This is a genomic window from Methanoculleus formosensis (assembly GCF_025384765.1).
Lineage (GTDB): Archaea > Halobacteriota > Methanomicrobia > Methanomicrobiales > Methanoculleaceae > Methanoculleus > Methanoculleus formosensis.
Window position 1 is genome coordinate 552,982 of sequence record NZ_VHLL01000001.1, and the last position, 113,610, is coordinate 666,591.

A 113,610-nucleotide genomic window follows, 5' to 3' on the forward strand; every position below is an offset into this window, starting at 1 on the left:
CTCGATATCGTCGAGGAGTTGCCTGACTCCTCCCTCGCGTTCGGCGGTTGCGATGATTGCTTCGAGGAGTTCCTCGTAGGCATCGGCCGCGTCGTCGATGACCGACGATGTCCCGAGGATACCGTAACCCCGCTGGTCGAGCGTCTTTCTCACCATCACCGGTTCGAGGTCGGGGAGCCGCACCCCGAAGACGTTCTTGTGTCCGGCTACATAGGACGGACTGGTCTCCACCGAGAGCGCTGCAAGGAGCACTCCCGTCGCCCCTTCCATCATGGCGGCGGTCGCTGCCATCTCCTGTGCCCCGGCGTATCTCTCCTCGAGTGCCTGGCGCTCTTCTGCGGCCTCTTCGGTGAGCCTGACCAGTTCCAGCATCATGCCGTCGAGTTTCATCGATAATAGCCGGTGCACCCGCTCTGCAAGCGCCAGCCGCCGTTTGACGATCAGGAGGCCGGCCCGGGTAGGTTTAATCTCGTCGACCACCATGATCTCTCTCCTACAGGACAATATACTGCCATATCCGCTCGGGTGCGAGATCGAATGCTTTTCCCCGCGCGATCGCCCGCAGGTTCGCGACCTCGTACTTCTTTCGTTCGAGGTAGGCAAGCACCGGCAGAACCGAGAACGGGTGCCGCCGGGAGAGGGCGTCCAGGTGGTGGAGCCTGACCCGGGTGACCGCCATCTCGATCTCGTGAACGGGCCGCCTGCGCCGGTGCCATCGCCGCCAGACCAGTTCTGCAGCGTCGATGCTCGCGAAGCCCGGGTCCTGCCGGTGTTCGCGCACCGCCTGGACGAGAACCGGGACGATATCGGTCTTGAGGAAGATGCTGACGAATTCCTCCTCCGTCTCGATGCCGTAGAGCCTCTGGAAGAGGGCGACGGGGACACGGCCGCCGGGGATCATCGTCCGGTCGATGGTCGTGATATCGCATGCCTCAACTGAGCAGTGGAGCCGGAGGAGGTTTTTCATGTTGGCGATATCGATCTCGAATCGGAGGTAGGCGTTCAGTTCCCGGCACCCGCTGCACCCGGTCGTGGCAAGATTGAGGAGGCTCGCGTAGTATTGCCGGTAAAGTTCGTTCTCGATATGGGCAAAGGCGCCCTTCTCGCCGCAGATCCGGTAGTACTCCGCAAGAACCGGGTAGAGTCGCCACCCCTGGAGCGCCTCGATAGCCTCGCCGCAGTTCGTGAAGGAGAGGAGACGGTCGAGGAGCGCGGCGTCGAGTTCCCCCGCCGGAACGAGGAGATCGCGGATCTGGCGTCGGGAGATATCGTATACCGTGCCCCGCAGGATTGCCATGACGTTAGCGATATCCCACCGGTTGAGGTATTCCCCGGTCAGGGTCCGGAGGTCGCCGGGAGCGATCGCCATGGCGTCCCGGAATGACTGCGCCAGGTTATGGTTCACCGCCTCCTCGATGAGATGGGCACCGGAGAAGTCGTGTGCGAGATCCAGGACATGCTGCCGGTACGTCTCCTGCCGGGTGAGGTGAGCGACGATCTCCGGTATGCTCATTCGCATGATCCGCAGGTAATCGGCACGGGGGAAGAGCGCCGTCCTCTTTACCCGGAACCGGGTGCAGGCGTAGATGTACGAGGGGGAGGTCACGCCCAGCGGGGACATACACCCCCATTACCGTCACCCTGTATAAATGCGCACCCGGGTCGGCCGGGAGGTATCGGCGGCAGCATGGCGTACCCGGGAGGGTTAGCGCACCGGCATGACGATCATCGTCAGCAGTTCGCTCTCTGGACACTCCGGTCCGTTGTAATAGCACTCGTAGACGGTGCCGGTGGGCGTAAGAGCGTTCTTCTCTATCCAGCCCGCCATCTCGCCGTATGTCGAGGCCATGTCCCTGTAGGGGCCGCGGTACATGCAGAAGACGACGTTGCCTTCCCCGATAGCGCCTGACTGGATATCTCCCTTCCCCGGCAATGCTCTCAGTACTGGAAATCCGATCTCGACGTCGAGATCCTGCATGTCCATGTTGTGATACGCCACATAGGGGACGTCTGAGAGCATCTCCCGCAGTTCCTCCAGGTGTTCGGCTATTCTGCAGTATCCCTCACCGATCAGCATGGGCAGATCTTCGACGTTTGCTCTGGTGCGGATGGATAGGGTGGGTTGCTCTCGCTTCCGTAGCATCTCGATCTTTGATACTCTTGGCATCTCGTTCCTCCGGTTTGTTCTCTTCTCCCGATGGCGCGTTCTCTCTACGGGCGCTCAAGGTTTACTCTTCTCATGCGATCATTCCATCCCATCCTTCAAAATACCTTCTGCAGAAGGGTTGCCTCCCGCCGCTCATCGATAAGATTCATATCCCGCGCCGTCAACCCCATCGATCGTCATGCCCTGTTCGGTCGTGACGGGGGACCTCTTTGCCGGCCACGACGCGCCCGGCCACCCCGAGTCGCAGGCACGCCTCGATGCCGCTCTCGCGGGGGTGCCGGTCGGTGTCCGCCGCATCGCCCCGGAACAGGCGACGCCGGACGACCTGGCGCTGGTGCATACCCGGCGGCATATCGAGGAAGTCCGTTCGTTCTGCCGGGAGTGCCTGCCGGGCCGTGCCCGTTACCTTGACCCGGACACCTACGTCACCTCCCGTTCTTTCGACGCGGCTCTCTATGCGGCGGGGGCTGCATGGCAGGCGGTGGAGCGGGCGCTTTCAGGGGAGCACTGCTTCGCTCTCGTCCGCCCGCCGGGGCACCATGCCGGCCCCGATCGGGCGATGGGGTTCTGCCTCTTCAACAACGTCGCCGTCGCGGCGGCACGGGCGCTCCGCGAGGTCGACCGGGTGGCGGTCGTGGACTGGGACCTGCACCACGGTAACGGGACGGAGGCGATCTTTTACGGGAGCGACCGGGTGCTCTTCTGCTCGGTCCACCAGGCGGGGCTCTTCCCCGGCACCGGGTGGCCGGAGGAGCAGGGCGCCGGCCCGGGCGTCGGGTATACCGTCAACGCGCCCCTCGAACCCGGCTCGACCGGCGCCGACTACGCCCTGGTCTTTCGCGAGATCTTCGTTCCGATGCTCCGGCGGTTCGACCCGGACGTCGTCCTGGTCTCGGCAGGCCAGGACGCGCTCGTCGGTGATCCGCTCGGCTCGATGCTCCTTGAGCCGGACGACTTCGGAACCCTGGCGGGGATGCTCGTGGACGCGAGCCCTGCACCTCTCGCACTGGTGCTCGAGGGAGGCTACGGGCGGCTGCATGGAGCAGCCATCGGAGCGATCCTTGCCACCCTCGACGGAGCCCGCTTCAAGCCCGGTGGCGGTGTGGTGAAGGCAGGCACCCGGCGCCTCGTGGAGGCGTATGCCGCCGGCAGGCGTGCCGTCCCCCGGTGAAGGGATCAGGTTCATCGTCTCTCCGGTCGACCTCGGGGAGGTGAATAGAATGCCCGACCGAACTCCGGTTCTCATGGCTCTCCTCCTTGTCGCGCTCGCCTTCATTCCGGCCGTCTCTGCCGTCACGGTCTATCCCGGAAGCGAGGTTCTACTCGCAGGGACGAGCACGGGAAGCGATACCGTCTACCTCTTCGTGACCGGCCCGAACCTCCCGCCCGCCGGCGGGCGACTTGATAATCCGCATACGGCTGTCCGTTCCGGGAACCCGGGGAGTTTCACGAGGGTGCCGGTCGGTGCCGACGACCGCTGGACCTACCGCTGGAGGACGGGTGAGGCCGGGCTTGACCCCGGGACGTACACCGTCTACGCCGTGGACGCGCCCGTAGACCGCCGGAACCTCTCCGGTCACGGATATACGACCCTCCCCATCACCCTCGGTTCGTCGCCGCCGGCCCCGGCAACCGGGACTGTTGTTCTGGCCACCCCGGCACCTGCGGAATCGGAGTCCCCGGAAATGCCGATGGCGACTCCTGAAACTATCCCCACGACGGCGGCGCCAGTTTCCGCCCTTGCAGCGTGCAGCGCGGTGCTTCTGGCGGTGGCGGTTCTCGTTCGGCGGTGATCCGACCCGGGTCGGCGGAACATATATATCCAACAATGCACTATTTTGTACAAAGATGTTTACCGAATCTCGTGGGCCATCCACCCCGTCCGTTGCTTCCGGGAACGCTCCTGGAGGACTTTTCTGGCCTCTCCCTCAGCCACGTTGGCGTCCATACTGATATCTCCCCATACTCAACCCGGATCGCCCGTCGAACCCCATACTTCAAAGACTGATATCATGAAATCAAGAGATATTGCAATCGTTGGCATACTCCTTGCCATAGGGGCCATCATCAGGTACATGTCGCTCCTGATCCCCGGCCCCATCGTATCGAACCTCGTGATCGCCTTCTATAGCCTCGCCATCATCCTCGTCGTGCCCACGTTCCGTGAGGCGCTCGGGATCGGCGTCGTGGCGGGCATCGTCTGTGCGCTCCTCAGCCACTCGATCTTCCCGCCCGCAAACCTCATCAGCGAACCCATCGGCGCGGTCGTCTGCCTCGGGGTCTACCTGGTGCTGAGAGACCGGTTCGCCCTTGCCCCGGCCGTGACGACGCTTCTGGCCACCTTCGCGAGCGGGTTCTCGTTCATCCTCATCGCGCTCCTTGCCGTGGCCCCGACGGTGCTCGGCAGGTTCGGAACCCTCGAGGCGTTCCTCGCGGTCACGGTGCCGATCGTCCTCATCACGGCGGCGGTCAACGCCGTCGTCGCGCAGGCGCTCGAGATACCCGCATCGCGGGCACTGATGCGGGGAGCCCGGCAGACTGTCCCGGGACGGAGTGCGAGGCCGGTCGATGAACCCTGAGACCGATCGCGAGGCCGCCCTCTCCCTTCGGGGGGTCTCCTACACCTACCCGGGGTCGGAGGCGCCGGCCCTGAGCGGGATCGATCTTGAGATCGGGAAGGGCGAGATCGTCTTCGTCACCGGCCCGACCGGGGCGGGCAAGACGACGCTCTGCCTTGCGGCGTCCGGCATCCTTTACCATGAGTACGGCGGCGCGCTTGAGGGTGCGGTCGCCATCCTTGGAAAGGACGTCCGGGACTACCGGGACATGGGCGAGATCGGGAGAGATGTCGGGGTGGTCTTCGACGACGCCGATGCCCAGCTCATCTTCACGACCGTCGAGGAGGAGGTCGCATCCGGGCTCGAGAACCTCGGCCTCTCCCGGGAGGAGATGGAGCAGAGGCTCCGGGAGGTGATGGAGGCGACCGGGATCGCCGACCTCGCGGAGCGTGCCCCGCACACCCTCTCCGGGGGGCAGAAGCAGCGGGTCGCCCTCGCTGCGACCATCGCGCTCGGCACGAAGGTCCTGATCCTCGACGAACCCACCGCCGAACTTGACGCGGAAGCGACCGCGGCGGTATCCACCCTTCTCCGGCGGCTCTCCGGCGAGGGCACCGCCGTGCTCATCGTCGAGCAGAAGATCGGCGACCTTGCCGCCATTGCAGATAGGATGGTCGTCGTCGAAGACGGAGCGATCGCAGAGGTCGGGACTCCCGTGGATATGATGCAGGAGCACCCGACGGTCGGCAGCGTCCGGCTTCCCGCACCGGCGACAACCCCGCGAGGCGGAGCGCCCTCCGTCATATCCGTCCGGGGGCTTGTCCACCACTATGACGGGGTCGAGGCCATCAGGGGCCTCGATATCGAGATCGCTCCCGGAGAGATCGTAGCCGTCGCCGGGGATAACGGGTCCGGGAAGACGACACTCGTCAAACACTTCAACGGGCTGCTCCGTCCGACCGAAGGCAGCGTCACCGTCGACGGGCTCGACGCCGGAAGCGTCCCGATAGCAGAACTCGCGCGTCACGTGGGCCTCGTCTTCCAGAACCCGGACACCATGCTCTTTGCCGAGACCGTGGAGGAGGAGGTGGCGTTTGGTCTACGAAACATCAACCCCGGTGCTTCGGGGGAGCCGATAGACGCGGCCCTCCGCGAGGTGGGCCTTCTCCACCGCAAGACGGCCTACCCGCGCTCGCTCTCGCGGGGCGAACGGCAGCGCCTGGCCATCGCCTGCGTCATCGCCATGAGACCGAAGGTCATCGTGCTCGATGAGCCCACGACCGGGCTTGATGCCCGCGAGTCGGGAAGAATCATGGAGATTCTCGCCCGCCTGCGTCAGGAGGGTCACACGGTCGTCATGGTGACGCACGATATGCATCTCCTGCAGGAGTCTGCGGATCGCGTCGTCAGGATGGAACAGGGAAAAGTCGTCCGCGACAGCGAAACATTTGAGGAGGAACCATGTCCGAGATTATGCAGTATGTCATCCGGGAGAGCGCCTTTCACCGCCTCCACCCGCTCACCAAACTGATCTTCGTGGTCGTCGTCGTCGCCCTCGCGGTGCTGACGAGCGATATCGTCATGCTCGCACTCCTTGCCGGAGCGGTCATGGCGGTGGCGATAGCGAGCGGGCTCGGCCGCGACCTCCTCCGGCAGGTGCCCCTCCTCCTCTCGCTCGCGGTGAGTCTGCTTGCCCTCACCATCCTCACCATCAGGAGCGGGGAGATCGTCGGTTACCTGGTTCCGCAGTCGGTCCCGGTCATAGGCGGGGCGTTTCCCGTCACGGTAGGGGCGATCGACCTTGCGCTCGCGATGTCGCTCCGGTTCGCCGCGATGCTCTTTGCGTTCCAGCTCCTGGTCATATCGACCCAGCCGCGCGACCTCGTCCACCTCATGGACCGTCTCAGGGTGCCGGTCGACTACACCCTCATGCTCCTGATCGCGCTCCGGTTCATCCCGAGCCTGCAGCTCGAGGGGAAGCGGATCCACGAGGCGCAGCTCGCCCGCGCATACAACCCGGGCAGCGGCATATCCGGAAAGGTGCGGGGGCTCTTTCCCATCATCATCCCGCTGGTCTCGAACTCGCTCGGGAAAGCCACCGTCCTCGGGCTGACCATCGATCTCCGCGGATACCGCTCCGGGACGCGGACGCCGATGCGCGACCTTGCTCCCGGCAGGGCCGACGTCGCCGGGGTCTGCTGCATGGGCGTTCTGGTCGCAGGATATTTGGCCGTGCTGCTCGTATGATCGGGTATGCATAGCGGTGCCTCCCCGAAGGCGTTCGAGTTCTACATCGGCGGGAGCGTCGGGCCGTCCCTCTACGTCAGGCTCGTGGACGGCCGACTCCTCTACGAGTGGGCGAGTGGGGGCGGCTACTCCGGCGTGGTGATGGAGGCGTCGCCCACAGAGGAAGAATGGGCGCGGTTCCGGGAGATCGTCGACCGGCTCGGCGTCCGGGAGTGGGAGCAGGAGTACGTCTCCGCCCACTCCTGCTGCGACGTCACCTACTGGCACCTGCGGCTGGAGATGGACCGGGAGAACACCGTCGTCCGGGGAGCAAACGCCTACCCGGGTTCAGACGGCCCGGAGGTCTCGAAGCCGTTTCGCGAGTTCCGCGCGGCGGTGGAGCACCTGATCGGGCGCGCGCCGTGATTGTTCAAGAAATAGGCCTTAGTAAATCCCACCTCTGATCGAACCTCTCCCTGAGTTGTCCATACATGGCTCACGCGAAGCCGCGAAGCCGCGAAGCCGCGAAGGCTGTGTGGGTGTTGACGATCTTCCTTCGCGTCCTTCGCGTGAAGTCACACCACCAGCCTCTATCGGCAACCGGGTATTATCTGGGGGTTGTGTGAAGCATTTCAACAAGGCCGGGAAATGACCCCCCCAAGGTGTTCGAGGCTTCGTTCGTAGTCTTGGAAAGAGTTCGGCTCGACGACCTTCGTGACGCCCGGCGGGAGGGCCGCCATCACGCGGTGAAAATCGATGTTGCCGTCGCCGCAGGCCAGGTGGTCGTCGCGGCTTTTACAGTTGTCGTGCAGGTGAACGTGGATTGCTTCTCCCCATTCAAGGAAGGACGCCAGGTTGCCATTTACGTGGGCATGCCCCACGTCGAGGGCGAAGCCGAGGTTCCGGTCGACAAGGCGGTCGAGGAACTCCGGCGATCTGAAGAAGCAGATCTCCCACGCCCCCATGTTCTCGACGGCGAACCGGACATTCACTTCCTCCTGGACTGCGGCGAGGTCGTCGAGCGAGCGGTCGAGAGCGGTCTGTGCGGGCTGCCGCATCTCTTCTCCCCAGACGTGCCCCGGGTGGACGATCAGCCGTTCAGCGCCGATCCGGTCGCAGACCCCTGCGAGATCCGTAAGAACCCTGACAGCCGCTCTCCGGAGGTGCTCGTTCTCGGATGCGATGTTGATATCGGCGACCGGTGCATGGACGGTGTAGCGGAGATCGAACGAACGGCAGACCTCCTCGAACCGGAAGAGGGAGTGGGGACCGTCGGAGAGGATCTCCGCACGGCCCGTGCGGCCGGAGATGAGACCGAGCGCCTCCTCAAGCGTCCGGTCCATCAGGCAGCAGGTGGAGCAGCCGATAGTATTTTTTGCAGGCATGTGCTCAACTACTGTTTCTGTCTGCGCCACCACGCCAGCGCGGCAACGCATGCACTCACGGTAACCGGCGTTGCCGGGGAGAGTGCCGTACCCCGCTGCGGAGTTGTTTGCTCCTGAGTGGAGGCAGTGGATAGTCGCGGTGGTTCGGCGGTGACAGGGGTGTCCGGCGAGGGGTTGTCGGGCGTGTCGGCAGGGGTGGTTTCTGGTTGCACCCTGAGTGCCGATACGGTCCCGTCTATCGCACCGGCCAGGAGATGCGTGGTATCGGCTGGAGTGGAAACCGATCTAATACGCTCCTCCTCTCCCGGCGTATACACCCCCACGATCTCTCCGGCCCGGTTGAGCATGGAGATACCCCCGTCTGCCAGCACAAGTGTCGATCCGTCTCCAGACATCGATACGCCCGTGATCGCCCCGGCCATCGAAGACTTCCAGAGAAGCCGCCCGTTTCGATTCAGGAGATATACCGCTCGCTGGGATGATGCTGCAGCAATCGTCGAACCATCGTGGGAGATAGCCACCCGAACGCCGTTGCTGCCCGTCTTATAGTTCCAGAGAAGCCGCCCTTCTGTACCGAGGAAGTATATGTTCCCTGAATCGGCACCGGCAACGATGTTGGTTCCGTCTGAATCGATCGATACGCTCCTGATCGGCTCTCCCGCATCAAACGACCCGGAGACGTTGGCGGTCGCCTGTCCGTCATCCAGGGAGAAGACCAAAAGACCGGTATCTGCCCCGGTACAGATCGTACGCCCGTCTGCTGCGATAGCCAGATCCTGTATCCGGGATTCCGGCCTGTACCGCCAGATCACATCGCCTTTCCGGTCGAACAGCAGGAGATGGTCTCCTCCTGCCGCGATGCGTTCTCCATCGGAGGATACAGCCACGCTCCTGCCACCGGATACCGGGTAACTCCAGAGCACTGTGCCGTTCTGGTCATAGAAGTAGATCATCCTTTCTGTGGTGACGGCACCATACAGGCCGTCTGGCGAGAGTGCCACCGCCGCAATCCGATCACCGACTCCTGACCGCCAGATCAGATCGCCGGAGAGCACCTGCCCCGGGGCCGGGCATATAAGGCTGCTGACCGCAATAACTGCGAAGAGCATGGATAAGATGAGGTTTCGCCGCATTCCGCATCAGTCTTTCTTATCTCTTCAGCCGGATCAGGAGGACGGCGAGGAACGCAAATGCAAGCGAAATCACGCCGAAACCTGGTGATTGGGCTACAGGAATCTCTTGTTTGGTCTTCGTATCAAAGAGGTCCGGGTGGATGTCGGCAGCAACCTCTTCGAGGGCGTCGACCAGGCGCGGCCCGCCCCGGTCGATGATATCGGACTCAATGATGTAAACACGGTTATGCTGGATCGCTTTCATGGTTTTGAGACGCGGTTCGTTCATGAAATAGCGGTAGATGAGGTCGACACCCTCGTTGCCCATGCCGGTTCCGGAGTTGACGATGATCACCTCCGGGTTGGTGGTGATGAACCGTTCCAGAGTGACGATCTGCCAGCCCTCCCGATCGGGAAAGGCGTTGGCACCGCCGGCAAGGGTGATCAGTTCGTTCTGGAAGGTGTTGCTCCCGCTGATCCAGATCGGGTCGTACCAGATGACATGGACGACCGTCGGGGGTTCGGCCACATCCTTCGTTTTTTCCTTCACGGTGTCGATCCGTGCCTCCATCGATGCCGCCAGCCGCTCCGCCTCAGTCTCTGTGCCGGTGGCCTTTCCGATGAGCCTGATATCGTGGAGTGTCCCTTCGACCGAGTCCGGGTTCAAGGCGATCACGGTCAGACCGAGTTCTCTGAGACGATTGACGACCTCTTCTGTGTTCCCGAAAGCGGCCACCACCAGATCGGGCTGTGCGGCCACCACGCGCTCGATATTCACGGTGGAATACCCGCCGACCTTCGGTTTTGCCGTTGCCTCCACCGGATGGTTGCAGTAATCGGTCACGCCAACCACCCGGTCTCCGAGACCGAGGGCGAAGAGGATCTCGGTGTTGGCCGGGGCGAGGGAGACGATGCGCACCGGCAGCGTCTCGAGCCTGACCTTCTCGCCGTAGTCATCGGTGATGGTGATGGGCTGCCATTCTACAGGACCAGTTGTGGATACGGCTGTCTGCGGCACCGCCGTCGTCTCAGGGGCTGCTGTCGCAGATCGTTCCGGTGCCGAGATATCGGGTGTCGCCTGCCCGGGCAGGATCGGATAGGGCTTGCCGAGCAGAGCCGGGATCGCCCGCGCTGTCATACCGCAGGGGTTGTCGGCGGTGTACGTCGTCCAGAAAAACGAGCCGTCGGGCTGCTGGAGGTCTGCAAGCGTTGAGACCAGATCGTTGCCGTTCTTCGACCATGTTGCAGGGTCTTCCCCGGCCGCGGTGATCGCCTGGATCGCCCATGCCGCCGAGGCGGCGTTCGAGGATGAGGACCCACCATAGTTGAAACCGCCGTCATCCATCTGGTGCACCCTGAGGTAATCGATCGCCTGTGTGACGGCGGGTGTGTCTGCCGGTTCGCCTGCGGCGACGAGGGCCATCATCGCGGCGGCAGTGTCGTCGGAATCGCTTTCGGCGCCCGGCATCCAGCCGTAGCCGCCGTCTTCATTCTGTTGCTTCTTCAGCCAGGCGACAGGGAGCGAGACGTCTTCACCGGCTGAGGCGAGTCCGAAGATCGCCCAGTAGGTGGTGTAGGTGAAGTCGCCGAACTGGCCGTTGGCTTTCATGCGTGCCTTGAGTTCGGCGATGTAGTCGTGGTTGTTAAAGGCGCGCGGGTTCTCGCCTGCCGCCGTGATGAGGGTGACCATCTTCCCGAGTTCGGCTGTACCTTCGGGGTTTGAGGCGTCCGGGGCTGATCTCCAGTAGTCGATCGCCGATGTGCCGTTCACCCTCCAGTTGTGTGGGTCCTCTCCGGCGGCGACGATCGCCATCACCGCAAACCATGAAGTGCCGGGATTTGTGCTCCTCCCGGCCTCGGCAAACCCACCGTCGTCGTGCTGACAGGACCTGATGTAGTCAAGCCCGCTCTGCACGGCAGGGTCGTCCGTTCCATAGGGGTAGGCCGCCGCCGCGCTACAGGTGGCGATGCTGAGCAGGAGGATGAGCAGGATGCTACCGATCCGCTTCATCGCTCTCTCCTCCACCTGATGATGAGGTATGCTGCTCCGATGAGCAGGGCCGCGCCCACGCCGACGGCGATGAATGGTGATGAGAGTGACGGCGGTGCGCCTGCAAGTGTTCCTGCTGCGGCGGGTGTGCCGGAGACCGGAGTGGTAGCGGTGACCGCCGGGGTCTCCTGCACCTCGGGTGCCGCCCTGACCGCAAGCAGCCCAAAGGTCGAGAGGCCACCGGGCGAGGTCGCCTCAAAGATCAAGTTTCCGTTTGTGTCGGTCCCGGCAAGATGGGTCTCCAGGATCTCGTGTGTGCCGTCCTCTGCAGACCGGACGATCCTGACGGCATCCGCGCCGCCGTGCTCTTCCACCCACTCCGGGCTTACGCTCATTCGGATCACCGCTCCGGCGATATCTTCACCGTTCTCCAGGTTGGTCCGCGTAACGGTCATGGTGTAGGCAAGAGCAGTGATCTCATCGCCGGTCTCTGCCGCGGCAAGGGTGAAAGCGTTTCCTGCTGCTGCGTCCGGGGTGGCGTTGAAGGCGATATCGAGCCTGCCGTCAGCCGCCGGGATACCGGTGAGGTTCAGGTCCAGCGACGCGGCTACGACCCCTACGCCCTCGATCTCACGTGAGATCGGGGTGATCGCTGCGGTGACGCTCTCGATGAGGCCACTCGCCGTGCCATCTTTCTCATCGATGTTCTTTGCGGCGATGGTCAGCACGATGCCGCTCTGGTTGATCGTGAGGGTATTTCCTGATACGGTGACCTCCTCTCCTGCTGAGGCCGGACCGGTGTTGATCGAGAATGTCTGGCCCCACTCCCCGATCTCGATAGTCGCTCCGGCCGGTAGTCCGAAGATGAATGATGCAGAACCATCTTCGCCGCTGTTTGGCTGCTCTCCGGTTGTGGAAGAGGGCACTGAACCGGAACCTCCTCCGCCTGAAGAACCTGAGTCGGAACCGCCGGAAGATGCCGGGATCACAACCTTGATGGAGACGACGTCCGGTGATGTCGCCGGGGTCGAACTCATACTCTCGCTCCAGAAGAAGACGACTTCATCGCCGCTTGTGACCGTATATGCGTTTGCACCGACGGCGGGGCTTCCGCCGTTCACCTGGTACATCCAGCCTCTCATCCCCTCGCTCGCTCTGCCCCGGATGGAGTTGAGGAAGAGCGATCCGTACTCCTGGTAGTAAGAGTCGTCGATGGTATAGGCGATCCCCGTTGCATCGAGGGCCCCCAGTGCGGTCTGCCGGTTGACCGTGTGGGTTTTCCCGCTGTTCTCTGCGGTGATGTTGAACGTACCCGGTTGGAGGGTGACGGTGATCCGGGAGGGCGGTGAATCGCCCCCACCACCCCCTCCTCCCGGCGTCGGGGTGGGTGCCGGTGTTGCGGGGATGGATACTGTGATGTTGACCACCGCTCCGGCGGTATCGGGTGTCGATCCCCACGCCCCGTACCAGTAGGTGACGACGCCCCCATCGGTGAGCTGGTAATCCGCCGCTCCGACGTCGGCGGTGACGCCGTTGACGCTGTAGATCCAGGAGTCCCAGGAGGTCTCGTTGTAGGCGATACCGCCGATGGAGTAGAGGAACGGCCCCCATGTGGTCTCCTGGACGGTGTAATTAAACCCGCCTGCTGTCGCAGCTGCATCGAGTGCACCAAGCGCCGAAGTCCGGTTGAAGGTGTAAGTCTCACTTGCGTTGTTGAACGGCGTGACAGTGAAGGTCTGACCGTCGGTCAGGCTGACCGCCCCCTCCCACGTGAAATCACGGACGTTGACGTCGATGATGACGACATACCCGGCCTGATCGATGAGCGGCGCATACGTGTCCGGATCCGAGGGGCAGTAGTAGAAGGCGAGCCGGTCACCGTCTGCGAGGGTGTTCGCCCCGAGCCCTGCGGGTGCCGCCGCGCCGTTGATGAAGATGCTCCAGAACCGTGCGTTCTCCTGTGTCCAGTCCTCGTTTGCGATGCCGGCGATATCTTCGAGCATGAACGACCCGTAGGATGCGTACCAGGCGTCAGAGGCGTTGAAGGTGAAACCGCCGGCCTGCGCCGCAAGCGTGAGAGCCCCAAGGTCTGTGGTGCGGTTGACCGTGTAGGTGGCGGAGGCGTTGTTTGAGGGGGTGAACGTGAAGGTTTCTTCCGCCAGGATTACGGTCCCGTTCCAGGAGCCGGGTGCCGGTGTTGGCGTTGGAGTTGGCGTGGATGTTGGCGTGGATGTTGGCGTTGGGGTAGGCGATACCGATCCTTCTCCGAAGGCGTAAAAGCGGTTGTTCTCGGCGCCGATGTAGAGTACGCCGTCAGATACTGCAGGCGAGGAGGCAAAGAACGCGGCAAACGTGCCGTCACCCGGGGCTTCGATGGTGTATGACCAGACCTCTTCGCCTGTTCCGGTGTCCACCGCGTACGCGGTGCCGGTCTCTTCGTTGGTCGCGGCGTAGACGAGGTTGCCGGCAACGATCGGGGAGACGTCCACCCGCGCACTCGGGAAATTCCAGAGTGGGGTCCCGGTCCCGGCGTCGTAGGCGTGGAGGCCGTCGGAAGAGCCTGCGATGACGGTTTCACCTGCAACGGCCGGCGTCGAAGATGCCCCACCGAGGCTCGCATTCCAGACCTCAGCGCCCGTGCTCCCATCGAGGGCGTAGAGACGCTCAGCCGTCGTCACATAGACCTTCCCATCGCCGATGGCCGGTGTCGACTTCACGGCGGTCGGGAGGGCGACGCTCCACGTGGCGGTGTGGGTGGTGGTATCGATACAGAAAAGGTCGCTTTCGTTTCCTGCGACGAAAACTTTCCCGTCTGCGGCCGCAGGCGAGGTGAAGTAGCCGACGGCACCGCCGGTGGGAAAAGACCATGACGCGATACCTTCAGGCGTGAAGGCGTGCAGCACGCCGTCCGAAGCTGAGAGGGCGTAGGCTGTTCCTTCGTAAATGAGGGGCGATGACGAGAGCCCAAAATAGCCGGTGGCGTCGATCTGGTCGCTCGCCCAGAACGTCTTCCCTGTCTCTTCATCGATGCAGTAGAGCCGTCCGTCGGTTCCGCCGAGGTAGACCCGACCGTCAGCGACGGCAACGCCCGAGACCGAACCGACAGAGGTGCCGCCGAGTTCGTTCGTCCAGAGCTCTGTCCCGGTGGCGGCATCATAGCAGACAAGCCCCATCGGGTCATTGTCAGTGAAGTCCATATCCGGCCAGGTCGGGACGAAGACCTTTCCGTTATGTACCGCCGGTGATCCGTCGGCATATTCGGCGGTCTCTGCTACCCAGAGGGTGGCGTTTGTCAGCGGCCCGTCCTGCGGGATGTAGCCCATCCGCTGCGTGTCGTAGTGGAACATCGGATAAGACGCACTCACCACGCTAACAAGCATGAGAGAGAGCATGATAACTCCAATAATGAGTGGAAACCACTTTAATTTCATAAGTACAAGTGTGCTTGTTATAATGTAATAAAACTTTACAAAATGGATTTGGAATAATTAAAAATTATTTGTATTCTGGTCGGCCGCTCCTCGGGTGTTTGACACGCCGGTACGCCGCTTCCGGTTGTTCCCGGCCTGATCAGGCGGTTTAATGTCAAAAAAGTGGGGTGTTATCGCCGAACCCATTGGTCTGGTTGGCGGCGCGCGCATTAAGTTTGCCCCGAAGAACGTAACCGGCATACAGAGGCGCTCGCCGCCCCTGTTCTGCAATATGTGCCGTTATTGCGTTATTTCTTTGTTCTAAGCAGGAAGACGATGAACAACGCACCGGTGAGAGTTATCGCGCCGAACCCCGGCGACTGGACCGCCCCGGTTGCCTCCGGGGTAGCCGTCCCGGACGTCTCCGGATGGAGGTAATCTGCCACTTCTTCCAGCGCATCCACGATCCGCGGGCTCCCGCGGCTGACGACATCTGCGTCGATGACGTAGATGCGGTCGTTTTTGACCGCGTCGAGCCTCTGCAGGCGGGGCTCGCTGACGATGTAGTTGTATATGGCGTCATACCCGTCCCGGTCCATGCCGCTGCCCGAACTGACCAGGATGTAGTCGGGGTTCACGGTGATGAACTCCTCGAGGCTGACGATGCTCCAGTCGTCGAACGCGCCGAACGCGTTGGTTCCCCCGGCCAGTGTGATCACCTCGTCCTGGAACGTCCCCTTCCCGCTGACCCAGAGCGGGTCGTGCCAGATGACGTGGGCGACGGACGGACTTCCAGCCTGTCTCCCGTCCACCTTCCCGGCAACGGCCTCGATACGCGCACCCAGTCCCTCGATGAGCGTTGAGGCCTCTTCTTCCTGCCCGGTCGCCCTTCCGGCAAGTTCGATGTCGTGCAGGACACCGTCGATCGTCTGCGTATCGAGGATGACGACGGTCATCCCGAGCGATCGCAGGCGGTCGATGACTTCGTCGGTGTTGGCGGGCGCGGCGAAGACCAGGTCGGGCTCCATAGCGATCACCTTCTCGATATTGACGGTGCTAAACCCGCCCACCTTCGGTTTATCCGCGGTTGCCGGCGGGTAGTCGCAGCGTTCGGTGACGGCAACGATCCGGTCCTCGAGCCCGAGGGCATACAGGATCTCGGTGTTCGACGGCGCGAGCGAGACGATCCTCTGCGGTTCGCCCCGGATGAGAACGGTCTTCCCGGAGTCGTCGGTCACCGTGACAGTCTTCTCGCCGTCCGCCGCCACCGGGGGGACGGTTGTCGCGCCGGCCATCCCGGCGATCAGGAGCAGCACGACGAGCGATGCAGCAGTGAGTATCAGGCGCGTGGGTTGCATTAGTATAGGTACACTTGTGTTGAAGTAATAATTATTTAGCAACCCGGATCGGGGCCATCCCCCGAGAAGCAGGCAAGAAGTTCTTCCGCCCCCTCGATCCGGAGCGCCCCGCGCGCCTCCAGTTCGGTCAGCACCGCTCCGGCCTCACCTCCGGTGTAGTCTTCCATCCGGGCGGTGTGGTCTCGTGCATAGAAGATTACCGGTTTTGCCGGATAGTCGAGCAGCACCCGGAGATTGTCGAGGTTCCCCCTGCCTATCGGCATCGCCGTGACAATGACGGTATCTGCGCTCTCCAGGCATTCCCTGAGACGCGAGAGCGATCCGGTGGTGATGCCGTGAAACGGGGGCTCTGCTATGCACGGGAGCCCGAGGTGCATCGCCGTCCCGTAGTCGGTGTCGAGGATGTTTAAGACGCCGCAGGTGACCGTGAAATCCGCAGCATGGAGGAGGTGGAGGATATCGGAGCCTGTCCCCCCACCGCAGACGACGTGCACCCGCCGGTTCGCCCCCGCGCCCGACCGGTGCATATAGACCGGCAGGACGTAGGGTCTCCCCGTCAGCGGGTGCGGCCTGACGAGCATCTCCATCCCGAAGACCTCGCGGATCTTCTCGCGGGTCAGGACCTCCCCGGGCGTTCCTGCGGCATAGACCTTCCGGTCTTTGAGGAGCAGGAGCCGGTCGCAGTAGTATGCGGCCAGGTTCAGGTCATGAAAGACGCTGACGACCGTGATCTCTCCCGCGAGATCCCTGATGATGTTGAGGATCTCGACCTGGTGGCTGACGTCGAGGTTCGAGGTTGCTTCGTCGAGGAGCAGGATCTTCGGTTCCTGTGCGAGCGCCCGGGCAATGAGGACGCGCTGGCGTTCGCCGCCGCTGATGCCGTGCACCGAGGCCCCGGCAAGGTCGGCGACGTTTGCGAGGTGCATGGCATGGTCGCAGATCTCCACGTCCCGCGCCGTCTCGGAGGCGAACCTTCCGATGTAGGGGTGCCTGCCCATCATGACGACGTCGCGCACCGAATAGTCGAAACCGATCGAGATGTCCTGCGGGACTACCGCGACCCGGCGCGCGAGTTCGCGGTGCCCGAGCGAGTCCAGGTCCCGGTCGTCAAGCCGGATCTCGCCGTTGTCCCGGGCGACGACCCTGCTCATCGCTTTTAAGAGCGTCGTCTTCCCCGACCCGTTCGGCCCGACGATACCGAGGATCTCGCCCGCTTCGGCGTGGAACGTGATCGCTTCGAGGATCTTCTTTGCGCCGTAGGAGACGTCGATATCGATGATCTCAATCGGTTTCATGCTTTCATCCGGCTCCGGAGGAGGTATATGAAGAACGGTGCGCCGAAACAGGCGGTCAGGATGCCGACCGGCATGTCGCTCGTGAAGGTTCGCGTGAGCGCATCCGCCCATACCAGGAGGATGGCGCCTGCAAGCGCGGCCGCGGGGAAGAGGAAACGGTGGTCGGGCCCAACGATCAGCCGCATCACGTGCGGGGTGATCAGGCCGATGAACCCGATTGAGCCGGCCACCGCAACGGCTATCCCCGTCACGAAGGCGCTCAGCGCGAGGAGGATCAGTTTCGTCTTCTCGACGTTCACCCCGAGATGGGTCGCGTCCTCTTCGTTCAGGGCGAGGATGTTGAGGTCGCGTGCGAAGAGGTAGATTCCTGCGGCCCCGATCAGGATGGGGAGGGCGACGGTGACGTCGTTCCACGATATATTCCAGAACCCTCCCATCAGCCAGAACATGATCTGGTGCAGGCTCCGGCCTGCGGTGTACATCAGGAAGGAGAGGAGCGCCGAGAGAAGCGTCGCGAGGGCGACACCGGAGAGGAGGAGCGTCTCGACCGGGATCTTGCCGCCTCTGCGGGCGATGAAGTATACGGCGAACGTGGCGGCCATCGCCCCGGCAAATGCAAGCACGGGGCGTCCCGTGCCGGCAAAGAGGACGATCGCGAGCGTGGCCCCGAGCGCTCCGCCCGAGGACGTGCCGATGATGTAGGGATCGGCCATGGGGTTACGGAAGAGCGCCTGCATGGCCGTGCCCGCAACAGCCAGCCCGCACCCGACCAGCGCCGCGGCGATCACCCTTGGCACCCGGATCTCCCAGAGGATCATCCAGGCGTTCTCCGATGTGAAGAACGACCCAAGAGAGATCCCGCTCGGTCCGAGAGCGACTGCAGCGGCCATGCTGATGAGAAGCGCGCAGATAAGCGTCAGGATGGTGATCGGTGCCGTTCGCCGCATACGTGTGCCAGAAAATTTAGTTTACTTTGTTAAAATCTATTTGGATTATCTGTGCGGGCTCCTGTCTGGAGATGGTGTATGCGCGGGTCTATCTCCCCTGACTGCACGGAGCAAACCTCATTGCCCTGGATGACCAAGAGATCTGGCATATGGGTAACCTGAACCTTGCCGTGCTGGGACCTGCCGGTTACGCAAAAGACCTCGGGAAGAAGGGCACAGAGTCCGATATCACGTTCTATAACCTGAAGAAGGGCGAGGATACCGTCACCATCATCGAGCCTACCCGGTATCCCGAACGGCTGGCCCCGCTCTTCTACGCCGCATCGATGGCGGATGCGGCTCTCGTCGTGGTGGGCGCCATCACCCCGACGCTCGGGGAGTGGGTGCTGATGCTCGATGAAGCGAGGGTGAAGCAGGGCTACATCGTCCTCCAGAACTACCTGACCCCTGGAGACGTCGCGCCGCTCCTCCGGGGGACGGTGCTCGAGCGCTACGAGTTCGTGGAAGAGGACCCGATCACGCTGCGCGATCTCCTGCTTGGCGAGGCGCATGCCCGCTCCTCCGTCCCGCTTGCCGCGGGTGCCGTGGGAGCCATTCCCATCGATCACCACTTCAACGTCCGCGGCATCGGGACGGTCATCCTCGGCGGCGTGGTGCGGGGCGGCATCAGAAAGCACGACGCCCTGAAGGTCTACCCCGGTGAGCGGGCGATCACGGTGCGGTCGATTCAGAAGCACGACGACGACTTCGACTGGGCAGCGGAAGGCGACCGCGTGGGGCTCGCGCTCAAGAACGTCGAGTCCGACGACCTCGACCGGGGCTTTGTCCTCTCAAGCGACCCCGCGCTCCGGACGGGGACGAACCTTGAGGGGCGGGCGACCCTGGTAAAATACTGGCCGGCGCCGCTCACGGCGGGGACGGTGCTCCATATCGGCCACTGGATGCAGTTCATCCCGGCGAGGGTGGAGGCGGTGCGGGACGACGGCGACTGGCGGCACCCGACGCTGACGCTTGCACTCGAAAAAGACCTCGTCTACCTCCCGGGTGACACGGCGGTGCTCCACTACCTCGAGGGCGGGAAACTCCGGATCGCCGGGCATATCGAACTCGCGTAAGCAGCCGGTGCGGGAGGCCCTTCGCCCTGCGGATGGTATACTCTTCTTTTTTGCATTCCAGTCGGATGGAGGTTCCGGGCTGCGGATTGGTACCTGAACCGGCACCATCCCTATCGGGTAGAGAAAGACAGGAACCGGGTTTACACCAGAGCCAAAAGAAGATTAATGGTTCCTGCACCCTATCTACAAGTGAGGAGAACGATGAGCGCTACAGGAGAACAGTATGTCGTCGATGAGCACGGGAACCGGGTCGCGGTTATTCTCCCTCTCCAGGAGTACGAGCAGCTGCAGGAAGATCTCCATGACCTTGCCGTGGTCGCGGAGCGGCGTGAAGAACCGACCGTAGGGTTCAGTGAATTCCGGAAGCGATACGAGCAGTAATGGCGGGGTACGCGATTCGCGTAAAGGCGAGTGTCGAGAGAGATGTCGCAGTATTGCCGCGTGATAGTGTTCTGCGTATCTTTCAGAGCATAGACGCTCTATCTGAAAATCCTCTGCCGCATGGTGTACGTAAGTTAAGCGGAGCAGAACACCTCTACCGAACCCAGGTAGGGGACTACCGGATTATATATGCCGTGCATCATGAGGAGCGGGAGATTATAATCCTCTATATCCGTCACCGCCGTAGCGCATATCGCGGGTTGTGAGGGCACCTGGTTTGTATGTCCGATTCCGCTCGTCATATGGTTCTCCTGAACGTTCTCAAGTAAGGCTTTGTTGAAACCTCTCAGAGGAGTCATCGGTTGCACCCTAAACACGGATTCCAGGGGGACTGCGCACCTGTGGTGCTCGAACGACCGCCGTGCCGCCGGTTGTCTATCGCCATGATTGCCCCGCCCCCAGGAGTGGGGTGCGATGGGTCATGGGGCCGGTGCATGAGCACCGGAAGTGCGACGGACGGAACGTCCGGAGCTTTGAGAAGGCCGAAGGTCTTCGAGCGGGGGCTACGTATCTCTTTACGGGATGGAGACGGGGGAGTTCACCTCGCAAACCCTTTCGTAAATCCTCCTGCAATGTAAACCACCACCGTGGCAGAGTATCTGCCGCGGTCTCAGTACTTCGCTAAAACGGTCGAGGTAATCTTCAAGAGGTCAAACCATCGTCCCTTCGCGTTCTCCCGCGTGCTTCCGCGTGAAGCCATATTGCTATCTTTGCCCATTAACTCGCGCGAAGAGCGCGAAGCCGCGAAGCGCGACTGGCCGGAGGGCAGGAGCATGAGGCACCGCAAGGTGCGAAGTCCGGTGCCCGGGTGCTGCCGATCCCGTTTTAGGTCGCTATGCGAGGCTGCATTGGTCTATTTCAGATGCCGAAATTAGCGAAGTACTGGGTCTGGATGGCGGGTAATAAAAGTGCCGGGGCAGGTGAGGGCGAGGTCTTGCAAAGTGAGTTGCCTGGCATCTACTCTTTTTTTAGGGCTCAGTAGTTTTAGCGAAGTACTGAAAAAAAGCGCCGCAACCGCCTTCAAACCCCCGGGCGGAGATACTCCACCTTCATCCCCGCTCCGAAGATCCTCTGGTTCTCCGCCCCCCTGATGATCCTCTTCGCGAGTGCAGCATCGGTTGCGATAAATCCCGAGAGATCGGAGACGCCGTAGTCGAAGAAGACCGAAGAGAGGGGAGTCCCCGGGCCCACGATCGTCACGCTCTCTGCGTTCTCCGAGAGTTCGAGGAGCCGCGGCATACTTTTGTCGCCGAGAGCGCCACAGGTCAGGAAGACATAATCGGACTCCGGCAGCAGGTACTCGCAGGCAGAGTAAGGGTAATCTCCCTCCTCGGGGTCCCACTCAATGATGCTCAGGTCGGAGACGGGGGCGATCAACTTCTCAAGGAACGGGAAATGACCGACAACACAGACTTTCTTCCCCTTCACAAGATTCTGGGACTTGATGAACGGGTCTTTCAGCCGTTCTTCGACCCGTTTCTTCTCTGCAACCTCGATCCCCGCCCTCCTGGCGGTCTCCGGGTGATTGTACCACGCGTTGATCGCCGCGTTGCCGATCGATGCCTCCCAGAAGTTCCAGGACTTCACACACCCCGCCACCTCTTTCAACGGTTTCCCGATCCTGTTCTCAGTCATCATCGGGGCGCGCTGGATATAATAACGGTATCCGGCGATACCGATGCCGCCGTTTGCCTCGACATACGTCAGTTCCCCGCCCAGGACCATATCTTCAACGACAATGTCGTCGGGGATCCCTTCGATTAACGCATCGTATAATTCCCACATACTATCTCTCCTGAAATTCCGGAATGCTCTCTTCCGTAACGATCTCTCCTCTCCGGAGCTGGTTGCGGATATTGAGGAGGGCAGAATCGATCGCCTCGATCTTATGCAGCGTCTGCTCCTCTTCTGCGGTCGTCTCGATCACTTTTGCCACGCCTCCATTCTTGATGACGATCCTTTTATCGGCACGGAGGGCAAGAAGCGGGTCGTGCGTTGACATGAGGACGATCTTCTCGTTGCCGACGAGGATCTCGATCGCCTCCCGCCGGTCGATTCCTGCATTCTCCAGCTCGTCGATGAGGATGATCGGGGATGAACTCAAGAGAGCGGTGTCGGCGATCATCAGCGACCGCGACTGCCCCCCGGAGAGCTGGGTGACTTTCGTATCGAGCGTGAACTTCTCCCCTGCCAGCGAATTGGCAACCGCAAAACACTTCTCCACAACCGCGGCAGAGTCCGGGATCATCCGGCTTTTCGCATGCATCTCCAGAAATTCCTGCACCGTCAGGTCCATGACGAAGTTCATGTTCTGCGAGAGCTGGGCTACCAGCTTCCCCCCGGTGGAGAACCTCTTATCGAGATCCGGGACTGACCCGTTGATGAGGATCTGTCGTGCAGTCGGGGTGTCGCGCTGGGCAAGACATTCGATATCCTCAAGCAACCTGCTCTTTCCCGAGCCGGTGGGACCGACTATGCTCACGACCTCGCCGGGTGTCACCGTCAGTTCGAGCATCTCGGGCCTCCCCGTCTTGTCCCGTCCGCCGAGGATCGTGATGGAGGAGATCGTCTCGATAGATTCCTCCATTCGGGTGAACGCTTCAAGAAATGCGCTGAAGTGGAATATGACCTCCTCGCGGTCAAGCCCGAACTCCTCAAGCATATCCTCATCGACGTCTTCCAGGATCTCAGGGAGCGTCTTTGTCTCATCAACCCCGACCAGCCGTATGTTGGCGAGGTAATCGACCGCAAGAGGGTAACGGCGAAGGATATCGCCGATAGGCACCGACGAGACCTCTGCAACATAGTCAGGGGCTTTCATCGTCAAACTCCATCCTTTTGACCATCCCCATCTGGTACATCTCTCCGATGAGGGTCTCGCCGGTGCAGTAGGAACAGATGGCGGCAGGCATCGTGAACCTGAGTTTACGGTCGCGAAGTGTCCGGATATCCAGTGTATCCTGCCAGTGGCGGGCAAGCATAAACGCTCCCTGGCCGGTGATCCCGTTCACGAAGAGAACCGTTGCCGATGCATTCACCTCACGGATGTTGAAGGCGAAGACCTCGCGCTCCGCCTGGGAGACCACATCCCCTTTCGTGACAACGACGATATCGGCATACTTCAGCATCGGGCCGATCTTCCGCGGGGTGTTGATGCCGGAGAGGTTGTCGATGACACAGACCGATAAGATGCCGTTCACGTAGGGCGAGCACCGGTTGCAGAGCCCTGCGCTCTCCGTGACGAGAACCGACAACCCCTTCTTCATGCCCCATTCGACCGCCCCTTCGACGTTGCTGACGAAATGGTGGTCCGGACAGATCTTTCCGGCAAAAGCAGTCTGGTTGGGTATCTTCTGTTCATCGTAGCGCTGGTGGTCGAAGGAGGTGAGCGAGTCGAACTTCACGACGCCCACGCTCCCCGGGGGCAGCCCGAGAGCTGCGATGGTTTTGAGGATAACAGAGGTCTTCCCCGAAGATGGGGGGCCTGCAACGGTAATCAGCTTCATAAGCGTCTGGTGATCTGGTATAGGGCTTGCTAATGTATAGTTGTTACTAAAACCATTTTTTTAAGGTAAAATAGTTTACAACCTGTTGCAGCCCCTCCTTTCAGCGGGGTTGAATACCGTCTACTGAGGCAGCAAAAAAAGGGTTTAGATGAGTTTGAAGAACGGGTGGTTCTCGGTCTTGGGCTCGATTCCCAGATCGCGCACCGCTTCCAGCACGACGATATCCACGTAGGCCTGTGCGGTGATCATCGCCTCGACGTTCTCGATCGGGCCGTACATGATCAGGTCGGCGCCGAGCGTGCTTGCAATCATGTTGCAGCCGATATCGGGTGCAGACCAGGCCGCCTGGCGCATACCGTCCGTACCACCGAGGTAGTGGTGGGTGAGCTGCTCGACGAGGGCATCCTTGCCTTCGAGACCGGCCAGCTGCTGCGAGGGAGTCTTCTTCGTTCCCTTCCAGCGCTTGAGCCAGGTCCAGGAGACCGTCATGTTGTGGTACGCGCCGCCGGTGGGGAGACCGTGGATCGCCTTGCAGGCGAGGATCTCACGGTACGAGCCGCCGGAGCCGAGACCGAGCGGGGTTGCCGCGGTGTCAAGGATCGGGCGGGTGATACCACATTTCTCCGCGATCTCGAGCATCCCGAGTTCCTGTCCGGCAACGCCGCCCTCGACCAGGACCTTCTCACGGCCGGCAACCGACGGGTCGCCGGGGTTGAAAGCGAGGACGATGGCTGCGTTCACATCGCTCTTGGCGAGAGCCTCGATGTTCTCGGGCAGGATCGAGCCGTTGATCGAGTTGTAGATCGCGCGGTCCGCGATGCCGGCCTCGGTGACGTATTTGCACGCGTGTGCCAGCGCCGTCGGGACGGATGAGTCCATCAGGAATGCGGTCTTGTCGTCGATGCTGCAGAACCAGTCGATGTAGCTCTCGAAGGCCTCAGGGAACTCCGCGATGATCTGGATGAAGTGCGGAATGCCCGTGATATCCGAGAGTTCCTGGCAGCGGTTCCAGAGCCCTTCTGCTTTTATCTTGTCGATCTTTCCAGTGTGGTCATCCAGAACAACCTCGTGCTTGTTGTAGAAGATGGATGCACCGAGCACGGACGGGTATTCTCCAGGCTGCCCGCCGATCATGGTACCGTTGAAGTCGTGTACCGTCTGCTCTTTTTCGAACTTGAACATATTCGCCAAACCTCCTTTACAGGTACCCAACCAATTTGGGCAGTAATACCAACAACATCATGAATACAATCAAACCTGCGACCAGTCCATACAGGATGCCGATATCGCGCCCGACTTTCCTTCCGACGCGCTGGGCGATCTCTGCATCGACGAACTCGATCCTCTCCTCGATGGCGTTGAGCCGTTCTTCGATCTCAAGGAACTGCGGGTTTGCTCCTGCGACGGCAACTTCCGCCGCACCGTCCCCTTCTTTGACCTCGACGACCATGGGCTCTGCGCCGAACGCACCGGGGTCTTTGGCCTTGAGTTCATCGATCTTGGCCTTGATGGTGCCCATGTCCTCGCTTTCCATGATGTTGACCATCTCGACCTGGTCCTGGAAGCGCTTGATGGCTTCGTCGGAGAGGTTCTCGATGAACGCGATGGCTCCCTGGGCGCCGACGATCTTCCCGCCGGCGACGCCGCCTTCGTGCAGAGCCATGAAGCTCTGTCCGGAGAGGTGGCCCTTGACCTCCGTTCCGCAACAGAGGATGAACCTGATGTTGGGGTTGGAGATGACGTTCGCGATGATCTTCTCAAGGCCGAGGTTCTCGGTCTTACAGGACCCGGCGATTGCCGCTCCGGCATCGCAGATGCCCTGCTCGTCGAGGTGGGATCCCATGGTGACGACAGCGACGCAACTCTGTGCATCTCCCGTGTGGAAGTCGCCCTGAATAATCGGCCATCCGCTGGCCGGTGATTTCTTCTCAGCCATGTTAGATCGCCCCCACCATCAGTGCCGGGACCACGATCAGGAGTAAGACTACAAGGAGTCCGATTGTGAACCCGACGATTCCCTTGCCCATGATACCGGATTCGAGTTTGGTCGTGCGGGCAAGGATCTGTGCCTTGTACCGGATGGAGCTCATCATGCCGTTGATTGCCGTCATCCGGATGGGGCCTGCCTGTGTAACTTCTTCTGCCATTTATCTCACCCCAGCAGGATGAACCCCAGAATCACGAACGAGACGATCAGGCCGATCATGAGGCCCTCAATCTTGCCCGAGTAGACGCCGGCGGCAAACTTGTTACGGTACCCGATGTCGGTGACCATCCGCTCGATGATCTTCATCCGTGCGTGTATCAGTGCCAGTTCACCGGAGAGCGGCTGTACTTCACCAGTCGCTTCCTCTGCGCCGGCACCGTCCTCTTCCTTGACCTCGACGACCATGGGTTCTGCGCCGAACGCACCGGGGTCTTTGGCCTTGAGTTCATCGATCTTGGCCTTGATGGTGCCCATGTCCTCGCTTTCCATGATGTTGACCATCTCGACCTGGTCCTGGAAGCGCTTGATGGCTTCGTCGGAGAGGTTCTCGATGAACGCGATGGCTCCCTGGGCGCCGACGATCTTCCCGCCGGCGACGCCGCCTTCGTGCAGAGCCATGAAGCTCTGTCCGGAGAGGTGGCCCTTGACCTCCGTTCCGCAACAGAGGATGAACCTGATGTTGGGGTTGGAGATGACGTTCGCGATGATCTTCTCAAGGCCGAGGTTCTCGGTCTTACAGGACCCGGCGATTGCCGCTCCGGCATCGCAGATGCCCTGCTCGTCGAGGTGGGATCCCATGGTGACGACAGCGACGCAACTCTGTGCATCTCCCGTGTGGAAGTCGCCCTGAATAATCGGCCATCCGCTGGCCGGTGATTTCTTCTCAACCATGTTCTTCACCTCACAGCAGTCCTAATACGACGACACCGGCAATCAGAAGGCCGACTGCCATGCCATACCAGAATGCGGTCACGCCTCCGGCGGTGTTGAGAACACCCTCCCTGTTCGGGAATGATGCCAGGAAGTTGCCCTCTCCGGAGAGCATACCGACCAGGTCGTCGGTGATCTTCTCGAGTTCCGCTACCTGTTCGAGCACGGGGGTGTAGGAGACACCGGCAGTGGTGACGATTCCGACCATCGGGTCGACAACCAGGCCGTACTCGGGCAGCACCTGAATGTACGCCATTTAGGCACCTCCCTTGGGCTCAAGGATCGGCTGTGCGTCGAGCCATGCGTAGGCGTCACGCTGCGAGAGCTCGATGTACTTCTTGTAGGTGTAGAGCCACCCGACGATCGAGACCACCAGTGAGATGAGAGCGGCATACATGCCGATGAACGCGAACGAGATGATCGCGATGGGGATCATCGAGAGGAACCCGCACTCCGCGGCGAGCATGAGCGTCCTGTCCTGCTGCTCCCCCGGCCCGAGACAGGCGTTGAAGGAGTGCTGGATGGCGATAGCGCCGAGCATGAAGATCACGGCGATGATGCTGCCGCCGATGAGCGAGAACTCGTAGCTCTGCACGATGAATCCGAGGATCGCGATCTCGCCGGTGATCATGCCGAGGAACTCAAACGTTCCGCAGGCCATCGCCGAGAGACCGAGAATGGTCATTGCGCCGACGATCGCGAGTTCGATCAGCGAGACGACCATGACGGGGATGTCCATCCGGACAACGGCGTTCGCCATCAGTCCGGCGACCGCGCCGATGATTGCGGCGATGATGATCGTCACGATGGGTGCGAAGGGGCCGGTCGTGGCTCCGAAGAGCGCAGCAACGACACCGGACCCGAGGGCGATCATACCTGCCGACGGGACACCGGTACCGAGACCGTAGCTGCAGAGGTGCTTGATCGTGTCGGTGCCCCAGAGGAGCGCGACTACGGCGGCAAGCCCACCGAAGAACGAGAAGTACTCGGTGCCGGTGATAGTGTTCAGGTATGTCAGGTAAATCAGGACGAGCGATCCCACGAGGCCGTAGATCAGGATCTGGTTGTGCGGGATGCCGCCTGCTCCGACTTCAACTTTTACTGACATTTAGAATACCCCCACCAGTTGGAGGAGCCCGATCGCGAAGATGCCGGTAACGGCGGATGCCACGGCGGCTGCGATGATCGCTCTCGGGAACCGCTTGAACTTGGGGTCGTGCGGCCCTTCGATCGTACCGGTGATGTTGTATGCCGCAAGCACGGCGTTCACGAGGAACATACCGACCGCGAAGATGCCGGCAAGCGAGACGGCGACGGGCGCGATCTGCTCGACCGTGGCGTTCAGGATCACCGGGAGCTGCGCCTGGTAAACGTCGAGAAGCTGGAGGTAGATGAGCGTTCCCCCAAGACCTCCGAGTGCGCCGCCGATGACGCCGCCGACCCAGGAGATGAACGGGAGGCCGTGCCCCTCGGTACCCTGGCTCTTGAACTCGGGGAAGGTGTCGCCCGTGATGGGGTCTTTATCGACCTTACCGGAGGCTGCCGGGATACCCATGCCGAAGACGTAGATGACGTTGACCATCGTACAGGTGATCGCCATCAGGAGACCGCCGCCGATCGCACCGCCCGCAAGGGCGACGCCGAATCCAAGCGGGGCGGCCCATGCGCCACCGAAGAGACCGGCAAGGCCGGCACCGGCCGCAAGCATCGCAACACCGGTCGCGATACCGGGTGCCTGTCCCATTGCAGCGGGAGCACCGCCGACCGGGACGAAGTGAACGCCGAACGCGATCAGGACGCCGCCGATGATGATGCCGACGAGCGCGATCAGTCCGGCCATCTGTACGAGTAAGTAAGCGAGCGCAAGCGCTGCTACGATAAGAACGATACCGATGACGAGGCCCATTGCCGTCGGGGGTTGGATGCCTCCAGTCTGTTTAGGTCCGCCGAGTGCGCTCATGACGATGCCTCCTCAGTAGCCTCGGGAGCCGTGTAGGGCCCGAAGTTCTTCCTTGCCCAGACCTCGATGTAGCGGTCGATGATGGCAAAGACCAGGATGACGACGACACCGACGACGATCGGTCCCCAGATGTTGAACTCTTCGAAGACCACGGTACGCCAGAGTTCGAAGAAGACGATCAGGCCAAAGCAGATGCCCGAGGCGGGGCCGCCGAGTTTGGCGCTGAAGAAACCGTTGTCGAGCGAGTTCCGCTGGCCGGCCTCGGCGTAGCGGACGATGTTACCGGACGCGGAGATCGGAACGCCTGCTCCGAACTTCTGCTCCTGGTACTGCCGCTCCTTTCCGTAGAACGGGTTACCGGTCGCAGACCCGGCCGCACCGAGCGCGATACCCCAGACGATACCCAGAAGCGGGAGCGGGAAGGGGTGGCCGAGCGCGCTGATCATAAGGTGACACATCGCGACGGTGGCGAAGATTGCTATGAACGCGTGTGCCATGGTCACGGTCGTCATCGACTTCAAGATGTCAATGTAGACCGGCTGTCCGAACTTGGCGAGACTTGCAGTACGGCCGAGGTATGCGGTAGTCGCATAGATGCCCTGCACGAAGACCGCGAGAGCACTCCCGAGCACGATTGCAAGTATCGGGTTTATCTGCATCGCCATGAAAGCCCAGGCAAGGCCTGCGCCCAGAGCAACCCAGAGGCCGTACGCGGGAGGTTCACCAGCAATTGCCTTGTTGAATATGCGGTGAATATATCCCATCTGTGGAGCCAGCTGAACCTGTGAGTTCGGGTCACCCTGTGATCCGATGTCAGATTCAACGTCTTCCGCAGCGCCGGCGACGGTTGCGAGAGCACCTGCCAATGCGGTAATGCCGATGCCAAATACGATCTCTTCCATTCAGCATCCTCCTCCGGTGCTCATGGCACCGGAGTACGGGTTCAAAACCTTTTTGGTTCATTTAACAGTTGTTTATGACTTAATTAAAGGTTTCGAAAAGTTGTGCCGATATCGCAGCGAAACGTAAAATATCGGCTGGAATGTCCTCGTTAGACATTCTAAGTTACGGTAGGGAAAAAAAAATTGATTTGGGTTTACCGCGCCGGAATGATGAGCGAACGCTCGCCGGCGGGCATGAACTCGCGGATGGCACCCTTCGCGAACTCGCGGCGGGGCTCGGCGAAGTCGAACTTCAGCGCGGGGTCGGCGAAGCAGATCTTCACCCGCGGGTCGAAACACCACGCATCGCCGCGGCCGTAGTGGGCGCCGCCGGTGATCGCGGCGTACTCGCCCTGGTGGCCGACGTTCATCGCGTAGTTCGGGTAGTTCGGACCACGGACCTCGCCGATCGCGCCCTCGTCTCCACGGATGGAGAGGGAGTTCGCGGACCCGCACTGGTCCTGGAGGTCGTAGCCGAAGAAGCCGAGACGCGACCATCCGTCCTTGTGCAGGAGCATGCAGAGGTACCAGGCGTTCAGGCCGGCGTTGGAGTTGCCGGTCGCGATGGAGGTGGAGAGACCGCAAGCAGCGGCAAGCACGCCTGCACGCTGGGAACCGCCGAAGTGGTCCTCCATCATGGTCGGGTACTGCTCGTACTGCTCCATGCCGTTGAGGGCGACCTCGGTCGCGATGTCGTTGACGATATCGTAGGTCGGCTTGACCTTGTCGGTCGGGCTCGGGTTCTTCCAGTCGACCTTGTACTTGTCCTTGATGTAGTCCATACCGTAGTAGGTGAACTCATCGAGGATGTTGTCGGTGTAGGCCGCGGTCGCGTACTGCGTGAACCCGACACCGCCGGACATGTAGGAGCCGAGCCAGATCTGGTCGAACAGCATGGTTCCGGCACCGACGACCTCAAGGGAGGCCTTCGCGGGGTCGTGGGGGTACTTCCGGTTCGCCTGAATGATATCGCTGAAGAGACCGAAGCCGATACCACCGGGCTCGTTCGGGCCGCGGGCACGCCGGGCGGGCAGGTGGGACGCCATCTGGATGACGCCTGCGTGCTTTGCAGCGTAGGAGAGGTCGGCGACAGCCGCTTCACCGGCGCACATCCGGTAGGCACCGATGAAGGACATGCCGATCTGCATCGCAGACCACCGGGAGGTCGTTCCACCGTCGCAGGTCCGGGAGACCGTGGTCGGGATGTGGATAGCCTGCCAGAGGGACTTTCCTACAGCTGCGGAGAGCGCTTCGGCCTGCTTTGCCGGGAAGAGTTTCTCGACGTCGAGGACGAACTGGGGCTCGAGGTCGTCGGCGAGTTCCTGGTCGCCGGTGAAGACCTTGACGTAACAGTCGTCGACGAGGCCGGGGTGGGTCTCGACCATGTGCTCCTGGACGACGGCCGCGCCGGGCATCGCGTGGTTCAGCACGTGGAGGTACTCGTTGATCGTCTCGGGGGTGACTTCCTTACCGAGACGCTTCTGCAGCGTCTGGTGAGCGAGGTCCATGTTGACGATGACGGTTCTCCGGATATCGTCCCACATCTGCTGCATCGCAGCGTTGTTGACGAAGTGCAGGTCGTCGCCCTCCACGAAGACGCCGGTGCCGGAGACCTCGTAGGTCATCAGCTGGCGCTGGCCGAGCGGGATACCGCCAAGGTGGCAGCGCACGGGGTCGTACATGGAGATGCCGCGGTCCATCTCGACGGCGCGGCTGGCCTTCACGAACTCCTCCTTGCGGGGGGACTGGTGGTAGCCGTTGAACTTGTAGAACTCGGTCGTCTCGGACTGAACGTCCTGGCCCTGGAACTTCTCCTTGAGGGATTTCAGGAAGAGCTTCTGGGTTCTCTCAATCTTTGCCATCGTAATCAGGCCTCCTTCGGTAGGAACCCGTATTTTGTTCTCAGCGTGTGGATGCGCTGGACGTACTCGATGTACTCCTTGTCATCGCGGTATGCCGTGCCGCCAAGCGAGTGGAAGATCGTCGTGTGGGCCTTGAGCCACTTCTCGTCGAGCGGCTTGCCGATAGCAACCGCGCGGTCGAGAGGCTCGCCGATCTGGTTCTTGACGTAGCGGACGATGCCGTCCTCGCCAAGGACACTCCTCTGGAGCATGTCGAACATCATGCCGTTCTCGGCAAGACGGAGCGAGTGACCGTGCACGGTCGCGCCGCGGATGCCGGTGCGGGCCGGGTCGAGGAGTTCGGTCTCGACGAGTTCCTTCGAGTACTTCTCGAGGTCACGCTCGCGGCACTCGACGATCTGACGGCCGGAGAGCGTACCGGGGTCGATACCGCGGAAGCGGTAGCACTCGGTGTAGGTCCGCTGATAGGGGTGGCAGGGGGCGAAGAACATCGAGTCCGCAAACTGGATGTAGCGAACGCGGTCGCCGGCCTTTGCACCGTCAGTCGGGGTTACAATCTTCCTGATGGGGCAGTCGGGCTCCTGCTGCTCGGCGAGCGGCGGGTGGGCCGTCGGATAGGCGGCTCCCGGCGCCCTGTGGCCGAGGATCAGCACGATATCTTCATCTGTCACATCGCGCATCTTTTCAAGCTTCTGGTTGGGGTTCATCTGCTTGCGCCGGTTCTCGGCGACCTTGGATGTACCCGGTCCGTATTGGGGCTTGTATGCCATGTTTTCTTTCACCTCATTCATGTTGGGCTTTTCAGTGCTTTCATAACGGCACGAACGACCTCTGCCAATTTTTCCCTGCCGGGTGTCTGGCCCCTTGTCACACCACTGACGATATCTATCACCATGCCTTTCGTCTTCGTCCGGTCGGGCGGCGGCATAACCACCGCAGTCCTGATCCCCTCCTTTGCGAGGTCCTCGAAGTCGATCGGGACTTGAGATACGACGATAGCCCTGATGTTTGCGTGCTCAAGGATAAACCGGACCTTCTGCACCACATGGGAACGGACGTTCCCGTGATGCAGGATGGCTACCTTGTGCTGCTCTATCTGGGCGATCTCTTTCTCTGTCAGTCCGAAATAAGCGCCGAGAACATGGCCCGCGACGGGCGAATCTGCCGGAACCCCGCTCCCCGCATTGAGGACGAGCGTGGTCACGGAGAACTCCGCCCCCTCCCTCCGCAGACCGGAGGTGATGTCGCAGACCGGTTTTGTCACGTGTCTGCGGCCGGGGGACATCCCGATCACGATAACATCGGGCGATCTGGTCTCGGAGATGGTGCCCCGCTGGGCGAGACCGCCTCCTTTCCCCATCCCCATGCTCTCGCGGCAATCGACGACCTGAGTCACTCTTCCGATTGGCATCTACTTGTTTCCCTGAATGATAATTGGGCCTTCTTTCTTCCTCGGATCAACGAGCCCGAGAATCTCTTTATCGGCATCAGGTCCGTATTTCGCGTAGTCGGAAATCGTCGGCTGGGTCTTCATGAACCGCCCTCTCTGGACGGTGCAGGAGAAGTCCTTGCTTGCAAAGACTTCTTCGACTGCTTCCTCGACGGCCGGGATATACGACTCGTCCTCGAGTTCCAGGATGACGTTTCCAACCTGTACCTGGAGCTGGACGTCCTGGTCTCCGACACGGATGACCTTGCGGTCCGGGTGGGGGTTGGGTTTCCCCCGCGCCGGGCCGTAGGGTACGGTGGCGGGAAGATTCTGTCCGGTAAGAGACATCCGGAGGATCCCGCCGATCTGAACAAGCCTGTTCAGGAGTTCTTCCACCGTATCGGGTCTGAGGAATCGCGCAGAAACGATTCGAACCTGAGGGTATATGGCTTCGGTCATTGGTATCCTTGTGTTATTTACACACCCTTTGCGATCTGCTGGATCGGCTTGTTGAAGACGTCAACCTTGCCGTAGGTGTCGCCGTAGACCTTGGATGTGCTCTCAGGCGAGAACATCTGGGTTCCGGCATCGAGCGCCGCCGCAGCGACCACGCACGGGATAGCGACGCCTGCGGCGTGCCGGGTCACGACGTGGTTGCCGTTGAAGATACCGGGGCCGCCACCACCGTAGATCGAGTGGCTGAAGAACGAGAACCCGACGGCGGTACCCATGACACGACCGTAGTCGCAGCCGGGGAGGCCGGTCTCGTGTTCGAGCAGGTCGTTGAAGTACAGGAGCGTCGAGGAGACTGCCTGGGCGAACCGTCCGGCACCGCAGTTGACCATGGTGGCTGCCATGGTTCCCGCAGCGGCGTAGGCGTTCCAGAGCATCGGGTCCTTCGTGTCGTAGAACTGGAAGTACCCGCCCTTCTTGCCCGGAGCGATGACCTTGTCCTCGATGGCGCGCTCGACCAGGCTCTGGACGACGGTACCGATGGTTCCGGTCGCACCGTTCTTCTTGACGAGGTCGTAGACCATGTTGTTCGCGTTCAGGCCCTGGTAAGCGTAAGTAAGCAACTGGGCGCGCTCGAACGGTCCGATGGCGTTACCCATCTCAAACATTCCTGCCTGCTCGAAGGTGGACGAGAGTGCGGCGCCCTGCATCGCGTTCTTGCCGGTCATCATCACGGCGTGGTTGACCGGGATGTTACGGAGCGCGTAGCCGAGGCCTTCGTTGTTCTGGGGGATCGACAGGATGGACGTGACGTTGGCACCGGTAAGGTCCATCGTGTGCGGGTAACCGCCCCAGACAGCCGCCTTGACCATCGCTGCGTCGAACGCTCCGATGTCGAACTGCTCGACGAGCGCGTAGGTGGTCGCGGCTGCGACCGCGGTGATCGCGGCGTCGTAGGTGGATGCAGCCTCGAGACGGGCCTTAGGGGCCTCGACGAGGATGAGCTTACCACCGTTGAACTCGCGGATGTTTGTGTCGTCGCCTTCTTCGACCTGGACCATCTCCTTGATCTTGGCGATGACAGCGTCCTTGTTGCCGATGATGTCGAGGTTCATCTCACGCCCGAGGACATATCCCTTGGCTACCTTTCCGGTCTTCAGGCTCTCCTGAATCCCGTTCAGGTTGACTGCAATCGTCCTCTTGGTGAGGTCGATCAGTTTCCTGGTCGCCGGGTTGATCACCGGGCTGATCTTCTCGAGTGGCACACCACTCTTCAACTGCTTGCCTGCATCATCGTACAGGTCAATAGTTTCCTTGTATTTTGCCATAATTTTCCTCCATTACCCTCTTTAAGTGCATACTATCCGGGAATGTGAAGTGAACGCTAAAAGTATCGCTGACTGTGGCTGCTGGTGACTACTGCACGTCCTCTTGGGACAAAAAGATAGTAACCTTCTCTGATGATATAAGCATTGCTATTTATGTCTCTGATCTAATATATATCGCAGGCCCGATATTAAATATCTGGTAGGATATTGTCGATTGCAGAGAATTGTATACATATCGTGCTTCCCCCGCCGTAACATAAAAATAGCTAAATATTGTTATTTCGTGTTACCTTTTTTATCCCGTCCGCGTCCGCTCTCCGACGATCGGTATCGGGAATATGCGGTGTAGAAAAAAGAGGGGGTTCAGGCCTCGATTCGCTGGTAGAGTTTAGCGTAGATCGTCTGACCCTTTCGTTTCCGGTGGCGCTCCCCGAGGTCGCCCTCGTAGAGGGCAAACCGGCCCTTGATGCCGTCCATATCGACGTCGACATCCTCGCGGTATACGAACCCGGGCATCATCACGTCGATGCTGCCGAGGACGTAGATCTCGCCTTCCACCATCTGGCCTCCAACGCGGCTCTTCGCGTTGCCCTTGATGACGATCTTCCCGCCTTCGGCATGGGTGGCGACATGGACATCGGCATCGCCGCCGACGACGATCTCGCCGCCGTTCATGAAGGTGCCGATATCGCTTCCGGCATTGCCGGTGACGACGATCTTGCCGCCCTGCATGCCGCGCCAGTCGCCGCGGTAGGCGGCGCCGAGGTAGTTGCCGGCATTGCCTTTGATGATGAGTTCGCCGTCCTTCATGCCTGTTCCGGCAAAGGCGTCGACGTTCCCGTTCACCGTGAGCTTGCCGCCCTGCATCCATGCCCCGACGTACATATCGGCGTTGCCGTTGACGACGACCTCGCCGCCGGTCATCTTCATGCCGATGTACTTGACCCGGGAGAGGTCGCCGTTGACGACGATCTTCGTCTCCTCAGGCGTTGCCCCGGCCTTGCCGGAGATCTCGAAGAAATCTCCGAGCCGGTGGCGTTCGCGGCCGACGTAGACGGTGAGGTCCGCGATCTCTTCGGTCTTCTTCCCGGCGAACGCATCGGGTGCGATGGTCTCTGCCTCGAGGAAGAGCTCGGGCTGATTCTTAATGGTGAGTGTAACGGTTTCCATTTTCTCTCACCTCACTGTGTGGCATCGACCTCGATGACGTACGGGTTCGGGAGGTAGTGCCCGGTGACCTCGTAGTTGTTCAGGGTGACGGTGTAGTAGCGGAGGAACTTTTCCTTGACATCGCGCATCACCTGCGGGTTCTCGTTGACCTTTGCGTTCACCCAGAGCGTCCTCTTGTTGCCGTTGCTGGCAATCTCATGGTCGCGGACGACCTGGACACCGGTCTTGAAGAGATGCTCCGCGCTCCCGAACGCCGTCTCGATATCGTCGGGCGCGTAGGGCTCGTTCGGGTTGAAGTCGTAGATGGCAACGTCCGCCTCGAGGCCGGGTGCAAGCCCGCCGTACATGTGTGCGAGGCCGAGCGCCTTTGCCGGGCCGGCGCGGGTCATCTGCGCGATCTCGTAGAGATCGAGTTCGCGGTCGATGCCGGCGAGGTTGGTCGCGTCGATGACCTTGTCCTTGTGCTTGAAGGCGTCGAACTGCTGCTCGCGCGCCTCAGTGCTCATGAGCCACTTCATGATCCGCGGGTAGCGGATGAACGGCCCGGCGTTCGGGTGGTCGGTGGTCATGAAGACCCGCATGGGATCGTTCGCGAGCAGAGCGAGTTCAAGACCGATCGCCCACTGGATGGCGCAGACCTTGATGCTCGGGCTGTAGACGTAGGGCACGACACCGGACCCGGTCTCGAGTTCCACGTCGGTGTTCGCCCACTTCAGGTGGTTCAGCTCGGTGAGGTGGTGCTCGAACGGCCCGTCGGCGGTCATCGTCGTGGTCTCGTCGAGCGTCACCTGACCCATGTCGATGGTGATGTTGTCGTGCGAGTTCACGTAGGCCATGATATCCTTGGCCTTCGACTCCACGTTCGCCCAGGAGTCGCCACCGTAGGAGTGGAACTGGACGTGGGTGTGGTGCATCACCTGGTCGCGGCCGAACTTGCTGTTCGGCTTGATACCCTCGGAGAGTTTGAACGAGTCGAGCGTCGTCGTGTAGTTGCCGGGGTTCCCGAGGTTGTTCGCGTGCATGTGCATCGAGTGCGGGAGACCAAGGTACTCGTTCGCCTCGATGAGGCCCTTGATGATCTGGGCCGGGGTGATGTCGAAGTAGGGGACCGGGTCGTGAACGTTGTCACAGTTCAGGCCCCATGCCCAGGCTTCCGTGCCGCCGGGGTTGACGACCTTGACCGCGTATCCCTTCGTGGCGCGAAGCAGCCAGGCGATGTAGGCAGCGGCGTTCTCGATCTCGTGGTTCTTCAGGTACTCGAGGACGAACCAGTTGTTCCCGAAGACCGGGTAGGCGCCCTGGTCGAGGATCGGCGTGTCCCGCATCTCTTCGTGGGTGTGCCGGGCGTAGAGCGGCGGCATGGCCGCTTCCATCACGGTCGTGTAACCCATGCGGGCGTAGTTGTAGCCGGTCCGGATCGTCGTCGGGACGGAAAATCCTCCCTGCATCCGCTCGATACCGGTCTGTGCTTTGTACCCGAAGAGTTTGTCCTCCGGGCGGAAATTCCGGCCGGCATTCACCTTCGGGCCGGCGACGTGGGCGTGGACGTCGACACCGCCGGCCATGACGGTCTTACCGGCGGCATCGATGACTTTCGGGCTGCTGAGAGCCGTCGTCGCGACGATCTTGCCGTCCTTGATGGCGACGTCGGTCTTATCGCCCTTGATCCCCTGGACCGGGTCGAAGACAAACCCGTTCTTGATAAGATATTCTGCCATCGGTTATTCCCCCTTGATCTCCTTGATACGCGCAAGGACGTGTTTCAGGAACTCTTCGTCGGTCATCATACCCTCGGGGGGTTCGACAACCTTCCTGGTCTCAATCGGCACGTTGTCCATCCGGTATGCGCACCCACCCGTCTCGACGCCGACGAAGGCGACCGGGACGTGGACATTGCAGACCTCGGTTGTCGGGGTCTCGTGCGGGTCGATCGCGACTGCTGGGCGGTCGTAGATCTTCTTCACCGAGCTGAACGGGAAGTGCGCGCCGGGGTCGCTGCCGAGGACGAAGACGGCGTCCACCTCGTCCCTGCGGAGCAGGTCGTTCGAGGTCGTCTCGCCGGGGTTGTAGCGGGCGAATCCGCGGGAGAGGTCCACCGCATAGGGGAACCCGTACAGCCAGCCCCAGACCTGGCCGGAGCCGGTGACGTTGTAGTGCCCGCGCATCGGCATGATGGCCGCTTTCGTGTACTCGTTTAAGTCACGGGTGACCGCGATGGCGATGTCGATGTTGTGGTTCTTCCCGAGCGACTGGGTCACACCCATGCCGAAGAAGATGATCACGAACCGACCGCTCTTGAGCGTCTCGGCGGCCTCGTAGATCTGCTCCTTCGGGATGCCGGCGACGACGTCGGGGAGCTGCTCACCCCTGAACGCGATGCGGAATGCGCTGAGGAGTTCGTAGTCGCGCCCCTGCTCGACCTGCAGGTGGACGTCTGCAAGGCTCGCGGTGTCGGTGGGCCGCGGGTCGATGACGATCACCTTCCGGCCGGTATGGCCCTTCCCTGTGAAGAATCCGCGGGGGAAGATCGAGTAGCGGGACATGTGCCGCGGGTGGGCGTGCGCCGGGTTGCATCCCCAGAAGAGGATCCGGTCGGCACGGTTCTTCACCTCGCCAAGCGTGCAGCTCGGGATACCGATGTCCTGGACCGCGATGAGCGACGTGCCGTGGCAGACGGTCGCCGTGTTGTCCATGACCGCTCCGACGGCCTCACCGATCTCAGAGCCCACGGACTGGGCTTCACAGTTCGTGGAACTCCAGCCGTACATCAGGGGCTTCTTTGCATCGGCAAGCATCTTTGCCGTGTAATCGACTGCCTCATCGTAGGAGATCTCCTTCCAGGATCCGTCTTCCTGGCGCATGCGGGGCCGGGTGATACGGTCCTTCGCCTGAGAATGGAGGAACTTCTCGGCACCGATGGCGCACGCGTTGTAGACTTCGAGGAGTTCTTTCCCGTCATCGCTGACGACGACCTCGAGATCGTCGCAGAGCGTGCCGCAGAACGGGCAGATCACGTCAGTAACCGTCTTTGTCATGCTAGTTCACCCCTACATGCCTTACGAACCAGTTCCAGGGAACTGTAGACCGGTTCGTTCTTGGCGACTTCCACCTCAACAGGTGTGCCTTTAAACGTTGGCATGCCGGTCGAGTAGGTGTTCGGATTGACCACCATGTTCGCCCACGGCCCCATCGGTATGTATGCCACACCCGGGTGAGGGCCCTGGGTTGCCTCGACTGCCTTGACGACGACACTGCCGTAACTGCTCGTGACGCGTACGTTTGTGTTGCGGTACGCTCCCAGTTTCTTAAAGTCCGTCGGGTCAAGCTCGATGATCCCGCAGGCGGTGGTGTAGGCGGGTTTTTCCTTCCCCGCCTCCATTGACACCCCCTGCTGGATGGTGCGACCTGTAATCAGGTTGACTCTGATTGCCATTGTTATATATCCCCTGTCCATAATTATTGGATTATTATATTATTACCTGGCAACTTCAGTGAGCGGGCTTGGGCCGAGCTCGTTGATGGTCTTGACGACGTCCGTCATGACCGTCCCCCACTTTGCACCCTCTGATGCAGAGACGAAGGTCATTCTGAGACGCTTGTCGTCGAGACCGATGTTCTTGAGGACACTCTTCAAGAGGAACATCCTCTTGGCTGCCTTGTAGTTGCCCTCAAGGTAGTGGCAGTCGCCGAAGTGACACCCGGAGACAAGTACGCCGTCCGCCCCATCCTGGAATGCCTTCAGGATGAAGAGGGGGTCGACCCGGCCCGTGCACATCACGCGGACTGCACGGATGTCGGGCGGGTACTGAATGCGGGCGCCGCCGGCAAGATCTGCACCGGCGTAGGAACACCAGTTGCAGATGATGGCGATGATCTTAGGTTTCCAGTTCTCGTCTGCCATTTACTGTTCACCTCCGAGGAGGAACGCATCGATCTGCGCAACGATCTGCGGGCTTGCAAAGTGCTGCATCCAGATCGCACCGCCGGGGCAGAACCCGCCACAGGTGCCGCAACCCTTGCACTTGGCCTCGGTGACATGCATGACCGTGCGGCCATCCTTCTCGACGAGCGAGAGGGCGCTGTAGGGGCACTGGTAGACACACATTCCGCATCCGGCGCACTTGTCCTCAAGACAGACAGCGAAGTAGGGCTCGAGTTCCACCTCACCCTTGTGGATCGGGATGGATGCTGCGGATGCCGCACCCTCTGCCTGGGCGACCGTATCAGGAATATCCTTCGGTCCCTGACAGACACCGGCAAGATAGACACCGGCCGTGGTGGTTCCACACGGGTTCAGCTTCGGGTGAGCCTCAAGGAGCCAGCCATCCTGCGAACACGAGACGCCGAAGAGTCTCCGGGTCTTCTCGGTCTCGGCCGAGGGCTGGATCGCGGCCGCGAGCACGACCATGTCGACTTCCATGTCGATCGGCCGGCCGAGGAGCGTGTCCTCCGCGTTGACGTGAAGGTTCTTTGTCACCGGGTCTTCGGTGATGTTTGCCACCCTGCCGCGGATGAACTTCGCACCCTCGTTCTGGATGCGGTAGTAGAACTCCTCGTACATCTTCCCGAAGGACCGGATGTCCATGTAGAAGATGTAGGGCACCGCACCGGGGATCTTCTCGATGATCTGGTGGGCGTGCTTGAGCGAGTACATACAGCAGAACCGCGAGCAGTAGGGCTTGCCGGTATCGGTGTTGTCACGGGAGCCTGCACAGAGGACGAACGCGATCCGCTTCGGGGTCTCGCCGTCGCTCGGGCGGATGAGGTGACCGCCGGTCGGGCCGGACGCACAGATCAGCCGCTCGAACTCGAGCGACGTGATGACGTTGTCGTAGTTCTTGTAGCCCCACTCGAACTTCTTCTCGATGGGGTAGATGTCGTATCCCAGGGCGAGGATGGCGGTGCCGACCTTGACGGTGATGAGCTCATCCTTCGCATCGAGGTCGATTGCCTTCTTGTCGCCGCACGACTCGACACAGAGACCGCACTTGACACAGGAGTCGAAGTCGACGGTGTAGATCAGCGGGGAGACCTGCGGGTGGTAGATGTAGATCGCCTTTCTCGGCGCCATCCCGAGTTCGAAGGGGTTCGGCTTGATGACCGGACAGACCTCGGCACAGTCGCCGCAGCCGGTACAGCCGCCGCCGACGATGCCGCGGGCTTCCGCCTCGGCCGGGGTGAGGACGCCGCGCGCCTTCTTCCGGAGGGTCACGTCGAAGTTGCCGATGTATCCCTCGACCGCCTCGACCTCGGTGTAGGTGAGGAGTTCGATGTTCTTGTTGCGGTAGACATCCACCATCTTCGGGGTCAGGATACACTGCGAGCAGTCCAGCGTCGGGAAGGTCTTGTCGAGCTGGGACATCCTGCCGCCGATCGTCGGGCTCTTCTCGACGAGGTAGGTCTTGATGCCTGCGTCCGCAAGGTCGAGCGCTGCCTGCATGCCGCCGACACCACCGCCGACGACCATCGCGGTCTTCTCGACGGGGACGCTCTTCGGGATGAGGTCTTCGAGCAGGGACGCCTTTGCTACGGCGATCCTGACTGCATCCTTCGCCTTCTCGGTGGCCTCCTCGGGCTGGTGCATGTGCACCCACGAGTTCTGGTCGCGGATGTTCGCCATCTCGAACCGGAAGGGGTTCAGGCCGCCCGCCGCGGTCGCGTTACGGAACGTGGGCTCGTGCAGACGGGGTGTACAGGCCGCGACGACGATTCCGGTCAGGTTCTGCTCCTTGATGGCATCTGCGATCTTGTTCTGCCCGGGGGTCGAGCACATATACGCGTAGTTGTCAACGACGACGACGTTGGGAATCGTTTTGGCGTATTCCCTTACTGCGTCGATATCAATGGTGCCTGCGATATTGGTACCACAGTGGCACAGGAAAACGCCGATCCTTGCCTCTTTATACTTGTCTTCTGCCATGTATTTGCACCTCACAGGATCTTCTTCAGGAACGGCTCAACATCGACGGCATGCAGGTCGAGTGCGAGCTCGTCCGGGCTCATGCCCTGAGCAAGTCCCAGGAGTTCGTTGTAGTGCAGGACCGGGAGGCCCCAGGAGACGCCGAACTTGTCCTGAATCTCGATCTGCCCTCTGTCGTACTGGAGCTGGCAGAACGGACAGACCTCGGTCAGCGCATCAGCGCCCACTTCCTGCAGGTTGATCAGTTTTTCGTTCGTGATGTCGAGCGCGTGCGTGATATCGTATCCACGGACACCGCCGCCGGCACCACAGCACTGCATCTTGTTGCGGTACTGGACTGGCTCGGCGCCGAGAGCAGCGACGAGTTCTTCCATCCACATCGGGTTCTCGGTGTCGCCGAAGTGCCGCTCCTTTCCGGGCTTCATCAGGTGGCACCCGTAGTGGACGGCGACCTTCGAGCCGGTCAGGGGGCGCTTGACGCTGTCTGCGATCTTCTTGACGCCGACGACCTTGGGGTCGTAGTAGAGTTCGGCGAGGTGCCAGACGTCGATGGTCCCCTTGAACTCCATGTCGATCTCTTTGAGCACCTCGTTGACTCCGTCGCGGAGTTCGTCGTTGTGCTTCAACTTGTGGTTGACTTCCCAGATCGACTTGTAGCACCCGTTGCAGACCAGGGCAATGTCCATCTTCATCTGCTCAGCGAGCACGAGGTTTCTCGCCGCCATTGCATACCAGACGTTTAAGTCGATAGACCCGAACGCACCCGGTGCCGGGCAGCAGCTGGCTCCCTTCAGGGGCAGAAGGTCGATGCCGACATTCTTGCTGGTCTGGATGGCCGCAGCCTCGATGCCGGGGTACCGGTTCGGGGCGATGCATCCGAGGAAGAATGCGTACTGGTGATTGTTTCCGCTCATGATATCACGCTCCCTCCGCGAGGATCCTGTCTGCGTTCTCTTTCAGTTTGTAGTGGTCGAGGATCTTCTGGATGCCGGGCAGGTACTCGGGGTACTTGTGCGTCGTCTCAGGTTCCTCATCGAGTCCGAGCTTCTTCCTGGCTGCACGGTTTGCGTCGTTATTCGGGACGCCGTGCCCGCTCTTGTAGATCAGCTGGACGGTCTGGAGGAAGTTGCGCGGAACGATGTCCCGCTTGAACGCCAGGTTCCTCATCGCCATGATCGCGTCGGTCGGCGCGAGGTCGCGGGGGCACCGGTCGGTGCAGCTGTAGCAGGTGGTGCAGAGCCAGAGGTCCGGGTCGGTGAGGGCCTCTTCCTCGAGACCGAGGACGGCTTTGCGCATGAACAGCCGGATACGGTACGAACTCCGGGGTGCCGAGGGGCACGAACCGGTGCAGGTGCCGCACTGGTAGCACATGTGGGCGGGCGTCTGCCCGATCTTCTCAACTTCCTTGAGGAACTCGGGGTTGCTGTCGGGAATGTAGTATTTCCGGTCCCGAAGTTTCTCAGCGAGTTTCTGGTCCTTGTAGTCTTTCTTTACTGCCATTGACTATCCCTCATGCCTTTTCTGCTTCGCGCAGATGCTTGATCTCGACCTCTCCGGGAGTGGTCTCATGTACCTTCGACGTCCTCGTGGTGAGCAGCTTCGCCTTGATCTGCTTGAAGAGGTCGGTATCCTTATCCTGCATCCTGATACCGGTCCGCCGGAGGATGATCGCATCCTCGCTCGGGCAGGCGTTGACGCAGGCGCCGCAGAAGATACAGAAGTCCTTGTTGATGGCGATGTTCGGCTCAATCTGCCCCTTCATCTCCTTTGCCGGGACGGGGGTGGGCAGGTAGAGCGCGTTGCAGGGGCAGACATCGACACAGGTCGAGCAGCCGCCGGGGCACTTCTCGGGGTTGATCTCAATGTCTCCCTCGAAGATCTTCTCGACGGTGATTGCCTCCTCCGGGCAGGACTCGACACACCACGTGCAGGTGCAGCAGTTGTCCTGCTCGATCTCGACCTTGCCGGGCAGTTTGGTGGCGATGATCTCGCGCTCGAGGGTGATTGCATCCTGAGGGCAGGCCTCCACGCAGATCACACAGCCGTCGCAGGTGCTCTCCTCCCACAGGACGTCTCCTTCGACCTTGCCGGTCTCGGGGTTCGCGGGTTTGCGTGCGACGGTGATGCTCGGACAGAGTTCGCCGCAGATGCCGCAGACATCGCACTTCTCGGTGTCGACGGTGAACGTTGTCTTGGTCTGGATTGCGGTCTGGCGCGGTCTGCCGGCCTCGTCGCCGCCCTCGAATGCGGGGACGTCACGGTCGATGGCATCTCTCGGGCAGACTTCTTCACAGATGGTGCACCGGTCGCACTTCTCTTCGTCGATTACGGTGACCATGTCGTAGGTGGGGAACCCCTCCTTCTCAAGGATCGGGAGGCGTTCCTCGCCGTCGACCTTGAGTGTCATCGCGTTGAAGGGGCACATGATGACGCAAACGCCACAGTACGAACACTTCTCGGCGTTGACGTCGACGGGCTCAGCGTAATCGATGGCCCCGCGGCGTGTCGCACCGACAGGTCCGAGCACAATCGCCTCTTCGGGGCAGGCATCGACACAGATGCCGCATCCCGTACAGGTCTCGGCGTTCAGGATCAGGTTGTTGACCGCCTTCAGGAGCCGCTGCTCCATGATGACGTTCTGGCCTTCCCGCGTTTTTGAATACTTTGGAAACAGTGCCATATTTCTGTATCACTCCTAGGCTTCCGCTTTTCGGGCCTTGGCCCGGCTGTCCCACGGTCCTGCAAGCTTAATGACTCCATAGGGGCATGCCTGGACGCATACGCCGCAACCGGCGCAGAGCTCCGAGTTGAAATCAAGGATGACGGCTTTGCCGTCTTTGACCATGTAGATCTTCTCCTTGGTTGCTGGTTCCTCGGTGTGGAGCTCGAGAGCGTCGACCGGACATGCCACCACGCAGTTGTTGCAGCCTGTACATCGTTCCATATTGATGTGCAATGCAAATGCCATGGTATCACGCACCTGATCTGATCGATTAAAAATCGATATAAAAAGAATTGTCAAAGAATATACATAAACTTTCTGAAATCCGGCAGCCTTATATTTCAGAACTATGATTATCCACCAATTTTTATATGTCAAATTGGTTGATACCTCTGCCCGATGCTCGAAATCTCTCTGTTACGCGGGTTTTGGGGCATATGGCCGTATCAGAAGACCTAAATACTCAATCGGGATTTCTGGTGAAAAACGGTGGTCGATCGGGGCTGGTAGCGGTGAGGGTGCGCAGGAGCGCTACCCCGGGAGGCGCGGTCGGCCATCCGTGTGATCGGGAGGCGCCGGTGTAGGTTGCGCGGCTTGAGCGGTGACCGTTTCTATATCCCTCGATTCTTCACTCTTCATGCGGAAACCTTCGATCGTCTCCTGGAGCCGGTTGCGTTTCTGTGCCCGCAGCCCCGTGCCGCATCCGTGATGGGCCTCTCGGCGGGCGGCACGGATCTGCGGCTGCTTGCACACCGTCTCTTCGCGTGACGTCCGGGGGCCGGGCCGTCGCACACGCCCGGGTAAAAAAGAAACCTTATTCTGTCCATATTGTGACACTGTAGCAAACGAGGTGTATTCTATCCATGGAACTGAATGGCGTTACTATAGATGATACCTATGCAGAGGCGTTCCCGACCTGGGTGGCGCGGCCGATCATCACCGCGGTCACCGAGGAGTGGGCGTACAAGGCGGCAGTGGAGGCCGTAGGGTTTGCCACCTCGACCATCGGGTGTCCGGCGGAGGCGGGTATCGACTGCTTCGTCTCCCCCGACGAGACCCCCGACGGCCGTCCCGGCTACGCGATCATGATCTGCGCGAGCAAGAAGAAGCTCAAGGAGCAGGTCGTTGAGCGGCTCGCCGAGTGCGTCCTCACCGCCCCGACGACGGCGGTCTTCGACGGTCTCTCGGACGTCGTCGCCGAGGTCCCCGAGAAGATCCCGGTCAAGCTTCACTTCTTCGGCGACGGCTTCGAGGAGAAGCGCGAGGTCGGCGGCAGGACGGTCTGGGCCATCCCGATCATGGAAGGCGAGTACATCGGCGAGGAGGAGTTCGGCATCGTCAAGGGTGTTGCGGGCGGGAACTTCTTCATTATGGGCGAGAACCAGATGGCTGCTCTTATGGCTGCCCAGGCTGCGGTCGACGCAATCAGCGGCGTCTGCGGCGTCATCACGTCCTTCCCCGGCGGCATCGTCGCGAGCGGCTCGAAGGTCGGGAGCAAGAAGTACAAGTTCATGGGAGCAAGCACGAACGAGGCCTACTGTCCGACCCTCCGGGAGAAGGTCGAGGACAGCAAGGTTCCCGAGGGCGTGAAGGCCATCTACGAGATTGTCATCGACGGTGTCGACGAGGACTCGATCAGGGTCGCGATGGCCGAGGGCATCCGGGCGGCGACGAAGGTGCCGGGCGTGAAGTTCATCAGCGCCGGGAACTTCGGCGGCAGCCTCGGGCCGTTCAAGTTTGACCTGAAGGACGTCCTGGCTGAGTATCTCTAAATCTCTTTTTTTTGTGGCGGTTCTTGAGGGGGCCGTCTGTTTGGTGCTGTTGGCGGGACCGATGGGCCTGGTAGTTGATGGTGTCCCCGTTGTGATGACGAAGCGATACCCTCTTGAAGCGATTCGAAAATTGCATGCTCCCCCTGTCCAATGACACGGCTTCCCACCGGCTATCGCCATGACTGCCCCGCCCCTCGGGGTGAGGAACGACTGGCAGAAGGGCAGGAGTTAAAGCGCCGAAGGTGCGATTGAGGAGGCCGAAGGCCGGGTGGGGTGTGACGGACGGAACGTCTGGAGTTTGAGAAGACCGAAGGTCTTCAAGTGAGGTCACGGATATCCGCGTACAAGATGGAGTAGAGGCAGGGGAGGGGGCACGCCCCCTCCCCGTCAGCCCCACCCCCGGTGGCGATGTCACCACGGTCCACTGTATGGGAGATCCCGAAAAAGAACAGAATCACAACTCACTTCCGGGACACGGCTTTCCATTGGCTATCGCCATGACTGCCCCCGCCCCGAGGGGCGGGGGAGGAGTGCGAAGCGCGGGTGGGGTGGGGGTTACACACGACCTTAAGCGGTGGAGACAGGGGAGGGGGGAGCATCCCCCCTCCCCGCGAGCCGCCTCCCCCTGTGGCGATACCCCCACGGTCCAGTGCACGGGCTTTTCCATCGCCACCCGCTCGTTCCTTTCTTATAAGTGAACAACCCCCGCGTACCTCTCAGCCACCCCTCTCGCCCGGGGTCGCTCACCCGCGTGGAATAACTTCTTTCCCCTCTCGCCACCCCGCCGGAGCCCGTTCTCCGCCGCCCCGCTCCCGCCCGATCGATCTCCTTAAATATCGTTATCAACGACATTCTTGTTAACGATAATTTCGGTGACATCATGATTACGCTCACGCCCGATGAGGTCAGGGCCCGGTTCGGCCCGTTGTTCTCGATGAAGTTCCTTGCCATGGTCGACCAGAACGCCGGTCTTGCGGAGATCCGCGAGCATTGCCGGGCCAGGGGGACGATCGAGTGGGACGCGGCGAACCGGGTGCGGGCAAAGGGTGCCGTCCAGTCCTGCCACGTCGAGGGCACGACGATGACGATGCTCGCCCGCCTGGGCGTATCCCCCGCGAATTTCGGGGCTGCCGGTAAGGAGATCGGGGGCCAGGCCCTCGAGGGAGTCGAGGTCGTCGGAGACGAGGTGGTGACGACCTGGTCGGGGATCGCCGGGGCGGGCGTCGGCGTCGCCGCCTGCCTTCCGCAGGCACCGGGCGTCATTCGCGCCGAGTATCCCACCGAGGACGATCTCAAGATCGGCGGCGCCCGGGTCTGCCGGGTCCGGATCGTATCGCCGCTGTATGAGAAGGTGACGATCGGGATCGACGACACCGACACCCGCGAGGAGGGCGCCACCTGGGTGCTCGCGCTCAAGTGCGCCGAGGCCTGCACGATCCCCGGGGTCGAGTACCTGGACATGCGCCTCGTGCAGCTGAACCCCGCTGTCCCGAAGAAGACCACCAACTGTGTCGGTTCCGCCCTGAACTTCGCCGTCCGCCCCGGGAAGGTGGACGAGCTCCTCGAGTACGTCCGCGACTTCGTCGAGTCGGGAGCGGTCAGCAACGACACCGGCATCGCCGTCTACCGGGGGATCGCGTTCGCGGAGGAGTCCCCTTACCTGAAACGGGTCAAGACCGAACTCCTTACGGTCGACGACGCGGAGGCGGAGGCAGCCCGGATGGGCGTCCGGTTCATCGACTCGACCGGGCGGAAGGGGCGAATCGGGGCGCTGGGCGCCGTTCTCTGGGGGAACAAGGGCGTTGAGGCGGCTGGTCTCTATGGAGAGACTCTCTGATCCGTATACGATACGGTATCCGCAGATCGTGGCGGTGGCCGACAAGAGCGGCGGGCAGGTGGAGCTCGTCGAGTTCTTCGACTGCATCGGCGGCGCGATGTGGGTGAAGCGCCACTACGCACAGAGCCCGCTCGTCCGCTCCGTCCGCACCGTTGGGGCGACCAACCGCTACCTCCTCTCTACCGGGAACGTCGACCTCGCGCTCGCGGGCTCGGTCTTTCCGGCAGGGATCGCCGGCGTCGCGGTCGACGACGACGAGATCGCCGTCACCTACCGGGGGCTCGGCGGCGGGGGCGTGGGCGCATCCATCTGCCGCGCCGGGGCAGCCGGCGTCATACGCTGCGTGAGCGACCCTGCCGGCGGCGGACGGCTCGCGGGCTCGACCGTCTGGCTTCCCCGCCGCGAACGGGCGATCATCGGCATCGACGACACCGACACCCCTGAAGAGGGCGCCACCTGGACGCTCGCGCACAACATCGCACGCGCCGTCGAGGACGACCGGTCGCGCTACCTCTCTCACACCATCGTTCAGCTCTATCCTGTCCCCTACCGGACCAAGAACTGCGTCGCCATCGCCTGCGAGTTCGCCACTTCCGATGCCGAGGAGCTGATCAGGAACTACCGCGATCTCCTCGAAGAGTACACCCTCTCAGTCGAGACCGGGATGGCGGTCTGGCGGGGGTTCGACCCCTCGCCGCTCGAAGAGTTCGGCTGCCGCGTGAAGCGGGGCGAGGTCTCGGTTGACGATCTCAGCGCCCTCGCCGACGATCGCCTCTCTCTCGTCATGGACGGCCGGGGCGTGATCGGGGCGGTGGCGGCGATCCCGTTTTACACGCGGTATGAGGAGGCGCTGGCGCTATGGAATGGAAGCGGCTGAAGGCCAGGGTGCTTGAGGTGGGCTCCGTCCGCCTCGCCGGCGGGCCTGCGGACGAATACGTATCCCGTTCGGCGGCCGGCCCCTCGGCCGGAAGTCCGTCCGGCTCCCTCTTCTTCTCCGTCGGCACCCGGCGTGTCCGGGCCGGCATCGATAAAAGAAGCCCCATCGAGGTCGTCCACCGGGGCGGCGGCGCGGCCGACCTCATCGTCGACGGCGAAACTGTCGTTGGCCGGCTCGAACCCGCCGCCCTCCACTGCCCCCGCCAGGCCTATATCACGGTCAGCGGGACATGCATCTTCCGGTGCCGCTACTGCCCGGTGCCGGACCTCCCCGGACGGCGGAAAGGAGTCGACGAGATCGTCCGGATGGTCGAGAGCGTCGCCGACCGGGTCGACGGCATCTCGATCACGAGCGGCGTCGCCTCCTCTATCGAGGAGGAGGAGGCATACGTCCTCGAGGTCGTCTCGGCGCTCCGCTCGTTCGGTCTTCCCATCGGGGTCTCGATCTACCCCGGGCCCGAAACCCCCGCCCGGCTCCACGCCCTCGGCGTCGCAGAGGTGAAGTTCAACATCGAGGCGGCGACCCCCGAACTCTTCCGCGAGATGTGCCCCGGCCTCTCGTGGGACGGGATATGGGAATCGCTCTCGTCCTCCGTCGCGCTCTTCGGGCGGGGGAGGGTCTACTCGAACGTCATCGTCGGCCTCGGGGAGACCGACGGCGATCTGGAGCGGTTGATGGAAGACCTCGCCGCGCTCGGGGTCATCCCGGTTCTCCGCCCGCTCACCCCGGTGGCGTCTCTTGCCGACCGCCCCCGCCCCGCCGCCGAACGGCTGCTCGCGCTCTTCGAGATTCAGGGGAGGATCCTTCGCCGGGCGGGGCTCGACCCCCGCCGGGCGCTGACGATGTGTGCGGCCTGCACCGGGTGCGATCTTACGCCCGGGAGGGACGCATGAAGGGCACCGAGGCGCTCTCCCGGGCGATCCGGCAGTCGGCCGACCGCTGCTACGCCGTTCCCGGCTACCCGGTATCGGTCCTCGCCGCCTCGGCGGGGGCCTTGAACACCATCAACGAAAAGACGGCGCTCGAGTATGCCCTCGGCGACTCCCTCTCCGGGCGGCGGGCGGCCGTGATCGTCAAGCACGTCGGCCTCAACGCTTGCGCCGACCCGCTCGTTCATGCCACCGCCCAGGGCCTCCGGTCGGGCGTCGTGGTGGTCGTCGGCGACGATCTCCGCGCAGCGGCTTCAGACGTCGTGCAGGACTCCCGCTACTACGGCGAGGTGGCCCGGGTTCCAGTGCTGGAACCGGACGGCGAGACGCTCGCCCCTGCCATTGAGGCGGCGTTCGAGGCCTCGGAGGAGTTCTCGCGCATCGCGATCGTCAGGGTGACGCCCGACCTCCTGGATGCGGATGTGCCGGACGCCCCCGTTGACCGGAGCGACCGGGAGGGATGCCTCGCCGACCCGGATCTCACGATGGCCGGACGGGCGCATGCCGCTGACCTGCGAACCGCCGCGATGTTTGCCTGGTCGCGGTCATCGCCGCTCAACCGGCTCTCCGGGAGAGAGGGCCGCATCGTCACCGTCTACCCGCCCCCGGCCGACCCGGAGATGCTCGCCTCGCTCCATGAGACCGGCCGCCCCTTCCTCCGGGAGCACCGGCTGCTCGCCCCACCCGAACCCGCCGGGGAGCCGGAGCGGTTCTCCACCCGGGGCTATTACCGGACGTTCTGCCGGAACTGCCCGTTCCATCCGGCGCTCGCCCTCCTCCGCGAACGCGGCCTACGGGCGGCCTGCGACGCCGGGTGCGCCATCCTCGCGATGAACCCGCCCTACCGCATCGGCATCGCCACCTACGGCCTCGGCTCCTCGATCGCCGTGGGGGCGACCGGGCCGGGCGTCGCGCTCATCGGCGACTACGCGCTCCTGCATTCGGGCCTGAACGCTCTCATCGACGTCTACGAGCGCAAATTCCCGCTCCTCTGTATCGTCTTTGCGAACAACCGGATGGGGATGACCGGCGGCCACCCCGTCCCCGAGATCCTTCGCTACATCGCCTGGGCGAACCCGGTCGTCTGCGCCGCAGACGACATCGCGGCGCTTCGCCGGGCCCTCGTCCTCCCGGATGAAGGCCCCCGGACGGTGGTGATCGAAGGCATCTGCCCTGAAGGTGAGACCCATGAAACCCTGGCATATCGAGATCTGTGACGTAACGCTGCGAGACGGGGAGCAGACTCCCGGCGTCTCGTTCACCCGTGATGAGAAGATGACGATCGCGCACGCGCTCGACGAGATCGGCGTGGAGGTGATCGAGGCCGGGTTTCCCGTGGTCTCTGCAGCGGAGAAGGAATGTGTAGCGGCCATCGCCGGAAGCGGCCTCTCCGCCCGGGTCTGCTGCCTCGCCCGTGCGCTCAAGCCCGATATCGAGACGGCGCTCGACTGCGACGTGGATATGGTCAGCATATTCTTCGCGACCTCCGACCTCCACATCCGGCACAAATACCATAAACCCCGCGAGGAGGTGCTCGACGGCGCCCTCGATATGGTGGAGTTCGCCGCCGACCATGGCGTCCAGGTGCGGTTCGCCGCCGAGGACGCCTCACGGACGGACCCCGCGTTCCTCATCGAGATGTACAACCGGGGCGTGGAGCACGGCGCGAACTACGTCAGTTTTGCCGATACCGTCGGCTGCCTCACGCCGCTTGAGACCCACGCGGTCGTCTCGGAGATCCTTGAAGGGGCTCCCCACCAGCTCTGCATCCACTGCCACAACGACCTCGGGCTTGCGGCGGCAAACACCGTCACGGCCGCGGCTGCGGGGGCGTTCCAGCTCCACACCACCGTCAACGGCATCGGGGAGCGTGCAGGGAACGCAGCGCTCGAACAGGTGCTCGTCGCCCTGCGGCTGAAGGGCGGGGTCGACCGTTACGACCTCACCCGCCTGCAGGAGATCTCGCGGCTGGTCGCCCGGGCTTCAGGCGTCTTTCCCGAACGCACCCGGCCGATCGTCGGCGAGAACGCCTTCGCCCACGAGAGCGGGATCCATATCGCCGCCATCCTCTGCGACCCCTCGACCTACGAGTATGTCGCGCCGGAGCTGGTGGGCGGCGAGCGGCGTTTCGTCCTCGGGAAGCATACGGGGAGGCGGGCGCTCGAGCACGTCGCAAAGGCTTACGGGTTCGACCTCTCCGACGACGAGGCGCGGTGGGTGCTCGAACAGGTCAAACAGAAGAGCGAAGGGAAGTGCAGCGTCACCCGCGAGGTGCTCTGCGGCCTTCTGCGGGCGGCAAAGGAGGGGATCGTCCAGTGAGCACGCTCTCTGAAGCGATCCTCGGCGCGCCGGCGGGGAGTTACGTCGATCGCGAGGTCGATATCGCCTTCGCCCACGACGGGACCGGCGTCCTCGCCCGGGAGGCGCTCCGGGAGATGGGGGTGGAGCACCTCCCCCACCCTGAGCGCCTGCGCCTGGTCTTCGACCATATCGTCCCGGCGAACACCGGGACGACCGCGACGCTCCAGGCGGAGCTCCGGGAGTACGCCCGGGTATCGGGGATAGAACTCTCGGATGCCGGCGGGGGGATCTGCCACCAGGTGATGAGCGAAGGGGTCGTCCGGCCCGGGATGGTCGTCGTCGGCGCCGACTCCCATACCTGCACTCTCGGTGCTCTCGGCGCGTTCGCCACCGGGGTGGGCGCGACTGATATGGCGGCGGTCTGGGCGTCGGGGTCCACGTGGTTCCGCGTCCCGGAGACGATCGCGGTCAACCTCACGGGACATCTCTCCAGCCCCGCGGAGCCAAAAGACGTCGCCCTCGCCTACGTCGCAGAACTCGGGATGGAAGGGGCGACCTACCGGGCGCTGGAGTTCGTGGGCGACGGGGCGGCGACGATCTCCATGGACGGACGGCTGACCCTCTCGAACATGGCGGTCGAGACGGGAGCGAAGGCGGGAATGTTCTACGCCGATGCGGTCACCGTCCGCCATCTCGCGGAGCACGGGGTTACGGCATCGCCGCAGGCACCGGAGGACTGCTGCTACGAACGGACGGTCGCGATCAACCTCGACGACATCGTGCCGCTCGTCGCGGTCCCGCACCGGGTGGACACTGTCCGGGAGGCGGAGGAGGTCGCGGGGACGCACCTCGACCAGGTCTTCGTCGGGACCTGCACGAACGGCCGCTACGAGGACCTTGCCCGGTTCGCCCGTATCGTCCGGGGGAAGAAGGTGGCCGTCCGCACCCTGGTATTCCCCGCCTCGCGGACGGTGCTCGCCCGGGCGATCGCCACCGGCGTCCTCGCCGATATCGTGGATGCGGGCTGCACGGTCGGGTCGCCGGGCTGCGGGCCGTGCCTCGGAGCGCACATGGGCGTGCTCGGAGAGGGGGAGGTCTGCCTTTCCACCGCCAACCGGAACTTCAAGAACCGGATGGGTGTCGGCGGCGAGGTCTACCTCGCGTCGCCCTCCACCGCCGCAGCGAGCGCCCTTGCGGGGGAGATCACCGTGCCGGAGGTGGCGTGATGCAGGGATCCGGACCGGCGGTCTGTCTCGGGCGCGACATCGATACCGACCTCATCATCGCCGGCCGCTACCTCCGGACGAAAAACCGCTCGGTCTGGGCGGAGCACGTCTTCGAGGACCTCGACCCGGCGCTCGCCGCCCGCATCCGCGGCTCGGTCATCGTCGCCGGGAGGAACATGGGGTGCGGGTCGTCCCGCGAACAGGCGGTCGTCGCCCTCCGCGAGGCCGGTGTCGTCGCGGTCGTCGCGGAGTCGTTCGCCCGGATATTCTTCCGGAACGCCGTCAACGTGGGTCTCCCGGTGATCGAGGCCAGCGTCACCTGCACCGACGGCGCCCGCGTCGCCTTCGACCTCGATGGCGGGTGGATCGAGGTGGACGGGGAGCGGTATCCCGCCCGCCCGCTCTCGGAGAAGATGGTCGCCATCCTCCGGGCGGGAGGGCTGGTTCCCTACTGGAGGTCGTGGCGATGATCTTCCCGCCCCACTGCAAGTTTGTCGGGTCCGCGACCGGCACCCCGTATGGAGACCGGGTCTACTTCCTCTCGCGCTACCTCGTCCGCGAGACCACGAACGGCACCGAGGTGCTCGAGGTGGAGCCCGACCCGAACGGAACCGGCCTGATCCGCGACGTCCTCTCTGTCCGGGTGCTCGCCTCCGGTGACGATGTCTACCGCTACCCGGACCGGGTGAACGTTCAGGACCGGACATTCCTGGTGCAGGAGGCGATGCGGTCCGGGTACCGGTGCACCGTCTTCTGCGGCCACGGCGAGCAGACCACGTTCGTCCTCGACCCGGACCTCTCGGCCTTCCTCCGCATCCACGTCTACGACATCACCCCTCCCCGACCGCACCTCTCGTCCACGCTCGGCGACCTCGAGAGAACCGGGATCTTCGGCGACCTTGAGGTCGTCTTCGAGCACCACGTCCGGGACATCCGCGAGATCAAAGCCGACGTCTATCCCTGCCGGGCGGCCGGGTTCCCCCGCACCGTCGACTCGGACCCGTTCCGGCCCGGCGACCGCGTGGCGGGGTGCCTGACGGCACGGGAACTGCTGCGGGAGTGCTGCGGCGAAGAGGTCGCCGTGGAGAACATCTGCCCGCTCGAGACGGTGGCGGCCGAACCGTTCATCGCGCGGTGCTGCAGGAGCGAGCGGGCGGGGATCGGGCTTCGGAACGGACTCTTCGGCGCGGTGGTCCACTGGGGAGCGTCGTCGTGGGAGATTGCGACGGCGGCGCGAGAGGTCGCAACCGCGTGGAGGAGTGAGCATGGTGAAGGTAGCGGTCGTTGAAGGCGACGGCATCGGCCGCGAGGTCGTCCCGGTCGCCCGCGATATCCTCGCGGCCGTGCGCCCCGATATCGAGTTCTTCGACGTCGAGGTGGGATACGGGCGGTGGGAGCGGACCGGGTGCGCCTGCACCGATGAGACGATCGCCGATCTCGGCTCAGCGGCCGCGATCCTCTTCGGCGCCGTCACGACGCCGCCCGACCCCGGCTACCGGAGCGTTATGCTGCAGATCCGCCACGCTCTCGACCTCTACGCGAACGTCCGCCCGATCCGGGGGGAGGGGGTCGACGTCGTCATCGTGCGGGAGAACACCGAAGGGCTCTACTCCGGCATCGAGTGGACGGAGCCTGACCGTGCCTGCACCGTCCGGGTCGTCTCCCGGCGGGGGAGCGAGCGGATCGCCCGCTACGCCTGCACCCTCGCGAAGTCCCGTCGCCACCTCACCGTGGGGAACAAGGCGAACGTCCTGAAGTCGGACTGCCTCTTCGTCGATATCTGCACCGCGGAGGCCGCCCGGGCGGGGGTTTCCTGCCGGACGAGTTACATCGACGCGCTCTGCCTCGACCTCCTGATGCACCCCGACCGCTATGACGTGATCGTGACGACCAACATCTTCGGCGATATCCTCTCCGACGCCGCCGCCTACCTGGTGGGGGGGCTCGGGATGCTCCCGAGCGCGAACATAGGAGACCGCCACGCCCTCTTTGAGCCGGTGCACGGGAGCGCCCCCGACATCGCCGGAAGGAATGTTGCAAACCCCGTCGCGGCCATCAGGAGTGCTGCGATGCTTCTTACCCACATCGGCGATCCCGCATCCGCGGCGGTCGTCGAGGAGGCCGTCGGGCGGGTGCTTGGCGCGGGCATCCGGACACCCGATCTCGGCGGGGCCGCCGGCACCCGGGAGTTCGGGGCGGCGGTGCTCCGCGAGGTCGGGCGGGGGAAGGCCTAAACCGCTTCCCGTCGAAGGATACGTCATGGTGCTGGTGGGATGCCACGTCTCCATCGCGGGCTCGATCGACCTTGCGGTCGGGCGGGCCTGTGACGCAGGCTGCGACACGTTTCAGATATTTTCCAGGAATCCCCGCGGCTGGAAGGCAAAGGACCTCGACCCCGACGTAGCCGGGGCGTTCAGGGCGGCGGTACGTTCGTCAGGCATCGGCCCGGTCGTCGACCACATGCCCTACCTCCCGAACCCGGCCTCGCCCGATGATGAGATCTACGAGAAATCGGTCGCGGCGCTCGCCGGGGAGTTCCGGCGGTGCGATATGCTCGGAATTCCCTACCTCGTGACCCATCTCGGGCACCACCGCGGCGCCGGGACGGCGGCGGGGCAGGAACGGGTCGTTGCCGCCATCAACCGGGCGTTTGCGGATGCCGGGGACGGCGACGTGATGCTCCTCCTCGAGAACACCGCCGGGGAGAAGAACAGCGTAGGGTCCACCGCCGGCGACATCGCCCTGATCATGGAGGGCATTGATGCAGAAGGGAGGGTCGGGATCTGTTTCGATACCTGCCATGCGTTCGCCGCCGGCCACGATCTCCGGACGGCCGAAGGGGTCGATGCGGTCTTAGGGGAGTTCAACGACCGGATCGGTCTCTCCTATCTCCGGATCATCCATCTCAACGACTGCAAGGGAAACCTCGGGAGCGGGCTTGACCGGCACGAGCACATCGGGCTCGGGACGATCGGTGAGGAGGGGTTCCGGCATATCCTCCACCATCCGGCCATCCGCCGCCTCCCCCTCATCTGCGAGACGCCGGTTGACGGGCAGCGGGGTGATGCGGGGAATATCGCGAAGGTCCGTGAACTTGCGGGGGCCTGAGCGCCTCAGGGCGCTGCTCCGGCGGGATCGCGCTGCCGGTGATCCTGCGCCGGTTCCCGCGGCGAATAATATTTCACATTTTTAATAATAATAAGCCATCCACTCTCCGCTCGCCTCCATTTATGGTAAGATATTTATATTAGTGGTTCTATCCTGCACCGCGCGAACCCTTACCCTGAGGAGTCCTGGCCGATCGCCGAAATTCCGCAGGATATTCGTTTGTGCGCCCGTGAGGGAACCCCGTTTTCCCGGCGTGCGTACAGACTCCATCGTATGGGACGAAGGGGGCGTTCTCATCGCGGTGATAAAGAATGGCTGAATATAATACGCTGATTGTTCTCTGTATCGTCATTGCCGTCGGACTGCTGGCATCGCCTGCCGTGGCCGGGGAGAAGGCCCCGGGGGATTTCGTTTCTGTCTGTATCGCAGGAGGGTCCCAGGAGCACCCCGACATCGACGGAGATCTGATCGTCTGGGAGGACGGCAGGAACGGAGGGTCGATCTACTATTCGAGCGGCCCCGGCAGCGATGGCCGGAGGGTTGCGGGCGGGGGAACGGGGCAGAGGTACCCGTCCGTCTCGGGGGATTACATCGTCTGGGAGGAGAACCTGAACATGGGCCGGGATATCTGCCTCTTTGAGGTCTCGGGCGGAGCGACGAGGGTGCTCACCGACGACCCGGCCGACCAGTGGATGCCCGTCGTTCACGGAGAGCATGTGGTCTGGTACGATGCCCGGGGCGGGAGCACGGATATCTGCCTCTACAACATCGGGACCGGCAGCGAGACCTTCCTCTCCTGCTCGCCGGTGACCGAGTGGAAACCTGCGCTCTCGGAGCGGTACGTCGTCTGGGAGGAGAACTCCGGCGATATCTGGCTGTATGATATCTGGAACGGAGACCGGCGCCGGATCACCACTAACGGTGCGCGACAGACCTACCCATCGATATCGGGGAGCCGGATCGTCTGGGAGGATTACCGGAACAGTGCTCCCGACATCTACCTCTTCGATCTCGACAATCCCGGTGCCGGAGAGCAGAGGATCACCGACGATCCCCAAGAGCAGGTCTCTCCCTCGATCGACGGAGACCTCATCGCCTGGGAGGACAAGCGGGACGGGACCTGGAACGTTTATGTCTGCGACCTCGCCGCAGGGGAGGATAAGCAGATGCAGGTCATTCTGTCCGCGACCGAGCAGCTCTACCCCGCCGTCAGCAACGATCGGGTCGTCTGGCAGGAGGGCCGTGGCGAGGCTTCGGACATCTACGCCTTCGCCTACTTCAGCGGAGGGGGCCCGGTGGCGGCGTTCTCGGCAGACCCGACCGAAGGAGGGGCGGCGCTCAACGTCCGGTTCATCGACCAGTCGGCAGGCGACCCGGAGACCTGGGAATGGGACTTCGGCGACGGGAACACCTCGACTTCGCAGTATCCGTGGCACTTCTACGAGATCCCGGGAGACTACACCGTCTCGCTCACGGTGAGCAACGGGTTCGGGTCCGACACCGTCACGAAGACCGATCTCATTCATGTAAGCCTCCCTGAGCCGCCGGTCATCTCCTTCCGGGGGGAGCCGTTGTCGGGGCCTGCACCCCTCACGGTCTATTTTTACGGTGATTTACCGGATTACGCGACGACCTGGCTCTGGGACTTCGGTGACGGGGATAGTTCGGCACACCGGGATACGCGCCACCGTTACGATCGTCCCGGTGTCTACAACGTCTCCCTGACCTGTGACAACGCGGGAGCCAGCGCGACGCACACGGAGTACGGCTACGTCACCGTCTATTCTCCGACTCCGACGCCGACCCCTACCCCAACTCCGACTCCGACCGCGACGCCGACTCCAACGCCGACTCCAACGCCGACTCCAACCCCAACTCCAACGCCGACCGTCAACGTCACCCCGAGTGTAACTCCGACCGCTAACGCGACCCCGACCGCGACAGTGACCCCGACCCCGACTCAGACAGCGGCGTCGGCGATCGGCGGCGGTGGCGGTGGCGGCGGTGGCGGAGGAGGTGGCGGCGGCTTCGCCCCGTCCGGCTCCGGCTGGAGCACGCAAAAGCCCACCGCCACGCCGACCTCCACCCCAAGCGCCCCCGATCGGGTCGCCAGGGTCAGTTCCGCTGACGGCGCTATGACCCTCATGGCGGTCGATGCCACCGGTAATCCGCTCTCAGGGGTGACCCTCGCGGTGCTCGATCCGGCCGAGATGCCCGCGCTGCCCGGCGGCATATACACGTTTGCCGGGTATGCCTGCATCGCCGGGCCGGAGGATGCCGTCTTCTCTCCGGCGGTGATGCTTGCGTTCAACTTCACAAAAGATCAGTGGGACGATCTCCAGAACGGCAGCGTTGAGGGCGCCCTCGTGGTGCAGCAATACAATCGCTCGATCGGCACCTGGGAAGAGGTTTCCACCACCGTCCTCCCCGAAACCCGGAGTGTCGAGGCCGAGGTCCTGCACCTCAGCGCGTATGCGCTCTTTGCCGCGGCACCCGAAGACGGGGCGGCAGAGGCGGCCGCCACCGATACCGGCCCGGAACCCGCTGCCGGGATCCCGTACGCGCACCTCATCCCGGGTCTGCTTGCCCTCGTCGTCGCGGGGGTGGGTGCGCTCCTCTACTTCCGAAAGGATGAGCCCTGAAAAAAGTGATGGAGGGGGTTACCCTCTCCGCTTCCTTCCCGCGAAGAGGAGGAGGAGCGCCGCCCCGGCAGCCGCCGCACCGAATCCCGGTGCCGCCGTCGGGGCGGGGTTCACCGGCTCCGTGATGCCGGCCAGCCAGGCGGCGCTGGTGTCGGGGGAGAGGAACCGGATGCCCGCAAGGGTGTAGCCGCCGGGAACGCCGGCAGCGCCGTAAACCCCGGTAGCGGTGAAGGCCGTGTTCCACAGGGGCATCCCGTCAGCATCCGTTCCGAGGACGAACCCCTCTCCGCTCCCCACGTTCGTGCCTGCAATCACATACCCGCCGGAGGGTCGCAGGGTGACGGCGTAGCCGGAGAGCCCCTCCATATTCCGGAGCCAGACCTGCTCTCCTTCTGCGTCGACGAGGCCATACCAGTAGTTGCCCGAGTAGACGAACCGCCCGTCATCGGTCTCCTTGACATCATAAACGACCGGGGCCTGGTAATTCTCATGCCAGAGCATGTTGCCGTCGGCATCCAGCCGGATCAGGAACGCGTCACCCATGTCGTTGTTGAATGGCGACGTCGTGCCCCCGATGACATAGCCTCCGTCGGTGATCACGATTCCTGCATTCGCGGAGAGCCCCGGGAACGTTCGGTTCCAGACAGGCGTACCGTTGCCGTCGGTCTTCACGATGGCTGCCGTCGTATCGTTCGCCGACTCGGGTGGATCCCAGAGCCACCCGATGATGGCGTATCCGCCATCGTCGGTCGGGCGGACGGTTGAGATCCTCTCCCCCGGCAGGACCTTCCGCCACTCCTCCTCCCCGGCAGCATTGGTCTTGATCAGAAACGAGGTGCCCTGATAGATGATGGTCTGATCAACTACTGTTCTGGACATGTTGTAGGCACCGACGATGTACCCCCCGTCCCCCGTCTCTTCAACCGAGGCTGGTGCCATGTCGGGTATTCTCACGACCCATTCTTCGTTCCCCTGCCTATCGGTCTTTACGAGCAGCAATTCTTCCCTGCCCCCGACCATCTGTGTGATAGTCGATCCGATGGCGATGAACCCGCCGTCCGCTGTCGGCGCAACGGCGTCGAACTTGTTGTTGCTCTCCGGTGCGAACGTCGCGTTCCAGGCGACCTCCGGTGAGGTCTCGCTCGCAGAGACGATCCCTGCCGGCAGCACCGCCGCGATCAGCAGCGCCGCGAGGATCGTCCCCGACTTCCAGAAGTCTCGGACTTTCTTCGTCATGGAATCGATCACTGGTGCGATGCGGCGCGCAAAAAGGGTAGTGGTTCGTCCCCGGCAATCCTTGCATTAATGAACGTGAACTTCCAATACCTTTAGCACGTGTTGGCAACATTCGACGGAACCTGGGTGCGCCTCGGCGGTGAAGGGCGGACGCTCTACGAGCAGGGCGGCTACGGCAGGGTCGAGGGGACTGGTCTGCGCCTCTCTCCCGAGGAGGCGCTCTACCTCATGGAACGGGGCAAGATCGACGTGAAAGACTTCGGTTTCGATGCCCTGCTCGGCCTCTTCTCCGGCCAGCCGAACTTCATCCGCAGGTATCTCGTCTACCGCGACATCCGCGAACGGGGGTACGTGATCCAGTCCGGCCCGCAGGATTTCCGTGTCTTCCGCCGCGGCCACAAGCCCGGGGTCGGAAAGTCCCGGTACATGATCCGGGTTCTCTCCGAGCGGGACATCGTCAACTTCGACCGGTTGAGCCAGGACGTCCTTGCCGCGGTCAACATGAGGAAACAGTACCTCCTCGCGGTCGTCGACGACGAGGACGAACTGACCTACTACGAGGTGCGGGTGCAGGACCTCCCCGGGATCGGGGAGCCTGCGGGGTGCGCGACGCCGGTGGAGGCCACGCTCTTCGGGACCTACGCGCTCGCCCACCTGCCGCCGGGAACCCCGCTCGAAGAGGACTGGTACGGCAAGCGGCTCGATGCCGAGCGGCTGCTCCTCCGCCCGGTCGAGTCGATCTACCTGATGCGCAGAGGCTGCCTCTCGGTCGCGCGCGACGGCGAACCGATGACCCCCGAGCAGTTCTTCGACGCGGCGGCAGAGAAAGACGCCGAGATCCATGAAAAAGAACGGGTCTTCTCCGACCTCCGGGAGAAGGGCTACATCCCCCGGACGGGCTACAAGTTCGGCCACCACTTCCGCGTCTACTCGGGGAAAATGAGCCATTCCGAGATGCTCGTCCACGCGGTTCCATCCGGGACATCCGCGCCGATGAGCGGTGTCTCCCGCTCCGTCCGGCTTGCTCACAGCGTCAGAAAAAAGATGTTGTTTGCCTGCATATATAACACCGATATCAGGTACGTCGAATTTGCCCGAATAAAACTGTGAGCGTCAGCCCATGCATTCAGAACTGAACCCGTGGTCGAGTAACCAGACCGTCGATGTGGATCGACTCTTTGCCGAGTTCGGCATCGAGCCGATCGGTGAGGCCGCAGAGAGGCTTCCCGAAGTACCGTCGTTTATGCGCAGGGGTATCGTCGTCGGACACCGGGACTACAACCTGGTGGCCGACGCCATCAAAAACCGCACCCCGTTTCACGTGCTGACCGGGTTCATGCCTTCAGGCCTCCCGCACCTCGGGCACCTGATGGTCATGAAAGAGGTCGTCTGGCACGTCCGGCAGGGCGGAAACGGCTACATCGCCATCGCCGACCGGGAAGCGCACGCGGTCCGCGGCATATCGTGGGAGAAGTGCCGCGAGTACGGGAAGGAGTATCTCAAGGCCCTCTATGCGCTCGGGTTCGAGGGCACGGCCTACTACCAGAGCAAGAACGAGCGCTTGAAGGACCTTGCGTTCGAGGCGGCCACGAAGGTGAACTTCTCGGAACTCGCGGCGATATACGGGTTCGGGCCCGATACCTCGCTCTCCCATGCCATGAGCGTCGTCACCCAGGTTGCCGATATCCTCTTCCCGCAGCTCGACGCCGGCCCTGCGCCCACGATCGTCCCGGTCGGCCTCGACCAGGACCCGCATATCCGGCTCACCCGGGACGTGGCCTACAAACTCAGGCTCTTCACGGTCGAGGATCGCGGCGACCATATCAGCGTCCGTTCAAAGAACGCATCTGAAGCGGCTATCGAGGCCGTGCACCGCGCTTTCCCCGGCTCGAAGAAGTATGCGGGCCACGTCGACGTCACCGGCCTTCCGCAGGAGCAGGTCGAGGACGCCGTCAGGAAGATCGAGATCGCTCACGGCGGGTTCGGGTTCTACCTCCCTTCGTCGACCTACCACATCTTCATGCCCGGACTCCAGGGCGGGAAGATGTCGAGCAGCGTGCCCGAGAGTTTGTTCGGGTTCTACGAGCCCGATAAATCGGTCAGGAAGAAGGTGATGGGGGCGATGACCGGCGGGCGGATGACGCTTGAGGAACAACAGCGTCTCGGGGGCGAGCCGGACGCCTGCTCGGTCTATCTCCTGAATCTCTTCCACATGCTCGAGGACGACGTGGAGCTCGCCGACCTCCGCCGCCGGTGCGAGAGCGGCGAACTCACCTGCGGGCAGTGCAAGAAGGAGACGTATGAGCGCGTGCAGGCGTTCCTTGTGGAGTTACGGGATAAGATGGATTCAGTCGAGCATCTTGCAGAGGAGGTGTGATGGTGGAACTGACGCTGAACGAGAAGAGGCTCCTGGTCGCCCTGGAGGCGACCGGGTCGGTCGATGCGGCCGTCCTTGCGGAGAAGATGGATGCCCGCCGGGAAGCGGTGGTGCAGTACGCGAACCTCGCCGGGGAGCGGGGGCTTGTGGACGTGGATAAACACGTCTCCCGGCGGTATGTCCCGACGGAGGAGGGGCGGGCTTACATGGAAAAGGGTCTTCCCGAGCGGCAGGTGCTCGAGAGTTTCGAGGAGACGATCTCGATGCGCGACCTCCAGCGCCATCCGCTCGCAAAGATCGCGATCGGCTGGATGCGCAAGAAAGGCTGGATCGCCATCCGCGACGGGGTCGTGGAGAAGACCGGCACGACCGCCCCGGGACCCGATGAGGCCGCGTTTGCACGGCTCTCCGGGAGCGGCGCGATCGAGGACGGCGTTGGGGTTGGCGATCTCGTGAAGCGCGGGCTCGCCATTGAGGAGGAGACCGTCGCCTACACCGTCTCGATCACACCCCGCGGCCGCGAACTCCTCGAGGCAGGGCTCGACCTCCGCGAAGAGGTCGAGACGCTCACCCGCGAGCAGATCCTCTCCGGCGAGTGGAAGGATCTCCCGCTCCGGCGCTACGACGTCACGAAACTCCCCCGGCGCGCCTACCCGGGCAAGACCCACCCCTACCAGCGCATCATCGACGAGATGCGCCGCACCCTCTTCGACATGGGTTTTGAGGAGATGGCGGGCGGGATCGTGCAGAGTTCGTTCTGGAACTTCGACGCCCTCTTCCAGCCGCAGGATCACCCGGCGCGGGAGATGCAGGACACCTTCTTCCTCGGCGAACGCTGGCCGCTCCCGGCGGGGTACGAGTGCGTCCGGGATATGCACGAGCACGGCGGCGAGACCTCGTCCACCGGCTGGGGAGGCACCTGGAGCGCAGCGAAGGCAGAGCAGTGCGTGCTCCGGACGCACACGACGAGCCTCTCCATTCAGCACCTCGCCGCGAACCCGGAGCCGCCGGTACGGGCGTTCTGCATCGGCCGGGTCTACCGGAGGGAGGCGGTCGACCCCACCCACCTCGCGGAGTTCGAGCAGCTCGAAGGGATCGTGATGGACGAAGGAGTGAACTTCCGCCACCTCCTCGGGTTCTTGAAGGAGTTCTACGCCAAGATGGGCTTTGAGAAGGTCCGGTTCCGGCCGGGCTACTTCCCCTACACCGAACCCTCCGTGGAGCCGGAGGTCTACGTCGACGGGCTTGGCTGGGTGGAACTCGGCGGCGCGGGCATCTTCCGGGAGGAGGTGACCGCGCCCTTCGGGATCGAGCACCAGGTCCTCGCGTGGGGCCTCGGGATCAGCCGGGTGGCGATGCTCCGGCTCGGGCTGCGGGATCTCCGGCAGCTCTACAGGAGCGACGTCGAGTGGGTCCGGGAGACGCCCACCTACGGCGGGAGGCGGTGAGCATGGCGATTATAACGTTACCCTACCGGTACCTGGAACGGCTGGCCGGAACCGACCGGCAGACGATCATCGACCGCGTTCCGATGATCGGGGCCGACATCGAGCGGATCGAGGAAGACCACGTGGACGTCGAGTTCTTCCCGGACCGCCCAGACCTCTACTCTCCCGAGGGCGTCGCCCGGGCGATGCGGGGGTTCCTCGGTATCGAAGAGGGGTTGCCGGCCTACGCCGTCCGCCCTTCCGGGATCACCTTCTCGGTCGACCCGGGGCTTGCCGGTATCCGGCCGTATCTCGGTTCGGCGGTGATAAGGAACGTCAACCTCGACGAGGAGGCGATCGAGAGCCTGATGGCCCTCCAGGAGGCCCTCCACTGGGCGGTCGGGCGCGGCCGGGGCAAGGTGGCGATCGGCGTCCATGATCTGGACGCGATCACGCCGCCGTTCCGCTACATCGCCTCGCCCCGGAGCCGATCGTTCGTCCCGCTGGACTTCGAGCGGGAGATGACGATGGAGGAGATGCTCGCCGACCACCCGAAGGGCCGGGACTACGCCCACCTGGTGGAGAACTTCGATCGTTTCCCGCTGATCGTCGATGCCGACGACCGGGTGCTCTCCTTCCCGCCGATCATCAACGGCGAGCTGACGAGGGTCACGTCGGCGACGAAGAACATCCTGCTCGACTGCACCGGCACCGACAGAAAAGCGGTGATGACGGCGGTCAACATCATCTGCACGGCGCTCGCCGAGGCCGGGGCGACGGTCGAGAGTGTCACCGTCGAAGGAGAGGAGATGCCCACGCTTGCGCCGACGGAGAGGGTCGTCTCGGTCGCGGAATGCTCCTCCCTCCTCGGCCTCCCTCTCACGGGAGAGGAGATCTCGCGACTTCTTTGCCGGATGCGGTTCGGGGCGGAGCCTGACGGCGACTCACGGGTCCGGGTGCTCGTCCCCTGCTACCGCGCCGACATCCTCCATGACTGGGACATCTTTGAGGATGTGGCGATCGCCTACGGTTTCGAGAACTTCGATGCAGTCCTCCCGGCGACATCCACGGTCGCAGAGGAGCACCCGATCCCCGCCATCGCGGGAGCGGTAAGGTCGGTGATGATCGGCCTCGGGTATCTTGAGATGATGCCGTTCACCCTCGCGAGCGAACGGGTGCTGTATGAGAAGATGCAGCGCGAGCCCGCTCCCGGAACCCTCCGTCTGCTCCACCCGATCAGCGAGGAGCAGACGGTGGTCCGGACCGACCTCCTCCCTCTCCTGATGGAGATGCTTCAGGCGAACAAGCACCGCGAACTCCCGCAGCGGCTCTTCACGGTGGGCGATGTGGTCGAGGACTGCGTCACCTCCCAGCGGGCCGCGGCGGTGAGCATCCACCCGGCGGCTGACTTCTCCGAGGCCTATGCGGCGGCGGACGTCCTCTGCCGGGAGCTCTCGCTCTCCTACACGGTCACGGAGTCGGCCGATCCGGCGTTCCTCGACGGCCGCCGTGGCGATATCGTCGTCGACGGGAGAATAGTGGGGGTCTTCGGGGAGATTCACCCGGCCGTTCTCAGGGCGTTCGACCTCGAGCACCCGGTCGCGGCGCTCGCGCTCGACCTTACAGCCGTACCGGGATACCCCGCTCTGCCAGGTACTCCTTGACCTGGCGGACGGTGAACTCGCCGTAGTGGAAGACGCTTGCCGCAAGGCAGGCGTCGGCCTTTCCTTCCGTGAACCCTTCGTAGAAGTGGTCGAGCGTCCCCACGCCGCCGCTCGCGACGACCGGAACCCCGACCGCCTCCGAGACCGCTCTCGTGACCGGGATATCGAACCCCTCCTTCGTCCCGTCGGTCTCCATGCTGGTGAGCAGGATCTCCCCCGCCCCGCGCTCCTCGGCCTCCCTCGCCCAGGCGACGGCGTCAAGCCCCGTCCCCCGGCTTCCGCCGTGGGTGACGACCTCGTACCAGCACTCCCGGCCGTCGGCGAGGGCGATCGGGGTCTTTCCCGGCAGCATCTCGTAGTTTCGCCGGACATCGACGGCGACGACGATGCACTGGGTCCCGAACCGTTCCGCTCCCTCCGAGATCAGGCCCGGGTCGGCGACGGCGCTCGAGTTGATGCTCACCTTGTCCGCACCCGCCCGGAGGATCCGGCTCATCTCACCGATCGTCCGGATACCGCCGCCGACGGTGAGCGGGAGGAAGAGTTCGTCGGCCGCACGCTGCACGACATCGACGATCGTGCTCCGGTCCTCTTGTGTGGCGGCGATGTCGAGGAAGACCACCTCGTCCGCGCCCTGCTCGTTGTAGCGCTGGGCGAGTTCCACGGGATCACCGGCGTCCCGCAGGCCGACGAAGTGCGTACCCTTGACGACCCGCCCGTCCTTGAGGTCCAGGCAGGGGATGATCCGCTTGGTCAAAACCATGCTTAGTGGGTTTGAAGGCGAAGGTGATGAGGGTTTCTCACGTCCCCGATGAAACTCGCCGCACCCCTCACGTTTAAGTAATCATGAACGATACTTTTACAGGCAAACCGGAGGATATCCGGGCGGGATAAGAGGTCTGGTGGTTTTTATGGAGTCTGGGGATCTAAAGATTGCGTGGGCGCGGCAGTATATGCCGGTGCTCTCGTCCATTCGGAAGCGTTTTGTCGAGGAGAAGCCGTTTGCCGGCATGACTGTCGGCATGGCCCTGCACGTCGAGGCGAAGACCGCGGTGCTGGTCGAGACGCTCGCGGCAGGCGGGGCCGAGGTGCACATCACGGGGTGCAACCCCCTCTCGACCCAGGACGACGTCTCGACGGCGCTCGGGACCCGGGAAGGCATTCACTCCTACGCCCGCCGGGGAGCGAGCGTCGAGGAGTACTACGCGGCCATCGACCGGGTGCTCGACGCCCGTCCCGCGATCACCATCGACGACGGGATGGACCTGATCTACCGCATCCACACCGAGCGACGGGATGTCCTCGATGCCGTCATCGGCGGGTGCGAGGAGACGACGACCGGCATCCACCGGCTCCGCGCGATGGCACAGGAGGGAGCGCTCAGGTTCCCGGTCGTCGCCGTCAACGACACCCCGATGAAGCACTTCTTCGACAACGTCCACGGGACCGGGGAGAGTTCGCTTGCGTCGGTCATGATCACCACGAACGTCCTCATCGCCGGCAAGAGGTTCGTCGTCGCCGGTTACGGCTACTGCGGCCGGGGGCTCGCGCAGAAGGCCCGGAGCCTCGGCGCCCGGGTCATCGTGACGGAAGTGGATCCCCGTCGGGCGCTCCAGGCGCACATGGACGGGTTCGACGTCACGACGATGGACGATGCGGCACCGCTCGGCGACATCTTCGTCACCACCACCGGGAACACGGGCATCCTCACGGAGCGGCACTTCCCGACCCTGAAGGACGGCGCAATCCTCGCGAACGCCGGCCACTTCAATGTCGAGATCGACGTCGACTGGCTTGCGGCGAACGCGGACTCTACGGTTCACCGGGACGGCATCGACACCTACGTGCTCGATGGGAAGGCCGTCCACGTCCTCGCCGAGGGAAGGCTCGTGAACCTCGCGACGCCGAAGGGCATGGGCCACCCCGTCGAAGTGATGGACCTGAGTTTCGCCGTCCAGGCGCTCTCCGCCGAGTTCATCGCGAAGCACGGCCGCGAGCTCGCTCCCGGCGTCCACGACGTCCCGTCCGTCATCGATGAAGGGATAGCGCGGCTGAAACTCGCCACGCTCGGTATCTCGATCGACCGGCTGACGCCCGAGCAGGTGACCTACATGGGCAGCTGGACGATCGGGACGTAGACTGTCCCTTTTACCCTGGAAGTTCCGGGGTAAATCCACGGCGAGGAGAGATAGACCTGTCTGGACCAGGTGTGCCGTCACGACCTGCGAGCGTCCTCGCCGCCATCCGTCCGCACCATGAACCCGTGGCTGCACTCGCAGCATCGGTACTGTGTGTAGATGCCGCGCTCGGCGGCATTGACAACCCCGATACATTCTCCCGGAGACCCGCACCGAGGGCACACCGGTCTTTTGCCATCGAACCAACGGCCGCATCGAAGGCACTGGTGAGGGGTATGTACCTCCGGATCGACGGCAACGGCATCCTCGATGTAGCGTCGGCACCCACAGAAGGGACAGGGAGCGCGGGTGCCGTCCCCGTTGTCATCCGGCGGGCATGTGATCCCTGTCCTCCGATCCGAACCGCGCACACGGCACCCCCTCCTGCTTTGCATGAGGTCGATCTCCTCTAATGGAGTTTCTTCTTGCATTTCAATCTCCTATCCGCGGTTTTCGGCAAGTCGAAACCGGCCAGCCCGCTCTGTCGCATACATCGGTGTTGGGCTACCGACGGCTTAATGATACCTATGGGTATCTCATGGTATCTTGCCGGAAAAATAAAAACAATGTAATATAATCGTTCAAATGGAATCTCTGAATGGAATAATGGGTCTTCCCGACAGCGTCTCAAGCAAACAGGTGGGCGTACGACTGCCAGGTCACCTCTACCGGTGGCTGAAGGATAAAGTTGACAACGGCGAGTACTCGAATATGGCACAGTCCGTCATCGGGGAACTGACGAAGGTCAAGACGCTCGAAGAGGCTCGATGCCGGGAGACCACGGCATACGGCATTTATGAGGATGAACCCCTCTCCCGTATGGTGAACGAGCGCATTGAGGGGGTCCGCCGCGAGCTCCTTGATGAAGTGAAACGGCGGCGTGCCTGATCGTCGATCATTCGCCCGGCTGGGTGCGTCTTTCTGCGGCCGTACCGGTCGTGCGGCACCCCTGTGTGAGGCGGGAAATCTTCTTGCTCCGGGACGATCGACCCGAAAATCCGGTAGTGCCCTACGAAACAACTGGTTATCTGAGATCCCATCCCGGTGTTCCCGCTTGCATGCTGGTCAGGTGCACGGCTTTCCATCGGGTATCGCCATGACTGCCCCCGCCCTTGAGGAGCGGGGGAGGAGCGCGAAGCGCGGGTGGGGTGGGGTGGGGTTGATGACGGGCACGGATCTTTACGCGTTGGAGATAGGGGAGGGGAAGACCCTCCCCACGAGCCGCCACCCCCATGGCGATAGCCACCACGGCCCACAGCATGAGGACATGCTTGAAAGAATTGGTCGAACTCAGAGACAGACCGGGTCCGGCACCAATCTCGTCAGGGATGAACGACAGCCGGAAGAGGGTGGGCTTTACCAGAGCCCGATAACGGAAATTTTCGGTCGGATCCACCGAGATCGATTATCAGTTCTATGCTAGAGCACTACCGAAAATCCTTTCGAAATCTTCTTTTCCGTCGTTCCGGCACCGCCTGCCCACAGGCCACTCATCCGACTGATGCCCCGCACTTCGCCCATCTCCGGGTGGCGGATCTCCGGAAACGACGCATACTTTTTATGCTCGTCGAGCCGGTAAACCAAATATCGTTTATATTGGCTCTAAATCATCTAAATTAAATATACCGTGCCGCAATTCTTTATGAACAAGGTGTCAGTATTATGAAAGTCCCAACCCCGGCAACCCTTGTTGCCATATGTCTTCTGATGATCGCCGGTCTCCTGGTCGCGGGATGCACGACCACCGAGCAGGCACCCGAAACGACGACCCTGACGGTCTTTACCGCCGCATCGCTCACGGGAGCCTTCACGGATATCGGCAAGGCCTACGAGGCACAGAACGAGAACGTCAAGGTCGACTTCGTCTTCGACGGCTCACAGACCCTCCGCACCCAGATCGAGCAGGGCGCGAATGCGGACATCTTCGTCTCCGCGAGCACGAAGCACATGAAGGCGCTCCAGGACGGTGGGTTCATGGAGAACAGCACCGTAACTCCGTTCCTCGGGAACAGCCTGGCCCTGATCGTCCCGGTGGAAAACCAGGCAGGGATTGCCGGTGTTGCCGACCTGAACAAACCGGGTGTGAAACTCGTCATCGGCACCAAGGACGTTCCCTTCGGCGACTACACCCGGCAGATGCTCGACAAGATGGCCGCCGATCCGGCCTACGGCCAGGCCTACAAGGACGCCGTGATGAAGAACGTCGTCTCCGAGGAGACGGCGGTGAGCTCCGTGGTGCCCAAACTGGCGCTCGGCGAGGCGGATGCGGCGATCGTCTACAAGTCGGACGTTTCAAAAGACGACCTGACCAAGGTGACCCGGTTCGATATCCCGGCCGAGTACAACGTCGTGGCCACCTACCCGCTCGGCATCCTTGCGGAGTCGGCGAGCAAGACTGAAGCAGCGTCGTTCATAGCCTTCGTCCGGGGTCCGGACGGCAGCGCCATCCTGACAGAATATGGTTTTGACCCAATCTCCGGCTGAACACTGGAGATCCGCGCACGGCGGCCGGACGGTGTTATGGAGGGCGGTCCTCACCCTTCTCACCGCCGCCCTTCTTGCGCTCTTCCTCCTCTTCATCACGCTGCCGGTAGCCTCGCTCTTCCTGAGGATATCACCTGAGGAGTTCCTCAGCTCCCTCACCGAACCGGTGGTGCTCGATGCGCTCTCGCTCTCCTTTGTCACCGCGACGGTGAGCACGGTGATCGTCGTCCTCTTCGGAACGCCGCTTGCCCTGGTGAATGCCCGGCGCGACTACCGGGGCAGGGAACTCGTCGACACTCTCACGGATCTCCCCATCGTCCTCCCGCCGGCGGTGGCGGGTCTCGCGCTGCTGATGGCCTTCGGTCGCCGGGGCGTGGTCGGGCAGTACCTCGACCTCTTCGGCATCCAGATCGGGTTCACCACGCTTGCGGTGGTAATGGCCCAGGTCTTCGTCGCCTCGCCGTTCTACATCCGGCAGGCACGGGCGAGTTTCGAGGCGGTCGACAGCCTCTACGAGGATGCGGCGCGGACGCTCGGGGCCTCCCCCGGGACGGTCGCCCTCCGGATCACCATCCCGCTTGCGCAGGCCGGACTCGTCTCCGGTGCGATCCTCTCGTTTGCCCGGGCGCTCGGTGAGTTCGGTGCCACGATCATGTTTGCCGGGAACTTCCAGGGCAGGACCCAGACGATGCCCCTTGCGATCTACACGACCATGCAGGGAGACATGAACGCCGCGATCAGCCTCTCCATCATCCTCGTCGTGATATCGTTCGCCGTGATATCCGCCGTGAAGATCGTCACCCGGAGGAAGTACTGATGCTCTCCATCCATACCGTCCGAGAGCTGCGGGACTACGTCCTCGATGTCACGCTCTCGGTCCGGTCCGGCGAGACCCTCGTCCTCATCGGTGAGAACGGGTCGGGCAAGTCCACGGTGCTGAACCTGATCTCCGGCATCCTCACCCCCGATCGTGGCGAAGTCACCCTCGGGGACAGGACGCTCTTCTCGTCTGAAGGGAAGACCAATATCCCTCCCGAGAACCGGAAGGTCGGCCACCTCTTCCAGTCCTACGCCCTCTTCCCGCACATGACCGTCGCCGAGAACGTGGCGTTCGGCCTCCGGTGCCGGAAGGTTCCGCGGCCAACGATCGCCTTTTCCGTGGCGAACCAGCTCCGCGTAATGCACCTCGCCGACCTCGCAGACGTCAACGTCGGCCGGCTCTCGGGTGGGCAGCGGCAGCGGGTGGCCCTCGCCCGGGCGCTGGTGCTCAACCCGGACCTTCTCCTCCTCGACGAGCCGCTCGCGGCCGTCGATATGCGGGCTCAAGGTGCGATGCGGAGCGAACTCCGCGGCCGGATAAAGAACGCCGACATCCCCTGCATCGTCGTCACCCACAACCTCCGCGACGCCCTTGAACTCGGCGACCGGCTCTGCCTCCTTGAAGAGGGGCGGGTGGTGGCCGACGGGACGCCGGAGGAGGTCCTTTCGATGCGGGAGAACGGGTTCATCGAGAGTTTTGCCGGATAACGTCCCGCAACGGCTTTATGCCCCCTGCCCCCATCACTGGTCACGGCAGGGGGCCGCCGGACTCCCGCCCCCCCAGGAAACGATCATGAAGAAGAACACGGTGCTGATCCTCGCCCTCCTCGCGGTTGCCGCACTTCTGCCGGGAGCGGCCGCAGGGGAGACCTCCATCGAGTACTCGTTCAACGAGTCGCACGCGGAGGTATATGAACAGATGCTCGCAGAGAACGCGTCGGTGGGCGAGTACTACGAGCGGGTCTGCCCTGAGTTCCTGGAGAGCATGCCCCCGGAGACGAGGGCGCACCTCTACAGCACGACGATGCGCGGGTACCGGGATCTCGCTTCCGACAGCAGGGTGGTGTTCGTGCCCCCGGAAAAACAGGTTGCAATCGGTATGGCCTCCCCCGTGCTCGGGGTCTGTGGAGTGCCCGTTCCCCTCTACAGCGTCGGGCTCCTGGCTCTCTTCGGCGTCGTCATCCTTGCCCTGCTCGCGGCGGTCGCACTCGTCCTGGAGCGGGTCCGTAAGAAGGAGGAGTGACGCCTCGTTTCTGGCCCCGTGCGGGGTAACTCACTTTGCGAGACCTCGCCTTGCCTGTGTATCTTCCTCATCTGTCATCCAGACCGCGGCGAATGCTCTTCCATGGTGGTGATGTGAATTGCAGGAAAATTTACGAAAGGGTTCGCGAGGGAGACTTCCCCCTCTCCATCCAGTGAAGAGATATGTAGTGGCCCCACCCCTCCCGCGCTTCGCGCTCCTCCCCCGCCCGCGAGGGGCGGGGGCAGTCATGGCGATAGTTGGTGGGAAGCCGTACACTACTAGAACGTTGCGTTCAGCGCCCCGGCACGCCATGCAGATCGTTGTGCCTGATCAATATTTCCGATAGACCTTACTCCGGTCTCCGACCTCGACCAGGGTGATTATCATGGTATTACCTTCGATGGTGAGGACCGCTCGATACTGCCCAACACGAAAAGAGTACAGGGGATTGCGTGAATGCCCTTTCATCTTTTTGACATAAGATTTAGGGTTCGGTTCATCTGCCAGAGCACAGAGTTCATCCTTAATTCGTTTGCGATCAAATTCCGGGATGATATCGAGGTCCCGCTCGGCGCCTGCCGTGATGAGCAGTCGCCATATCATAGGCCACGTTCCTGCACATACTCCTCGAAGGGACGAACTCTACCGGCACGGATGTCGTCAAAGGATTCTTCAATCTTCTTCATGGACTCTTCGGAGAGCGGTTCCGGATCATACGCCATGTCAAGGAGGCGGTTCAGCGTCTCGTCGTAGGTCTCTCGCGGATGGATCTTTACATCATCCAGGCGAGACTTGGTTTCCGGTTGAAGTTGAATCGTCGTAACCATAGTATTCTATGGGGTCATATTGAGTATAATGGTTACTCCATGGTGATCTCTTCGATGAGAGCACGGTGAAGCGGAGGGTTCCTGGCAGTATGCCAAATGCCGACATGTACCGTCAGCGTATAACACAGAATGGCGGGGCCCCGCTTTCATCCCGGAGCGTGCAGAGGGGCTCTTCATGCTCTGCCCCGAAGAGGCGCCTCATCCTGAAAAACGGTAACCCCATCAGCCTGATGGCGAGAATAATCGTATATGTCCCGGCACCGTGACCCGTCACGGCGCCCCCGCCCGGCGCGCCGGGCCGCGTGCGCAGTAGAGATACTCCTGCGCGTACCCGGCATACTCCCCGAAGTAGTCCCGTGCAAATCGCCGGATCCGCTCGTATTCCGCCGGGGTGCAGTTTTTGCCGGTAAGATCCGGGAGATACGTCTCCCCCACGATCCGGCGTATCCAGACATCGACCGGGAACGCCTCGAAGAACCCGAACGCAAAGAGGAGCACGCAGTCCGCCGCCTTCGGCCCGACGCCCCGGAGTTGCATCAGCGCCTGCCGCGCCTCCTCGAACGGAAGGGCGGCGACCCGTTCCGCCCAGTCCGGGTCCTCGGAAGCGAGGCGGGCGGCATCGCAGAGATAGTCCGTCCGGTAGCCGAGTTTGCAGTCCCATAAGTCTCCGTGCGAAACCCCGGCGAGCGCCTCCGGCTCCGGGAACGCGTATGCCCTGCCGGAGGGGTTGTCCACCGGTTCCCCGTAGCGCTCCGCCATCAGTGCGACCCGCCGCTTCACCGCCGGGATGTTCGTGTTCGTGGCGCAGAGGTAGGAGACCAGGCACTCCCACGGCGGCTGCCTGACAAGCCGGAGGCCGCGGCACTCCCGGATGGCGGCGCCTATCGCCGGGTCGCGGTCGATCGACGAGAGGATCGCCGGGAGATCCTGATCGAGCCGGAAGTAGTCGCAAACGAACCCCGCATCCGCCCCCTCGAATGTGAGGAGGTCTCCATCCTGGCGTATCCGGACGGCCCGGTCGTCGACGACCCCCCGCCACCACCCATCCGTCTTCTCCCAGCGGAACGCCTGCCCGCAGGCGAGTGTCAGGTCGAGGTCGAACGGCTGGTCTGCCCGAAGCACGATCGTCATCATGGCCGGTCAGTCCGGCGGAAGAAAATGAAATTATTCTTTCTTCTCATCCTTCATCTGCTGGTAGACGCAGGACTGGACGTCCTGGCCGAGTTTCCCGATCGCGTCCGCCCGGCAGCGTGCGCAGTGGCGCATCTGCTTGATGTAGGGTTCGCACCGGTCCTGCATCTCCCGCTTCTCCTTCGGCGTCGGGGGGGTTATCCCGGCGAACTTGTACTGCGGGATGATCGGGATGACGTTGAAGGTGAACGCCCCCATCTCGCCGACCTTCTTCGCGATCTCGGGGATGTGCTCGTCGTTGATCCCGGGGATGTAGACGGTGTTTATCTTGACAAGCATCTTCTTTGCCACCGCCATCTCGATCCCCTTCATCTGCTGGGAGAGGAGGAGTTCGGCCGCCTCGCGCCCGTGGTACTTCTTCCCGCCGTACTCGACCCAGGAGTAGATCTTCTCGCCGATCGCCGGATCGATGGCGTTGAGCGTGACCGTGACGTTCCCGACATCGTACTTCGCGAGTTCCTCGATCGACTCGGGAAGCATGAGACCGTTCGTGCTGATGCACATGATCAGGCGCGGGAACTCAGTGTGGATCAGCCGCAGCGCCTCGAAGGTCTCGGGGTTTGCAAGCGGTTCGCCCGGCCCTGCGATCCCGACCACCTTCACGTAGGGATGTTCCTTCATGACCTTCCGCACGAGGTCGAGCGCTTCCTCCGGGGAGAGCACCCTGCTCGTCACGCCCGGCCGGCTCTCGTTCACGCAGTCGAAGTCCCGTATGCAGTAGTTGCACTGGATGTTGCACTTCGGGGCTACGGGGACGTGGCACCTCCCGAAGGCGTGGCACGCTTTATCGGAGTAACAGGGGTGCTCGTTGATCTTGCGTAACTGCTCAGGATCGTAGGGAACCTCCCTGCCCTGGACCGTCGCGGTCCGATACTCGTCGGCCATATAATTGATCTATGTGCCGGAGGACATTTTATACTGATGGGTGCCGGCCCGCCCCGGGGGACAAAAAATTGTGGGGTCAGGCCGTCTCCTGGCCGAGATCGAACGACGGGCGATCCTTACCGGTCTCGCGCGTCTCCCGCTCCGGCTCCATCCCGAACCGTTCCTCCGCGGCTCTCAGGATCCGGCCGAGCATCTCGGGGTAGGTCAGGCCCGCGTACTTTGCCATCCTGGCGAGGTGGCCGTCCCAGCACCAGCCAGGGTTCGGGTTGACCTCGAGGAGTTTCGGGTTGCCCTGCTCGTCGAGCCGCCAGTCGAACCGGCAGTAGTCGCGGCACTCCAGCCGCTCGAAGAGGGCGAGACAGCACCGCACGATCACCTTCTCGGTCTCCTCGGGGAGATCCGCTGGTTTCGACGTCACCTTCCAGTAAGGCGAGTCCGGGAGCCACTTCGCTTCGTAGCCGCAGAGCCGGGGGAGGTCTGGGGGCAGGGCGGAGTAGTCCTCCTCGATGACGGGCAGCACCATGCTGTATCCCGACGGGTTCCCGATGATGCCGACGCTGATGTCCTTTCCCGTGAGGAACTCCTCGACGAGGAGCGAGCACCCGTAGCCGAGCGTCGCCCGGAGCGTCGTGATGATCTCGGAGAGCTCCTCGATGGTGTGGGCGATGCTCTCTTGCGTGATGCCGAACGAGGAATCGCCCGCGTTCGGCTTGACGATCGCCGGAAACTTCATCCCGGCATCGTAGGTGCGGTCGCCCGGAGTGATGAAACAGGCGTCCGGCACCGGTATCCCCATCTCTTTTGCGATCCCCCGGACGAGCGATTTGTCGTAGCAGAACGCGAGCGACTGCGGGCCGGCCCCGGTGTAGGGGATGGCGTAGATCTCAAGGAGCGCCGGCACGTGAAGTTCCTTTCTCGGGTCGTTGTTGAACCCCTCGTCGCAGAGGTTGAAGACGTAGTCCACCTTCCCCTTCAGCCGCGGGAGATCCTGGACCAGCGTATCGTGTTTACAGAGGTAGGTGAACCGGTAGCCGGGGAGTTCCCGCAGCGCCGCCTTCATCTGGTCGATGGTGTAGAAATCGTCGTCGTCGAAGGTGCAGGAGGGTTTCAGGGCGTCGGGTTTGGCCGGATCGCCGAGGACCACCGCGACGTGTTTTGCCCGTTCCTGGCTCTTCGTCTTCGTCGCCGACCACTCCTTCCTGACGTGCGCGGTGACGATGTGGCGGCGCTCCATCATCCCGAGGTCCTGGTTGCGCTGCGACTCGGTCGCGATATCATGGGAGTCGATCCCGGAGAAACCCGCCCGTTCCAGGAGCCGCCGGAGCGCGTCGGGGGTGTAGAGGTGCTCGGCGTAGAACTGGTCGGCCACGACGCCTTTCTCGACGTCCGTGATCACCTCACGGGATATCAGGCGCTGTTCGTCGAATGAGAGCGACCTCTCGCGGCAGACGAACATGGTATCGTCGATCCACTCCCACGACCTCGGCTGGAAGTGCTCGCGCAGGTACTCGCCGTCGGCGACGTCCAGGAGCACCCGCCCCCAGGGTTTGAGGATACGCCGGATCTCGGTGAGGATCCGCACGTCTTCCTCGACGGAGTCGAAGTAGCCGAAACTGTTTCCGAGGATGAGGACGACGTCGTAGGTGTCGGTGCGGTAGGGGAGCCGCCGGGCGTCTCCCTCCCGGAACCGGATAGGGAGCGCCTCTCTCTTCGCGGTCGACCGGGCTCGCTGGATCAGGTAGTGGGACTGGTCGAGGCCTTCGACGTTGTAGCCCCTGCGCGCGAGTTCGAGGGTGTGCCTGCCCTGGCCGCAGCAGAGGTCGAGAACCCTCTCGTGGGGCTGGAGGTGCAGGACCCGGACGATCCGGTCGATCTCCCGCTCGGTGATGCCGGGGTCGTCGACGACGTCGCCATCGGTCTTCAGGTAGAGACGATTGAAGATGCCCCGCCACCAGTCGGGCTTTACGTGCTCCTCAAGGTTCGGGACCGGCCCCATCGTCTTCCTGTCCCGGCGTTTACCTTTGCGCCTGCTATCGGGAGGTTCGTCGGTGTGGACGTCGTCCGTCATGCCGGCCCACTCTCCCTGACTCCGTTTCCGGAATAGGACTGGTGTTCTGCCGGGTTGCAAAAGAGAACGGTTATCGTGTACATAGTTGGATGATCTCTCGATAGGATGGTATCGATAAAAGCATTGCGCCATGTTCCTCTTTCTGGAGGAAAACAGCCCATTTAGGGGCGGGTTCCGGCTCTGGTCTACCCCGAACACGCACCCCCTCTCCGCCCCCGGACCCCTGAGAAACACCTTTTTATGCAGGCAGGTAGTTTGACTATGTGCAGACTATCTGCATGGTTGAAGTATATGGAAGAGAGATACCCCCGCAGGGGCCCCAGATCGTTCCAGGACCGGCCCCGAGAGTTCCACAAAGCAGTCTGCGGTGACTGCGGCAAAGCGTGTGAAGTTCCGTTCAAGCCGACGGAGGGTCGACCCGTCTACTGCCTCGACTGCCTCCCGAAGCACAGAAAACCCCGGTTCTGAGTAGCCAGTAAGAATACTGAATCCTTGAGTGAGTGAAATTCCAATGGAAGAGAGATATCCCCGCAGGGGCCCCCGTTCCTATGACGACCGCCCCCGTGAGTTCCACAAGGCGGTCTGTTCCGACTGCGGCAAAGCGTGTGAAGTTCCGTTCAAGCCGACCGAAGGCAGACCCGTCTATTGCCGGGACTGCCTCCCGAAGCACAGAAAACCCCGATTTTAACCTTTTTTTTAACCGCCGTCACACGACGAGCCGTCTTCGCATCAGCCTGATGGCGAGGAGGAAGAAGATCACGGTAGCCGCCGCGATCCAGGCGAGGTTGAGGAGGTTCATCGGCGAAAACGCCGCGAGCGTGATCGCCCGGTTGATGCTGACGACGTGCGTGAGCGGCAGAGCGGCGAGGGCGAAGTACTGGATCGGTTCCGGTAAGAGGTCGAGCGGGAAGAACGTCCCCGAGAAGAGGAACATCGGGGTGATGAAGAGGAACGAGGGGTAGTTCAGCGCATCGATGCTCGGTGTGATCGCCGTGAAGCACATCGCGATGCCCGCGAAGAGGAGACCGGCGAGGAACGCGAAGGGTATGAGGAGCAGGGACGACGGCATGGCGACGACGCCGAAGATGAGGAGGACGGGGAGCATCAGTGTGGCGTAGATCATCCCCCGTGTGGCGCCCCAGAGCATCTCGCCGGCGATCACCTCGTCGATGCTGACGGGTGTCGCGATGATTGCGTCAAACGTCTTCTGGTAGTACATCCGGACGAAGGAGGAGTAAGTACACTCGAAGAAGGCCGAGTACATCACCGATATCGAGACGAGGGCGGGCGCGATGAAGACGGGGTAGGGGATCCCGTCGACCGCCTCGATGTAAGTCCCGAGACCGAACCCCAGCGCGAGGAGGTAGAGGACCGGCTCGACGAAGGGCGGGATGAAGTTCACCCGGTAGGTCCTGAGGAAGGCGTCCCAGTTCCTCCGCCAGACACTCCGGACTCTCGTGGTGATGTCGACCATCGCTACTCCCGCAGTCTCCTCCCCGCCATCCGCAGGAAGACGTCCTCGAGGGTTGCCGGCCTGACCGTCACCGCCGCCTCGTGCCGGCAGACCTCGAGCAGCTCCTGTGCGATCTCGTTCGGGCGGTCCGTGAATACCTGGAGGACGTCGCCGGCAAGGTCGTAGTTCACTCCGAGTTCTTCCAGGCGGGCGACCGCCTTCTCTGTCCGCTCGACCTCGACGACGTTGCTCCCGGCATGTTCCCGGATGAGGTCCGCCGGGGCGCCCTCGATGAGGATCCTGCCGTGGTCCATGATCACCAGCCGGTCACAGAGGCGTTCCGCTTCGTCGAGGTAGTGGGTGGTGAGGACGAGGGTGTTTCCTTCGGCCTGGAGGCTCCTGAGTTTCTCCCAGATCAGGTGCCGCGCCTGCGGGTCGAGCCCGATGGTGGGTTCGTCGAGGATGAGCAGTTCGGGTTCGTTGACGAGCGCCCGGGCGATGATCAGCCGCCGTTTCATCCCGCCCGAGAGGTTGTCGACCAGGACGTCCCGTTTCTCCTCTAACTGCATGAACGCGAGGAGTTCGCCGGCCCGCTTCTCCGCCTCCCGCTTCGGTATGCCGAAGTACCGGGCGTAGATCAGCAGGTTCCGGTAGGCCGAGAAATCCGGGTCGAGGTTGTTCTCCTGCGGCACCACCCCGAGCCGACTCTTGATCCGGCGCGCCTGAGTGTCGACGTCCATGCCGAAGACCTCCAGGGTTCCGCCGGATTTGGGGGAGATGCACTGGATCATCTTCATGGCCGTCGTCTTCCCCGCTCCGTTCGGGCCGAGAAACCCGAAGACCTCCCCTTCCCTGACCCGGAAGGCGATCCGGTCGACAGCGACGAGGTCGCCGAACCGCTTCAAGAGGTCGTGCGCTACGATGACGTCCCCGATCGTTTTCCCTCCCTGGAGCCAGTGGAGTCGTGCGACTACAACATTCTTTCGCTCAGCCTTTTTGCCTGAGGGGGCAAACTGCTCTTATCCATACTGTGGAGTCAGAGATGATCGAGAGTTCCAGGGATACGGGAGGGGCCTTCTTCCCTCCGGAGGCGGTGTACGTCGGTTCATCGGAGTCCCGCGGGCGGGGCGTCTTCGCCCGGAGGGACCTCGCGGCCGGCGAGGTGATCGAGGTCTGCCCGGTGATCGTCCTCGCGGGAGCGGAGGAGCACCTCGACAAGACGCACCTCTTCGACTACTACTTCGGGTGGGGGGAGTCTGTCGCCGTGGCGCTCGGCTACGGGTCGCTCTACAACCACTCCTACCACGCGAACGCGGATCATGTCTGCGATCACCTCCATGGCGCGGTCCGCATCTCCGCCCACCGGCCCATTGCAAAGGGCGAGGAGATCACCATCAACTACGGCGGGCCGCCGGACTGCCCCGACCCCGTCTGGTTCGATGCGGTGGAGTGAGTGGTCTCTACGGCCGGAGCAGCGACGATCTGCCGTTTCGGTCTCTTTCTGCCCCGGTATATCCCCGGGGCGGAGCGGCCTCTGCCGGTATCCCGAACCGGGCGGCGGTAGATCGCCCCACCCTCGCCGGGCAGTTCAGGCCCGTCTGCCAAAATCTCCAGTGGAAATCAAGGGGTTTAGACAATACTCTCTATATTATAGGTATTCTCTGGATCGCCCGTTGCGGAAGCCGGCCCCGGTAACCTTCCTGGAGGCCGTGCGGGTGGCTCAGGTTCGTCGTTTGTTTTGAGTGATTTTGTAAGATTCGGGGATAATTCTGGGTGATCTCGGAAGCGTCCCCGCGGTGCGGGGGTGCAGGAGTTGAGATACTGCCATGCCGGCCGATATGCGGTCCCGGCGCTCTACCTTCTGATGACCAGCTGCACCCGCTCGGTCCGGACGGTGCCTCCCCCGCTCGCCGTGACCACGGCGTCCACGGTCGCGGTGGAGATGAAGGGCGGGAGGTCGGGGGTTACGGCCTCGTAGGTGAGCGGGGGATAGGGTGCGGCGACCGTGCCGAGGTCGCGTTCCTCGCGATATACGCCGCCGAGCGCCGTAGCCGAGACCCTGACCTGGATGGGCGCGGAGAACCCGTCTTCGGGATGCACCATGAGCGTGTGCCTGACGGTGTCTCCCGGCCGGGTGGTGGAGGACGACGGGGTGACGGTGATCGAGAAGGTGCGGGACGCGATATGCACCGGGGTGCCCGTCGCCACCGGTGTTGCTGCCGGGACGGGAGGTGGGCCGGGCTCTCCGGGAGGGGGTGCGGCCCCGTTCGCGAGGAAGGCGTAGGCGCCGGCGAGCACGGTCACCAGGGCGCAGATGGTGAGGGCTATCAGCAGAGGAGGGTATTCTCGTACCATACTTTCACGGTGGGTATGCCGGCAGAACGGTTGCCTGCGTACTTATGTGTTGGCACCCCGGCCGGGGCAAAAGAGGTGAGTGGGTTTTCAGTCGACGGCGACCATGACTTCGGTCGACTTGACCACGGCGTGGACCTTCTTGCCGACGGCAATCCCGAGGTTCTCGACGGACGTCTTCGTGATGACCGAGACGAGCTCGCCGCCGCCGTCGAGCGCGATGACGACCTCTGCAGTGACCACGCCCATGTTAACAGCCGTTACCTTCCCGGGAAGCTGGTTCCTTGCACTTAACTTCATAGTGTATCGTAGCGACATTCCGGCTCTCCGGGTCATATAGGTTGCGGTGCCGGGGACGGGCGGTGCCGGCAATGCTGCCCGTCGCTACGCGTCTCCGGATGAGGAGGCGGTGTTTTGACCTGTGCGGGTCTGTCGCGGCACTGTTTCACCATGGAGATGCGGCATGAGTATCCCCGCGACCTGCTGCCCGGTGTGCGTGAATGAACCCTGAGTACGGTCGGCAGCGGAGGGTTGTACCCCGGGAAGAACAAATCGCGCGTTGTATCCGGGTAGGTGATCGATATCCCGGGTTTTTTCCGCATCTCCTCCGGCCGCTGCCTTTCGATTCCGGTATATTTAATGTTGCGGATGTCTTTTTCTCAACCATGTGTGTACCGCAACCCCTGAAGGTCGCTCTTGTCATCCTCATCCTGGCGATGCCGGCCGGATCTGCCGTGACCGCCATGCCTGCCGGGAACCTCGTCATCACGGAACCCTCCGTGAACGAGACTGTTTTTGCCGAGATGCGGGATTTCTATGTCTACGGTCTCTTTCCTGCACCGCTCGACCATCCCGGGAACATCCGCGTCGTTCTGAAAGACGGCGACGGCACCATCATCCGCACGGTGGCGAGCTGCGTCAACGAGACCGGTGTCACGCCGGAGAGTTCGGTGAACATGAGCCTCGTTCCGGAGAAGTGGGGCGGCCTCCTTGCTCCCGACGTCGTCACCGAGCCCGGGGGGTTTGAGAACGGCAGCAACAAGCTGCTGGTGACCCATACCTACTACCTCGTCCTGGTGCAGGGCGGCGTGACCCGGGGGATGGGGAGTTACACTGATGTCAGCGGCGGGAGGCTCGAGCCGATCGCCCGGGACCTGACTGCCGGAACCTATACACTGGTCGTGGAAGGGCTGGACGGAGATCTCGCCGGAGAGCAGGTGGAAAGAGAGATCGTCTTCGGGAAGACTCACGCGTCCCTCGGCGTGTTCCGCCCCGAGTCGAACAAGCAGAGCGTGATTGGCTGGGCAGATGAGAAAATGCCGCCGCTCCGGGTCTACATCGACTGGTTCCCGGGATATTTCCGGAGCGGTGAGGGCGGGTACGAGATCCCGGACCGGTGGCAGGCAAACAACGCGATCGAGGTGGTGAACGGCCTTGAGGGGACGGCGGCCGATACCGCCGCCGGCGCACGGAACGACTGCGTGATCTACAACATCGGCAACACCTCCGCGACCTTGCAGGTCGAACTTGCCGCGATCCTTATGCATGGCCTGGAGGACTCCGATCGTACGACGTTCACGCACTACGACATCGGCGAGCCTTCGATCGCGTGGGTCGACCGGACGACATCGGCGGCGGAGTCGCTGACCGGGAAGCTGGTGGCATACCCCGCCGATACCCGGGTCGTCTACACCCGTGCGGAGATCACGGACGGGCCGGTGCGTGAGAACTACTTCAGCGCGGTCGGAAACGACAGCAAAAAAACCGTCGATACGACGCCGGAGCGGGTGACGATCGTGCAGGGCGAGAACCTGACGTTGTATGGCGTAACCCGGCCGATCGCAACGAAACTGACAGGCGCCGGGAGTGCCTGGCGTTACGTTCCCGACGACCAGATTGTTATGTATGTCTACGAGAACGCGACGCTCGGGGCGTTCACGTTCACCGGCTGCCTGGAACGGGAGTTCGAGGACGGGTACGTCGGGTACGCCAACTACGAGTTCGGGCACGCGTTCACTGAGACCGCGGTGATGCCGCCGGGGACGTGGCTGCTTTCGGTGAGCGCCTACAACTCGACCGGCGCCCTCGTGGAGAAGACGAACAGAACGATCGAGCTGGAGGTGACGGCGGCGTCGCCGGGTCTGCCCACGGTCATTGCGGTGGCGGCTCCCGCATCGACGCCTGCACCGAGAGAGACGCCCGGGTTCGGGGTTGTTCTGGTGCTGGTGGGGCTGACGGTGGCGGTCGTGGTTCGACGAGGGTGATCGCCGGCCTCTCTCTTTTTTTAGTCTGCCGGCCGCCGGGGTCCGCAGCGCGGGTTCGGGCGGCCCGGGACGCCCCCTCCCCGACTACGATCTTCTCCGCCGTGAGCCTGTAGAGTGGGTGCACCGGCCGGTTGCGGGGCGGTGAGGGGGTGGCGGCCAGAAGATCGAGGTTCAGAATGCCCCGGGACACCATATGGAAGCGCTACCGGAACTATTAGAAACCTTTTTCGCTATGTTCTCCGTACTGTTGAACAATCGATATGGGGCGCATCCAGACACTTCAAGACTTAAAGGAGATGTTACAGGCAGGGTTCGAGGATAATGAGGCGCTTCTGGCACGATATGGTCAGACGCACCTCACGCAGTTCAAAGCCTACCTGCTGGAGACCAACTACCCGATCAACGAGGTCGGCTGCCCTCTTGGAACCTGGAGCAGTCTCGACGCCGGCGGCTGGTATGTTAATCGTGGATCTTCGTCGCCCAATATCCTCTTCCTGGATACAACCCGTGAGCGCGTCTGGATACTGTATACCTTACTTGATGCGACAGAGGCGGATGCAATCACCGACGGCTGGGTCAAGCACATAAAGGTTCTTGACCGGTGCTGGTTGTCCAGGAGCCATCTCCTCCACTACGACGTCAAAGAACCGTGGCAACAGCGGGGTCTTGGCCTGAAGTTCTCCGATGGTCTGGCATCGGATGACGAGGCAGGACGTTTCAGCCTGAAAGCATGGTATGGGGCGACGGAGAAGATACCCGGCCTCGCGGAAGTGCTGGATACGGCGAAGGAGAGTTTCGCGATATACAGCACGCGATGGCAGAAACTCAAGGAAGACTCGGTGACGCTGGCCGTGGAGTGGTACAGTAATGGAAAGGTGACCATCAACAGGGCGACCGATGTTGACGAGGTTATGCTCTCGATCTCTGACATGGCGAATCTCTATGAGGATGCGCTTGCTGAGGCAACAGGCCTGAGGGATGACGGTCTGGGCGCCTTTGAGTTGAACTTCACCCAGAATATCGACCTTGAGGCGTTCTCTAAGACCGTGGCGATGGGGCGGGGGAGGATGGACCTCTGGCTCATCGAGACCGAGACCGATCCGGATTTCAGGCGCTTTAAGGGTGTGGATCTGCATACCTGGGGCAGAATTTTCCTGGATGTGGGGCCCGACTTTGCATACCTGACGATCCCGGGTAAGGGGTGTGTCAACGCTGTACCCCGGATAGCAACGATTCAGGGCGAGGATAACGCCGGCAGGACTTCTATCTTCTTTGATGGAGTGGAAGTCTTTGGCTGAGCTGGATAGGAGGATTGTTCTCTGGTGCAACACGATCGCTCTCTTCCATGAATGAAACCGGCCACGGTTTATTGGGCCGTTCCGGAAGGCCGGGTATGCCTATCGCGTTGAGACGGCCCTCTCGATACGCCGGACCGGGGAGGAGAGGATCCCCGCGCATAGGAGCCGAAGATTGCGATCCACTCGGCATCGTTTCTGGTGAGTATCGCGACGATAGCCTCCCGTGCCGTCCTGGTTAATGTGCGTCCTGCCATTCTGCCCGCCCGTATCTATACCGGTTAGTATGACGCTCACCCCGTATCAGTCTTTTGAGGGCGAAGGGGTTCCCCTTGGGGAAGGGGGTCTCTCCTGAATCTTCCAGATACGGGTACCCATCGCTGCGAGGTCGCTGATATGGGTGTCTACGGCAAGCGACGCTATATCGAAGGCCGGATCGGTGGTTACGTCGGAGTTCTCCGGGGAGAGTTGTATGGTAATAGTATATTTCTTCCCTGCCTCAAGGTCGACAGGCCCGGAAGACCGTTCCATCAAAGAGAACTTTCAGCGTCTTTGTCATCCGGAAAACCACCCCTGAACTCGATAACCATCATGGTCTCCGCGAAATAATAATGATTGCGGGTGCGCCTGCACCGGATCACCCCTGCAGGGCTCGACGGCGGTGCTCGAGGCCGGGTCAGGGAGAATGGCAGCGGGCCGGTCTTCGGTCGGTGAGGCATGCAGCGCAGAGGATAACGTAAGAGATGTGAGCGCCATCATACCCTGTTTCATACTGGGCGCGTGATACGACGGCCACCCGGGGCCCCCGGAGGTTTCGATCGCCATACCGGAAAGCGGCAGGAAAAAAAAGACTGCGTAAAGATGATCGAAGCGGACGGATGGTATCTAATGGCTGCCACCGGCAGTATAAGCATCCGTCAAAGTCTGGCAGGATCACTATCGCCGGGCACCCGGCAGATGGACTTGTTCCGGGAACGCTGAACAGTATCCAGGCTGCCGTATTACAAAAAATCCTCAATTTCCTCCCGCTCTATCCCGGCCTGTTTGAGGATCTCCAGAGCGTGCCGGGCGGGAGATCGCGCCCGTGTACCGGGACGACAACCCGGCGCTTCGTCTCCAATTGATAGAAGATGTGGTGGCTCCCCTTCACGCGGTCCAGCACGAATCCTTTCTTCTCCAGGATCTTCATGACCTTCTGCGCCGTGAGCGCCGGAAGTTTAGGCATGTGCCTCGACGGTGAGGGTGTATTCTAGGAGTCCTTCCTCGGTGGGAATCTCTTCGCCCTTCTCCTGGAGATGTTCAATGTAGAGCTCGATAGCTTCCCGCGCCATCGTTATCGCCTCGTCGACAGTCTCCCCATAGGTGACGCACCCTGGAAGGGTCGGTACGGTGACGGTATACCCGCCTTCCGGCTCCTTCCGGAGGAGGATACGGTAGTTCAGATTTCTCATTGCATCGCACCCCGCGGATCATGCAAGTATACAGGCCTACATAGGGCCTATGCATGATAATGATAATACATCACCAGATGATCTATAAAGAGTATCCATAAAACAACCTCTTTTTGGGAAGTCACTCACCGCACCCCATCCCGGCCGTTCCCATCCCGCACCAGCCTCACGTGGCAGCCCTCGCACCTAACGGTGCTCATGCTCCGGTACTGTGAACCGTCGCACCCCGCAGATATTCGCCCGGCCGGAGGACTTCGCGGCGGCATCCCAGGGATCCCCGACCACCGGACGTTTGAGCGGGCGAAGGCCGAGACCAGCCCTCCCCGCGCTCTCGTTGCAGGTAAAAGAGCCGGGCCCGGCACTTGATCAGGTCAAAGAGCATGCCCGGGTTCCGGCGGTTCCGGGTCGCCGAGGACTGGATCCGCCGGGCGAACGATCACGCTGCATCACTGTCCGCCAGACACCTATCGCTCATCCTCGATTGGTTCGTCTTATCGTTCATTTATCCACGGCCGGTCGGGCATCTACCCGGCTCTCGGCCTGGATCATCCCCTGTTTCGCCGGAACGCTCTGGGAATATCCCCCCTTCACAGTGATTCCTTCCGCAAGACGTACTGCGTCTTCTTCGACGTGCCCACCTGCTCAACGATACCGCGGTCGACCAGAGCCCTGAGGTCCCTCAGGGCCGTCGTTCCTCCGACTCTCCCTTGCGTGGCGACACCCGGTGAAAAGAAGCCGCGCCGTGACCTCAGGCGAACGTGCAGGAGCACTCAGAACCGTATGAAGTATTCTACAAAAGAAATGGGCCTGGCCGGATTCGGACCGGCGATCTTCTCCGTGTAAGGGAGACGTCATAACCAGCTAGACCACAAGCCCCGTGGATGCCTTACAGTGTTTTGCACCGTGACGGATAAACGTGTTGCCTGCTCCGGATTCCGGGGCTGTCGTGCGCGGCATCTACTGTCCTTCGCGGCTCGCGCTCGCAGGGATGCTTTATTGGAATAGGCGAGAAGGAAGTTCAGGCTCTGCAGACTTCGCGTTCTTCGCGGCTTCGCGTGTGGTAACGGAGCCGACAGCCATATGGTCTCACGGGAAAGACGCGAGGCAGCGAAGGAGATCCCGGGGCTGCGCCGGAGAATTGCCTTCCACAACTCCCGACAGCACTATTGGTGATGAGTTCCCGGTGATTCGATCTCTGATTGAACGGTATCTAGAAGATCGAACGTTGCGAAATGAACCGTAAAAAAAGAGTTCAGATGAACCCGAAGGACTTCAGCGTCACTTCGGGGTTGACGGCGCCCACGTGGTAGACCTTGCCCTCGGAGAGCTCGTTGATGACGACCTCCGCCGGGGAGAAGAGCGAGGTGTCGATCTGGTAGAAGTCGAAGTTGGCTTCCTTGAAGATGTCGTAGAACGGCTTTCCGTATCCCTTGGACGTGTTGCTCGGGATCTTGTCAAGGTAGTCCTTGATCTCCGGGGCGTTCATCGTCAGCATGATGCTGCCGTGGTAGATCGTCGCGTCGTTGGTGCTGCCCATCGCCTTCGTCCCGTCCTTCTTGACGGGCGCGATCGGGGCGTGGCCGATACCCGCGGTGATCTTCTTCGTGTCGAACCCGAGCTCGTTCAGCTTGTAGACCGCCGTCTCCACGCAGCGGCCGGCGACCTGGACCGAGCCGACGATCGATGCCGTCGGGGCGACGACCGCGCAGGTGTTCGCCACGTCCACGTTGCACTCTTCGGCGATCTTCTCCATCACCGCGGCGTTCGGGAGGTGGTCGCTCTCGAGGCAGATGACCGCGTAGTCGAACTCGTCCTCATACTCGATCACCTCGTAGGTGTGCTTGGGCTTCAGGGAGAGCGCCCGCGCGGGACCGCTCCCCATCGCGAAGTACTTGTTGACGTTGATCGTCCAGCCCGCCTTCTGGGCGCCGAGGCACGCAATCGACGGGAAATCGGTGCTGACCTCGATGAACGGAATGGGGAACTCCTTGATCCGGCCCATCGAAATGTCGACCTCGCCGAGCCCGCCCATGCAGATCTCGGTGAACCGTCTTCCCGTCAGGTACCCGCCCGGAGTGCTGACGCCGCAGTCAACGATGCGTGCGCCGTTGTCGAGCTCGTGCGGGACGGCATCGAACTCCTCGGCGTATTCGAAGAGTTCCTCAAAAATATCCAGTGCCAGTTCGTTCACGCTGAGCATGTGGAAAACCTCATCAGAGTACAAACGGCGGGGGAACTGATAAGGATTATGAAATCGTCTGCTCCTGCCCCAGGTGCTCCAGCACGCGCCCGGGATCGTACCGGAGACTGATCAGCCGCGTCCGCCCCCTTCCCTGGCGGTAGTGGAGGTTTAAGAGCCGCATCGAGTCGAACTTCTGGATGATCTCATAGAACTTGGTGTAACTGACCCCGCCGCCTTCTTCTTTTATGAAACGGTAGACGTCGCCGGCGTTCATCTCCTGGTCGTCGCGGGCCGACATATCCGCGATCCTGGCCAGCACCTCCCGTTCCTCGGCCTTGAGCGCCCGGAGCGAAAACGCGAGATGGAGGTACCGGGAGACCTCGTATGCCTTGCAGACGTCCTCCTGCTCGACCGACCGCCGCGCCTCCCGTTCGGCGTTCAGGGCCGCACGCTTCAGGAGGTCGATGCCGACACGGAGGTCGCCGCTCTTCATCGTCTGCTCCACCACGAGATCCAGCATATCGGGCCGGATGACGTTCGGGTAGAGGCCCTGCAGGATACGCTCCTCGAGGATGCCGTGGATCTCCTCCCCCGAATAGGGCGGGAAGTAGATCTCGGTGGGGCGGAAGACCGATGCCACCCGTGCATCGACCTCGGTCTGCAGGGTGACGGACATATCGCTGACGATGGCGACGACACCGGTCCGGACGCCCGGATAGGCCTCGTGTGAGCGGAGCAGCGGATAGAGCACCTGGTTGATCTCGTTCTCGTAGAGGAGGTAGTTCGCGTCGTCGAGCGCCACGAGGAGCACCTGCTCCTCGCGCTGCAGCACCTTCGCTATGGCGTCGTAGACCTGCTTGAACGACGTGCCCGACGGCGGCGGCGGGTGTCCGGTGACGCGGCGGTAGATCTGGGAGAAGATGGCGAACTTCGTGTTGTCGATCTGGCAGTTGATGTAGACCGGGATGAGTTTCTTCGTGGCCTCCTCGATCTCGGCAAAGACTTTTTTCACGCTCGTCGTCTTCCCGGTTCCCGGGAGGCCGCGGCAGATGGTGTTGAGCGGCCTCGCCCCCCGCATCCCGGGCTTGATCTGAAACGCGAGCTCCCGGATCTGGGCGTCACGATGGTTGAACTGCTCGGGGACGTAATCGATCTCGAATACTTCGGGATCCCGGAATAGCGTCTCGTCCCACATGAGCAGGTTCTTCTTCATTATAGAATCCTCGGGTATGGTAGTATTTATATCCTCCAGATTGGGTTCTCCTCATCGCGCTGGTCACTACAGGGATTACGGCTGTTCCATGCACTTTTTGCAGAGCGTCTTGCTCATGAAGAGCTGGGAGAGTTTCGCCTGCGATTTCGTCACTTCCGCACCGCAGGCCTCGCAGACGTCCTCCGCCGGAGCCCCGGACGGTTTTTCCGGAACCGGCTCCTGCTGCGGCGGTGCCTGTACGGGGGGTGCTTCCGGCTTTGCCGGGGGCTTCTCCTCCGGTTTCTTGGGCGGTGCCTGCGCCGAGGGTGCCTCCGGTTGAACAGGGAGCTTCTCCTCCGGCTTCTCGGGCGCCGGCGGGATCGCCGCTGCGATCACCTCCGGCGTCGGGCAGGCTTTCTCCTCCGGATGGGCTGGTTCCGGCACCGGAGCAGCCGGTTCAGGGGTCTCCTTCTCCGGGCGGGTCGGTTCCGTCACCGAGGCGGCGGGTTCAGGGGTCTCCTTCTCCGGGAGCGGTACCTGCGGGGTCGCGGGCCTTGCCGCGAGAACGCGGCGCCGGTATGCGTCCACACGCTCGGCGGTCGCCTGATCGCCGCGCCCGAGCCGGGCAAGGATCCCGTCGAGGAATGTGATAAGGTCGTCCACATCCTCGTGGGTCTCTACATCCCCCTCGACTTCGAGACGGAGGTTTTCGTAGTTCTCGAGGTTGATGGTGATCCCGATGGTGACTTCCTTCTTGCTGGCCATATTTCCCGAATAATATTGTCTCTCTTTATATACAATTCCTCCGGCGGCCCGCATCGCCCCGCCGTTCAGCCGGTTCGGCAGCTCTCCTCCGCCCCGTTGCCCGGGGAGATCGGGGCCGGCGCAGGGGCTCTCCCCCCGGCATCCGGGCCGGTTCCGGTCACCTCCCTCGTGCACTCTGAAACCCCGCTGATGGCGGCGTATGGGAATTTATCCGCGCATGGATTTTTATATCCCTGCTGCTATATTAGGGGCGAGTCTCCGGCAGCCCAGAACGATCTCTTCGAGGAGCGTGATGACTACCCGCCCGCATCAGAAAGCATCAGACCCCCTCGCCGTGAACCTCCCGATCATACTCCTGGTTGCCGCCCTTCTGCTCGTCCAGTGTGCTGCCGCCGCACCGATCATTGTTGCGGCGAGCGACAGCAACCCGGCGGCTAAAGCCCGCGCAGACTACGCCTGCGACGGCCTCGACGACCAGGTGGAGATCCAGGCGGCGTTCGACGCACTCCCCTCGGGCGGCACGGTCGGTCTCACGGAAGGCACGTTCAACTGTTCGGGCAGCCTCGTCCCCGCCGCCAAAACGACGCTTCTTGGAGAGGGGCCGGACAGGACGTCCCTTGAGTTCAGCCGGAACGGGCTCTTGAACGTCTCGGAAGAGAACGTCACCCTGGACGGGTTCCACGTCACGGGCTCACACTACGTGAATACGAGCACGAACACGACCCTCGACCTCACCCGGTGGCACGGCGTCGTCACCATCTACGCGAGCCACGCGAAGGTCCAGAATGTCACGGGCACCGCCGACGCGAGCATCCAGGCGGTCTTCCTCCTGCTGCACAACCCGAACGTCTATGCCCCCGTCCTCGAAGACATCGAGTTCGTCGACTGCAGGGCCGTTGACACCGGGACGTATGGGTTCCTCCACAACGCCTGGGGAAGTGAGAACACGACGATCCGGGACGTCCGCTACGAGAACTGCTCCGCGATCAACTGCGGGAGCGCCGGCGCGTTCAACCAGTGGGTGACCGGGTTCAACTTTGCGGAATTAAACGACATCGAGGGTCTCCGGGTGACGGACTGCATCGCGGAAGGGAACCTGGAGTCCGGGTTCCACTTTGAGTGGGACCCCGGGAAGCGCGACTGCGTCTTCACCGACTGCGTGAGCCGCAACAACGGCCGGAAACCCTATCCCGACGACTACCTGGTGGGCGACCCCGACTTCTTCGGCGCCGGCTTCTACCTCCCGGGAGGGGAGGTGGCGCTGGTGAACTGCCGGGCAGAGGGGAACGGTGCGTTCGGGTTCTACGTCATCAACCCGGAAGGCATGCTCCTCTACAACTGCACCGAGAGTGAGACCGGTCGCGGCCAGGCCTCCTCTGCAAAGCCCATATCCTACTGTATCCTCCAGTCCCTGCCCGTATCGAGAAACCCCTCCATCGTGATGGACCACTGCCGGAGTATCGGGTCGCACGGCTGGGGCCTCTTTCTCTGCGGCACGGAGAACGCGCTCATCAGGAACTTCACCATGACCGATCCGGCGGGCATCGACGGGGTCGGGGCGATGCTCGGGTGCCCCTCCCACGAACTCCCGGTGAACTCGACGATCGATGCAGGCATCTCGAGTTCGACGATCGATCTCACTGCGTCTGGGGACCGGCCGCAGACACTGATCTCCATCGTCGACAACAGAAACGTCACATACTCCGGGAGGATCGTCTCCGACGCCCCCCGTCCGGTGGCGGTCGAGTGGACGAGCGAAGGGGGCGCGGACCTGACCGCTCTCGAGGTGCTGCCGGCCAGCAGCACGGCATAGGGTTCCGGGGCGCGGAATGCGTCATGCGTAAATACCCCGGCCCCCGGAACTGGCGGTTTCCCTCCCCGGCTCGCAGGCGGGACCCTCCGGCGGGGGCGGGCCGGCTAAATCCTTAAATGGTACTTCCGTGCCATAAGGGTATGATCCCGTAGGCGTCGCCGGTCCCTCGCGACTCCCCCGGGTAGCGAACGGGTCGTTGGTTTTATGTCGGCGGGACTGCAGCTCGGGAAGAGAGAACGGCGCATCCTCATCGCCATCGCGATCATACTCACGGTGATCGTCGCCGTCGTGCTGATCATACACGTCTACCCGCCGGTCCCGGTGCCCCCGCCCCCCCCTCCGCCGCCGATCACCCCGATCCCGACGACACCGGCGGTGCCCCCGGAGACCGCCGGGCCGACGATCGTCGTTGCGGCGAGCGACAGCAGCCCGGCGGCAAAAGCCCGGGCCGATTACACCTGCGACGGCACCGACGACCAGAAGGAGATCCAGGGGGCGTTCGATGCACTCTCCTCGGGCGGCACGGTCGCTCTCACGGAAGGCACGTTCAACTGCGCGGGGAACATCCGCCCGGGCGCGAAGACGATGCTTCGCGGGGAGGGGGCGGATGCGACGTTCGTCGAGTTCACGAATAACGGGCGGCTCCTCCTGGCCCGCGAGTCCGTCACGCTCTATAACTTCCACGTCAGGGGCACGGGTTACCCGAAGGTCGGGGCCGACCACTGGCTCGGCGTGATCACCATCTATGCGAGCCACGCGAAGGTTCTCGGCGTCGAGGGGACCGCGGATGCAACCACCCAGGCGGTCTTCCTCCTGCTGCACGACCCCGATGTCTACGCCCCGACCCTCGAAGACGTCGAGTTCGTCAACTGCAGGGCGGTGGACACCGGGACGTATGGGTTCCTCCACAACGCCTGGGGGACGACGAACGTGGTGATCAAGGACGTCCGCTACGAGAACTGTGCCGCGATCAACTGCGGCAGGTACGGGGCGTTCAACCCCTGGGTGACCGGGTTCGACTTCGCGGAGCTCAACGACATCGAGGGACTCCGGGTGACGAACTGCATCGCGGAAGGGAACCTGGAGTCCGGGTTCCACTTCGAGTGGGACCCCGAGAAGCGCGACTGCATCCTCACGAACTGCATCAGCAAAAACAACGGGCAGAAAGCCTACCCGACGCGGGCGTACCGCGAGGACGACATGTCGACCCACTACTTCGGGTGCGGATTCTACGCCCCACGGGGGGACATCACCTTCATCAACTGCTACTCCGAGGGGAACAGCCGGCACGGGTTCTACGCGACGAATGGCGGTAAACTCTACAACTGCGTCGACCACAGCGTCGGAGCCGGGAAGACCGATTACCGGATCGTCCAGCCCGCATCGTTCTACGCTGCCCCGACGCGCTCGATAACCCCGTCGCTCGTGCTCGAGAACTGTTCGAGCATCGACTCGTGCGGCTACGGCCTTCATATCGACCTCGCGAGCGATGTCGTGATCAAGAACTTCTCCCTGGAGAATCCGGCCGGGATCGATGGTAAAGCGACGAACCTCGGGGGATCGCAGGGGGGGCCGGTTTCTAACTCCGTCGTCAACATCTATGCGTCGGGCGACCGGGCGGAGACGCTGATATGGGCAAGGAACAACGAGAACGTCGAGTATTCCGGCAGGCTTGTCTCGCAATCATCAAAGCCGTTCGTGATCGAGGGCGACCGGACGCGAAACGTCCGGGTCAAGGATATGGAGATCGTCTCCGCGAAGATCGGGCCGTTCGCGAACGGCGTCACCCTCGCGAATACGGTTCCCGCCGGTGCAGTGACGTTTGAGAACGTGGCGGTCACCTCGGGATCGTGCTGAGGGTGCGGCAGGGGGTGGCTGCCGGCCGGGCGCGGGGTGCCGGACAATTCCGCGAGTTTTATAATTGTCACAGTATTATAATGGGTATCCGGTCCCCGTTCGGCCGCCCGGGGTGTCTCCCGGGGTCCCCGGTCGGGGTGCGTTTTTTGCGGTGCGTGTGCGCTAAATTTCAAATTAGTATATAATTTTATTCGTTGCGGCATAAATTACTCAAATGGTGAAAATTTCTGATTATCTCAATAATGGTGGGTTTATTTGGGATTCAAATCTTTAAAATCAATCTATTCTATTTGAAAAACCTTTTAAAATAAGTCTATCAGATAATGGAGTATCTCCCAAGAGGTGAGATAATGCGAGATAGACGGACAACCAAGCTTCTTATTGCAGTGTTCCTGATCGTCGGGCTCGTCCCGATCGTCGGGGCACTCGAAGCGACCCCAACCACGATTGTCGCCGCAAGCGACAGCAGTGCGGCCGATAAAGCGGCGGCTGCCTACATCTGTGATGGGGTCAACGATCACGTGGAGATCCAGGCAGCACTGAATGCCCTGCCTTCGGGCGGTGTTGTCCTCCTCTCCAGTGGCACCTACAACTGCGCAGGGATCATTGCTCCCAAGGCAGGCTCGACTCTCATGGGGGAGGGTGAATCGGAGACGTTCCTCGTCTTCACCCACGACGGACGCATCAACGTCGACCGCGAGAACATCACGCTGGACGGGTTCCACATAAAGGGAACCGGTTACAGCAGCGGTGTCAAGTGGCTCGGCGTGATGAACATCCGTGCAAGCCACGCGAAGATCCACAACATCACGGGTACCGCAGATGCAAGCATCCAGGCGGTCTACCTCCTGATCCACGATCCGACCGTGTATGCCCCGACCCTGCAGGACGTTGAGTTCATCAACTGCAGGGCCGTTGACACCGGGACCTACGGGTTTCTCCACAACGCCTGGGGCACGACGAACAAGGTGATCAAGGACGTTCGCTACGAGAACTGCGCCGCGATCAACTGCGGCAAGTTCGGAGCGTTCAACCCCTGGGTGACCGGATTCAACTTTGCGGAGCTCAACGACATGGACGGTCTTTACGTGAAAGACTGCTATGCGGAGGGCACTCTGGAGTCCGGGTTCCACTTCGAGTTCGACCCGAAGGTGACGAACGCCGTCCTCGAGAACTGCACGAGCAACAACAACGGGCAGAAGCCCTTCCCGACGCGGGCCTACCAGCAGAACGACATGTCGACCCACTACTTCGGGTGCGGCTACTACGCCCCGAACTGTGACGTGACGTTCATCGACTGCACCGCGGAAGGCAACTCCATGAACGGGTTCTACACGACGAACGGCGGGAAGCTCTACAACTGTGTCGAGAAGGACACCGGTATCGGGAGAACCGACTTCTCCTACCGGGTGCCTGCCGGCTACTACAGCATCCCGACCCGCTCGGTCAACCCCTCTACGGTGCTGGAGAACTGCACGAGCATCAACTCGCGCGCGTTCGGTCTCCAGGTCGACCTCGCGAACAACGTGAAGATCAAGAACTTCCACCTTGTCGACCCGGTCGGGTACAACGGCAAGGGCTCCAGCCTCGGCGGCACGAACGGCCAGTTCGACAACTCCGAGGTGAGCATCTATGCATCCGGCAACCGCGTTGAGACGCTGGTCTGGGCGAAGGAGAACGTCAACACCGTCTTCTCCGGTCAGATTGTCTCCGACTCGGCAAAACCGTTCGTGATCGAGGGCTACAGAACCAAGAACGTCCTCGTGAAGGACATGGAGATCGTCTCGAAGACCCTCCCCGCCGGTTCCTCCGGCGTGACCGTTGTGAGCACGGTTCCGGCCGGTCAGGCGACCCTCCAGAACGTGAAGGTGACGTCCACCGGCTCGCCGGTGCCGACGCCGACCACCCCGGCACCGACCCCCACCACACCGGCTCCCACCGGGAAGCCGGACCTCGTGGTGACCGACATCTCCTGGACGCCGGCAAAGCCCGCCTCCGGGGATGCGGTGACGATGAAGGCAACGATCAAGAACCAGGGCGACGCTCCCACGCCTGCGGGCGCGAAGCACGGCGTCATCTTCACGTTTGATGACGGTGCCGCCGGGCCCGGGGTCTGGTCCGACACCCACACCACGTCGATCGCCCCCGGTCAATGGGTCACCCTGACCGCGACCGGCGGCTCGGCCGGTGCAGCCTGGAAGGCTGTGGAAGGCACCCACACCGTGAAGGCAACGGTTGACGATGTCAACCGGATTGCTGAGAGCAACGAGAACAACAATCTTCGCACCGAACAGATCACGGTCTCAAAGGCCGGGTCGGGGTCTACCCCGACCCCCACTCCTGCTCCCTCGGGAAAGCCGGACCTTGTGGTGACCGAGATCTCCTGGACGCCGGCAAAGCCCGCCTCCGGGGATGCGGTGACGATGAAGGCCACGGTCAAGAACCAGGGCAACGCTCCCACGCCTGCGGGCACGAAGCTCGGCGTCCTCTTCACGTTCAATGACGGCGCCGCCGGGCCCGGAGTCTGGTCGGACACCCACACCGCGGCTGTCGCTCCCGGCGCATCGGTCACGGTGACTGCGACCGGTGGATCCGCCGGTGCAACCTGGAAGGCCGTCTCCGGCACTCACACCGTGAAGGCCACTGTTGACGACGTCAACCGGATTGCAGAGAGCAATGAGAACAACAACGTTATGAGCAAAGAGATCGTCGTCGGCGCCCAGGCTCCCGCCAGGGGTGACCTCAACAAAGACGGCAACGTCGACTGGACCGATGTGACGATCGCTGCCGATATGGCACAGGGAACCACCGCACCAACCGCCACCGCCGACCTGAATGGAGACGGCACCGTGGACTGGAAAGATGTTGCCCTGATCGCCGACTTCTTCTTCGGCAGGACTTCTTCCCTCTAAAGCGTCTACCAGGAGCGGTGGTTGGTCAGCCCCCTCCTCCTGGTTTTGCCACAGATGCCGCCCCGTACCACCTTTATGGTGAGCGGTAATATTGGTTATGGGCAGGTTTTTTCTCTTGATCCGGCGGAGATCGTCCGCTGTCGCATCGTGCTGCACGGCCCAAACAAGACTCTTCTCGATGGTCTCCGGCTCTCGCGGGACTGGAGCGGCGGATACATCTAAATAGGTGCCGACCGATACTGGCGACCGAATGGCAGTAGCGCTCCCGAAAAATTTCAGCGAGGTCAGGCAGCACCTGGAGCAGCCGCTTATCCGGAACTCGTTCTTCATCATGGCCTCGTCGTTCGTTGCAGCGGGGTTCGGGTTCTTCTTCTGGATGATCGCCGCCCGGTTCTACTCGCAGGCGGACGTGGGTGTCGCAACCGCCCTGATGTCGTCGATGGGCCTCCTCATCCTCATCTCCCGCCTCGGTCTCGACCAGTCGGTGATCCGGTTCTTCCCGAGCCGCGACAAGAACCGGGTGCTCGGGACCGCCGTCCTCGTTCCGACGGCGATTGCGCTCGGTGCAGGCGTCTTCTTCATCGCCGCGGTCGACGTCCTGGCCCCCGAACTCGCGGTCGTCAGAACGATCGCGCCGCTCTACCTCGCCATCCTCGGGGCTTACTCCATCGTCTGGGTCTTTGAGGGTGCGCTCAATGCCCTGCGAAAGTCCGAATACTACTTCGCCCTGAACCTGCTCTACGGGACGAGGATCCTCTTCCTCGTCCCTCTGGTCTCCCTCGGCGCGATGGGCATCTTCGGCGCCTTCGGCCTCTCGTTCATCCTCGGTCTCATCCTGGCCCTCATCCTCCTTGCCAGATGCTCCGTCCGGCCGACGCCGTGCGTCGACCGGCCCTTCCTGCGGGAGGCGTGGCAGTTCTCCGCCGGCGCGTACATCGCCGGGATCCTGATGTCCGCCCCGAACATGGTCATCCCGATCATGGTGCTCCACGTGCTGGGGGCGGAGAGCACCGCCAACTACTACATCACCTACGCGATCGTCTCGATCCTCTTCATGATCCCCTACGCGTTCACGACCTCGCTCTTCGTCGAGGGGAGCCACGGGGGAGAGATGAAGCGAAGCGTTCTCCGGACGCTCGCGAGCATGTTCGCCCTGCTCATACCTGCGATCATCATTCTCTCCCTCTTCGGGGAGCCGATCCTCGGCCTGATCGGCAAGGACTACGTCGAAGGGATGGCCCTGCTCCGCGTACTTGCCGTATCCGCTCTCTTCGTCTCCGTCTGCCAGACGTTCATATCCATCGCGAAGGTCAGGAACGATATTCGGAGCCTCGTCGTCCTCAGCGGCTTTGTCAGCATCGCCCTGCTCGGTCTCGGCTACGCCCTGATGAACCGGTTCGGCCTCATCGGCATGGGGTACGCGTGGTTCGCCACCTACGCGGCGGGGACGCTCCTCGTTGGCCTTATCCTGAAGAAGAAAGGATGGCTGTAGTCTCAGTACTTCGCTAAAACGGGTGAGGTAGTCTTTGAGAGGTCAACCCATCGACCTCTCTTCGTGTTCTTCGCGCCTTCGCGTGAACTAACCGGAATGGGCAACAATACGGTCTCACGCGAAGAGCGCGAAGCCGCGAAGTCTGGTGCTGCCAATCCTGTTGTAGGTCGCTGTGCGAGGCTGAAATTCGCGAAGTGCTGAGTCCCATGATGGGTCTTCACCGGTAGTAGACGACGGAACCGGCGTTGTCGTAGACCCGGTGGTGGCCCCGGACGAACCGGTCGGCGTCCGTGTACATCGCCGTGGTGACCGCGCCGTGCGTCTCGATCCGGATGCTCTCCCGCACGAGGTTGTAGGTGCCGAAGTAGAGGTAGGAGTTGGGCTCCAGCAGCGATGCATCTGCCGGGATGTACCGCTGGTAGCCAGGGTCGAACCCTAAGAGAAGCCACCAGCGCGTGCCGTCGACGTAGACCGGGCGCTCGTCCCCCTCCGAGAAGAGCCATGCCGCACCCTGCACCTCTCTCGCGTTGAAGACCGGTTTGTCGCCGGTGGTGTCGAGCGCCATCGAGGTCGGGTTGTCGTCCACGACCTGGTAGAGGAGCCCGCTGTTGAAGAGGAAGAAGACGACGAGGAACGCCGAGAGCGCCTGGTAGGCCGTCCCCATGAACGGGGCAGCCCTGATCCCCCGTATCCACCCGGTCACTCTCTCGTACAGCGCTATACCGCCGATGATCGCGAACGGGGCGAGGAAGATCAGGGTGATGTGGTAGAGCCTGCTGGTGTTGAGCGAGCTTGCGAAGAACGGGACGACGATGCCGGCTATGTTGATGAGGAAGAAGACGAGCGAGACGGCGAGGTACTCCGGTTCGATCCGCCACCGCTCGCGCTTCAGGAGGGTTGCAAGCAGCCCGACGGCGATGAGGCCCTGGGTGGCGACATGGACGACCTTCGCGAGGCTGTGCAGGGGCGTCGTCGACTGGCTGGTGAGGATGTGCAGCCCCTGGGCGGTTTTCGGGCCGGCTGAGTCCATAAAGAGCGTGGTCCATATCTTGTCCCCGATGCCGGTGACGGTAGCGAGCGCCGTGCCTTCGGCGACCGTCGAGTACCAGAGGAAGGCAAGAGCGGCGAAGATGAGGATGTAGGGGAGGATGAGGGTTCTGATGGGTGTCGTTGCCGCAGGACCGAGGGGGTCGGGCCTCAGGAGGCCCGCAACCCGGGCGAGTCTCTCCGGCAGCCAGGACTGCAGGCGCTCGGGAACGGCGAGCAGCAGCCATGCCGGGACGAGCGAGAAGAGATAGATATACGAGAGCCCGTAGTGGGAGACGATCATGGCGAACGCGAAGGCGACCATCAGAAACGCCTGTCTGCCCCGGTCCATGCTCTTGTCGATCAACGCAAGGACGGTCAGCGCAAGGAAGAGCTCCGCGATCTGCTGGCGGGCGAGGGAGATCATCTCCGTGTAGAACGTAAAGAACGAGAAGAAGAAGAAGATCGAGAAGAACCCTATCCTCGCGTCCGTCTGTTTCTCGACCGCACGGTAGAGTGCGAGTGGTACGAGCGCGAAGAGGAGGGGGTAGACGATCTTGAAGATCCAGACGGGGTCGAGATCGCATATGAGCGAGTAGATGGGGACGAGTGCAACGACGGAGAGCATCCCGTTCGTGTTATACGGGATGGTCATGTCCCAGAGCCCCGGCACCAACACGCCGTTTACGAGGTTGAGTTCGTGGTGGATATCGTAGCCCCAGACATACCCCGATATCAGCGAGGTATGGTAGAGGAGCGCCAGTGCGATGGTGTAGACCCCGAGCCCGTAGCAGGATTTTGGGATGAAGCGGTCGAACCCGACGGCGAGACCGATGACGGCGATCAGGACGAGGAGGAGGAAGAGGAACGTGACCATGTGGTGGTTGTCGCGCAGGTATGTCCCGATGATCGCGAGGAACGGGAGGAGTATCAGGAACGGCACCGCCGGGGAGGAGGGGACGGCGAGCCTGGGGTTCTCAGTGGTACGCCCCTTATCCCTGGTGAGCGCGAGATAGAGCAGGACCTGCACGACGGCGACGAGCGTGATGATGAGGATCGAGAACGAGAACGGCCGCGTATACCTGAGCAGGGGGTATACGATGTTGGCGGTGAGGCCGGTGAGCATGACGACCACGAGGCTCAGCCCGACGGAGTAGAGGAGCGTCTCGATCGTGCCGAGATCGTGGAACCTGAGCGCCTTCAGCACGAGGACCCCAGGGAGGAGGGTGAGGTAGAGGAACGCCAGAGCTTCCCTGGCTATTGGTATGTAATACCCGACGAGATCGAGCGAGACCACCGCCAGGAAGGCGAACTGGAGCGCCTGGAACATCCAGAAGAACGTTCTGTTGTCCCAGTCATTCATCCGGAACGGGTCTGGCAGGTGCATGGTATCACTTGTTTGGATCGGCTGCGTGCATGGAGAGTGAGTCTTTCCGGCGACGGTTTCGGTGCACCTAATCTCCGGCCAACCTATTAATGTGTTGCGCCGGTCCCGGCCCTCTTCCCGGAGGGGGATGAGGTCATCGCTTGTTCCCGGGGAGGGGGGCGGCGTCGGTGAACGCCTCATCCGCGGGAACGCCTCTCCTCCCCCGGGCGGATGCCACCTCGCGGTAAACCGCGAGAAGCGACCCCACTATCGTCGACCAGGCCATGTCCGTCTTCAGTTTCGCGTAGCCCTGCTCCCCCATCCTGCGGCACCCCTCGGGGTCCTTCAGCAGGCGGACGATCGCGGCTGCCAGCGCTTCCGGGTCGCGCGGCGGCACGACGTACCCGGTCACCCCGTCGTCGACCACCTCGGGCAGGCTCCCGACGTCCGTCACCACCACCGGCCGCCGGAACCCGTATGCGGTCGGTATGACGCCGCTCTGGGACGCCTCGATGTACGGGAGCGCCACGACGCTTGCCTGTTCAAAAAGCCGGGCGCCCTCTTCGTAGGGTATCCGGTAGTTATAGACCTCGAACGCGTCCCGGCCCGCCATCGCCTCCTCGTACCTGCCGAACTCCTCGCCCGTTCCGGCGATGACGATCCGGGCGTCTGGAACCTCGTGGGTGATGAGCGGCTCCGCCCGGATCAGGCAGTCGAGCCCTTTATATCGGTGGATGCGCCCGAAGAAGAGGACCCGGCGGCCGTCGGGCCCGGGATCGTTCTCGGCGAACTTCACGAACGGCGCCACCTCGTGCTCGCCGATGGGGATGACGTGCACGATCTCTCTTTTGACGCGGTAGTCCTTCACCAGGGTCTCCCGGAGGACCTTCCCGTGAACGAAGATCCGCTCAGGCAGGCCCCTCGATACGAAGAGGGTGAGCCGGTAGAGCAGCGAGCCTATGTCAAGAAGGCGGTCTTCGCCGGGGTGGGGTTCGATGTCGTGGAACGTCGCCACCAGCGGATACTTCCGCAGCATCGGGAGGAGCGGGCAGAGCATGGGGTTGTTCACCTGGAAGTGGACGACGTCGGGCGCGAAGTCGTCGATTGCGGCGACGATATCTTTGAGCATCGGGTAGCATGACGGGCCGAACCTCCCGGCGCACTGCGAGTAGCCGAAGAGGTGAACCTTCACGGCCGGGTCGATGCTCGCCTGGTACTCCTCCGACCGGTAGTCGGGGAGGAGCAGCAGCACCTCGGTATGCCGGGCAAGCTCGTTTGCCATCTGGATGGTGTAGTCGTAGAACCAGAAGGTCAGGCACGCCACTCGCATAGGGGCTCTCTCTGTGAGGATGCTCTATATAGAGGTTGCGCCGCGAGGCGTCGTTAGACGGATGAACCTCAGTTGGGCGTGCGTAAGCCCGGCGCCATACGCTCCGGCGCCCGTCCCCCTCCGGGCGTATCCACATCGTCTTCCTGCTGCATCGGGCCGCAAGGATTCCTGATTCACGCAAGCGGTCTGGAATCCACGCCATTTCACGGCATCGCCCTGTAGCGAGGGCCGGAGATTCCGTGCCGTGCCGGCGCACGAGACCGAATCTCCATTCGTTCCGGATGAAAGCGTTTCGGGGAGGGTCACTCCTGCCGAATGGTAGCGGCAAGCGCGAGTATTTGTAGTCTTTGGTTTTAACTAAACTGATTATATAATACCTTTTTGCAGGATCTGATCTCCATTATGGCGCAATGTCATCAGGGCAGATGGCATCTTTGCTGCCTATATTCCCGATTAATCCCTCAGATTAATTTTATTTTAACAATAAAATATATATATGGCAATGGAAAGACGGTAGTGATACCTCACAGAGAGGCTGAATGGCATGATAGACAGGCAGAATATACTGAGACTGGGTGCAGCACTACTGGTGTGCTGCTTTGTTGCAGCACTCTCTCCGGTAAGTGCGGCTGAGTCCGCAAACCCGGCCACGCTCACCGTGGCTGCAAGTGATAGCACCGAACTGTCGAAGAACCAGGCAGACTATGTCTGTGACGGGGTCGACGACCATGCCGAGATCCAGGCGGCGCTCGCTGCGCTGCCCGACGGCGGCAACGTCGTCCTGATGGACGGTACATTCAACTGCGCCGGCGTCATCGCGCCTCCGGCAGGCACGACGCTCTCCGGGCAGGGTCCGGATGCGACGAACCTTGTCTTCACCAATGACGGACGGATCAACGTCGACCGCGAGAACATCACGCTGGACGGGTTCTCCGTCGAGGGCAGCGGTTACAGCAGCGGTGTCAAGTGGCTCGGCGTGCTGACTATCCGTGCAAGCCACGCGAAGATCCACAACATCACGGGCACCGCAGATGCGAGCATCCAGGCGGTCTACCTCCTGATCCACGATCCGGCGGTATACGCCCCGACCCTCGAAGATGTCGAGTTCGTCAACTGCAAGGCCGTGGACACCGGGACGTACGGGTTCCTCCACAACGCCTGGGGCTCGACGAACAAGGTGATCAAGGACGTTCGTTACGAGAACTGTGCCGCGATCAACTGCGGGAGCACAGGCGTGTTCAACCCCTGGATCACCGGGTTCGACTTCGCGGAGCTCAACGACATGGACGGTCTTTACGTGAAAGACTGCTATGCGGAAGGCAACCTGGAGTCCGGGTTCCACTTTGAGTTCGACCCCACGGTGACGAACGCCGTCCTCGAGAACTGCACGAGCAAGAACAACGGGGTCAAGCCCTACCCGACGGTGCCCTACAAGCAGAGCGACATGTCGACCCACTACTTCGGGTGCGGCTTCTACGCCCCGAACGCCGACGTGACGTTCATCGACTGTGTCGCGGAAGGCAACTCGCTGTATGGGTTCTACGCCACGAACGGCGGGAAGCTCTACAACTGTGTCGAGAAGGACACCGGCGCCGGGAAGACCGACTACACCCATCGTAAACCGGCCGGCTACTACAGCATCCCGAGCCGCTCGACCGACCCCGCGCTGGTGCTTGAGGACTGCACGAGCATCGACTCGCACGGCTACGGCCTCCAGGTCGACCTCGCGAGCAACATCCAGATCAGGAACTTCGAGCTCGTGAACCCGGCAGGGATCGACGGCAAGGGCGCAAGCCTCGGCGGCACGAACGGCCAGTTCGGCAATGCCGAAGTGGATATCCACGCCTCCGGTGATCAGGTCGAGACGCTCGTCTGGGCGAAGAACAACCAGAACGTCCAGTACACCGGAGAGATAACCTCCGGCTCCGAGAAGGCGTTCCTGGTCGAGGGCGGAGAGAACGTCCAGACGGACGGCATGGCGGTTGCGTCTGCCGGCGAGTAAACCGGTCGATACCATCGGGCCTGACGGGCCCGGTCCTAATCTTTTTTTACGTTTTGTTAAATCCTCCTGAGGCCGAATCCCCTCCGGATTATTCATATCTCCGACTCACGCGAAGAACGACGGCCCTTTGGGCCGGAGTTCGAGCACCGTCAGGTGCGAGCGCGCGAAAGGAACTGCGGACACCTTCACCAACTTCGCGCCTTCGCGCGAGACTGCATCGCTGTTCCCGCACAAGTGCCTCACGCGAAGACGCGAAGAACGCGAAGAGCGATCGGTCAACGGGCAGGAGCATGAGAAACCCGGGGTTTCGAGGTGCGAAGGGTGAGCACCCGCAGGGTGGGAGCGGGAGTTCGAGCACCGTCAGGTGCGAGAGCGCGGAAGGAACTGCGAACACCTTCACCAACTTCGCGCCTTCGCGCGAGAATGCGTCGCTGTTCCCGCACAATAGCCTCACGCGAAGACGCGAAGAACGCGAAGGGGGCTGTCAATACCCATCCGGACTTCGCGCTCTCGAAGAACTTCGTTCTTCTCATGCTCCGGCCTCTATTGGGAGTATGTCGGATATTCCCGGGAGCGGCTCTGCCGGGCGGGAAGAAAGATCAAAAGGTGTCCGGAGCCTTCGGGACCGCCTCTCGTGAGACGTCCGCCGGTGCATTCCCCTCCGCGCTCCCGGTAACCTTCGCGTAGAACGTCTCGATATCGCGGACGATTGCCTTCCAGTTGTACCTGGTCCGGACGAGTTCTTTCGCCTGCTCCCCGAGCCGTGCCCGCAGTGCATCGTCGGCAAGCAGGCGTCCGATGACGTCGGCGAGCGCCTCCGGCGTATACTCCGTATTGAACCCGACGGCGTCGTCGATCCACCCGAGCAGGTCCCCCTTGCCCGTCGTCACGATGGGTGTCCCGCAGAGGCACGATTCGAGGAACGTCATCGGAAAGCCGGTGAAACTCGGTGTCACGAAGACGTCGGCGTCGGTGTACGCGGCCATCTTCTCCTCTTTGCTCACGAACCCGGTGAAGATCACCCGGTCGTCGAGACCGAGCGACCCGACCCGCTGCCTGAACTCCTCGTTGTGGCCCATGTCCCCCCCCACCAGCACGAGAACGGCGTCGCCCTCCTCCCGTACGACCACGGCAAATGAGCGGATCAGGAGATCGATCCCCTTCGTCGGGTCGAGCCTCCCGAGGTAGAGCACGACCTTCGCAGCGTCGTCGATCCCCCATGCCGCACGGAACATGCCGCGAGCCGGAAGGGAGGGGTACTCGGCGAGGTCGATGCCGTTCGGGAGGATCGCGATCTTCTCGTCGGCAACACCGAGCTCCCGATACCGCTCCGCCTCCGTCTCGTTGAGCGCGATAACCCCCGCAGCGCCGAGGATCACCTTCTCCGACCAGAACCGGTCGAAGAGCCGCTTCATCCGCGCAGAGCCCGTATCCCGCGGGAGTGCCCCGTGCGCCTGGAGGACGTAGGGCACGCCGTACTTCCTCGCGTAGTGCGAGGCGATGACAGTGAGCATGGTGCGGTGGTCGTGGATGTGGACGAGATCGAACCCGGCAACCTCCCGTCTCGCGACCGCCGGCATGCGGTAGGGCATCACCGGCACGATCGTCCCGCGGGCGTATTTTCGTAGATTCTCAAAGTAATAGACGTCCATTCCGTCGACGGGCGTGATGCGGTTCGTCGGCAGGTCGCTCGGGTAGATGCTCCGGTTCGTCGTGTAGACAGTGATATCGTGCCCGTTCTCGTGCAGGGCCCGGGAGATGTCGTATGCGACCCGAGCCACCCCGCCCGACTCCCAGAGCGGTTTGAAGAACGGGGTCACCTGTAATATCTTCATGCCATATCCTCCTATGTCTCCTGTCTCAGCCGTCTCCGGATCATACCCGCGTAGCAGTTCAGGCAGAACGGCGTCACCAGCCAGACCCCGCACTCGATCAAGGGTGCAAGTCCGTGCTGCCGGATCCGGTAGCGGTAACTCTCCAGGTTGTAGAGCAGGTAATCCTCGCCAATCTCTTCAAACCACCACCCGCGGGTGACGCCCCCGTTATACACCCTCTCGGAGCACTTCGCTATCCACCGCTCCACCAGTTCCCGTGTCCGCCCCTCCGCCACCTCGGGCTGGAAGTCGCTGTTGATGACGCAGGGGATGGTGGTATAATCCCGGATGCCGTGCCGGTCGAACTCCACCGAGAGGATCATGGTGCTGTTGACCTCCTCCTTGAAGAGCTCGGTATCGAACTGGAAGTTCCCGAGTGAATACGCGATCAGGCCGTCGTTGTACCGCTCCAGCCCCTGGATGGTATGCGAGTGGTGCCCGAGGATCAGGGTCGCCCCGCTGTCGATGAAGGCGTGAGCGAGCCCGACCTGGTCGGGCGAGGGATAGTAGGTGTTCTCGATCCCCCAGTGCAGGGAGACGACGACGTGGTCGGTCTGCTCCTTCAATGCTCTGATATCGTCGATGACGCTCTTCTTCTTCAGTTTGGCAACAGCGACCCCCGGCGGCGACCGGAACCTTCCGGTCGTGTAGGCGAGGAAACCGAACCGGATCCCGTTCCGCTCGACGATCAGCCCCGGGGGTTCCTCATCGCCTCTCCCCCCTCCGACGTAGGCGATGCCGCGGGCTTCAAGCCCTTCGAGGGTCTTCTCAAACCCCTCCCGGCCCATATCGAGCGTGTGGTTGTTCGCCACGCTGAGGATGTCGAACCCGGCTTCTTTGAGGTACCCGCCCGCCTCCGGGGGGGTTGTGTTGACCCAGCGTTTCTTGCTCTCGGTTCCGCTCTCGGAGAGGACCGTCTCCAGGTTGCCGAAGAGCAGGTCTTTCTGCCGGAGTTCATGCCGAACCAGATCAAAAGGCCTCTTACCGTTCCTCATCCAGAGCAGCACGTCTCCGACCGCTCGCAGCCGCACCGATCTCACACCGCTCCTCCTGCAGAGTCTCTGCCCGGGGCGGAGGATCCGGGCCCGCAACCGGTCTTCATAGTCGCTCCGACCCCCTCAATTCCATCGAGCCAGAGCGGTTGAACTCTGCCAGCGTCTCCGAGAGATACTGTCGTGTACGGGTAATCGCGAATACTGCCTTCCCTCCCCGGTACGTTGAGTCCCTGACAGGCGATGCGACAATATATATTTTACCCTGATCGTGACCATCGGTATGCATATCCTGACGCATACGGTATTCTGAGGCTCCCGGAATCCCGGCGGGGCACGGTGCGGAGTCGGTACCGGTGGAACCCACGGTGCCGAACCATTAACTGCTCGTGCACCGAGTATGTACCTGAACTCCTGTGCGGCAGATGATGAGAGTTACCCCCACTGAACGGTGATGAAGCAGGGGACTGATGCCGCCGTCCTTTGTATCGTGCACCGCTATTCCTGGTCGGGCTGCCCGTCTCCACAAGTGATCATCGTCGAGAGCGAACAGACCGTTGCAGTTTGAGGCGAGTTTTGAGCGTTTCATCCGTTCTTGTATCTCCGCTGTGCGGTACTGCTTTTCCGGCGGCAAGGCAGTTGTTTTACGATGGATTCGGCTCTTGATCCGGGATATCTGCCAGTTTTTTTGTCAATACCTGTTAAGGCGGGCCGGACCCCAGCACCCCTCCGTGTCATCGCCGCAGGAATTTTTATATGTCAATAGCGGTATGGCAGGCCGGGTGGTGCGATGGAACCGGACAACTCCTAGGTTTCGCTCCCGATCTCTCCTTCTGGGGCCTTGCTCGTTCGGAGGGGTTGTCCGGGACGTACTGCAATGGAGGAATTCACGTGCATAGGCTAGATTCTATCCTTTCCGTTGTTACCGATGTGAAGATGGAAGATCCCGCGTGTCTCTCTCCCGTGAACGACAATCTTTTGCTGGTACACAGTAGCAGAAGCAATTCGGCCGATCGTGCGGCAGACGCATCCAGGGAACACCCCTTCTCTTCCGGTCACCTCTCCGATGGATATACGCCGTTCCCCGAAGATATTCGCTCCTCCGGTGAAACGCTCATGGGAGGATCACGCACTGCGGGTGGTATTCCGGCAGTTCCCGGAGCAGACCGCAACCGGTTCGCGGTCGTCGCTCCTGCATACAACGAGGGTCTCGTCATCGGCTCCATCATCCTTCAGGCGAGGCGGCACGCCGACCGGGTGATCGTCGTTGACGACGGCTCAAGCGACCGGACCGCCGAGACCGCCCGGCTCGCCGGGGCCGACGTCATCCGTATGCCGAAGAATGGCGGTAAGGCGAAGGCCATGATGGCCGGGTTTGCCCGGGCACGCGAACTCGGCTACGATGCCGTCGTGATGCTCGACGGCGACGGCCAGCACGACCCGGACGAGATCCCGGCCGTAGTGGCGCCGGTGCTCGCGGGCGTTGCCGACCTCGTCATCGGCTCCCGGTTCCTGGATACCCGGGCCGAGATCCCCGCTTATCGGCGGGCCGGGCAACTGGTACTCACCGGGTTCACGAACCTCTCGGTGAACGGCGGCACCTTCGCGACGACCGACTCCCAGTCGGGCTTCCGGGCTCTCTCCCGCCGGGCGCTCGATAATCTCAACTTCTCATCGGAGGGTTACAACATCGAGTCAGACATGATCGCCCACTTCGCCTCTCTCGACCTCCGGGTGACCGAAGTTCCGATCTCCGTCACCTACGACGTCCCCCACAAGCACAAGAAGAACCCGATCTCCCACGGTTTCGGGGTGCTCGCCCGGATCGTGGGGCTGATCGGGTATAAGAAGCCGTTGCTCTTTTTTGGAATACCGGGAGGAGTTATCGCGCTCCTCGGGATCGCTCTTGAGATCTACACTTTCTCCGAGTTCTTCCGGATCAATCAGTTCCATTACATCCTGTTCACGGCGGGGATGACCGCACTCATTCTCGGGCTGCTGCTGGTCTCGTCCGGACTGATCCTCAACTTCCTGGTATCGATGATCGAACGGCGTGTCGGCAAAACATAAGGCCCGCGATTCACGGGATGGCGATGACATCGCCCTTAGTCGCCGCTCATCCCCAGTATTCGGCCAGTTCCAGTATCCTCAGGTAAACGATCAGGCCGAAGAGTGCCATGCAGGCTATCATCATGCAGTCAACGCAACGGATGCGGTCCGGCCTCAGGACCATCGGGCGGATCACGTAGGCGATAACGATGAACAAAGCAAGTATTGCGGCTATAGTAACCTTCAGATCCCAGCTAAAGAGCAACTCCATAAGTCCCTCGCGGAGGGCACCGCGGCAACGAGCATGGCCGGTGCACTCACCGTATCCTGCATCGGTTGGGAGTCGTGAGGATCGTATATATCACCTGCGGCGTAAAATCCGAAGGCCAGGTGCCGTTCTCTGCACCAGGTCGGGTAAAGTATATCACCATCTCTGGGTGTAGGTGGCGCAGAGGTTTCATGGCGAGTTTTCTTGGCAACATCTTCAAGCTGACGACGGGCACCATGATCGCCCAGGTGGCCGGCATCCTCCTCATCCCCGTGATCACGCGGCTCTACTCGCCGGAATCCTTTGGAGTCAACCAGCTCTTCCTCTCCATCGCAACGGTGGCCGTGGTCGTCTCTTCGCTCTCGTACGATTACGTCATCATGCTGCCGAAGACAGACGAAGAATCGATAAACGCTTTCGCCCTTTGCACCGCCTGTGTACTGGGGGTATCCGCCGCGATCGGGGCTGTCTTTATCGGCTTTGGAGATTGGTTCGGCGCTCTCTTCGGGACCCCGATGATAGCCGAATATCTCGTGTGGTTGCCGATATTCGTCGTCTTCAGCAGCCTCTTTGCACTCTTAAACGAATGGCTCTCACGGAAGGTGCAGTATGGCGTCCTCTCGAAAGGCATCGTTCTGAACTCGCTCACCACCCGGACCGTTCAGATCGGGGGCGGCCTGGTCGCCGCCTCGCCTCTCGGCCTCATCCTCGGTTCGGTGACCGGCATGGTCCTCGCTGTCCTCTACATGCTCCGGGGGTTGGCGGAGGATAGCGAACTCTTGAAGACCGTCAGGGTGGCGCGGATGAAGGAGATTGCCGTCCGGTACAGGGACTTCGCGATCTTTGGCTCCGCTGGAGGCCTTGCAAACAGCCTGTCCTGGGAACTGCCCGCGTTCATGCTTGCCTATTTCTTCAGTCCTGCGATTCTCGGGTACTACGCCCTCGCCATGATGGCGGTGAGACTGCCCATGGGGATGGTCGGAACGGCGATCTCTCAGGTGTTTTACCAGAAGGCGAGTGAGGAGAAGAACCGCACAGGGAGCGTGGAGAACGTTGTCCGGGAGATCCACACGAGGCTCATCTCCATCGGTATCTTCCCCTTTGTTATGTTCACCATCCTCGCCGAGGATCTCTTCTCCTTCGTCTTCGGCGCGGCCTGGCTCACCGCAGGCACGTATGCGATGCTCCTCGCCCCCTGGATATTCACGGTCTTCATATTCTCACCGATATCGTCCCTGTTCGGGGTTCTCGAAAAGCAGAGGAGTTACTTCTCGTTCGAGATCCTGACCCTCATTGCATGGGCAGTCATCTTCTATGTCGGCGGCGCCTCCGGGGATCCCGTCGCCACGCTCGCCCTCTTCTCAATCGGCGGCACGCTCATATGGGGGTCGAAGGCTGCGTACCTCATACGGGTCTCCGGGACCGGATACCGTGACAGCACCCTCAGCCTGATCCGGCACCTGCTGCTCAGCATCGCCGTCTCCGTGCCCCTCATCGTCGGCAGATTCCTGGACCTCCCGCTCATCATCCTGCTCGGGATCGCCGGGGCGACCGCGATCGTCTATTACCTCCTGCTCTTCTTCACTGACACCCTGGTCCGCAGGGAGTTCATGGGGGTGGTTCGGGGGCTGATCCCCGCAAAACATCTTGGTTGGATGGAACGGCTGGGCCTGTTCCGGTGACGGGATGCATGCCGGCGGAGACCTTCACGGCGCCTTGGGCATCCGCATCCCGTTCTCCCTCCACCACGCTGCAATCTCATGGCTGCCCGTCATCCAGGCGCCCTTCTCACGCCCGTACTCCAGGATCTTCCGGTAAAACCGGAGCGGATCGCCGGTCATGAACTCGTTGTGCCAGAGGACGGTGATCACGCCGTGATACCGTTCGGCCGCGTCGAAGAGGCGTTTCATCCGGTCCCAGGCCCGCTCCGGGTTCAGGCGCATGTGCAGAAGCAGCGTCCGGTCCATCACCACGAGCGGGATCTCAAGGACCGAGATCTCCCTGTCGCGATTGAGGTCATACGGCCGGAACGGGTGGCACATGCCGTTCCGGAACCCGACGCAGTCAGGATACCCGAGGCTGGTGTCGTACAGGAATCCCGCTCTCTCCAGCAGTTCCCAGGTCTCCGGAACACGGAACCTGAGGTAATGGCTTCTGTACCCGGTTACTTTCCGGTCGAGGACACTCTCGAGGTATTGTTTCTCTCTTACCAGGCTCTCAAAGTCGCGATAAGCATCGCATCCGCCATGCAGACCGACTTCCCACCCTCCTTTTCGGATTGTGGAGATCTCCTGCTCCAGGTCCTCAAGCGGGTAGGCATACTCCCGTGCTCCCTTCTCCAGCGCCAGAACGTAGAAAGAAGATCGTGCGCCGTATGAATCCTCAAGCCCGGTGATCTCTTCAAAAACCTGTTCCCGACACTTTCTGGGGTTCAATTGCCTGACGATGCTTCCTGCATCAAGGAATCTCCTCTCTCTGAGCGCTTTTGCAGCCTCGAACCCCCTGACGTGGAGGGGCTGGTAGACGGTGTCGACGTCGTGTGAGAGGCAGATTACGAACGGCCGGGATTCGGGGTATTCGGGGGAAAATCCGTTCTCCACCAGCATCTGCGATGCCCGGGGCACGAATACGTCGCGGTGGCCACTCTGGTAGTAGGAAAATCGATCGAATTGATCGCGGTCGGGCTTCTCGTACTCCTCCTTTCGGGTGAACAGGTTCCATATCTCATCATCCTGCCTGAGCAGATCCATCATATCCGGGGCGCCCTCTTCCCTTGCATACCGGGGTAAGTGCATGTATACTTTTCCGGGAGTGTGTGCCGCCATGCCCGGCACAGGTACGTAAGACAATCTTCTACCGGGCATGGTTCGGATTCACGCCATCCCTCAGCCGCTTGAGGATCCGATACCGAAGCCCGGGAGACTCGGCACCATAGTAGGGAATGAGCCGGGGATTGAACCCCGAGATGAACGCACTGAGATGGGGGATGTTCCCTGCCATCAGATTCAGCGCTCTGTGGTTGCGCTCCTTGAGTGAGTTAACGGTCTCGTAACAGACGAGCGTCGCCGCCCCGGTGGAGAGGCGCTCCGGAGCGGCGGCGGCAAAGAGGCTGTGGGCCATCTTCGCGTCCCAGAGGGTGACTTCGGCGGCGGCAATCTCTCCTGACGGCATGGTTGCAACCCGCATCTCACCGATCCCTTTCGCCCTGATGAGCTCCAGCATGCCGGTAAGGTGTTTCTCGGTGATAGGGGGGTCTTTACCCTGTTTTGCGAACGTACGGGCAAGGAGGTTCCAGAAGATCTCCGGGTCAAAGATCCTTGCCGAAGAGATGCCCTGTCTCTCTGCCTTGCGGATGTTCTGCCGCACGTCTTTCGACGCGGTCTTGAGGAGATCGTTCTGCATGGGCAGCACGTAGGTATAGTAGACTATCGGACTCCATCCCTGCTGCGTGAACGCCCGGATGTCCTCGAGACCCGGGGCGTTCACTATGTTCACGTAATCAAGCCCCTGCCGGTCGATATGTTCGAGTATCGCGGCGATGATCCGGTAGGTGTGCATCTCCTTTGTCCTCTGTCTTGCGCTCCCTATCTCGGAGATCACCACCCCGCCGTAAGGGGTCGATACCGCCTTTGAAGAGGCCACCTGGAGAAGGCGGTAGGGGCGCGAGAGGTAGAGAGGGCAACCCCCGATCAACTCCTCGCCGTCGTAGCATCCGAGAAGGATCAGGGTCTGATCCAGAAGGAGAGCATTCTCCACCAACCAGTCGCTTGTATGAAAGACAGTCCCCTGTGCTGAATTGGCGATCAAAGCATCCCACGCCTCGAATTCGGTGTTCTCGAGTTCTCTCACTTCCGGCTGTCTCATGCCGTAGACCTGGCGTGGGGATGTGCCCCATTTAGTTAAATGTTTCGACCCGGGAGAAGTTTTTTTATTTTGTAGAGTATCTGTGTCGGTCTTGAGAATAGAATCAGTCTGGAGTGGATCGGGATATGCTCCGCCCCGAGTTTTGTCTTGTCCCGGAAGCGGGGGTTGCCCGGGTCCAGACTCTGCCGCCCCATGGAAACCTTCTCATAGCCGTTCTCCCGGGCCCAGTTGATAAGGTCCCAGTCCATGTAGTACGTGGGCGTGTAATGCGGAAGATCGCGGTTGAGAGCCAGGTATCCAAAATAAACCGTCTTTTTGACCGGGTCCATGAATGCCGTTGACCCCCCGGCAAACGTCTCGCCTTTCGTGAGAACTGCAATCCTCAGGTGATCCGGCGAGAAGTGATCCCAGAGCGTCTCAAAAAACGAGAGCGGGAGGATCTCTCCGTT

Annotated in this window: 105 protein-coding genes and 1 tRNA gene (2 of these 106 cut by a window edge); 44 read left to right on the forward strand and 62 right to left on the reverse strand. The window is 62.2% G+C overall.

What is annotated here, in order from left to right:
• From FKB36_RS02960 to FKB36_RS02970, 3 genes are all read right to left on the reverse strand, one after another.
• Positions 1-483 carry the 5' portion of a V-type ATP synthase subunit D gene (locus FKB36_RS02960; protein ID WP_261596529.1) on the reverse strand. It extends 162 nt beyond the left edge of the window, so only the first 483 of its 645 coding nucleotides appear in the window; its start codon is at positions 481-483; its stop codon lies beyond the left edge, outside the window.
• A 10-nt stretch (positions 484-493) separates the two neighbouring features.
• Positions 494-1,621 carry a V-type ATP synthase subunit C gene (locus FKB36_RS02965; protein WP_261596530.1) on the reverse strand — a complete coding sequence of 376 codons (1,128 nt, stop codon included), beginning with the start codon at positions 1,619-1,621 and terminating at the stop codon, positions 494-496.
• 84 nt (positions 1,622-1,705) lie between these two features.
• Complete coding sequence (locus FKB36_RS02970) at positions 1,706-2,167, reverse strand: GyrI-like domain-containing protein (protein ID WP_261596531.1); 462 nt, start codon at positions 2,165-2,167, stop codon at positions 1,706-1,708.
• Between the two features lie 178 nt (positions 2,168-2,345).
• On the opposite strand from FKB36_RS02970, the gene FKB36_RS02975 reads away from it, so the two are divergent.
• The 6 genes from FKB36_RS02975 to FKB36_RS03000 all read left to right on the forward strand — a co-directional run bounded on the left by FKB36_RS02975 (position 2,346) and on the right by FKB36_RS03000 (position 7,377).
• Entirely contained in the window at positions 2,346-3,338 is a 993-nt protein-coding gene (locus FKB36_RS02975; RefSeq protein ID WP_261596532.1) for a histone deacetylase family protein, read from the forward strand.
• A 49-nt stretch (positions 3,339-3,387) separates the two neighbouring features.
• On the forward strand, positions 3,388-3,960 hold the full coding sequence (locus FKB36_RS02980; RefSeq protein WP_261596533.1) for a hypothetical protein: 573 nt from the start codon (positions 3,388-3,390) through the stop codon (positions 3,958-3,960).
• Positions 3,961-4,179: 219 nt separating this feature from the next.
• The gene (locus tag FKB36_RS02985; protein ID WP_261596534.1) at positions 4,180-4,746 is read left to right on the forward strand and encodes a hypothetical protein; all 567 of its coding nucleotides are present in this window, start codon (positions 4,180-4,182) and stop codon (positions 4,744-4,746) included.
• Positions 4,736-6,256 (forward strand): ABC transporter ATP-binding protein, encoded by a 1,521-nt coding sequence (locus tag FKB36_RS02990; protein ID WP_261596535.1) that lies wholly within the window; start codon positions 4,736-4,738, stop codon positions 6,254-6,256. The genes FKB36_RS02985 and FKB36_RS02990 overlap by 11 nt, the downstream gene beginning before the upstream one ends.
• Complete coding sequence (locus FKB36_RS02995) at positions 6,187-6,972, forward strand: energy-coupling factor transporter transmembrane component T family protein (protein ID WP_261596536.1); 786 nt, start codon at positions 6,187-6,189, stop codon at positions 6,970-6,972. The genes FKB36_RS02990 and FKB36_RS02995 overlap by 70 nt, the downstream gene beginning before the upstream one ends.
• A gap of 6 nt (positions 6,973-6,978) precedes the next feature.
• Positions 6,979-7,377, forward strand: coding sequence for a hypothetical protein (locus FKB36_RS03000; protein ID WP_261596537.1), 399 nt, complete (start codon positions 6,979-6,981; stop codon positions 7,375-7,377).
• Positions 7,378-7,583: 206 nt separating this feature from the next.
• On the opposite strand, the gene FKB36_RS03005 is transcribed toward FKB36_RS03000, so the two are convergent.
• The 7 genes from FKB36_RS03005 to FKB36_RS03035 all read right to left on the reverse strand — a co-directional run bounded on the left by FKB36_RS03005 (position 7,584) and on the right by FKB36_RS03035 (position 18,448).
• On the reverse strand, positions 7,584-8,336 hold the full coding sequence (locus FKB36_RS03005) for a sugar phosphate isomerase/epimerase family protein (protein WP_261596538.1): 753 nt from the start codon (positions 8,334-8,336) through the stop codon (positions 7,584-7,586).
• Positions 8,337-8,344: 8 nt separating this feature from the next.
• On the reverse strand, positions 8,345-9,469 hold the full coding sequence (locus FKB36_RS03010) for a WD40 repeat domain-containing protein (protein ID WP_261596539.1): 1,125 nt from the start codon (positions 9,467-9,469) through the stop codon (positions 8,345-8,347).
• Between the two features lie 16 nt (positions 9,470-9,485).
• Positions 9,486-11,459, reverse strand: a complete 1,974-nt coding sequence (locus tag FKB36_RS03015; protein ID WP_261596540.1) for a helical backbone metal receptor — start codon at positions 11,457-11,459, stop codon at positions 9,486-9,488.
• Positions 11,456-14,830 (reverse strand): outer membrane protein assembly factor BamB family protein, encoded by a 3,375-nt coding sequence (locus FKB36_RS03020; RefSeq protein ID WP_261596541.1) that lies wholly within the window; start codon positions 14,828-14,830, stop codon positions 11,456-11,458. Before FKB36_RS03020 ends, FKB36_RS03015 begins: the two co-directional genes overlap by 4 nt.
• Before the next feature lie 326 nt (positions 14,831-15,156).
• Entirely contained in the window at positions 15,157-16,206 is a 1,050-nt protein-coding gene (locus FKB36_RS03025) for an ABC transporter substrate-binding protein (protein WP_261596542.1), read from the reverse strand.
• A 35-nt stretch (positions 16,207-16,241) separates the two neighbouring features.
• Entirely contained in the window at positions 16,242-17,501 is a 1,260-nt protein-coding gene (locus FKB36_RS03030) for an ABC transporter ATP-binding protein (protein WP_261596543.1), read from the reverse strand.
• Positions 17,498-18,448 (reverse strand): FecCD family ABC transporter permease, encoded by a 951-nt coding sequence (locus tag FKB36_RS03035; protein WP_261596544.1) that lies wholly within the window; start codon positions 18,446-18,448, stop codon positions 17,498-17,500. The genes FKB36_RS03030 and FKB36_RS03035 overlap by 4 nt, the downstream gene beginning before the upstream one ends.
• A 149-nt stretch (positions 18,449-18,597) precedes the next feature.
• On the opposite strand from FKB36_RS03035, the gene FKB36_RS03040 reads away from it, so the two are divergent.
• From FKB36_RS03040 to FKB36_RS13380, 3 genes are all read left to right on the forward strand, one after another.
• Positions 18,598-19,563, forward strand: coding sequence for an EF-Tu/IF-2/RF-3 family GTPase (locus tag FKB36_RS03040; RefSeq protein WP_261596545.1), 966 nt, complete (start codon positions 18,598-18,600; stop codon positions 19,561-19,563).
• Positions 19,564-19,764: 201 nt separating this feature from the next.
• Entirely contained in the window at positions 19,765-19,944 is a 180-nt protein-coding gene (locus FKB36_RS03045) for a type II toxin-antitoxin system Phd/YefM family antitoxin (protein ID WP_261596546.1), read from the forward strand.
• Positions 19,944-20,210, forward strand: coding sequence for a type II toxin-antitoxin system RelE family toxin (locus FKB36_RS13380; protein WP_390895685.1), 267 nt, complete (start codon positions 19,944-19,946; stop codon positions 20,208-20,210). The genes FKB36_RS03045 and FKB36_RS13380 overlap by 1 nt, the downstream gene beginning before the upstream one ends.
• A gap of 814 nt (positions 20,211-21,024) precedes the next feature.
• Here the strand turns inward: FKB36_RS13380 and FKB36_RS03050 are convergent.
• The 26 genes from FKB36_RS03050 to FKB36_RS03175 all read right to left on the reverse strand — a co-directional run bounded on the left by FKB36_RS03050 (position 21,025) and on the right by FKB36_RS03175 (position 44,458).
• Positions 21,025-21,789 (reverse strand): DUF364 domain-containing protein, encoded by a 765-nt coding sequence (locus FKB36_RS03050; RefSeq protein WP_261596547.1) that lies wholly within the window; start codon positions 21,787-21,789, stop codon positions 21,025-21,027.
• Between the two features lies 1 nt (position 21,790).
• Entirely contained in the window at positions 21,791-22,825 is a 1,035-nt protein-coding gene (locus FKB36_RS03055; RefSeq protein WP_261596548.1) for an ATP-binding cassette domain-containing protein, read from the reverse strand.
• Positions 22,812-23,510 (reverse strand): GTP-binding protein, encoded by a 699-nt coding sequence (locus tag FKB36_RS03060; protein WP_261596549.1) that lies wholly within the window; start codon positions 23,508-23,510, stop codon positions 22,812-22,814. Before FKB36_RS03060 ends, FKB36_RS03055 begins: the two co-directional genes overlap by 14 nt.
• Positions 23,511-23,654: 144 nt before the next feature.
• Positions 23,655-24,692 carry a tetrahydromethanopterin S-methyltransferase subunit H gene (gene mtrH / locus FKB36_RS03065; RefSeq protein ID WP_261596550.1) on the reverse strand — a complete coding sequence of 346 codons (1,038 nt, stop codon included), beginning with the start codon at positions 24,690-24,692 and terminating at the stop codon, positions 23,655-23,657.
• A 16-nt stretch (positions 24,693-24,708) separates the two neighbouring features.
• Positions 24,709-25,446: a tetrahydromethanopterin S-methyltransferase subunit A gene (gene mtrA / locus FKB36_RS03070; RefSeq protein ID WP_261596551.1), complete on the reverse strand. Its 738-nt coding sequence runs from the start codon at positions 25,444-25,446 to the stop codon at positions 24,709-24,711.
• A gap of 1 nt (position 25,447) precedes the next feature.
• Entirely contained in the window at positions 25,448-25,657 is a 210-nt protein-coding gene (locus FKB36_RS03075) for a tetrahydromethanopterin S-methyltransferase subunit F (protein WP_261596552.1), read from the reverse strand.
• A gap of 5 nt (positions 25,658-25,662) precedes the next feature.
• On the reverse strand, positions 25,663-26,388 hold the full coding sequence (gene mtrA, locus FKB36_RS03080; RefSeq protein ID WP_261596553.1) for a tetrahydromethanopterin S-methyltransferase subunit A: 726 nt from the start codon (positions 26,386-26,388) through the stop codon (positions 25,663-25,665).
• A gap of 10 nt (positions 26,389-26,398) precedes the next feature.
• Entirely contained in the window at positions 26,399-26,683 is a 285-nt protein-coding gene (mtrB, locus tag FKB36_RS03085; protein ID WP_261596554.1) for a tetrahydromethanopterin S-methyltransferase subunit MtrB, read from the reverse strand.
• Positions 26,684-27,535: a tetrahydromethanopterin S-methyltransferase subunit MtrC gene (mtrC, locus tag FKB36_RS03090; protein ID WP_261596555.1), complete on the reverse strand. Its 852-nt coding sequence runs from the start codon at positions 27,533-27,535 to the stop codon at positions 26,684-26,686.
• Positions 27,536-28,387, reverse strand: coding sequence for a tetrahydromethanopterin S-methyltransferase subunit D (mtrD, locus tag FKB36_RS03095; protein ID WP_261596556.1), 852 nt, complete (start codon positions 28,385-28,387; stop codon positions 27,536-27,538).
• Entirely contained in the window at positions 28,384-29,289 is a 906-nt protein-coding gene (mtrE, locus tag FKB36_RS03100) for a tetrahydromethanopterin S-methyltransferase subunit E (RefSeq protein ID WP_261596557.1), read from the reverse strand. The genes mtrD and mtrE overlap by 4 nt, the downstream gene beginning before the upstream one ends.
• A 194-nt stretch (positions 29,290-29,483) precedes the next feature.
• Positions 29,484-31,190 (reverse strand): coenzyme-B sulfoethylthiotransferase subunit alpha, encoded by a 1,707-nt coding sequence (mcrA, locus tag FKB36_RS03105; protein WP_261596558.1) that lies wholly within the window; start codon positions 31,188-31,190, stop codon positions 29,484-29,486.
• 5 nt (positions 31,191-31,195) lie between these two features.
• Positions 31,196-31,960: a coenzyme-B sulfoethylthiotransferase subunit gamma gene (gene mcrG / locus FKB36_RS03110; protein ID WP_261596559.1), complete on the reverse strand. Its 765-nt coding sequence runs from the start codon at positions 31,958-31,960 to the stop codon at positions 31,196-31,198.
• 17 nt (positions 31,961-31,977) lie between these two features.
• Positions 31,978-32,601 carry a methyl-coenzyme M reductase I operon protein C gene (gene mcrC, locus FKB36_RS03115; protein WP_261596560.1) on the reverse strand — a complete coding sequence of 208 codons (624 nt, stop codon included), beginning with the start codon at positions 32,599-32,601 and terminating at the stop codon, positions 31,978-31,980.
• Positions 32,602-33,078: a methyl-coenzyme M reductase operon protein D gene (mcrD, locus tag FKB36_RS03120; protein WP_261596561.1), complete on the reverse strand. Its 477-nt coding sequence runs from the start codon at positions 33,076-33,078 to the stop codon at positions 32,602-32,604.
• A 17-nt stretch (positions 33,079-33,095) separates the two neighbouring features.
• Entirely contained in the window at positions 33,096-34,400 is a 1,305-nt protein-coding gene (mcrB, locus tag FKB36_RS03125) for a coenzyme-B sulfoethylthiotransferase subunit beta (protein ID WP_261596562.1), read from the reverse strand.
• A 363-nt stretch (positions 34,401-34,763) separates the two neighbouring features.
• Positions 34,764-35,570: a formylmethanofuran dehydrogenase subunit C gene (locus FKB36_RS03130; protein WP_261596563.1), complete on the reverse strand. Its 807-nt coding sequence runs from the start codon at positions 35,568-35,570 to the stop codon at positions 34,764-34,766.
• A gap of 11 nt (positions 35,571-35,581) precedes the next feature.
• Positions 35,582-37,288, reverse strand: a complete 1,707-nt coding sequence (locus FKB36_RS03135; RefSeq protein WP_261596564.1) for a formylmethanofuran dehydrogenase subunit A — start codon at positions 37,286-37,288, stop codon at positions 35,582-35,584.
• A gap of 3 nt (positions 37,289-37,291) precedes the next feature.
• Positions 37,292-38,605 carry a formylmethanofuran dehydrogenase subunit B gene (locus tag FKB36_RS03140; protein WP_261596565.1) on the reverse strand — a complete coding sequence of 438 codons (1,314 nt, stop codon included), beginning with the start codon at positions 38,603-38,605 and terminating at the stop codon, positions 37,292-37,294.
• Positions 38,602-39,003 (reverse strand): molybdopterin dinucleotide binding domain-containing protein, encoded by a 402-nt coding sequence (locus FKB36_RS03145; protein ID WP_261596566.1) that lies wholly within the window; start codon positions 39,001-39,003, stop codon positions 38,602-38,604. The genes FKB36_RS03140 and FKB36_RS03145 overlap by 4 nt, the downstream gene beginning before the upstream one ends.
• Before the next feature lie 42 nt (positions 39,004-39,045).
• Positions 39,046-39,471: a hydrogenase iron-sulfur subunit gene (locus tag FKB36_RS03150; RefSeq protein WP_261596567.1), complete on the reverse strand. Its 426-nt coding sequence runs from the start codon at positions 39,469-39,471 to the stop codon at positions 39,046-39,048.
• Entirely contained in the window at positions 39,472-41,490 is a 2,019-nt protein-coding gene (locus tag FKB36_RS03155) for a CoB--CoM heterodisulfide reductase iron-sulfur subunit A family protein (RefSeq protein WP_261596568.1), read from the reverse strand. It lies immediately after the preceding gene.
• An 11-nt stretch (positions 41,491-41,501) separates the two neighbouring features.
• A complete protein-coding gene (hdrB, locus tag FKB36_RS03160; RefSeq protein WP_261596569.1) occupies positions 41,502-42,404 on the reverse strand; it encodes a CoB--CoM heterodisulfide reductase subunit B in 903 nt (300 codons plus the stop codon).
• Positions 42,405-42,408: 4 nt separating this feature from the next.
• Positions 42,409-42,990 (reverse strand): CoB--CoM heterodisulfide reductase subunit C, encoded by a 582-nt coding sequence (gene hdrC, locus FKB36_RS03165; protein WP_261596570.1) that lies wholly within the window; start codon positions 42,988-42,990, stop codon positions 42,409-42,411.
• Between the two features lie 10 nt (positions 42,991-43,000).
• Positions 43,001-44,170: a 4Fe-4S binding protein gene (locus FKB36_RS03170; protein ID WP_261596571.1), complete on the reverse strand. Its 1,170-nt coding sequence runs from the start codon at positions 44,168-44,170 to the stop codon at positions 43,001-43,003.
• 15 nt (positions 44,171-44,185) lie between these two features.
• Positions 44,186-44,458 carry an indolepyruvate ferredoxin oxidoreductase subunit alpha gene (locus tag FKB36_RS03175; RefSeq protein WP_261596572.1) on the reverse strand — a complete coding sequence of 91 codons (273 nt, stop codon included), beginning with the start codon at positions 44,456-44,458 and terminating at the stop codon, positions 44,186-44,188.
• A gap of 617 nt (positions 44,459-45,075) precedes the next feature.
• Here FKB36_RS03175 and fhcD point away from each other — a divergent pair.
• The 12 genes from fhcD to FKB36_RS03235 all read left to right on the forward strand — a co-directional run bounded on the left by fhcD (position 45,076) and on the right by FKB36_RS03235 (position 58,964).
• Positions 45,076-45,984 carry a formylmethanofuran--tetrahydromethanopterin N-formyltransferase gene (fhcD, locus tag FKB36_RS03180; protein WP_261596573.1) on the forward strand — a complete coding sequence of 303 codons (909 nt, stop codon included), beginning with the start codon at positions 45,076-45,078 and terminating at the stop codon, positions 45,982-45,984.
• Between the two features lie 880 nt (positions 45,985-46,864).
• Positions 46,865-47,821, forward strand: a complete 957-nt coding sequence (locus tag FKB36_RS03185) for a tRNA(Ile)(2)-agmatinylcytidine synthase (protein WP_261596574.1) — start codon at positions 46,865-46,867, stop codon at positions 47,819-47,821.
• Positions 47,805-48,698 (forward strand): methanogenesis marker protein 11, encoded by an 894-nt coding sequence (mmp11, locus tag FKB36_RS03190; RefSeq protein ID WP_261596575.1) that lies wholly within the window; start codon positions 47,805-47,807, stop codon positions 48,696-48,698. Before FKB36_RS03185 ends, mmp11 begins: the two co-directional genes overlap by 17 nt.
• A complete protein-coding gene (locus tag FKB36_RS03195) occupies positions 48,680-49,651 on the forward strand; it encodes a radical SAM protein (protein ID WP_261596576.1) in 972 nt (323 codons plus the stop codon). The genes mmp11 and FKB36_RS03195 overlap by 19 nt, the downstream gene beginning before the upstream one ends.
• Positions 49,648-50,904: a thiamine pyrophosphate-dependent enzyme gene (locus FKB36_RS03200; protein WP_261596577.1), complete on the forward strand. Its 1,257-nt coding sequence runs from the start codon at positions 49,648-49,650 to the stop codon at positions 50,902-50,904. Before FKB36_RS03195 ends, FKB36_RS03200 begins: the two co-directional genes overlap by 4 nt.
• Complete coding sequence (locus tag FKB36_RS03205) at positions 50,876-52,006, forward strand: homocitrate synthase family protein (RefSeq protein ID WP_261596578.1); 1,131 nt, start codon at positions 50,876-50,878, stop codon at positions 52,004-52,006. Before FKB36_RS03200 ends, FKB36_RS03205 begins: the two co-directional genes overlap by 29 nt.
• Positions 52,003-53,214, forward strand: coding sequence for an aconitase/3-isopropylmalate dehydratase large subunit family protein (locus FKB36_RS03210; protein ID WP_261596579.1), 1,212 nt, complete (start codon positions 52,003-52,005; stop codon positions 53,212-53,214). The genes FKB36_RS03205 and FKB36_RS03210 overlap by 4 nt, the downstream gene beginning before the upstream one ends.
• A complete protein-coding gene (locus FKB36_RS03215; RefSeq protein WP_261596580.1) occupies positions 53,214-53,684 on the forward strand; it encodes a LeuD/DmdB family oxidoreductase small subunit in 471 nt (156 codons plus the stop codon). The genes FKB36_RS03210 and FKB36_RS03215 overlap by 1 nt, the downstream gene beginning before the upstream one ends.
• On the forward strand, positions 53,681-54,502 hold the full coding sequence (locus tag FKB36_RS03220; protein ID WP_261596581.1) for a DUF7714 family protein: 822 nt from the start codon (positions 53,681-53,683) through the stop codon (positions 54,500-54,502). The genes FKB36_RS03215 and FKB36_RS03220 overlap by 4 nt, the downstream gene beginning before the upstream one ends.
• The gene (locus FKB36_RS03225) at positions 54,480-55,448 is read left to right on the forward strand and encodes an isocitrate/isopropylmalate dehydrogenase family protein (protein WP_261596582.1); all 969 of its coding nucleotides are present in this window, start codon (positions 54,480-54,482) and stop codon (positions 55,446-55,448) included. The genes FKB36_RS03220 and FKB36_RS03225 overlap by 23 nt, the downstream gene beginning before the upstream one ends.
• A gap of 25 nt (positions 55,449-55,473) precedes the next feature.
• Positions 55,474-56,322, forward strand: a complete 849-nt coding sequence (locus tag FKB36_RS03230; RefSeq protein WP_261596583.1) for a deoxyribonuclease IV — start codon at positions 55,474-55,476, stop codon at positions 56,320-56,322.
• Positions 56,323-56,633: 311 nt separating this feature from the next.
• Positions 56,634-58,964 carry a PKD domain-containing protein gene (locus FKB36_RS03235; protein WP_261596584.1) on the forward strand — a complete coding sequence of 777 codons (2,331 nt, stop codon included), beginning with the start codon at positions 56,634-56,636 and terminating at the stop codon, positions 58,962-58,964.
• 18 nt (positions 58,965-58,982) lie between these two features.
• Here the strand turns inward: FKB36_RS03235 and FKB36_RS03240 are convergent, their stop codons facing one another.
• A complete protein-coding gene (locus FKB36_RS03240) occupies positions 58,983-60,200 on the reverse strand; it encodes a hypothetical protein (protein ID WP_261596585.1) in 1,218 nt (405 codons plus the stop codon).
• 99 nt (positions 60,201-60,299) lie between these two features.
• On the opposite strand from FKB36_RS03240, the gene endA reads away from it, so the two are divergent.
• Genes endA through pheT form a run of 4 tightly spaced genes read left to right on the forward strand, consistent with a single transcriptional unit; the run spans position 60,300 to position 65,668 of the window.
• Positions 60,300-61,310: a tRNA-intron lyase gene (gene endA, locus FKB36_RS03245; protein ID WP_261596586.1), complete on the forward strand. Its 1,011-nt coding sequence runs from the start codon at positions 60,300-60,302 to the stop codon at positions 61,308-61,310.
• A 10-nt stretch (positions 61,311-61,320) separates the two neighbouring features.
• Positions 61,321-62,577, forward strand: coding sequence for a tryptophan--tRNA ligase (locus FKB36_RS03250; RefSeq protein WP_261596587.1), 1,257 nt, complete (start codon positions 61,321-61,323; stop codon positions 62,575-62,577).
• Positions 62,578-62,579: 2 nt separating this feature from the next.
• Positions 62,580-64,025 carry a phenylalanine--tRNA ligase subunit alpha gene (pheS, locus tag FKB36_RS03255; protein ID WP_261596658.1) on the forward strand — a complete coding sequence of 482 codons (1,446 nt, stop codon included), beginning with the start codon at positions 62,580-62,582 and terminating at the stop codon, positions 64,023-64,025.
• A gap of 2 nt (positions 64,026-64,027) precedes the next feature.
• Positions 64,028-65,668 carry a phenylalanine--tRNA ligase subunit beta gene (gene pheT, locus FKB36_RS03260; protein WP_261596588.1) on the forward strand — a complete coding sequence of 547 codons (1,641 nt, stop codon included), beginning with the start codon at positions 64,028-64,030 and terminating at the stop codon, positions 65,666-65,668.
• Here pheT and hisF read toward each other — a convergent pair.
• Positions 65,625-66,431: an imidazole glycerol phosphate synthase subunit HisF gene (gene hisF, locus FKB36_RS03265; RefSeq protein ID WP_261596589.1), complete on the reverse strand. Its 807-nt coding sequence runs from the start codon at positions 66,429-66,431 to the stop codon at positions 65,625-65,627. The two genes, pheT and hisF, sit on opposite strands and share 44 nt — an antisense overlap.
• A gap of 148 nt (positions 66,432-66,579) precedes the next feature.
• On the opposite strand from hisF, the gene FKB36_RS03270 reads away from it, so the two are divergent.
• The 6 genes from FKB36_RS03270 (at position 66,580) to FKB36_RS03295 (ending at position 72,391) form a co-directional block, all read left to right on the forward strand.
• Positions 66,580-67,806 (forward strand): adenosylhomocysteinase, encoded by a 1,227-nt coding sequence (locus FKB36_RS03270; protein ID WP_261596590.1) that lies wholly within the window; start codon positions 66,580-66,582, stop codon positions 67,804-67,806.
• 645 nt (positions 67,807-68,451) lie between these two features.
• The gene (locus tag FKB36_RS03275) at positions 68,452-68,733 is read left to right on the forward strand and encodes a hypothetical protein (protein ID WP_261596591.1); all 282 of its coding nucleotides are present in this window, start codon (positions 68,452-68,454) and stop codon (positions 68,731-68,733) included.
• 774 nt (positions 68,734-69,507) lie between these two features.
• A complete protein-coding gene (gene modA, locus FKB36_RS03280; RefSeq protein ID WP_261596592.1) occupies positions 69,508-70,329 on the forward strand; it encodes a molybdate ABC transporter substrate-binding protein in 822 nt (273 codons plus the stop codon).
• Positions 70,310-71,146 carry an ABC transporter permease gene (locus FKB36_RS03285; RefSeq protein WP_261596593.1) on the forward strand — a complete coding sequence of 279 codons (837 nt, stop codon included), beginning with the start codon at positions 70,310-70,312 and terminating at the stop codon, positions 71,144-71,146. Before modA ends, FKB36_RS03285 begins: the two co-directional genes overlap by 20 nt.
• The gene (locus tag FKB36_RS03290) at positions 71,146-71,856 is read left to right on the forward strand and encodes an ABC transporter ATP-binding protein (RefSeq protein WP_261596594.1); all 711 of its coding nucleotides are present in this window, start codon (positions 71,146-71,148) and stop codon (positions 71,854-71,856) included. Before FKB36_RS03285 ends, FKB36_RS03290 begins: the two co-directional genes overlap by 1 nt.
• A gap of 85 nt (positions 71,857-71,941) precedes the next feature.
• The gene (locus tag FKB36_RS03295; RefSeq protein WP_261596595.1) at positions 71,942-72,391 is read left to right on the forward strand and encodes a hypothetical protein; all 450 of its coding nucleotides are present in this window, start codon (positions 71,942-71,944) and stop codon (positions 72,389-72,391) included.
• Positions 72,392-72,721: 330 nt separating this feature from the next.
• On the opposite strand, the gene FKB36_RS03300 is transcribed toward FKB36_RS03295, so the two are convergent.
• From FKB36_RS03300 to FKB36_RS03320, 5 genes are all read right to left on the reverse strand, one after another.
• The gene (locus tag FKB36_RS03300; protein ID WP_261596596.1) at positions 72,722-72,994 is read right to left on the reverse strand and encodes a type II toxin-antitoxin system RelE family toxin; all 273 of its coding nucleotides are present in this window, start codon (positions 72,992-72,994) and stop codon (positions 72,722-72,724) included.
• Positions 72,991-73,218, reverse strand: a complete 228-nt coding sequence (locus FKB36_RS03305) for a DUF7557 family protein (RefSeq protein WP_261596597.1) — start codon at positions 73,216-73,218, stop codon at positions 72,991-72,993. The genes FKB36_RS03300 and FKB36_RS03305 overlap by 4 nt, the downstream gene beginning before the upstream one ends.
• A gap of 270 nt (positions 73,219-73,488) precedes the next feature.
• Positions 73,489-74,352 carry a DNA-3-methyladenine glycosylase family protein gene (locus tag FKB36_RS03310; RefSeq protein ID WP_261596598.1) on the reverse strand — a complete coding sequence of 288 codons (864 nt, stop codon included), beginning with the start codon at positions 74,350-74,352 and terminating at the stop codon, positions 73,489-73,491.
• A gap of 30 nt (positions 74,353-74,382) precedes the next feature.
• Entirely contained in the window at positions 74,383-75,294 is a 912-nt protein-coding gene (gene nifB, locus FKB36_RS03315; RefSeq protein ID WP_261596599.1) for a nitrogenase cofactor biosynthesis protein NifB, read from the reverse strand.
• A 76-nt stretch (positions 75,295-75,370) separates the two neighbouring features.
• Complete coding sequence (locus tag FKB36_RS03320) at positions 75,371-77,362, reverse strand: methyltransferase domain-containing protein (protein ID WP_261596600.1); 1,992 nt, start codon at positions 77,360-77,362, stop codon at positions 75,371-75,373.
• A gap of 291 nt (positions 77,363-77,653) precedes the next feature.
• Between FKB36_RS03320 and FKB36_RS03325 the strand changes: the two genes are divergently transcribed.
• Both FKB36_RS03325 and FKB36_RS03330 read left to right on the forward strand, forming a co-directional pair.
• Complete coding sequence (locus FKB36_RS03325) at positions 77,654-77,830, forward strand: CxxC-x17-CxxC domain-containing protein (protein ID WP_261596601.1); 177 nt, start codon at positions 77,654-77,656, stop codon at positions 77,828-77,830.
• Between the two features lie 43 nt (positions 77,831-77,873).
• Positions 77,874-78,050 (forward strand): CxxC-x17-CxxC domain-containing protein, encoded by a 177-nt coding sequence (locus FKB36_RS03330; RefSeq protein WP_261596602.1) that lies wholly within the window; start codon positions 77,874-77,876, stop codon positions 78,048-78,050.
• Positions 78,051-78,068: 18 nt separating this feature from the next.
• Here the strand turns inward: FKB36_RS03330 and FKB36_RS03335 are convergent, their stop codons facing one another.
• Together FKB36_RS03335 and FKB36_RS03340 are read right to left on the reverse strand one after the other, a co-directional pair.
• A complete protein-coding gene (locus FKB36_RS03335) occupies positions 78,069-78,836 on the reverse strand; it encodes an ABC transporter permease (protein ID WP_261596603.1) in 768 nt (255 codons plus the stop codon).
• A 2-nt stretch (positions 78,837-78,838) separates the two neighbouring features.
• Positions 78,839-79,720 carry an ABC transporter ATP-binding protein gene (locus tag FKB36_RS03340; protein WP_261596604.1) on the reverse strand — a complete coding sequence of 294 codons (882 nt, stop codon included), beginning with the start codon at positions 79,718-79,720 and terminating at the stop codon, positions 78,839-78,841.
• Between the two features lie 137 nt (positions 79,721-79,857).
• Here FKB36_RS03340 and FKB36_RS03345 point away from each other — a divergent pair, with 137 nt between their 5' ends.
• Positions 79,858-80,268 carry an SET domain-containing protein gene (locus tag FKB36_RS03345; RefSeq protein ID WP_261596605.1) on the forward strand — a complete coding sequence of 137 codons (411 nt, stop codon included), beginning with the start codon at positions 79,858-79,860 and terminating at the stop codon, positions 80,266-80,268.
• A 401-nt stretch (positions 80,269-80,669) separates the two neighbouring features.
• Here FKB36_RS03345 and FKB36_RS03350 read toward each other — a convergent pair whose 3' ends face one another.
• Positions 80,670-81,170, reverse strand: coding sequence for a hypothetical protein (locus FKB36_RS03350; RefSeq protein ID WP_261596606.1), 501 nt, complete (start codon positions 81,168-81,170; stop codon positions 80,670-80,672).
• 87 nt (positions 81,171-81,257) lie between these two features.
• On the reverse strand, positions 81,258-81,467 hold the full coding sequence (locus FKB36_RS03355) for a TOBE domain-containing protein (RefSeq protein WP_261596607.1): 210 nt from the start codon (positions 81,465-81,467) through the stop codon (positions 81,258-81,260).
• 365 nt (positions 81,468-81,832) lie between these two features.
• Here FKB36_RS03355 and FKB36_RS03360 point away from each other — a divergent pair, with 365 nt between their 5' ends.
• Positions 81,833-83,431, forward strand: coding sequence for a hypothetical protein (locus FKB36_RS03360; protein ID WP_261596608.1), 1,599 nt, complete (start codon positions 81,833-81,835; stop codon positions 83,429-83,431).
• Between the two features lie 260 nt (positions 83,432-83,691).
• Positions 83,692-84,729: a hypothetical protein gene (locus FKB36_RS03365; protein WP_261596609.1), complete on the forward strand. Its 1,038-nt coding sequence runs from the start codon at positions 83,692-83,694 to the stop codon at positions 84,727-84,729.
• Between the two features lie 300 nt (positions 84,730-85,029).
• Here the strand turns inward: FKB36_RS03365 and FKB36_RS03370 are convergent, their stop codons facing one another.
• Positions 85,030-85,257, reverse strand: a complete 228-nt coding sequence (locus FKB36_RS03370) for a hypothetical protein (protein WP_261596610.1) — start codon at positions 85,255-85,257, stop codon at positions 85,030-85,032.
• Between the two features lie 347 nt (positions 85,258-85,604).
• Between FKB36_RS03370 and FKB36_RS03375 the strand changes: the two genes are divergently transcribed.
• On the forward strand, positions 85,605-85,850 hold the full coding sequence (locus tag FKB36_RS03375; RefSeq protein ID WP_261596611.1) for a type II toxin-antitoxin system HicA family toxin: 246 nt from the start codon (positions 85,605-85,607) through the stop codon (positions 85,848-85,850).
• Here the strand turns inward: FKB36_RS03375 and FKB36_RS03380 are convergent.
• The 6 genes from FKB36_RS03380 to FKB36_RS03405 form a co-directional block, all read right to left on the reverse strand.
• Entirely contained in the window at positions 85,757-85,951 is a 195-nt protein-coding gene (locus tag FKB36_RS03380) for a type II toxin-antitoxin system HicA family toxin (protein WP_261596612.1), read from the reverse strand. The genes FKB36_RS03375 and FKB36_RS03380 overlap by 94 nt on opposite strands.
• The gene (locus FKB36_RS03385) at positions 85,944-86,177 is read right to left on the reverse strand and encodes a type II toxin-antitoxin system HicB family antitoxin (protein WP_261596613.1); all 234 of its coding nucleotides are present in this window, start codon (positions 86,175-86,177) and stop codon (positions 85,944-85,946) included. Before FKB36_RS03385 ends, FKB36_RS03380 begins: the two co-directional genes overlap by 8 nt.
• Before the next feature lie 802 nt (positions 86,178-86,979).
• Positions 86,980-87,053: transfer RNA gene (locus FKB36_RS03390), tRNA-Val, on the reverse strand.
• 376 nt (positions 87,054-87,429) lie between these two features.
• On the reverse strand, positions 87,430-88,377 hold the full coding sequence (gene mch, locus FKB36_RS03395; RefSeq protein ID WP_261596614.1) for a methenyltetrahydromethanopterin cyclohydrolase: 948 nt from the start codon (positions 88,375-88,377) through the stop codon (positions 87,430-87,432).
• 46 nt (positions 88,378-88,423) lie between these two features.
• Positions 88,424-89,572: an ORC1-type DNA replication protein gene (locus FKB36_RS03400; RefSeq protein ID WP_261596615.1), complete on the reverse strand. Its 1,149-nt coding sequence runs from the start codon at positions 89,570-89,572 to the stop codon at positions 88,424-88,426.
• Between the two features lie 75 nt (positions 89,573-89,647).
• On the reverse strand, positions 89,648-90,316 hold the full coding sequence (locus FKB36_RS03405; RefSeq protein WP_261596616.1) for a hypothetical protein: 669 nt from the start codon (positions 90,314-90,316) through the stop codon (positions 89,648-89,650).
• 292 nt (positions 90,317-90,608) lie between these two features.
• Here FKB36_RS03405 and FKB36_RS03410 point away from each other — a divergent pair, with 292 nt between their 5' ends.
• From FKB36_RS03410 to FKB36_RS03425, 4 genes are all read left to right on the forward strand, one after another.
• Positions 90,609-92,129, forward strand: coding sequence for a glycosyl hydrolase family 28-related protein (locus tag FKB36_RS03410; RefSeq protein ID WP_261596617.1), 1,521 nt, complete (start codon positions 90,609-90,611; stop codon positions 92,127-92,129).
• Positions 92,130-92,333: 204 nt separating this feature from the next.
• Entirely contained in the window at positions 92,334-93,986 is a 1,653-nt protein-coding gene (locus FKB36_RS03415) for a hypothetical protein (protein WP_261596618.1), read from the forward strand.
• A gap of 350 nt (positions 93,987-94,336) precedes the next feature.
• Complete coding sequence (locus tag FKB36_RS03420; protein WP_261596619.1) at positions 94,337-96,898, forward strand: CARDB domain-containing protein; 2,562 nt, start codon at positions 94,337-94,339, stop codon at positions 96,896-96,898.
• Positions 96,899-97,148: 250 nt separating this feature from the next.
• Positions 97,149-98,390 carry a lipopolysaccharide biosynthesis protein gene (locus FKB36_RS03425; protein ID WP_261596620.1) on the forward strand — a complete coding sequence of 414 codons (1,242 nt, stop codon included), beginning with the start codon at positions 97,149-97,151 and terminating at the stop codon, positions 98,388-98,390.
• 217 nt (positions 98,391-98,607) lie between these two features.
• On the opposite strand, the gene FKB36_RS03430 is transcribed toward FKB36_RS03425, so the two are convergent.
• The gene (locus FKB36_RS03430) at positions 98,608-100,803 is read right to left on the reverse strand and encodes a DUF2206 domain-containing protein (RefSeq protein WP_261596621.1); all 2,196 of its coding nucleotides are present in this window, start codon (positions 100,801-100,803) and stop codon (positions 98,608-98,610) included.
• 133 nt (positions 100,804-100,936) lie between these two features.
• Positions 100,937-102,112: a glycosyltransferase family 4 protein gene (locus FKB36_RS03435; protein WP_261596622.1), complete on the reverse strand. Its 1,176-nt coding sequence runs from the start codon at positions 102,110-102,112 to the stop codon at positions 100,937-100,939.
• A gap of 658 nt (positions 102,113-102,770) precedes the next feature.
• On the opposite strand from FKB36_RS03435, the gene FKB36_RS03440 reads away from it, so the two are divergent.
• A complete protein-coding gene (locus FKB36_RS03440) occupies positions 102,771-104,114 on the forward strand; it encodes a right-handed parallel beta-helix repeat-containing protein (protein ID WP_261596623.1) in 1,344 nt (447 codons plus the stop codon).
• Between the two features lie 599 nt (positions 104,115-104,713).
• Here FKB36_RS03440 and FKB36_RS03445 read toward each other — a convergent pair.
• Both FKB36_RS03445 and FKB36_RS03450 read right to left on the reverse strand, forming a co-directional pair.
• Entirely contained in the window at positions 104,714-105,949 is a 1,236-nt protein-coding gene (locus FKB36_RS03445) for a glycosyltransferase (RefSeq protein ID WP_261596624.1), read from the reverse strand.
• Between the two features lie 11 nt (positions 105,950-105,960).
• Positions 105,961-107,019: a CapA family protein gene (locus FKB36_RS03450; protein WP_261596625.1), complete on the reverse strand. Its 1,059-nt coding sequence runs from the start codon at positions 107,017-107,019 to the stop codon at positions 105,961-105,963.
• Between the two features lie 1,077 nt (positions 107,020-108,096).
• On the opposite strand from FKB36_RS03450, the gene FKB36_RS03455 reads away from it, so the two are divergent.
• Positions 108,097-109,050, forward strand: coding sequence for a glycosyltransferase family 2 protein (locus FKB36_RS03455; RefSeq protein WP_261596626.1), 954 nt, complete (start codon positions 108,097-108,099; stop codon positions 109,048-109,050).
• 46 nt (positions 109,051-109,096) lie between these two features.
• On the opposite strand, the gene FKB36_RS03460 is transcribed toward FKB36_RS03455, so the two are convergent.
• Positions 109,097-109,300, reverse strand: coding sequence for a hypothetical protein (locus tag FKB36_RS03460; protein ID WP_261596627.1), 204 nt, complete (start codon positions 109,298-109,300; stop codon positions 109,097-109,099).
• Between the two features lie 188 nt (positions 109,301-109,488).
• Here FKB36_RS03460 and FKB36_RS03465 point away from each other — a divergent pair, with 188 nt between their 5' ends.
• On the forward strand, positions 109,489-110,979 hold the full coding sequence (locus FKB36_RS03465) for a lipopolysaccharide biosynthesis protein (RefSeq protein ID WP_261596628.1): 1,491 nt from the start codon (positions 109,489-109,491) through the stop codon (positions 110,977-110,979).
• Between the two features lie 24 nt (positions 110,980-111,003).
• On the opposite strand, the gene FKB36_RS03470 is transcribed toward FKB36_RS03465, so the two are convergent.
• The 3 genes from FKB36_RS03470 to FKB36_RS03480 form a co-directional block, all read right to left on the reverse strand.
• A complete protein-coding gene (locus FKB36_RS03470; RefSeq protein ID WP_261596629.1) occupies positions 111,004-112,050 on the reverse strand; it encodes a polysaccharide deacetylase family protein in 1,047 nt (348 codons plus the stop codon).
• A 100-nt stretch (positions 112,051-112,150) separates the two neighbouring features.
• On the reverse strand, positions 112,151-113,161 hold the full coding sequence (locus tag FKB36_RS03475; protein WP_261596630.1) for a GNAT family N-acetyltransferase: 1,011 nt from the start codon (positions 113,159-113,161) through the stop codon (positions 112,151-112,153).
• A gap of 35 nt (positions 113,162-113,196) precedes the next feature.
• Positions 113,197-113,610: the 3' end of a GNAT family N-acetyltransferase gene (locus tag FKB36_RS03480; RefSeq protein ID WP_261596631.1), read on the reverse strand. It continues 579 nt past the right edge of the window; only the last 414 of its 993 coding nucleotides appear in the window; its start codon lies beyond the right edge, outside the window; the stop codon is at positions 113,197-113,199.

What these genes read in the sequence shown, in the direction of transcription:
- FKB36_RS02965 (WP_261596530.1), bottom strand. Translation starts at nt 1,621, where the DNA reads ATGTCCCCGCTGGGCGTGACCTCCCCCTCGTACATCTACGCCTGCACC.
- FKB36_RS02970 (WP_261596531.1), bottom strand. Translation starts at nt 2,167, where the DNA reads ATGCCAAGAGTATCAAAGATCGAGATGCTACGGAAGCGAGAGCAACCC.
- FKB36_RS02975 (WP_261596532.1), top strand. Translation starts at nt 2,346, where the DNA reads ATGCCCTGTTCGGTCGTGACGGGGGACCTCTTTGCCGGCCACGACGCG.
- FKB36_RS02980 (WP_261596533.1), top strand. Translation starts at nt 3,388, where the DNA reads ATGCCCGACCGAACTCCGGTTCTCATGGCTCTCCTCCTTGTCGCGCTC.
- FKB36_RS02985 (WP_261596534.1), top strand. Translation starts at nt 4,180, where the DNA reads ATGAAATCAAGAGATATTGCAATCGTTGGCATACTCCTTGCCATAGGG.
- FKB36_RS02990 (WP_261596535.1), top strand. Translation starts at nt 4,736, where the DNA reads ATGAACCCTGAGACCGATCGCGAGGCCGCCCTCTCCCTTCGGGGGGTC.
- FKB36_RS02995 (WP_261596536.1), top strand. Translation starts at nt 6,187, where the DNA reads ATGTCCGAGATTATGCAGTATGTCATCCGGGAGAGCGCCTTTCACCGC.
- FKB36_RS03000 (WP_261596537.1), top strand. Translation starts at nt 6,979, where the DNA reads ATGCATAGCGGTGCCTCCCCGAAGGCGTTCGAGTTCTACATCGGCGGG.
- FKB36_RS03005 (WP_261596538.1), bottom strand. Translation starts at nt 8,336, where the DNA reads ATGCCTGCAAAAAATACTATCGGCTGCTCCACCTGCTGCCTGATGGAC.
- FKB36_RS03010 (WP_261596539.1), bottom strand. Translation starts at nt 9,469, where the DNA reads ATGCGGCGAAACCTCATCTTATCCATGCTCTTCGCAGTTATTGCGGTC.
- FKB36_RS03015 (WP_261596540.1), bottom strand. Translation starts at nt 11,459, where the DNA reads ATGAAGCGGATCGGTAGCATCCTGCTCATCCTCCTGCTCAGCATCGCC.
- FKB36_RS03020 (WP_261596541.1), bottom strand. Translation starts at nt 14,830, where the DNA reads ATGCTCTCTCTCATGCTTGTTAGCGTGGTGAGTGCGTCTTATCCGATG.
- FKB36_RS03025 (WP_261596542.1), bottom strand. Translation starts at nt 16,206, where the DNA reads ATGCAACCCACGCGCCTGATACTCACTGCTGCATCGCTCGTCGTGCTG.
- FKB36_RS03030 (WP_261596543.1), bottom strand. Translation starts at nt 17,501, where the DNA reads ATGAAACCGATTGAGATCATCGATATCGACGTCTCCTACGGCGCAAAG.
- FKB36_RS03035 (WP_261596544.1), bottom strand. Translation starts at nt 18,448, where the DNA reads ATGCGGCGAACGGCACCGATCACCATCCTGACGCTTATCTGCGCGCTT.
- FKB36_RS03040 (WP_261596545.1), top strand. Translation starts at nt 18,598, where the DNA reads ATGGGTAACCTGAACCTTGCCGTGCTGGGACCTGCCGGTTACGCAAAA.
- FKB36_RS03045 (WP_261596546.1), top strand. Translation starts at nt 19,765, where the DNA reads ATGAGCGCTACAGGAGAACAGTATGTCGTCGATGAGCACGGGAACCGG.
- FKB36_RS13380 (WP_390895685.1), top strand. Translation starts at nt 19,944, where the DNA reads ATGGCGGGGTACGCGATTCGCGTAAAGGCGAGTGTCGAGAGAGATGTC.
- FKB36_RS03050 (WP_261596547.1), bottom strand. Translation starts at nt 21,789, where the DNA reads ATGTGGGAATTATACGATGCGTTAATCGAAGGGATCCCCGACGACATT.
- FKB36_RS03055 (WP_261596548.1), bottom strand. Translation starts at nt 22,825, where the DNA reads ATGAAAGCCCCTGACTATGTTGCAGAGGTCTCGTCGGTGCCTATCGGC.
- FKB36_RS03060 (WP_261596549.1), bottom strand. Translation starts at nt 23,510, where the DNA reads ATGAAGCTGATTACCGTTGCAGGCCCCCCATCTTCGGGGAAGACCTCT.
- mtrH (WP_261596550.1), bottom strand. Translation starts at nt 24,692, where the DNA reads ATGTTCAAGTTCGAAAAAGAGCAGACGGTACACGACTTCAACGGTACC.
- mtrA (WP_261596551.1), bottom strand. Translation starts at nt 25,446, where the DNA reads ATGGCTGAGAAGAAATCACCGGCCAGCGGATGGCCGATTATTCAGGGC.
- FKB36_RS03075 (WP_261596552.1), bottom strand. Translation starts at nt 25,657, where the DNA reads ATGGCAGAAGAAGTTACACAGGCAGGCCCCATCCGGATGACGGCAATC.
- mtrA (WP_261596553.1), bottom strand. Translation starts at nt 26,388, where the DNA reads ATGGTTGAGAAGAAATCACCGGCCAGCGGATGGCCGATTATTCAGGGC.
- mtrB (WP_261596554.1), bottom strand. Translation starts at nt 26,683, where the DNA reads ATGGCGTACATTCAGGTGCTGCCCGAGTACGGCCTGGTTGTCGACCCG.
- mtrC (WP_261596555.1), bottom strand. Translation starts at nt 27,535, where the DNA reads ATGTCAGTAAAAGTTGAAGTCGGAGCAGGCGGCATCCCGCACAACCAG.
- mtrD (WP_261596556.1), bottom strand. Translation starts at nt 28,387, where the DNA reads ATGAGCGCACTCGGCGGACCTAAACAGACTGGAGGCATCCAACCCCCG.
- mtrE (WP_261596557.1), bottom strand. Translation starts at nt 29,289, where the DNA reads ATGGAAGAGATCGTATTTGGCATCGGCATTACCGCATTGGCAGGTGCT.
- mcrA (WP_261596558.1), bottom strand. Translation starts at nt 31,190, where the DNA reads ATGGCAAAGATTGAGAGAACCCAGAAGCTCTTCCTGAAATCCCTCAAG.
- mcrG (WP_261596559.1), bottom strand. Translation starts at nt 31,960, where the DNA reads ATGGCATACAAGCCCCAATACGGACCGGGTACATCCAAGGTCGCCGAG.
- mcrC (WP_261596560.1), bottom strand. Translation starts at nt 32,601, where the DNA reads ATGCCAATCGGAAGAGTGACTCAGGTCGTCGATTGCCGCGAGAGCATG.
- mcrD (WP_261596561.1), bottom strand. Translation starts at nt 33,078, where the DNA reads ATGACCGAAGCCATATACCCTCAGGTTCGAATCGTTTCTGCGCGATTC.
- mcrB (WP_261596562.1), bottom strand. Translation starts at nt 34,400, where the DNA reads ATGGCAAAATACAAGGAAACTATTGACCTGTACGATGATGCAGGCAAG.
- FKB36_RS03130 (WP_261596563.1), bottom strand. Translation starts at nt 35,570, where the DNA reads ATGGAAACCGTTACACTCACCATTAAGAATCAGCCCGAGCTCTTCCTC.
- FKB36_RS03135 (WP_261596564.1), bottom strand. Translation starts at nt 37,288, where the DNA reads ATGGCAGAATATCTTATCAAGAACGGGTTTGTCTTCGACCCGGTCCAG.
- FKB36_RS03140 (WP_261596565.1), bottom strand. Translation starts at nt 38,605, where the DNA reads ATGACAAAGACGGTTACTGACGTGATCTGCCCGTTCTGCGGCACGCTC.
- FKB36_RS03145 (WP_261596566.1), bottom strand. Translation starts at nt 39,003, where the DNA reads ATGGCAATCAGAGTCAACCTGATTACAGGTCGCACCATCCAGCAGGGG.
- FKB36_RS03150 (WP_261596567.1), bottom strand. Translation starts at nt 39,471, where the DNA reads ATGGCAGACGAGAACTGGAAACCTAAGATCATCGCCATCATCTGCAAC.
- FKB36_RS03155 (WP_261596568.1), bottom strand. Translation starts at nt 41,490, where the DNA reads ATGGCAGAAGACAAGTATAAAGAGGCAAGGATCGGCGTTTTCCTGTGC.
- hdrB (WP_261596569.1), bottom strand. Translation starts at nt 42,404, where the DNA reads ATGAGCGGAAACAATCACCAGTACGCATTCTTCCTCGGATGCATCGCC.
- hdrC (WP_261596570.1), bottom strand. Translation starts at nt 42,990, where the DNA reads ATGGCAGTAAAGAAAGACTACAAGGACCAGAAACTCGCTGAGAAACTT.
- FKB36_RS03170 (WP_261596571.1), bottom strand. Translation starts at nt 44,170, where the DNA reads ATGGCACTGTTTCCAAAGTATTCAAAAACGCGGGAAGGCCAGAACGTC.
- FKB36_RS03175 (WP_261596572.1), bottom strand. Translation starts at nt 44,458, where the DNA reads ATGGCATTTGCATTGCACATCAATATGGAACGATGTACAGGCTGCAAC.
- fhcD (WP_261596573.1), top strand. Translation starts at nt 45,076, where the DNA reads ATGGAACTGAATGGCGTTACTATAGATGATACCTATGCAGAGGCGTTC.
- FKB36_RS03185 (WP_261596574.1), top strand. Translation starts at nt 46,865, where the DNA reads ATGATTACGCTCACGCCCGATGAGGTCAGGGCCCGGTTCGGCCCGTTG.
- mmp11 (WP_261596575.1), top strand. Translation starts at nt 47,805, where the DNA reads ATGGAGAGACTCTCTGATCCGTATACGATACGGTATCCGCAGATCGTG.
- FKB36_RS03195 (WP_261596576.1), top strand. Translation starts at nt 48,680, where the DNA reads ATGGAATGGAAGCGGCTGAAGGCCAGGGTGCTTGAGGTGGGCTCCGTC.
- FKB36_RS03200 (WP_261596577.1), top strand. Translation starts at nt 49,648, where the DNA reads ATGAAGGGCACCGAGGCGCTCTCCCGGGCGATCCGGCAGTCGGCCGAC.
- FKB36_RS03205 (WP_261596578.1), top strand. Translation starts at nt 50,876, where the DNA reads ATGAAACCCTGGCATATCGAGATCTGTGACGTAACGCTGCGAGACGGG.
- FKB36_RS03215 (WP_261596580.1), top strand. Translation starts at nt 53,214, where the DNA reads ATGCAGGGATCCGGACCGGCGGTCTGTCTCGGGCGCGACATCGATACC.
- FKB36_RS03220 (WP_261596581.1), top strand. Translation starts at nt 53,681, where the DNA reads ATGATCTTCCCGCCCCACTGCAAGTTTGTCGGGTCCGCGACCGGCACC.
- FKB36_RS03225 (WP_261596582.1), top strand. Translation starts at nt 54,480, where the DNA reads ATGGTGAAGGTAGCGGTCGTTGAAGGCGACGGCATCGGCCGCGAGGTC.
- FKB36_RS03230 (WP_261596583.1), top strand. Translation starts at nt 55,474, where the DNA reads ATGGTGCTGGTGGGATGCCACGTCTCCATCGCGGGCTCGATCGACCTT.
- FKB36_RS03235 (WP_261596584.1), top strand. Translation starts at nt 56,634, where the DNA reads ATGGCTGAATATAATACGCTGATTGTTCTCTGTATCGTCATTGCCGTC.
- FKB36_RS03240 (WP_261596585.1), bottom strand. Translation starts at nt 60,200, where the DNA reads ATGACGAAGAAAGTCCGAGACTTCTGGAAGTCGGGGACGATCCTCGCG.
- FKB36_RS03250 (WP_261596587.1), top strand. Translation starts at nt 61,321, where the DNA reads ATGCATTCAGAACTGAACCCGTGGTCGAGTAACCAGACCGTCGATGTG.
- pheT (WP_261596588.1), top strand. Translation starts at nt 64,028, where the DNA reads ATGGCGATTATAACGTTACCCTACCGGTACCTGGAACGGCTGGCCGGA.
- hisF (WP_261596589.1), bottom strand. Translation starts at nt 66,431, where the DNA reads ATGGTTTTGACCAAGCGGATCATCCCCTGCCTGGACCTCAAGGACGGG.
- FKB36_RS03270 (WP_261596590.1), top strand. Translation starts at nt 66,580, where the DNA reads ATGGAGTCTGGGGATCTAAAGATTGCGTGGGCGCGGCAGTATATGCCG.
- FKB36_RS03275 (WP_261596591.1), top strand. Translation starts at nt 68,452, where the DNA reads ATGGGTCTTCCCGACAGCGTCTCAAGCAAACAGGTGGGCGTACGACTG.
- modA (WP_261596592.1), top strand. Translation starts at nt 69,508, where the DNA reads ATGAAAGTCCCAACCCCGGCAACCCTTGTTGCCATATGTCTTCTGATG.
- FKB36_RS03290 (WP_261596594.1), top strand. Translation starts at nt 71,146, where the DNA reads ATGCTCTCCATCCATACCGTCCGAGAGCTGCGGGACTACGTCCTCGAT.
- FKB36_RS03295 (WP_261596595.1), top strand. Translation starts at nt 71,942, where the DNA reads ATGAAGAAGAACACGGTGCTGATCCTCGCCCTCCTCGCGGTTGCCGCA.
- FKB36_RS03300 (WP_261596596.1), bottom strand. Translation starts at nt 72,994, where the DNA reads ATGATATGGCGACTGCTCATCACGGCAGGCGCCGAGCGGGACCTCGAT.
- FKB36_RS03305 (WP_261596597.1), bottom strand. Translation starts at nt 73,218, where the DNA reads ATGGTTACGACGATTCAACTTCAACCGGAAACCAAGTCTCGCCTGGAT.
- FKB36_RS03310 (WP_261596598.1), bottom strand. Translation starts at nt 74,352, where the DNA reads ATGATGACGATCGTGCTTCGGGCAGACCAGCCGTTCGACCTCGACCTG.
- nifB (WP_261596599.1), bottom strand. Translation starts at nt 75,294, where the DNA reads ATGGCCGACGAGTATCGGACCGCGACGGTCCAGGGCAGGGAGGTTCCC.
- FKB36_RS03320 (WP_261596600.1), bottom strand. Translation starts at nt 77,362, where the DNA reads ATGACGGACGACGTCCACACCGACGAACCTCCCGATAGCAGGCGCAAA.
- FKB36_RS03325 (WP_261596601.1), top strand. Translation starts at nt 77,654, where the DNA reads ATGGAAGAGAGATACCCCCGCAGGGGCCCCAGATCGTTCCAGGACCGG.
- FKB36_RS03330 (WP_261596602.1), top strand. Translation starts at nt 77,874, where the DNA reads ATGGAAGAGAGATATCCCCGCAGGGGCCCCCGTTCCTATGACGACCGC.
- FKB36_RS03335 (WP_261596603.1), bottom strand. Translation starts at nt 78,836, where the DNA reads ATGGTCGACATCACCACGAGAGTCCGGAGTGTCTGGCGGAGGAACTGG.
- FKB36_RS03345 (WP_261596605.1), top strand. Translation starts at nt 79,858, where the DNA reads ATGATCGAGAGTTCCAGGGATACGGGAGGGGCCTTCTTCCCTCCGGAG.
- FKB36_RS03350 (WP_261596606.1), bottom strand. Translation starts at nt 81,170, where the DNA reads ATGGTACGAGAATACCCTCCTCTGCTGATAGCCCTCACCATCTGCGCC.
- FKB36_RS03355 (WP_261596607.1), bottom strand. Translation starts at nt 81,467, where the DNA reads ATGAAGTTAAGTGCAAGGAACCAGCTTCCCGGGAAGGTAACGGCTGTT.
- FKB36_RS03360 (WP_261596608.1), top strand. Translation starts at nt 81,833, where the DNA reads ATGTGTGTACCGCAACCCCTGAAGGTCGCTCTTGTCATCCTCATCCTG.
- FKB36_RS03365 (WP_261596609.1), top strand. Translation starts at nt 83,692, where the DNA reads ATGGGGCGCATCCAGACACTTCAAGACTTAAAGGAGATGTTACAGGCA.
- FKB36_RS03370 (WP_261596610.1), bottom strand. Translation starts at nt 85,257, where the DNA reads ATGGAACGGTCTTCCGGGCCTGTCGACCTTGAGGCAGGGAAGAAATAT.
- FKB36_RS03375 (WP_261596611.1), top strand. Translation starts at nt 85,605, where the DNA reads ATGGTATCTAATGGCTGCCACCGGCAGTATAAGCATCCGTCAAAGTCT.
- FKB36_RS03380 (WP_261596612.1), bottom strand. Translation starts at nt 85,951, where the DNA reads ATGCCTAAACTTCCGGCGCTCACGGCGCAGAAGGTCATGAAGATCCTG.
- FKB36_RS03385 (WP_261596613.1), bottom strand. Translation starts at nt 86,177, where the DNA reads ATGAGAAATCTGAACTACCGTATCCTCCTCCGGAAGGAGCCGGAAGGC.
- mch (WP_261596614.1), bottom strand. Translation starts at nt 88,377, where the DNA reads ATGCTCAGCGTGAACGAACTGGCACTGGATATTTTTGAGGAACTCTTC.
- FKB36_RS03400 (WP_261596615.1), bottom strand. Translation starts at nt 89,572, where the DNA reads ATGAAGAAGAACCTGCTCATGTGGGACGAGACGCTATTCCGGGATCCC.
- FKB36_RS03405 (WP_261596616.1), bottom strand. Translation starts at nt 90,316, where the DNA reads ATGGCCAGCAAGAAGGAAGTCACCATCGGGATCACCATCAACCTCGAG.
- FKB36_RS03410 (WP_261596617.1), top strand. Translation starts at nt 90,609, where the DNA reads ATGACTACCCGCCCGCATCAGAAAGCATCAGACCCCCTCGCCGTGAAC.
- FKB36_RS03415 (WP_261596618.1), top strand. Translation starts at nt 92,334, where the DNA reads ATGTCGGCGGGACTGCAGCTCGGGAAGAGAGAACGGCGCATCCTCATC.
- FKB36_RS03420 (WP_261596619.1), top strand. Translation starts at nt 94,337, where the DNA reads ATGCGAGATAGACGGACAACCAAGCTTCTTATTGCAGTGTTCCTGATC.
- FKB36_RS03425 (WP_261596620.1), top strand. Translation starts at nt 97,149, where the DNA reads ATGGCAGTAGCGCTCCCGAAAAATTTCAGCGAGGTCAGGCAGCACCTG.
- FKB36_RS03430 (WP_261596621.1), bottom strand. Translation starts at nt 100,803, where the DNA reads ATGCACCTGCCAGACCCGTTCCGGATGAATGACTGGGACAACAGAACG.
- FKB36_RS03435 (WP_261596622.1), bottom strand. Translation starts at nt 102,112, where the DNA reads ATGCGAGTGGCGTGCCTGACCTTCTGGTTCTACGACTACACCATCCAG.
- FKB36_RS03445 (WP_261596624.1), bottom strand. Translation starts at nt 105,949, where the DNA reads ATGAAGATATTACAGGTGACCCCGTTCTTCAAACCGCTCTGGGAGTCG.
- FKB36_RS03455 (WP_261596626.1), top strand. Translation starts at nt 108,097, where the DNA reads ATGGGAGGATCACGCACTGCGGGTGGTATTCCGGCAGTTCCCGGAGCA.
- FKB36_RS03460 (WP_261596627.1), bottom strand. Translation starts at nt 109,300, where the DNA reads ATGGAGTTGCTCTTTAGCTGGGATCTGAAGGTTACTATAGCCGCAATA.
- FKB36_RS03465 (WP_261596628.1), top strand. Translation starts at nt 109,489, where the DNA reads ATGGCGAGTTTTCTTGGCAACATCTTCAAGCTGACGACGGGCACCATG.
- FKB36_RS03470 (WP_261596629.1), bottom strand. Translation starts at nt 112,050, where the DNA reads ATGATGGATCTGCTCAGGCAGGATGATGAGATATGGAACCTGTTCACC.
- FKB36_RS03475 (WP_261596630.1), bottom strand. Translation starts at nt 113,161, where the DNA reads ATGAGACAGCCGGAAGTGAGAGAACTCGAGAACACCGAATTCGAGGCG.